Source organism: Pseudorhodobacter sp. MZDSW-24AT (assembly GCF_002794355.1).
In the GTDB taxonomy this organism is placed as follows: domain Bacteria; phylum Pseudomonadota; class Alphaproteobacteria; order Rhodobacterales; family Rhodobacteraceae; genus Pseudotabrizicola.
The window spans coordinates 222,115-335,646 of the sequence record NZ_PGOI01000001.1; the positions used below are offsets into that span (position 1 = coordinate 222,115).

Here is a 113,532-nt window from a genome sequence, read left to right on the forward strand (position 1 = left end):
AGGCACATCGTCCCCAACCAAACGTCGAGATGCCTGCCCGGGCCCCGGCGCCTTTGGCGCGCCCGACTCCCACGCTCGCGCAACGCGAGGCCGAGGATGGGCCGGAAGGCGGTGCCGAGACGGTGGCAGAAAAGCTCTCGCGCCTGCGCAAAGCCAATGCGGGCCCGCAAAACCCTGTGGCGATCGCGGCCCCGGTCATGGCGCAAGACGCGAGCGCCGCAGAGGAAGACGCGCAACCCCTTGCCTCCGCAGCGTCTGCCCCGATTGCCGTGCAGGATGCGGTCACGCCCGGTGACGCCCACGAGCCGGAGACTGAAGCCGCGCTTTCGACGCCGCTGGATATCGCGGATTTGCCGTCTGATGACCTCTGGGCCGCAGAGGTTCTGACGGATGGTCTGCAAGCCGAGACGTTGATCCCACAGACAATCGCTGTGGAAGACCTGCATTTTGAGCAGAGCCTCGGGTCGAATGAGGATTCGGAGCTTGCCGATTTGTTGGCATTGGACGCCGCGACAGAGGCAGACCTATCGGTTGCCGATCCGGCACCCGCTGATCAGGCCGAGGATCAGGCCGCAGAGAGCGGCGACACTGACTTGGGCACGGATGCTGATCGGGCGGAAGACCCAACGGTGCGGGCACCCGAACCAGAGGCGGTTCTGGCCGAGGAAATCGCAACAGAGCCCGCGCACGAAGATGTCTGGCTGGCCGACAGCGCCGAGGACAGCATTGAGAGCAGCGTGGAAGACAGCGCAAGCCCTGCCCCTGAGGACGAGGCGCAGGTCAAGGCGGATGACGCCTTGCTGGCGTCATTGGGCGCTTTGATTGAACCGGAAGACGACGCGGCCGAAGAAACCGCACCAGCCGCCGAAACGCCGGCTCTGCCGTCTGCCCAAAAGGCAGCCGCTCTGCCCGCAGATCTTGCGGAAGAAGAGATCGAAGCCATTCTGGCGCGTCACACGACCGCAGCCGCCCCAATCGAAGAAGCGCTGCCCGAAACGACTCAACCGGTCGCCGACGCTGCGGACCCGACACCTGCCAAAGCAGCGTCGGCCATGATGCAGGCCGATCTGGAAGATCAAAGCGCAAGCGAACCGGTCGCTCCTGTGCGCCCGGTGCGGCCCGTCCGCCCGTCCCGTCCTTCGGCTGTCGACCGGCCCGCCGTGCCCGCCGATCCGGACGCCGACATGGCGGCAGACCCGCTTGCCCCAAGCGGATCGCGCGCCCCCATCACGGTCGAAAAGCTGCAGCGTGCGCGCGCGCGCGTCATCAAGATCCGCCGCAATGAGCCGGTGTCCGTGGCAACGCGTGCCGCCTCTCCGGTGTCCGCCTCCTTGTCGGAAGAGGCAGAGGCGGCGCTTGCCGCAGAACTCGCGGCTGTCGCGCGGGACAACCAAGCGGCGGAGGACGCCGCCAAAGCAGCCTCTGAACGTCGGCTGGCGCGTCCTGACGAAGATCTTGCGGTCAACCGACTGATGGCGGAAGCGCGCAGCCAGATGGAAGTTCCAGACACCAAGCGGCGGCAATCGGCCATCGCCCATCTGAAAGCGGCGGTCGCGGCCACCATCGCGGAACGTCGCGCGACGGGCAGCACCTTGGCGGGCAACGGGAGCGAAAAGCTTGGCGCCTATCGCAACGATCTGGCGCAGGTCGTCCGCCCGACGTCCGAGGCAGCGCCCGCCTCCGCCCCCCGCCCTTCCCCCTTGGTTCTGGTGTCCGAACAGCGCATTGACCGCCCTTCCGAGCGGGTCATGACGCCCGCGCCGACCGCCAGCACACAGCCCGTGATGCCAACCCGTCCGCTGCCTGCGGCGCCCGCCGTCTCGCAGTCAATCGTGTCGGGTCTGGACGAAAGCTTTGAGGTCGAGGACGAGACACGCAATATTTTTGAAGCCGAAAGCAGCTTCCCAGAGTTCGCCGAGCGCCTTGGTGCGGCGGATCTGCCGTCACTGCTTGAGGCTGCCGCCGCCTATATCGCCTGTGTGGAAGGGCGCGACAGTTTTACGCGCCCTCAGTTGATGCGGCACATCAGCGCCGTTTCCGAAGGCCTCACGCGCGAAGATGGTCTGCGCAGCTTCGGCACGCTCTTGCGGGACGGCGTGATCGAACGCAGCCGCCGCGGTCAGTTTGCGATCAACGAAGCCTCACCGATCTTGGCCGAAGCCCGCAAGCTCGCCGGTTGATCGAAGCGCCCGTCGCTGCCACCTGCGCCAAACGGGTAAAAAGCTCACAGGCGGGATGCATCATGCACCCCGCCTGTTTTCATTTCGAACGATCAGCACCTGTGTCGGCCGTGTCGGGGTCTGGCTGTCCGACCCCCATGAAAATCGGGCGGAGCGGAAGGATCCACAGCACCCCAAGACCGACATAAACGGCAAGCTCGACCAAGATCGAAGGACGGTCGATCCAGCTGACAAGATTGACCGCCACCACAACGTAGAGCGGCAGGCCGATCAACAGCACCACGAGCGACAACCGCCGCCGCGCCTTGTAGCTTAACGCCATCTCATCCTCCTGCATGCGCAGAGGCGGGTCATCCGCACTGCTTGCCTCAATCCGCGAAGGGGTCGGTCACCAGAATGGTGTCATCCCGCTCGGGCGAGGTAGACAGTAGGGCGACCGGGCATTGGATCAATTCCTCAATGCGCCGCACGTATTTGATCGCAGCGCCCGGCAGTTCCGCCCAAGACCGTGCCCCGGCGGTCGACTCGGACCAGCCTTCCATCTCTTCATAGATCGGCGTGCAGCGCGCCTGTTGGTCCGCAGCGGTGGGAAGGTAATCCAGCCGGGTCCCGTCCAATTCATAGCCAACACAGATCTTGAGTGTCTTGAACCCGTCCAGCACGTCCAGCTTGGTCAAGGCGATGCCCGACACACCACTGGTGGCGCAGGTCTGGCGCACCAGAACCGCATCAAACCAGCCACACCGCCGTTTGCGCCCGGTCACGGTGCCGAATTCATGCCCACGCTCGCCCAGACGCTCGCCATCGGCATCGAACAATTCCGCCGGGAACGGACCTTCCCCCACGCGGGTCGTGTAGGCCTTCACAATCCCCAACACGAAATCAATCGCCGTCGGCCCAAGGCCCACACCCGTTGCCGCCTGCCCCGCAATCACATTGGACGAGGTGACAAAAGGATAGGTGCCAAAATCGATGTCGAGCAAGGCGCCTTGCGCCCCTTCAAAGAGAATGCGCTTTCCCGCACGGCGCGACTCGTTCATCACCTTCCACACTGGCGCGGCATAAGGCAGCACCTGCGGCGCAATCTCGTGCAGAAGCGCCAGCAGGGCCGCCCGGTCCACCGGCTCCATGCCAAGACCGCGGCGCAGCGCATCGTGATGCGCCAGCAAGCGGTCCACCCGCAGTTCCAGCGTGGCCGCATCCGCCAGATCCGCCACACGGATGGCCCGACGTCCCACCTTATCCTCATAGGCCGGGCCGATGCCGCGCCCGGTGGTGCCGATCTTGGCCACCGACAGGCTGCCCTCACGCGCGCGATCCAGTTCGCCATGTAGCGGCAGGATCAGCGGCGCATTTTCCGCCACCAGAAGATTTTCGGGCGTGATGTCGACGCCTTGGTCGCGCAGCTTGGCGATCTCGGTCACCAGATGCCACGGGTCCAGCACAACACCGTTGCCGATCACGCTCAGCTTGCCGCCGCGCACAATGCCCGAAGGCAGCAGCGACAGCTTGTAGACCTTGCCATCAATGACCAGCGTATGGCCCGCATTGTGCCCGCCCTGAAAGCGCGCGACGATGTCGGCGCGTTCGGACAGCCAGTCCACAATCTTGCCTTTGCCCTCGTCGCCCCATTGGGCGCCCACGACAACCACGTTGGCCATGCTGTTCTCCTTGGCTCTGAAACCGCCTGTGCTATAGACGCAAGGCCCGCTCAGGGAAACAAGGAAATCGCCCCCGTGCGCCATCTGCGCTCTTTCGGGCGCCAAAGACGCTCCGTTCCGCGCCCATCCTTTGTTGCCTTGCAGCTTTTCCAAATACTCCCGCCGGAGGCTCCCACGGCCAGAGACCCGCTCTGGCCGTGCAAGGGGTTGCGCGCGGCCCCCCATCAGCCTAGATAGGCGCGTCAGCTTCGGGAACGCCCATGGAAAACGTCATCCTTGCCATCCACCTTATCCTCGCCCTTCTTCTGGTCGGGGTGGTCCTGCTTCAAAGGTCCGAAGGCGGTGGCCTTGGCATGGGCGGCGGTGGCGGCGGTGCCATGTCAGGCCGGGCTGCGGCAACGGCCTTGGGCAAAGTGACGTGGATCTTGGCGATCCTCTTCATCTGCACCTCGATCACGCTGACCATTCTCGCAGCCCAGCAGGCAGGGTCCAGCTCGGTGATCGATCAGATCGGCGCGCCGACGCCTGCGCCCGACGCGCCTGTAGCGCCTCTGGGCAGCGATCTGCTGCCGCCGGCGCCGACAAATGCGCCTTTGGCCCCTCCGCGCGCTGACAACTAAGCCCGGAAAACGACACCATCTGTTGTCGCGGCCCCACCTGAAAAAACAGCATGTAGCGGTGCTGTTGCAAAGGATTGTTGCCTAGGGTAAGGCGTTGGTCCCGTGGTGCTGCGATTCCCACCCATCGAATCGCGACGAAAACACGGGGGCCGCACATGGCACGCTATATTTTCATCACCGGCGGCGTTGTCTCCTCCCTCGGCAAGGGGCTGGCATCCGCGGCACTGGGCGCACTGTTGCAAGCGCGTGGTTACACGGTGCGCCTGCGCAAGCTCGACCCCTATCTGAACGTCGATCCCGGCACGATGTCGCCCTTTGAGCATGGCGAAGTCTTCGTGACCGATGACGGGGCGGAAACTGACCTTGATCTGGGCCATTATGAGCGCTTCACCGGCGTGCATGCCCGGATGACCGATTCCATCTCTTCGGGGCGCATCTATTCCAACGTGCTCGAGAAAGAGCGGCGCGGGGATTACTTGGGCAAGACCATTCAGGTCATCCCGCACGTCACCAATGAGATCAAAGATTTCCTGCGCATCGGCGCGGATGAGGTCGACTTCATGCTGTGCGAGATCGGCGGCACCGTGGGCGACATCGAAGGCCTGCCCTTCTTTGAAGCGATCCGCCAGTTCATCCACGAACGCCCCAGCGGCCAGTCGATCCTGATGCACCTGACGCTGCTGCCCTATCTGGCGGCCAGCGGCGAGTTGAAGACCAAACCCACGCAGCATTCGGTGAAAGAGTTGCAGAGCATCGGTCTGGCGCCGGACGTTCTGGTGTGCCGGTCGGAACACCCGATCCCGGAGAAAGAGCGCGAGAAGATCGCGCTGTTCTGCAACGTACGCAAGGAACACGTGATTCCGGCCTATGATCTCAAAACGATCTATGAGGCGCCACTGGCCTATCATCAGGCCGGGTTGGATCAGGCGGTGCTGGATGCCTTTGGCATCGCGCCGGCCCCGAAGCCGAACCTGACCCGCTGGGAAGACGTGATGGACCGTCTGACCGGGGCCGAGGGCATGGTGCGGGTGGCGATCGTGGGCAAGTATACGCAGCTGGAAGACGCCTACAAATCCATCGCCGAGGCGCTGACCCATGGTGGCATGGCGAACCGGACGCGGGTGAAAGCGGAGTGGATCGACGCCGAGATCTTCGAGAACGAGGACCCGACGCCCTACCTTCAGGACTACCACGCCATTCTGGTGCCCGGCGGCTTTGGGGAGCGCGGGACGGAAGGCAAGATCAAGGCGGCGCAGTTCGCGCGGGAAAAGAAGATCCCCTATCTGGGCATCTGTCTGGGGATGCAGATGGCGGTCATTGAATCGGCGCGCAATCTGGCGGGGCTGCCCAATGCGGGGTCGGAGGAGTTTGACCATGAGGCGGGCAAGAAGCGCTTTACCCCGGTGGTCTACCATCTGAAGGAATGGGTGCAGGGCAATCACACGGTCCGGCGCAAGGCGGATGATGCCAAGGGTGGCACCATGCGGTTGGGGGCCTATACGGCCAATCTGAAGACGGGGTCGCGGGTTTCGGAGGTGTATGGCTGCTCGGTCATCGAAGAGCGGCACCGGCACCGGTATGAGGTGGACATCCAGTATCGGGAGCAGCTCGAGGCGTGCGGGCTGGTGTTCTCGGGGATGTCGCCGGACGGGAAGCTGCCGGAGATCGTTGAGGTGAAGGACCACCCCTGGTTCATCGGGGTTCAGTTCCACCCGGAATTGAAATCGAAGCCTTTCGCCCCCCACCCGCTCTTTGCGGATTTCGTGCGGGCCGCGAAAGAGGTGGAGCGGTTGGTGTGACGCGGCAGGGGGCCTTTGGCCCCCTGTGTTACATCTGGGGGGGGCCAATTGGCCCCCTGTGTTACATCTGGGAGTGGCCTTTGGAATCAAAGGCTTGACCCACCGGGATTCAGGAAATCTTAACCTTTGGACGCGGCCAGCGCGGGGTCGGTCCGGGGCACCAGAAGGTCGAACACCCAAGTAAAGACGAAGGTGTAGACGAGGAAGAACACCAAAAGCGCGGCCTCCATCGCCAGCGCTGTCATCACGCCAACTGCATACCACCACATGAAGAGCGGGATCAGCAGCAGCACCAGACCGCCTTCGAAGCCGAGCGTGTGCAGCACCCGCACTCCGATGCTGCGCGCAGGCAGGCCGCCCTCGCCCAAGGCCAGCGCGCGCCGACGCTCCCACGCTTCAAACCCGGTGTTATAGACAAAATTCCACGCCACCGCGACGGTGGAGGCGGCAATCGCCACCGGCAGATTGCCCGCCGGATTGCCACCGCTGAGCAAGGCCAGCAAAAGCGTGGCCAGCACGATGGCAAGGCCTTCGAAAAGGGTCACATAAAGAATGCGGCGGGGCAGCGGGTTCAGCACAAGCATCGGTCGGGTCCAGTTGCAAAAAGGGGCCAAGGGGGAATCGGTCTTGCCTTGGCGCTTCAGTTTAGATACGCTCGTATTTAAATAGGGCAAGAGGTGACACTTGGCAAGACCGCGCACCATTGATCGGGACCATTTGCTGACCGCCGCCGAGGCGGTGGTCACGGGACAAGGGGCGGCGGCGCTGTCCTTTGCCAGCGTGGCGGCCGAGGCGGGCCTGAGCAAGGCCAGCGTGCAATCGGCCTTTGGCAGCCGCGCGGCGCTGATCGACGCGCTGATCGGGCGCTGGATGCAGCATGAGGCCGACCGCTTTGAAGCCGCGCTGGAAGGGGCCGAATCACCTGAGGCCCGCCTGAGCGCGCATCTGCGCTGCACCTATGATGAGTTGCACAACGGGCGCGGGCAGCGGGTGGCGACGCTGCTTGCGATCTTGGCCAGCGAAGGGCAAAGCAGCGCCAGCGTGCGGCGCTGGTATCAAGAGCGCATGGGCGATCTGAGCGCGCAAAGCCCCGAGGAGAAACGCCGCCGCACCGCCTTTCTTGCGGCGGAAGGCGCGTATTTTCTGCGCTGTATCGTGGGGTTAGAGGCTGACCCCGCGATCTGGGCCGAAATCTTTGCCGCGCTGGACAGGCCCTAAAAAGACACCGAATAAGACGGAGCCCCCCTGCCCCAATTGCCCGCAGCTTGCCGCGCGGCGCGCGCGACGCTGCGTCAAAAACTTTGCGTTTCACGTTGCGCAAACGTTTGCGCAATCGAAAAAGCGGTGCTAGCCTTTGAGTCGAGGGCAACTGGGAGGCTGCTTCATCATGGCCACGATCAAGGATCTTGCGCGCGCGCTGGGGCTTTCAGCCTCGACCGTGTCGCGTGCCCTTGCCGGGCATGAGCGCATCCCGCAAGTCACCCGCGACCGGGTGCAGGCGCTGGCGCAGGATCTGGGCTATGCGCCCAACCGGGCGGCGCAAAACCTTGTCGGCGGGCGCAGTTCCGGTTTTGCCGGGCTGGTGCTGACCGATCCGGGCTATGGCCGCGAAGACAGCTACTTGGGCGAATATATCTCGGGCCTTGGGGCTGGTCTGGCGGAAACCGGAATCGATCTGTTCCTGACGGCAGTGCCGGCGGGGCAATCGGAATTGACGGTGATCCGCAACATCGTGACCGCGCGCCGGGCCGATGGGCTGATTCTGGGCCGGACCTCGGAAGCTGACCCAAGGGTGGATTACCTGCTGTCGCTGGGGTTTCCTTTTGTGACGCACGGGCGGGTGCTGGGCGAAGACCTGCCGTTTTCATGGGTGGACACCGACGGCACCACCGCCTTTGCCGAGGCCTTTGATCTGCTTTACGGGCTGGGGCATCGTCGCTTTGCGCTGTTGACGATCGAAGAGCCGATGACCTTTCGCCACCACCGCACCGAAGGCCTGCGACAAGCGATCGAGCGCCGGGGCGACCCGGACGTAAGCCTGACCGTTGCCACCACCTCGCGCTATGACCGCGCGCGGCGGCAAGAGGTGGTGCATGCGCTTTTGACCGCCGATCCCCGCCCCACCGCGATTCTGACGCTGTTCGACAGCCTTGCGCTGAATGTGTTGCAGGTGGCGGAAAGCCTGTCGCTTTCGGTGCCGGGTGACGTGAGCGTGATCGGTTTTGACAACATTGCTTCGGCGGCCATGGCGCGGCCGGGGCTGACCACCTTTGACAGCGATACGTTTTCATCGGCGCGGGAAACCGCGCGCATGCTGGTGGAGCGTATCCAGTCGCCTGAGGCCGGGCAGCAAAGCCTGCTGATCCGGCCAAAGCTGGTGCTGCGCGCCAGCCATGGGCCAGCGCCATCCTGACGCTGGCTTGATTAGACCGCGCGCTGGACGCGCCATGAAAAATGGGAGGACGACATGAAATCGCTGACAAAATGGCGGATGACGGCGGCTGCCGTGACGGTATCGATGATGGCGGGTCCGGCGCTGGCCGAGCAGCTGTTCTGGTCGACGCAGGCCAAGCCGATCGAGGAAAGCCAGAAGATGCGCGATGAGGTGCTGGCGGGCTTCCCCGGCGGCGTGGATTATCAGCCTTCGGATGAAGGCCCGTGGCTGACGCGGATGCAGGCGGAATTGCAGGCGGGATCGGGGCGGATTGCCGTGCTGGGCGGCCTGCATGGCGATCTGTCGTCGCTGGGTGGCGATCTGGTCGATCTGTCGGGGATCGATGCGGCGGCGGTGGGCCCGGCGATGATGGAGCTGGGGTCTTTGGGCACGGGCGAGCAGAAGTATATTCCGTGGATGCAGGCGACCTATCTGATGGTGGCCAATCGCAAGGCGCTGGAGTTCCTGCCCGAAGGCGCGGATATCAACGCGCTGACCTATGACCAGCTGATCGACTGGGCGCGGGCGACCGCCGAGGCCACGGGCGGGCCGAAGTTTGGCTTTCCGGCGGGGCCGCAAGGGTTGAAGCACCGCTTCTTCCAAGGGTTCCTGCTGCCCGCCTATACCAAATCGACGGTGACCGAGTTCCGGTCGGATGCGGCGGTGGTGGCCTGGGAGAAGTTCCGCGAGCTGTGGCAATATACCAACCCGGCGGCGACGAATTATTCCTTCATGCAGGAACAGCTGGTGACCGAAGAGGTCTGGATCGCCTTTGACCATGTGGCGCGGGTTGCCGATGCCTTCAACCAGCGGCCCGAGGATTTCGTGGCCTTCCCGGCGCCAGCGGGCCCCGAGGGGCGGGCCTTCATGCCGGTGGTGGCAGGCATCGCGGTGCCGCGCACGACGCCGGATATGGAGCAGTCGATGGCCTTGGTGCAGTATATGCTGCAACCGGAAACCCAGATCGCCACGCTGCGGGCGACCAACTTCTTCCCGGTGATCGCAACGGAGTTGCCCGCCGACATGCCGGCTTCGGTGCAGGCGGCGGGTCCGGCGATTGCGGCGATGACGGGGGCGCCCGATGCGCTGCCCGCGCTGTTGCCGATGGGCTTGGGGGACAAGGGCGGCCAGTTCAATCAGGTCTACACCGACACCTTCGAGCGGATCGTGCTGGCGGGTCAGGACATCCGCGAGGTGCTGGACTCTCAGGCCGAGGTGCTGCGCGCGCTGATGGTGGAGGCGAATGCGCCTTGCTGGGCGCCGGATGCGGCGTCCGAAGGGCCTTGCCCGGTGAACTGAGGCCGTGCGGGGGGCGCGGCAGAGGCGGTGCCCCCCGGTTTTCTTCTGTCTGACCAAAAGGGGCACGGCCATGCCGCGACTGCTTCCCTATCTGCTGTTGCTGCCCGCGACAGCCTTTCTGTGCCTGTTCTTCCTCTATCCCTTTGTGCAGGTCGCGCATGATTCCGTGATGCGCAACGGGGTGTATACGCTGGAGAATTTCAGCCGCATGGCGGGGCACTGGAAATTCTCGACCGCGTTCTGGAACACCATGCTTCTGGCGGCGGTGGTGGTGCCGATCCAGCTGGCGATGGCGCTGACGATGGCGAGCATCGTGACCAAGTTGCAGCGGGGGCGGTCGAGCATTTTGTATATCTTCGCGATCCCCTTGGGGATTTCGGATCTGGCGGCGGGGTTGATCTGGCTGTCGGTGTTTGAACAGTCCGGGTTCCTGAACAGCTGGCTGGTGGGGCTGGGGATCGTGGATCAGCCGATCCTGCTGTTGGGCTATCAGAATACGTGGGTCATCTTCATCGCCATCGTGCTGGCCGAGGTGTGGCGGGCAACCGCGATCATGATGGTCATTCTGGTGGCCGGGATGGGGTTGATCCCCAAGGAATATGGCGAGGCGGCGGATGTGTTTGGGGCAACCCGCTGGCAGAAGTTCCGGCGCGTCACGCTGCCGATGCTGAAGCCGAGCCTTCAGACCGCGCTGATCCTGCGGGTGATCCTGGCCTTTGAAGTGTTTGCGGTGGTGGTCGCCTTGGGCGGGACGCAACTCCCGGTGCTGATGAGTGAGACCTATCACTGGCAGTTTGCCATGCAGGAGCGTGGGGTCGCAGCGGCCTTTGCCATGGTCATTCTGGGCGTCTCGGTGGCCTTTACCATCCTGATCCTGCGTCTGCTGCATGTGCCGAAGGGGGCGAGAGTATGAGCGAGACATCCGTGCGCCGGGCGGGGAACCGCGTCTTTATCGCGGGCGTCGCCCTGTTGATCCTGTGGGTTCTGCTGCCGATCTGGCTTTTGTTCGTGAACGCCCTCTCGGCCCCGGCGGAAGTGACGGGCTTTCCCAAGCGGTTCATCCCGTCTTTCGATCTGGCGTCACTGTCGTTCTTTTTCGGCTTTTCCGGCGTGATCGATGCGCTGTGGAATTCCGTGAAAGTGGCGGCGCTGACCATGATCCTGTCCATCGGGGTGGGCGCGCCTGCGGGCTATGCGCTGTCGCGCTTTGACTTTCCCGGCAAGGAGACCTTCCGCTTTCTGGTGGTGATGACGCGGGCCTTTCCGCTGCCGCTGCTGGCGCTGCCGCTTGCGGTGATGTTCATTCGCACGGGGCTGGATGACACCATCCTTGGCCTTGCGCTGGTGCATACCACGCTGGCCCTGCCCTTTGCGGTGCTGATCACCTTTTCACTCTTTTCCGGCATTCCGCTGGAGCTGGAAGAGGCGGCGTGGACGCTGGGCTGTAACCGGGTGCAGGCCTTTACCAAGGTGATCCTGCCGCTGGCGGCCCCGGGCATTGCGGCATCGGCGGTCTTTGCCTTTGTCATCAGCTGGAACGAGGTGTTCGCCGCCGCCGTGCTGACGGTGGAGAACCGCACGCTGACGGCGTTTTTGCTGCAATCCTTGGATGTCTCGCCGCTGCCGTTGAAATTCGCCGGAGGGGCGGCCTTGGTGCTGCCCGCCCTGTTCTTCATCTTTGCTGTTCGCAAATACCTGTTTGCGATGTGGGGCATCGCAAACCGTTAAGGGGGGTCGATCATGGCCGTTATTGAAATCAAACAGGTCGCCAAGAGCTTTGGCAGTTTCACCGCCCTGCATTCGGTGGATCTGACGATTGCCGATCAGGAGTTCATGGTGCTTTTGGGCGCGTCGGGCTGTGGCAAGACCACGCTGTTGCGCATCATCGCAGGGCTGGAGACGCCGACGATCGGAGAGGTCTGGATCGGCGGTCGGCGGGTGGATCACCTGCCCCCGCGCGAGCGTGGCATTGCGATGGTGTTTCAGAATTATGCGGTGTTTCCGCATCTGACGGTGTTTGAAAACATCGCCTTTGGCCTGCGCATGAAGAAGATGGATCAGGCCGAGGTGACGCGGCGGGTGAACCGCACCGCCGAATTGATGCATATCGAGCAGTTGCTGAAGCGCTATTCCGGCGAATTGTCGGGCGGCCAGCGGCAGCGGGTCGCGGTGGCGCGCGCGCTGGCGATGGAGCCGGATGTGATCCTGATGGATGAGCCACTGTCGAACCTTGATGCGCTGTTGCGGTTGGAAATGCGGGCCGAGTTGAAGGGTGTTCTGGCGGAATCGAACACCACGACGATTTACGTGACGCATGACCAAGTGGAGGCGATGAGCCTTGCCGACCGGATTTCGGTGATGAATGGCGGGCGCATCGTGCAGGCCGCCAATCCGGTGGAAGTCTATCGCAACCCTGCGGCGCGGTTTGTGGGCAGTTTCATCGGCAACCCGCCGATGAACTTCCTCAAGGCCGAGCCTGCGGGTGCGGGCAAATGGCAGGTGGCGGGTCAGGTCTTTGACGGGCCTGCGAGTGCCGCCGCCGAATTCGCCATCCGCCCCGAGGATCTGCACCCTGCCGAGGCTGGCCTTCCCGCCGAGGTGCGGGTGGTGGAACCGCTTGGCCCCCATACGCTGGTGACGGCCTCCGTGGCGGGCCAGCCTTTCCGCGCCGTGCTGGAAAGCAATCTGCTGCCCGCGCCCGGTGACGTGCTTCACCTTGCCCCGGTGCCGGACCGCATCCGCTGGTTCGACCCTGCCACCCAATCTGCCCTGCGCTGAAAGAGCTTTGCCATGACCACGCTGACCGAAAACGCCATTGAAATCCTGCGCGAGAACGATCGCGGCACCTATACCGTGCCGACCAAGGGGCTTTATCCCTTTCAGTGGAACTGGGATTCCTGCCTGACGGCCCTTGGCCAGCGGCATTTCGACGAGGCCCGCGCTTGGACCGAGATTGACACGCTGTTTGCCAATCAATGGCCTTGCGGGATGGTGCCGCATATCGTGTTTCACAAGCATGATGATGGCTATTTCCCGGGGCCGGATGTCTGGGCCACGGGGCGGCCGGTGCCGACATCCGGCATCACGCAACCGGCGGTGGCGGGCTTTGCGCTCCGCCGCTTGTATGACCGGGCGAGCGACAAGGCGGCGGCCGAAGCACGGGTGCGGGCGCTGATCCCCAAGGTGGCGGCGTGGCATCGGTGGTTTTACGCGACGCGCGACCCCAAGGGCGAAGGCTTGGTCGCCATCATCCATCCGTGGGAATCGGGGCGCGACAATTCGATTGATTGGGACGGCCCGTTCGAGCGCGTGCCGACCGAAGGCATCACGCCCTATACGCGGCGCGACACCCAGCACGCCAACCCCGAGCATCGCCCGACCAAGGCGCAATACGACCGCTATCTGTGGCTGGTGGAGCATTTCCGGGGCTTGGGCTGGGATACGGCCAAGCTGCATGACGCGTCACCGTTTCAGGTGGTGGACCCCGGCTTCAACGCGATTCTGATCCGGGCCTCTGCCGATCTGGCGGATCTGGCCGAAGGCTTGGGGATGGCGGATGTGGCGGCGGAAAACCGGGGCTTTGCCGCGCGTGGGCTGGCGGCGATGGAGGGGCTGTGGTCGGATCTGCACGGGCAATATCTGTGCCGGGATCGGGTGCGGGGGGAGTTGATCGACTCGGCCTCGGTCGGCGGGTTGCTGGCCGCGTTTTGCGCGGTGCCGCCCGCGCGGGCGGCGGCGATTGCGGCGACGATCGAGGCGCATGGCACGCGGTTCCGGGTGGCGAGCCATCCGCCGTCGGACGCACGGTTTGATTCCAAGCGCTATTGGCGCGGGCCGGTGTGGTTGGTGGTCAATTACATGATCGCCGATGGGCTGGCGCGCGCAGGCGAGGAGGATGCGGCGGCGCGGATCACGGCCTCGAGCCTTGATCTGATCCGGGAAAGCGGCTTTGCCGAATATTATGATCCGCTGTCGGGCGAACCTTTGGGCGGCGGGCGGTTTACTTGGACGGCGGCGATGGTGCTGGAATTTCTGGCGATGGAGGGGTGAGCGTGAAGATACTGGCGATCGGCGCGCATCCCGACGATCTGGAGATCTTTGCCTTTGGCAGTCTGAGCGCTTGGCGCGCGATGGGGGCCGAGCTGGTGCTGGCGATCGCCACCGATGGGGCCAAGGGCGGCACCTTGCCCGCCGCCGATCTGCGGGCGCTGCGCGCCGCCGAGACGGTGACGGCGCTGGCGCCCTTGGGGGTGCCGCGGTTTCTGGGCTTTCCCGATGGCGGCTTGCGGGCGGATGCGGCGCTGGAGACCGCGCTGCACGATCTGCTGGCCGAGGTGCAGCCCGATCTGGTGGTGAGCCATGCGCCCAATGATTACCACGCCGATCACCGCGCGCTGTCGGCGGGGCTGTCGCAGGCGGCGGGGTTCGCGGTGCCGGTGCTGTGGATGGACACGATGAACGGCACCGGATTCACGCCCACGCATTGGGTGGAGGTGAGCGCGCACTGGGCCGCGAAAGAGGCGGCGATCCGCGCGCATGGGAGCCAGGACCCGGAGCGGTTTGTGCGGATGGCGAAGCGGCAGGCGGCGTTTCGCGCGGGGGAATGCAACGGTTTGCCCGAAGCGCGGGCCGAGGCGTTCCGCTTTGAGCCGCGCTTTCCCTTTGCCGATATCCGGGCCTTGATGCCCCCTGCCCCGGCGCTGCGGCCCGTGGGGCGCCGGGATCTGCCGCGCTAGCGCCCCGGGCCAGCGGCGGACGGGGGGCCAGCCCCCCGACCCCCGGGATATTTGGGAACAGATGAACGCGGCGAGCGACGGGGGGTCAGCCGTGATCGGGGGCCTTGCCAGAGGGCGCGATGTAGGGGCGGGTCACGTCATCGAGGCGGAGGGAGACGGTTTCCACCTCGATCTGCACCGCGCCATCACCAGCCAGTGTGAGGGTAAGAATGCCGGTGCCATCCGGGCCGGGGGCGAAGGTCAGCGTCAGGAGCGAGAGGATGGTCTCGCTCTGGCTGCGGTCGATGCCGGTGCTGCGCAGGCGCAGGATGTCTTCGATCACCAGCAGGCTGCGCACGCGCTCATAGGGGCGTTTGGCGGCCTCGGCGGCGGCGCGGTCTTCCCAGCGGAACCGGTTGAGCAGCAAGGCGAAGCGGCGGGCCTTTGGGTCGAAGCGCATTTCGGTGATGGGAAAGACCGCGTCTTGCAGCAAGGAGGCCAGAACCGGCACATCCTCGGCATCTTGGGCGATGAGCCGCAGCGGGGCCTCGGCCCCATCTTCGAAACGCGCGTCTGTCATGCTTTGTCCTTGATGCGTTCGATCTTGGCCCCGCAGGCGGAGAGCTTTTCTTCCACCCGTTCATAGCCGCGATCCAGATGGTAGACACGGCTGACCACGGTTTCGCCTTCGGCGGCGAGGCCCGCGAGGATGAGACTGACCGAGGCGCGCAGGTCGGTGGCCATCACCGGCGCGCCTTTGAGTTTGCTGACCCCTGTCACCGTGGCGGTGCCGCCGTGCACATCAATGCGCGCGCCCATGCGGATGAGTTCGGGCGCATGCATGAAGCGGTTTTCAAAGATCTTTTCTTCCAGCACCGAGGTGCCTTCGGCGGTGCACAAAAGCGCCATCATCTGGGCCTGAAGGTCGGTGGGGAAGCCCGGGAAGGGTTCGGTGGTGACATTCACCGCCTTGACCCGCCCATTCTTGCGGCTGACCTTGAGCCCGCGCGGGGTTTCGGTGACGGACACCCCTGCCTGATCCAGCTTTTCGGCAAAAGCGCCGACCAGTTCCAGCGTGCCGCCCAGACATTCCACCTCGCCGCCGCAGATGGCGGGGACGAGCATATAGGTGCCAAGCTCGATCCGGTCGGTCACCACCGGATGGGTCGCCCCGCCGAGACGGTCGACCCCTTGGATGGTGAGCGTGCTGGTGCCTTCGCCCTCGATCTGGGCGCCCATCTTGCGCAGGCAGCGCGCGAGATCGACGATTTCCGGCTCGCGCGCGGCATTTTTCAGCACGGTGGTGCCTTTGGCCAGCGTGGCGGCCATCAGCGCGTTTTCGGTGGCCCCCACCGAGACGAAGGGAAATTCGAACGTCGCGCCGCGCAGACGCCCGCCGGGCGCCTTGGCATGGACATAGCCCTCACGCAGATCAAGCTCTGCCCCCATCGCCTCGAGCGCCTTGAGGTGGAGATCGACGGGCCGCGCGCCGATGGCGCAGCCGCCGGGCAAGGAGACGATGGCATGACCATCGCGCGCCAGCATCGGCCCCAGCACAAGGATCGAGGCCCGCATCTTGCGCACGATATCATAATCGGCGGTGTGATTGTCGATCTTGTGGCTGGACAGGGCCAGCACAAGACCATCTTGCAGGCTGGCCACCTCGGCCCCCAGCGACTCCAGCAGCTGGGTCATGGTGCGGATATCCGACAGGCGCGGCGCATTGGTGAGCGTCAGCGGTTCTTCGCTGAGCAAGGTGGCGGGCATCAGCGTGAGGCAGGCGTTCTTGGCCCCTGCGATCGGAATCACGCCGTTGAGCGCGCCATTTCCCTTGACCAGAATCGAATCCATGCCTGCCTGCTTTCTTTATGTGTCGGAACCGGGGGCGGACCCGGTGCCGGAATCGGTTTGTGCAGAAAATTTTTCGGCCCCGCGCTGCTTTGCCTGTGCCTTGCGCCGGGCCATATTGGCCTTGAGCGCGGCTTTCAGACGCGCCTCACGCAGGTCAGCGGCACTGGGATGCGCCTTGCTGCCTTGGGTTTTGCCGGTTTTCTCCATCATGAGCGCCGCTATAACGCAGCGGGCAGAATTGGTCCAGAGAGCCCCGGAAAAGGGGCTTGCACCCCGCTGCGTTTGCGTCTAATCAGCCGCCACGCACCGACGAAACGACGCCGGATCGCGCAGATGCTGTGGTAGCTCAGTGGTAGAGCACTCCCTTGGTAAGGGAGAGGTCGAGAGTTCAATCCTCTCTCACAGCACCATCTTTCTCCTCTTCCAAATGACAAGATCCCCTTGGTTTTCCAAAGGGTTGCTGTCTTGTCCGTTTTCCCTGACCGCTTGGGCATGCTGCGGTCTGGGGCGTGGGTTTAGGGCTGGTGTTTCGCACAATTTGTAATAGTATAACATTACAAAGATGAGGAATTGCGATGGGGGCGGGGCGAGGTCTTGGTCAGAGCGGGCGCTTCGTGGCTTGACCGGGGGCGCGCATTCTTGCAGGTTGACCGCGATGGTTCCCGGCCAAGCCACGCGCGGCCGGGTGAAAAGGGAACACGGGTCGGGTGTAGGCATCAGCCACCCAAGCCGTGACTGCCCCCGCAACTGTAGGCGGCGAGCGACCCCCCGTGCCACTGGTCCGCAAGGACCGGGAAGGTGGGGCGAGCCACGACCCGCGAGTCAGGAGACCTGCCATCGCAAGCGAAGACCGACCCGGGCGGGGTGTCCCGGAAGGAGCATGCGATGAGAGTTTTTGCGCGGCCGTCGGCCGCCCCCCGACCCGTGACCACGCCCGCCTATGCGGTGGCGCAATCTGCGGCGCATCAGATTCTGGTCTGCAAGGCCTGCAAGCAAGGGCCTGATCCGCGCGCGCGAGGGGGTGCCCTGATCACACGTCTGCGCGCCGCGCTTGCCGAGGCGGGGCTGGACGCGGCCTATGAGGTGGCGGGCACCGCCTGTCTGGCGGGATGCGTGCCCGATCAGGGCGGGGCCTGTGTGCTGGGCTGGCGGGCGCCGGGCAAGGCGACATGGCTTTTCGGCAAGATCGATCCGGCGGGGCCGGTGGATGATCTGGTCGCGTTTTCACGGCTTTATGCTGCGGTTGCGGATGGCTGGCTGGCCGGGCGGGATTGTCCGCCGCGCCTGTGTGACACCACGCTGGCGCGGATTCCGGCGGCGGTCATGCGGGCCGAGACGGGGCGCGCGCGATGACGGTTTTGGCGCTGGACGGGGTCAGCTGGGGCCCGCGCGGGCAGCCGGACATTCTGTCGGACATCAGCTTTCGCGTGCCACAGGGGCAGATCATGGCGATTTGCGGGGCGAATGGCGCGGGGAAATCGTCGCTGTTGCGGCTGATCTACCGCCATCAGGCGCCGCGCCGGGGCACGGTGCAGTTGATGGGCCGTGACCTTTGGCGGATGGGCGCGCAGGAGGCGGCCCAGCATCTGGCCGCCGTCTTGCAGGAACAGCCGACGGATTTCGCGCTGACCGCGCGGCAGATCGTGGCGCTGGGGCGGCTGCCGCACCGCAAGGGATGGGGCGCGGGCCTGTCTGGCCCCGGCGATGCGGATGCGGCGATCATTGCCGCCGCGCTGCGCCGGATGGATCTGGGCGGGATGGCGGACCGGGCGTTTGGCACGCTGTCCGGCGGAGAGCGGCAGCGGGTGATGGTGGCACGCGCCTTGGCGCAAGAGCCGCAGGTCATCGTGCTGGACGAGCCGACCAACCATCTGGACATCCGCCATCAGCTGGAGCTGCTTGCGCTGCTCAAGGGTCTTGGCCTGACGGTGATCGCCACGCTGCACGATCTGACGCTGGCGGCGGAGTTTGCAAGCCGGGTGCTGATCCTGCGCGCGGGGCGGATTCTGGCCGACGGGCCGCCTGCGGCGGTGCTGACGGAAGCCCATCTTGCGCAGGCCTTTGATGTGCGCGCGCGGATTGACCGCAGCGGCGATGCCCCACGTTTTTCCTTTCATCTTTAACCTTCTGAAGGACCTGTGATGATCCGTCTGTCTTTGGCTGCCCTGATGCTGTCTGCCACCGCGGCGCTTGCCTATCCTGTTACGGTGCAAAGCTGTGGCCGGGCCGTGACGTTTGAAGCAGCGCCCACGCGCGCGGTTTCCAATGATGTGAACCTGACCGAGATGATGCTGGTTCTGGGCCTGCGCGACCGGATGGTGGGCTATACCGGCATCTCCGGCTGGAAAACGCTGGACGCTGAGATGCGCGCGGGCGTGGCCGAACTGCCGGAGCTTTCGGCGAAATATCCGACCAAGGAGGTGCTGGCGGGGGCGGAGGCGGATTTCTTTTTCGCGGGCTGGAATTACGGCATGAAGGTGGGGGGCGAGGTCACGCCCGACACCTTGGCCGCTTTTGACATCGCGGTTTATGAGCTGACCGAAAGCTGCATCCATATCGGGCCCAAGGCCCGGTCCAGCATGCAGGACATGTATGCCGACATTCTGAACCTTGGCACGATCTTTGGCGTCGAGGCGCGGGCGGAGGAACTGGTGGCGGGCTGGACGGCGCGTCTGTCAGAGGTGACGGCCGGAGTGGACCGGACAGAGCCGCTGCGGGTGTTCGTTTATGACAGTGGCGAGGAAGCGCCCTTCACCGCCGGGGCCTATGCCATGCCCACCGCCTTGATCGAAGCGGCGGGCGGGGTGAATATCATGGACGATCTTGAGAAAAGCTGGACCGAGATCGCGTGGGAGCCGGTGGTGGAACGCAACCCTGAGGTGGTGGTCATCGTGAATTATGGCGATGTGACGGCCGAGCAGAAGATCGCCTTCCTGAAGGAAAGCCCTGCCTTTGCCGGGATCGATGCCGTGCGCAACGACCGGTTTGTGGTGCTGGATTATGTCGAGGCGACCCCCGGGCCGCGCAACATCAAGGCGGTGGAGAAGCTGGTGACCGGCTTTTGGGGGAACTGAGCCATGACCGACGCCGCCGCCCCTTCGATGGCCCGCCGCATCCGGACGGGATCGGGCCTTGCGCTGATGGCGGCGGCCCTTCTGGGGCTGTCGATCGTGCTGGCGGTGTCGGTGGGGGCGGTGGCGATTCCGCCCGGCACGGTCTGGGGGATCGCGCTGGACCGGATCTTGCCGGGGGTGGTGACGCCCGACTGGAGCGCGGGGCGCGCCAACATCGTGTGGGAGATCCGCTTTCCGCGCGTGATTCTGGCGGGGCTGGTGGGCGCGGGGCTTGGTCTGGTGGGGGCGGCGCTGCAATCGGTGACGCGCAACCCCTTGGCCGACCCGCATCTGCTGGGGATCTCGTCCGGCGGGGCCTTTGGCGCGATTGCGGCGCTGCTGCACACCGGGATGTTCCTTGGCCTGCTGACGGTGCCGCTGATGGCCTTTGGCGGGGCCTTGCTGGCCACGGTGCTGGTGCTGGCGGTCGCGCATCTGGCGGGGGCGAGCAGCGCCGACCGGCTGGTGCTGGCGGGGGTGGCGGTGAGCTTTGTGATCATGGCCTGCGCCAATATCCTGATCTTTCTGGGCGATCCGCGCGCCACGCATACAGTGGTGTTCTGGATGCTGGGCGGGTTGGGGCTGGCGCAATGGAGCAATCTGATCTGGCCCATGGCGGTGCTGCTGCCCTGCGGTCTGTGGCTGTGGGCGCAGGCGGGGCGGCTGAATGCCATGAGCCTTGGCGATGAGACCGCGGCGAGCCTTGGCATCGAGGTGAGCCGGTTCCGGCTGACGGTTTTCGTGGTGGCCGCACTGATCACCGGGGTGATGGTCGCCTTTTCCGGGCTGATCGGCTTTGTCGGGCTGATGATGCCGCATCTGGTGCGGCTGGTGGTGGGCGGGGACACGCGGCATGTGCTGCCGGCCTCGGCGCTGGCGGGGGCGGTGTTCCTGATCTGGGCGGATGCCTTGGCGCGCGTGGTGATGGCGCCCGAGGATGTGCCGATCGGCGTGGTGACCGGGCTGATCGGCGGGGTGTTCTTCATCTGGATGATGGCGCGGCGGCGCTAGGCCTTGCGGATCAGGTAGATGTCCATGATCCAGCCATGCGCGGCGCGGGCGGCGGCGCGGGTGGCAAGGATGCTGTCCTGCACCTCTGCCAGCGGGCCGCTGTGCAGGATCTGTTCGGCCATGCCGACATAGGCCCCCCACCAGATCGTAAGCCCGGTGGGATCGAGCGCCTGAAACGCGCCGCCCGCATCCAGCATGACGACAATCGTGGTGGCGCCGTGCGGCCAGCCATGATCGCGCAGCGCGCGCCCCGTGGTGATGGTGACCGGGGCGGCCAGATCGTTGAGCGGGATGGCATGCGCCGCGCAAAGCATCTGGATGGCGGTAATGCCGGGGATGACCTCAAGCGCAAGCGGAAGGCGCTGGCCCACCCGCGCCGCGATGCGCAAGGTGCTGTCATAAAGCGACGGGTCCCCCCAGACCAGAAGCGCCACGCGCGGCCCGCCGCCTTGGTCCAGATGCGCTTGAATGGCGGTTTCCCAGCAGGTGGCGATGGCATCGTGCCAATCGTTCACCCGGCCCAGATAATCGGGCGTGGCGGGATCGCGGACGGGAAGATCGAATGTTTCGATCCGCGTGGCCGGATTGGTGACGAAGGCGCGGCAGATCTGAAGCCGCAGCCCCGCCAGATCGGCCTTGTTCTCGCCCTTGAGCGGCACAAGGATCAGATCGGCGGCGTTCATCGCCTTTTGCGCCTGAAGGGTCACATGGTCGGGGTTGCCAGTGCCGATGCCGATAAGCGAAAGCTGGATCATGCGCGCCCGTCCCCCCGTGACAAAGGCGCGGGCCTTGCGACCCGCGCCTTGCCACGCTGTAAAACAGGTTCAGGCTGCGGCGTAAAGCCGACGGCTCACCAGACTTGCAGGCAGGGTGCCGCGCAGGTGCTTGGCCGTGGCCAGAACCGCAAGGTCGACAAGGGGTTCAAGCAGGATCACCGTCATATAGGCAAGGCCAAAGGTGGCGATGCCCGCAGTGGCGCCAAAGCCTTGGCCGTAGATCGCCCAGAAGGCGACCCAAGCGACAACACCGCCCTGATAGGCCAGCGAGAGTTTCAGAACCTGCGCATAGGTCAGATCCACATAGGCGGTGCCGGGAGAGATGACGCGCTTGGCCAGTTCCATCATCGCAAACAGCGGCACCAGAAGGGTGGTGACGTTCATGGCGAATTGCGGCAGATCATCGGGGGCAAAGAACAGCCCTTGGATCAACAGGCCCAGCGCCAGCCCGATCGCCGAAGGCCCTGCCCCCAAGATAAGGAAGAGGGTGGAGCCAAGAATGAAATGCACCTCGGACACGCCGACCGCAAAGGTGGGCAGCACTTCGAAAAAGACGAATGTCAGGACGGTTGCCACGGCGCTGCGCAGGATCAGCGACGGCAGGCCTTGGGTTTTCAAGGCCTGAGCGGCGAGATAAAGGCCGGTGGCACCCGCCCCTGCGGCGGTGGCGTAGCTGAGGGTGATCTTGCTGGCATCCACAAGACCCGGTTCGATATGCATGATGTTCTCCTTGCCGTCACACCCGACGGCGATTGGGTTATCGTCGTGCAAGGCCGGTCTCCTGGCTCGCGGGTCGATGCGGTCTTTCGCCTTCCCGGCCCGACAGGGGGCCAGTGGCATCTGAAAGACCGCTCACCGCTGACAGTCGCGGGGGCGGCTGGGGTGGGGGCACCGCAATTTGGTCTGCCCTTCCCCATTCCCGTTTGAGCCCTTGGGCATGTTCAGCCTTTGGGCACCTTACCGCTTCACTGATCTGCCCATCCGCGAGGTCTGGCAAGCGAAATTCTGCGGATCGGACCGGGATTTCAGAGCACGCCGGGTGCCAAAGGCCCGATCAGGATCAGCGCGGGGTTCTTGCCGGTGGTGTCCGCCAGCGTGGCGGCCAGATCGGCCAGCGTGCTGCGGTGCAGGCGCTGTTCGGGGTGGCCCACCGACTCGGCCAGCAGCACCGGCATGTCGGCGGGCAGGCCGTGTTGCATCAGCCCCGCCGCCAGCCGCGCAAAGGTGCGCTTGCCCATGAAAACCACCGTGGTGGCCAGCGGGTCGGCGAGTGCCGCCCAGTTCAGATCGGCAGGCAGGTCACCGGTGATATCGGCCCCGGTGATGAACTGCACCCGCCGCGCGGTCAGGCGCCGGGTCAGCGGGATGCCCGCCGCCGCCGCCGCCGCGCAGGCCGAAGAGACGCCGGGGATGATCTCAAAGCCGATGCCTGCCTCTTGCACGGCAAGGATCTCTTCTTCCAGCCGCCCGAAAATGCCGGCATCGCCGGATTTCAGCCGCACCACCCGCAGGCCGGTCTGGGCGTGATCCACCACGAGTCGGCTGACATGGTCTTGCTTGGGCGACGGGCGCCCTGCCCGCTTGCCCACCGCGATGAGATCGGCGCCGGGTTTGCACTGGCCAAGGATCGGGCCTGCCGACAGATCGTCGAACAGCACCACATCCGCCTCGGCCAGCCGCCGGGCGGCCTTGAGCGTGAGCAGGTCGGGGTCGCCCGGGCCAGAGGAGACGAAAGAGACAAAGCCGGTCATGCGCTGACCCTTTGGGTTGCGGGGGCGATCAGGTGAAAGAAGGTGCCGCTGACGCGCGCGCCTTCGGTGGCGCGGCAAGACCCGGTCTCTGCAACCTCGGCCCCGGTGGCGTCCTCCACCCGGGCCAGCGCCGGGTCGGGCTGTGACAGGATGGTGGCATAGTGAAACTCATGCCCGCGCAAGGCGGTGCCCAAGGGCAGACCGGGCAGTGGTAGATATGGCCGCGCGAGGCGATAGCCCAGATGCATGCGGCGCTTGGCAAAGCTGGTTTCCAGCCCCAGCAGGCCCGCCATCTGATGCCGGGTGCCATCCGCCGCCACCAACCCTGCCCCCAGCGCCATGTAGCCACCGCATTCGCCATGCACGGGGCGGCTGCGGGCGAAAGTGGCAAGGCCCGCGCGGAAGCTTTGGGCGGCGGCAAGCGCGCCTGCGTGCAGTTCGGGGTAGCCGCCGGGCAGCCAGCAGACATCGGCGGTCGGGTCCGGGGCTTCGTCCTGCAAGGGCGAGAAGGGCAGGATGGTGGCCCCTGCCGCGCGCCAATCGGCAAGGAGATGCGGGTAGATGAAGGAAAACGCGGCATCCCGCGCCAGCGCGATCCGCGCGCCGGGCGGCGGGACGCGGGTGCGGCTCGCGGCGGGCAGGCCGCCGCTTGCCAAGGCGCGGATCGCGGCGAGGTCGCAATGCGCGGCGACAAAGCGGGCCAACTCGCCCAGCATCTCGGTCAGGCGCGGCAGTTCTTCGGCCTGCACCAAGCCCAGATGCCGTTCGGGCAAGGAAATGCTGCTCTGGCGCGGCAAGGCCCCCAGCACCGGGATGCCCGCATTGGCAAAGCCCGCGCGCACCAGCGCCTCGTGCCGGGGAGAGGCGATCTTGTTCAGGATCACCCCGGCCAGCGTGACATCGGCGCGGTAGCGCGCAAGGCCCAAGGCCACCGCCGCCGCCGTTTGGGCCTGCCCGCTGCAATCGATCACCGCGACCACCGGCCAGCCTGTCAGCGCCGCGATGTCGGCACTGGCGCCGGTGCCGGTTTCCCCGGGCCGTGCCACTCCATCGAACAGACCCATGGCGCCTTCGCCGATCACCAGATCGGCCCCTTGCGCGCCTTGCGCCAGCGCCGCGATCTGGTCGGCCCCCATTGCCCAGCTGTCAAGGTTGAACGACGCCCGCCCGGCGGCGGCCCCGTGAAAGGCGGGGTCGATGTAATCGGGGCCGCATTTGAACGGCTGGACCACCACGCCTTGCGCCCGGAAGGCGGCGATCAGGCCCAGCGTCAGCGTCGTCTTGCCACTGCCCGAGGCGGCGGCCGAAATCAGAAGGCCCGGGGGCATCATTCGGGAAACCTCGGGTCGGTGCCGACGGGGCGATAGCGGCGGTCGTAATCCCCGGCGTAAAGGCGGCTTTCGTCGAACGCGGTCGCGCCAAGGGCTTGGCCGACAAGGATCAGCGCCGTGCGCTCGCCGACACCGATGGCGGGGTCGAGGGTGGAAAGCGTGGCGCGCACCACCTGTTGATCGGGCCAGCTTGCCCGGAACACCACGGCGACCGGGCAATCGGCGCCGTAGAACGGCAACAGCCGCGCCACCACATCGGCCAGCACATGCACCGAGAGGTGGATGGCCAGCGTGGCCCCGGTGCGGGCAAAGTTTTCCAGCGTCTCGCCTTCGGGCATGGCCGAGGCGCGGCCCGAGGTGCGGGTGAGCACGACCGATTGCGCCAGCCCCGGCAGGGTGAGTTCCGATTGCAGCACCGCCGCCGCCGCCGCAAAGGAGGGCACGCCGGGCGTTACGTCAAAGGGGATGTTCAGCGCCCGCAGACGCCGCAACTGCTCGCCCATCGCGGACCAGACCGACAGATCGCCCGAATGCAGCCGCGCCACATCCTGGCCCATCGCATGGGCGGCGCTGATCTCGGCCATGATCTCGTCCAGCGAAAGCGGCGCGGTGTTCACGATGCGCGCGCCGAGCGGGCAATGCGCGAGCAAGGCGGCGGGCACAAGGCTGCCCGCATAAAGGCAGACCGGGCAGGCGGCGATCAGATCGCGGCCACGCAAGGTGATCAGATCGGGTGCGCCCGGCCCTGCGCCGATGAAGTGAACCGTCATGCGTCTTGTCCTTTGCTTTCGGCGATGGCGCAGGTCGCCATGCCGTCCGGCGCGGTGATCCGCGCCACTGTGATCCTTGCGCCCGGCCCTGCCGCCGCCAGCGCCGCCGCCTCGGCCACCGATCCGGTGCCGTGCAGCGCCTGAATGCGCGGCGATTGGGTGGGTGTGGGCACGCCCGCCACCGCGACGCCCAGCACCGGCACCCCGTGCGCGCGGCCCAGCGCCTGCAACCCCGCCACCTTTTCCGGCAGGGTGGCCAAGGCCTGCACCGGGCCGCCCATCGCCTCGGCTGTGGCCAGAAGCGCGCGGAGGGAAGAGAGCGCCGCGCCGCTGCGGTATCCCAGACCCGCCACCCTCATCTTTGCCCCCGCCATTGCACCACGGGCCGCGCGGCCTGCCAGTCGCGGAAACGGCCAAGGGTTCCGGCCTCGGCCAGATCAAGGCGCAAGAGCGTGCCGCCATGGCTGGCGTGCAGCTGGGCAAGCTGGCTTTCGGCTTCCAGCGTGACGCCATTGGCGACGATGCGGGTGCCGGGGGGCAAAAGCGCCCAAAGGGCCGCGTAAAGTGCGCCATCCCCGCCCCCGCCGACAAAGACCGCATCGGGCAAAGGCAGTTCGCCAAGGCAGGCGGGGGCGCGGCCTTCGCGCACCTCGATCCGATGCGCGAGGCCAAAGCTGGAGGCATTGGCCCGGATATTGGCGGCACGGTCGCCGCGCGCCTCGATACACAGCGCGCGCCCCCCGGCAAGCGCCCATTCCACCGACACCGAGCCCGAGCCTGCGCCGATGTCCCACAGAAGTTCGCCGGGGCGCGGGGCAAGGCCGGACAGGGTGATGGCGCGGATCGCGGCTTTGGTGATCTGGCCGTCATGCTGAAACAGCGCATCCGGCAGGCCATTGGCGCGCGGCAGGCCAGCGGTTGCGGGAAGCGCCGCGCCGTCGATCGCCACCGCCACCGGGGCCGTGATATCGGGCCAGTCAGCCCCTTGTCGCAGCCGCTCTCGCGGGCCGCCCAGCGCCTCGGCCACCGTCACCTGTGCGGCGGCAAAGCCGTTTGCGGCAAGCCAGAGGGAGAGCTCGGCCACCGCCTGCGCATCGCGCAGTGTGCAGATCACCCGCACCCCGCGCGCCAGCACCGGGCGCAGACGCGCGAAGGGGGCCGCGTGCAGGCCAAGGCAGAGCACCTCTTCCAGCCGCCAGCCCATGCGGGCGGCGAGCAGGGAGAACACCCCCGCCACCGGATGCGCCACCCATTCGTCGGGGCGCAGATGCGCGGCGACAGAGCCGCCCGCGCCAAACCAGAACGGATCGCCCGAGACAAGCATGGCAACCCGCCGCCCCCGCAAGGCAAGCAAAGGGGCAAGGTCAAACGGCACCGGCCACGCTTGGCCGCGCGCGCCCAGCGCCATCAGCGCCAGATGCCGGGGCGCGCCGAACACCACCTCGGCCTTGGCGACCGCGGCGCGGCTTGCATCCGACAGGCCCGCCGGTCCATCTTCGCCCAGACCGATGATCGAGAGCCAAGGTTCAGACATGACACGCATCCTGCTTTTGGGCGGCACGACAGAAGCCAGCCTGATGGCGCGGGAACTGGCCCAAGCGGGGGTGACGGCGGTGTTTTCCTATGCCGGGCGCACCGAGCACCCGGTGGCGCAGCCCTTGCCCATGCGGGTGGGGGGCTTTGGCGGGGTGGCAGGGCTGGTGGCCTATCTGAAGGCCGAAGGCATCAGCCATGTGATTGATGCCACTCACCCGTTTGCCGCTCAGATGAGCCGCAACGCGATTGCCGCCTGCGCGCAGACGGGTACCCCGCTGATCGGGCTGGAGCGCGCGCCGTGGCAGGCGCAGGCGGGCGACCGCTGGCAGACGGTGGCGGGGAACGCGGGCGCCCTGCGCGCCCTGCCCCAAGCCCCGGCGCGGGTGTTTCTGGCCATCGGCAAGCAAGGCCTTGCCGCCTTCGCCGCCGCCCCGCAGCACCATTACCTGCTGCGGCTGGTCGATCCGCCCGCCGCGCCGCTGCCCTTGGCGCAGGCCACGGTGGTGATCGCGCGCGGGCCCTTTGATGTGGCGGGCGACAGCGCGCTTTTGCGCGACCACGCCATCACCCATATCATCGCCAAGAACGCAGGCGGCAGCGGGGCCGAGGCCAAGCTTCTGGCCGCGCGCGCGCTGGGGCTTCCGGTCATCCTGATCGATCGGCCCGAGCTGCCGCCGCGCCATGTGGTGGCGTCGGTCGGCGCGGTGATGGCGTGGCTGGGTCATGGTGCCACCGCGCGCGGCGTGTAGATCCAGCGCCCCACCCGGCGGGTCGCCTCGTTCCCCACGATCACCACCGTGCGCATGTCGGCCATGCTGTCTTGCGCTTCGGACAATGGCACACAGGTCAGCCGTTCTTCGGGCGTGCTGACGGCGCGGGCAAACAGGATCAGCCGCGCGGGTTCACATTCCTGCCGCAGGATCTCCAGCACTTGGCCGAACTGATGCGGGCGGGACTTGGACCTTGGGTTGTAGAAGGCCATCGCAAAGCCACCGCGCGCGGCGTGGCGCAGGCGACGCTCGACCTCGGCAAAGGGTTTGAGATTGTCGCTCAGGTTGATGGCGCAGAAATCATGGCCCAAGGGCGCCCCCGCCCGCGCCGCCGCCGCCAGCATCGCGGTGATGCCGGGCAGGATGCGGATCTCGGTGTCATGGCGGTCGGGCCGCGCCTCAAGCGCCTCGAACAGGGCCGAGGCCATGGCGAAAACCCCCGGATCGCCCGAAGACACGATCACCACCCGCGCGCCCGTGGCGGCAAGGTCGAGCGCGTGCTGGGCGCGGTCAAGCTCCACCCGGTTGTCGGTGGGGTGCAGCGTCAGCCCGGGGCGCGGGGCGACGCGGGCGACATAAGGGATATAGCCGATCACATCGGTGGCCTGCGCCAGCGCCGCTGTCACCTCGGGCGTGACCAGCGCGTCGTCCCCCGGGCCAAGCCCTGCCACCACCACCCAACCTTGCGTCATTCCTCGCCCCCCGCGACGGGGCGGCGGCCGTGGCCATGCACCAGCACGATCGCGAAATAGGGGCAATCGGCGGCGTCCACATCCGCCAGCCGCGCCATGCGCTGCGTGGGCATGGTGCCGCGCTCGATTAGCCAAGCGTCCTGCAAGCGCCCCGCCGCCGCGAGCGCGCGGCGCACGCGCGGCAGATTGCGCCCGGTCTTCATGATCGCCAGCGCATCTGACGCCTGCATGTGGCGGATCAGATCCTCTTCGGGCAGCGTGCCCATCAGCACGGTCAGCACGTCATCGCCCCAGGTGATCGGCTCGGCCGTGGCGTTCCAGCAGCCCACCATGCCGGGGATGCCGGGGATCACCTCGACCGGCACCAGATCGCGCAGGCGGACGTAAAGATGCATGAACGATCCGTAGAAGAACGGGTCACCTTCACAAAGCACCACCACCTCATGGCCTTGCGCCACCAAGGCGTGCAGGCGCGCGGTCCAGTCGTCGTAAAAGGCGGAAAGCACCGCGTTATAGTCGGGGCTGTCAAAGGGCATCTCGGTGGTGACAGGATATTCCATCGCATATTCGATGGCACCGGGGGCCAGCATCCCTTCGACGATGCGGCGCGCCTGACCTTGGCGGCCAGCCTTGCGGAAATAGGCGATGTGGCGCGCGCCGCGCACCACCCTATCGGACCGGACCGAGATCAGGTCGGGGTCACCGGGGCCTAGCCCGGCGCAGATGATACGGCCATGGGACATGGGGGGCTTCATTCCTTGCGGCTGGCAAGCGCGTTGACCGCCGCCACCGTGATGGCCGAGCCGCCCAGACGGCCCTCGACCACCACTGCGGGCACCGGGGCGGCCGCCATCAGCGCGGCCTTGGATTCGGCGGCCCCGATAAAGCCCACCGGGCAGCCGATGATGGCGGCAGGGCGCGGGCAATCGGGATCTTCCAGCATGTTGAGCAGGTGAAACAGCGCCGTCGGCGCATTGCCGATGGCCACCACCGCGCCCGCCAGATGCGGCCGCCACAGCTCCACCGCCGCCGCCGAGCGGGTGTTGCCGATGCGGGCGGCAAGGGCGGGCACCGATGGGTCGTGCAGGGTGCAGATCACCTCGTTGTTCGCGGGCAGGCGCGGGCGGGTGATGCCTTCGCTGACCATGCGCGCGTCGCACAGGATGGGGGCTCCCGCTTCGAGTGCGGCGCGCGCCGCAAGCGCCATGCCGGGGGTGAACCGGACATGACGCTCCAGCCCCACCATCCCGGCGGCATGGATCATGCGCACCACCACCACCTCTTCCTCGGGGGTAAAGGCGGCCAGATCCGCCTCGGCCCGGATGGTGGCAAAGGACTGAAGATAGATCGTCGCCCCGTCCTTTTCGTAGTGATGTGGCATCAGAAAAGCCCCTTCAGATCAATCGCAGCGGCGGACAGGCCGCGCAGTTCGGGTTGGGTGGCGGCGGCGGTGCCGTCGCGGATCAGGTCAAAGCCCGCATCGGTGGCCACCAAGGTGATGGCGGCCCGCCCCGGATGCGCGCAGCCCTTGGCGCAGCCCGAGACATGCAGCCGCTTGCCCGGCGGCACCTGCGGCGCGAGCCTGCGGGCCAGATCGCGCACCGGGGCCAGCCCTTGCAGGCAGGCGGGCGCGCCGGAACAGGCCTCGACCCGGCGGATGGGATCATCGGGCGCGCGGATCACATCAGGCAGGTCCGGCAACTGGCGCAAGCCCTGCACCAGCAGCATCCGCCAAGGCGTGACGCGCAAGGGGCCAAGCGTGGCAAGGGTGGCCAGCGTTTCGGCCTGCATCCGGCCAAAGGCAAAGCCCAGAAGCGCGCCTTCGGCGCGCAGACCGGGGCCGGGCGGCGCGGCGGCGGGGGCCGGGGCAAGCCGGCCCGCCAGCGCGCCGGAGGGCACGGCGCCGCGCGCGATCAGTGCGGCCATGCGCCCCCGTCCGTCGCTTACCCCGCCTGCGGCGACGAACCATTGGGCCAGCGCCACCGCCCCCGCCGCCAGATCGGTCACCGGCGCGCCAAGCGGGGCGCCTTCGCAGCGCAGGATCAGCTGACCATCCGCCGCGCGCTCGGCCCGGATATCGGCGGTGATGCCAGACAGAACGGGCGCGGGGCCAGTGTCGACGGCAAAGCCGAACTTGCCCGGAAGCGCGGGCATCTGCGCCAGCGCGCCCTGCACCTGCGCGGCAAGGGCAAGCGTCTGGGCGTCAGCAAAAGGCGTGACAAGGAGATTGCGCCGCTGTTCCGCCTCGGCATCGGCGTCGATCAGGCCAAGGGCGGCGAGTGCGTCGATCAGCGCCGGGTGGGTCGCGTCCGAGACGCCGCGCAGCTGCACATTGCCGCGCGCCGAAAGATCGATCTGCCCGTTGCCAAAGGCCCGCGCCGCCTTGGCGATGCCCAGCGCCTGCGCGGGCGTCAGGCGGCCCAGATCGGGCCGGATGCGCACCACCAGCCCATCGCCTGACAGCATCGGGCGCAAGGCACCGGGGCACCAGCCTTGCACCTGAAAGCGGCTCATCCCGACACCTGAAGGCTGGCGGCGATGGAATTGCGGCGCGTGACCCACAATCCGGCTTCGGCCAGACGGCGGAACAGATCGCGCAGCGCCGCAAGGGCCGCCGGGTTTTCGCGCGCCATGAAGGCCACCAGATCATCACGGCCAAGGGTGGCGTCGTGATACAGGTCAAACAGATGCGGCGGCACCACCCCCGCCAGATGCGCAAAGGCGGCCATGTGATCGGCGGTGGCGGCGATTTCGGCGGCCCCGCGAAAGCCATGGCGCATCATGCCATCGGCCCATGCCGGATCGCTGGCACGGGCGCGCACCACGCGGGCGATTTCCTCGGTCAGGCTGCGGGCGCGGGGACGGTCGGGCTGGGTCGCGTCCAGATGATAAAGCGCCGGGGCGGCTGCGCCCAGCCGCGCTAGGGCTGCGGCAAAGCCCGCCTCATGCGCGGCGTAATCGGCGGCGAGCAGAACATCGCTTTCGGGCAGATCCTGCGCGTGAACAAAGCTGTCGGCCCCGCGCAGGCGGGCTTCCAGCCCCGCGCGGTCATCGCGCGACTGGCCATCCACCCCGATGGCCCAGCTCGACGCCGCGATCCAAGCCTCGCCTGCGGCGGCGCGGGCCTGGTCGGTGAAGTCATCCATCGCCACCCCCATGCCAAGGCCGTAAAGCCCCGGCTTCGGCCCATAGACCCGGGCGGCGGCGGCGCGGTAGGGGTTGTCCTCGGCGGATTCATCCCGCGCGGCCAGCATCTGCGCCCCGGTTTCAAACAGCGTGGCCAGACCCGGGAACACATCGCGGAACAGGCCCGAGACCCGCAGCGTGACATCAATGCGCGGGCGGCCCAGAAGGGCGAGCGGCAAGACCTCGACCCCGGACACGCGGGCCGATTTCGCGTCCCAGACCGGGGCAAGGCCCGCCAGATGCAGCGCCATGGCGAATTCCTCGCCAGCGGTGCGCATGGTGGCGCTGCCCCACAGATCCACCACCAACCCGCGCGGCCAATCGCCGTGATCCTGCAAATGGCGGCGCAAGAGTTCTTCGGCCAGCTTCACGCCCTGCGCCTGAGCCGCGCGGCTTGGCACCGCGCGCGGATCGACCGCGAACAGGTTGCGCCCGGTGGGCAGCACGTCCGAGCGCCCCCGCGCGGGCGAGCCCGAAGGCCCCGCCGCCACCCGCCGCCCCGCAAGCGCACGGCGCAGGCCCGCGCGCTCTTCCGTGCCACAGGCCCCCTGCCCCAGCACATGCAAGCCGTCGCCGTATTGGCTTTCCTTGATGTCGCAGACAAAGCGGTCAATCCGGGTGATCGCCTCGGCGGCACTGGCGCCGGCGGGGATGCCCAGATCGGCCTCGACCCCCGAGGCCTGCGCCTCGGCCCGCACTTGCGCGATCAGCCGGTCGCGGCGGGCCGGGTCCAGCCCGTCGGCGGTGGAATATTCGTCCAGCAGCCGCTCCAAACGGTGCATGTTTTCCGGCACGCTGGCCGCGCGCAAGGGGGGCGGCAGATGGCCCAGCGTCACCGCGCCGATGCGCCGCTTGGCCTGCGCGGCCTCGCCCGGATCGTTCACGATGAACGGGTAGATCACCGGCAGCGCGCCCACCAGCGCCTCGGGCCAGCAGGCATCGGACAGTGCCACCGATTTGCCGGGCAGCCATTCCAGCGTGCCATGCGCGCCCATGTGCAGCAGCGCGTGCAGGCCTTGCGCGCGCAGCCACAGGTAAAAGGCGACATAGCCATGACGCGGCACCCGCGCCAGATCGTGATAGTCGTCGTCGCGCGCGGCGACCTCCCCCCGTTCGGGTTGCAGCGCGATCAGCGCGGCACCGCGGCGGGTGGCGGCGAAATGAAAGGCCCCGTCACGAAAGGCCGGGTCCGCCTCGGGCGCGCCCCATGCGGCGTGAAGGGCGGTGCGCAAGGGTTCGGGCAATGTGCCCAGCGCGGCGCGGTAGTCTGCCAGTGGCCAGCTTTGGGTGTCCGCTTGCAGCGCGGCCGCAAGCGGCGCGGTGGTGACGTCATAGCCTTCGGCGGCCAGATCGGCCAGCAGCGCCTCGGTCGAGGCGAGCGCGTCGAGCCCGACGGCATGGGCCATCTGATAGGCGCGGCCCGGATAGGTGGAGAGCACCACGGCAAGCTGCCGCGCGGGCGCCGGGGCCTCGGCCAGACGCCGCCAGCCTTGCACCCGCGCCACCACCGCCGCCACCCGGGCGGCATCGGCGCGATGGGCAAAGCGCGAGAATTGCAGATCGGGGTCGCGTTTTCCGGCTGTCTTGAAAGAGACCAGCCCCGCAAACAGCCGCCCGTCCACCTCCGGCAGAACCACATGCATCGCGAGATCGGCGGGCGACAGGCCACGGTCGGACCCGGCCCAGTCGCGGCGGCGCGCGGTGGAAAGCGCCACCTGAAACACCGGGCACTCGGCGGCATCAAAGGGGGTGCTGCCATCCTCGGCGCGGGCCGAAAAGGCGGTGGCATTGAGGATCGCGGGCGGATCGGCCTGCGCCAGCACCGGGCGCAGCCACTCGGCAAAGCCCGGGGCCTTGAGCGAGGGCGCAAAGACACCGATCGCCGCAAGGCCCTCTGCGCGCAAGGCGCGGATCAGCGCATCCACCGGGGCGGTGTCAGCCGCGGTCAGATAGCTGCGGTAAAAGCTGACCAGCACCACCCGGCCCGGTGGCAGCGTGTCCACCACACCCTGATCGGGGTCATAAAGCCCCATATCGGGCACCCGCTTGTCCCCCGGCACCGGCCCGGCATAAAGCCCCGCCGCCAAGGCCAGCTGCGCCAGCGCCGCCTGCGCCGCCACCGCGCCCCCTGCATCGCATAGATCGGCCAGCCGCCGCAGGGTGGAGACCGGCAGGGTCGAGGCCGCATCCAGCGCCGGATCGGGCCGCCCGTCGGCGGGCAGCACCGCCAGCGCAATGCCCCGCCGCCGCGCCAGATCCTGAATCGAGGCGATGCCATAGGGCCAATAGGCCTCCCCGCCGATCAGACGAATCAGGATGGCGCGCGCCCCCGAAAGCGTGCGTTCCACATAGGTGTCGACCGAAACCGGGTGCTTGAGCGCCACGATGTTTTGCAACCGCACCGAAGGCAGCTTGCCCCCGGCCCGCGCCCAGCCTGCCGCGAAAGCGCCAAGGTCGCTGTCGGAAAACGACAGCACCACCAGATCCGCCGGGTCCTGACCCGGATCGAACGGCGCCTCTGCCGCATCAAGCCCCTGACTGTCGCGGAAGACGACGTGCATCGGCTGCCTTACGCCTCCAGAACCGCGCGGATGGCAGCCGGGTCGATGTGGTGATGTTCAGCGATCACCACCAGCCGGGACTGGCGCGGCGCATCGGCCCAAGGGCGGTCATATTGCTGGCGCACCCGCTCGCCCACCGCCTGCACCAGAAGGCGCATCGGCTTGCCCACCACCGCGACATGGCCCTTGACGCGCAGGATGTGCTGCTCGCGCGCCAGACGCTGAATGCGGGCGGTCAGATCGGCAGGATCGGCGATTTCCGGCAGGTCGATCACCACGCTGTCGAAATCTTCATGCTCGTGATCGTCATGGCCATCATGATGGCTGGGACGGGCGGCAAGATCATCTTCGGCGGCGGCGTTCAGGCCCAGCAGAACACGCGGGTCCACCACCCCATCGGTGACCGCGATCACCGGCAGGCGGCGCGGGGTTTCGGCATCGATCACGGCGCGGGCGGCGGCAAGCCCTGCCTCTCCGGCCAGATCGGCCTTGGTCAGCAGGATCAGGTCGGCACAGGCGATCTGATCCTCGAACACCTCGGACAGCGGGGTTTCATGGTCAAGACTGTCATCCGCCGCGCGCTGTGCATCCACCGCCGCCACATCAGGGGCAAAGCGCCCGGCCGCCACCGCCTCGGCATCGGCCAGCGCGATCACGCCATCCACGGTGATCTTGCTGCGGATGGCAGGCCAGTCAAAGGCCTTGAGCAAGGGCTTGGGCAGCGCAAGGCCCGAGGTTTCGATCAGGATGTGATCGGGGCGCTGGGGCATGGCCATCAGTGCCTCGATGGTGGGAATGAAATCATCGGCCACGGTGCAGCAGATGCAGCCATTCGCCAGTTCGACGATGTTTTCGACGGGGCAGTTTTCATCGGCACAGGATTTCAGGATATCGCCATCCACGCCGACGGTGCCGAATTCATTGACCAGAATGGCCAAACGCTTGCCTTGCGGGTTCTGCATCAGATGGCGGATCAGCGTGGTCTTGCCCGCCCCCAGAAAGCCGGTGATCACGGTCACGGGGATTTTTGTCAGATCGGTCATGGCTCAGGCCTCCATCGGGGGAATACGGGCAAGGCTTTGCTTGCGAAAGATCACCGGGCGGTCCCGCCACGGCACAATACCATCGGACGTGGCGGCATAAAGCCCCGCCCCGCGCAGAATTTCGGGCGCGTCCTCGGCAGACATCCGGCCATAGACATAAGACCAGGCGCCGGGCTTGCTGAGCGCGACCGCGCAGCCATGATCGCAGGCCGAAAGGCATTCCACCGCGCGCAGGCGCACGCCTTCGGGCATGGCTTCCTGTGCCAGAAGATCGTGCAGCGCCTTGCCCGGACAGGCCGTACCCTCGGCCACGGGTTGTCCGGCGCGACAGGTGGTGCAGATGTGCAGAACGGCTGTCATGGCCTCTCCCGGATCAGCGTCGGGGACAGCCTGCGGCATGGGCCCCGCGCGGGCCCAAACTCCGAAGGTCACGGCACACCCCGTCCGCGCGTTTCAGTTCGGGCTCTGGCAGGTCTCCCGGCTTGCGGATATCGGGTCAGGCGCGGGCCTGCCCCGGCGGCCTGCCCGTCTTCCCGAACCTTGCGGCCAGTGACATGCGGCAGACCTTTCCGGTCACGGTCGCGGGGGCGGCTGCGCTTGGGCTTGCGACGTGGCGCGCCGCAAATCCTGTCGCATTCCCTTTTCACCTGCCCTAAGACAGGCACCAGCGCCTTCGCTCCCTAGTCTGCCACAAGGGTCGCACTGTCAAGAACAAGGATACGCCGCGATGACCGACGCAAACGACATGACCGCCCCGGACGACAGCGCCGATCTTGCCCGCCATGCCAGCAAGATGGCCAAGAAAAAGGCCGCGCGTGACAAGATCATGGCGGGAAAGGCGGGGGAAAAGGGTCTGGTGATCGTGCACACCGGGGCGGGCAAGGGCAAATCCTCCTCCGGCTTTGGCATGATCCTGCGCTGCATCGCGCATGGAATGCCCTGTGCGGTGGTCCAGTTCATCAAGGGCGCCTGGGACACCGGCGAGCGGCGGCTGATCGAAGGGCATTTCAGCGCGCTGTGCCAGTTCCATGCGATGGGCGAAGGTTTTACCTGGGAAACGCAGGACAAGGCCCGCGACATTGCCGCCGCCCAAGCCGGCTGGGAAAAGGCCAAGGCGCTGATCCGCGACCCGGAGATCCGCTTTGTGCTGCTGGATGAAATCAACATCGCCTTGCGCTACGACTATCTCGATCTGGAGGAGGTGCTGACCTTCCTGCGGGACGAAAAGCCCCCCCTCACCCATGTTTGCCTGACGGGGCGCAACGCCAAGGAGGCGCTGATCGAGGCCGCCGATCTGGTGACCGAGATGACGCTGGTCAAGCATCCCTTCCGCGCGGGGATCAAGGGCCAACCCGGGGTCGAGTTCTGATGGGCCTGCCCCCGTTGCCGGCCCCCGGGGTTCCACCCCGGACCCCGGGATATTTGAGCCAAGATAAAGGCAACGAAGTTTTAACCTCTCCCTGCGAAGGTGACATCACGGTACAGGGGGGGACCCCGATGACCGTCCAAGGTAAAGGCGCCGCGCCTCCCCCGTGCAAACGGCCCGAGGCGCGGCTGCTGACCTTTTCCCGGCCCTTTGCCTTTATCTTGGCGGCAAATATCCCCGCCGGAGGCTCCTGCCCTCTCCGCTTGCGGCGAGGGGTCAGATGAAGGCGCTGATGATTCAAGGCTGCGGGTCGAATGTCGGCAAGTCGATGCTGGTGGCGGGCCTGTGCCGCGCGGCGCTGCGGCGCGGGCTGCGGGTGGCGCCGTTCAAGCCGCAGAACATGTCGAACAATGCCGCCGTGACCGTCGATGGCGGCGAGATCGGGCGCGCGCAGGCGCTGCAGGCGATGGCCTGCGGGCGGGAGCCGGTGACCGACATGAACCCGGTGCTGCTCAAGCCCGAATCCGAAGTGGGCTCGCAGGTGATCGTGCAAGGCAAGCGGCTGACCACGGTGCGCGCGCGCGATTATGCCAAGCTCAAGCCGCAGTTGATGGGCGCGGTGCTGGAGAGTTTTCACCGGCTGCGCGCCCAGAATGATCTGGTGATCGTCGAGGGCGCGGGCAGCCCGGCCGAGGTGAACCTGCGGGCGGGGGATATTGCCAATATGGGGTTTGCCCGCGCGGCGGATGTGCCGGTGGTGCTGGTGGGCGATATTGACCGCGGCGGGGTGATCGCACAGATCGTGGGCACGCAGGCGGTGATCGACCCCGATGATGCCGCCATGGTCGCCGGGTTCCTGATCAACAAGTTCCGCGGCGATCCCCGGCTTTTCGACGACGGCTATGCCTTTGTCGCCCAGCGCACCGGCTGGCGCGGCTTTGGGGTTCTGCCATGGTTTCCAAAGGCACATCTGCTTCCGGCCGAAGACGCGCAGGACCTTGCGGGGGCCGCGCGCCAAGGCGGGGTGACGATTGCGGTGCTGTGCTTTTCGCGCATTGCCAATTTCGACGATCTTGATCCGCTCAAGGCGGAACCCGGTGTCAATCTGGTGATGGTGCAGGCCGGGCAGGCGATCCCGGGCGATGCGCGGCTGGTGATCCTGCCGGGCTCGAAATCGACGCGCGGCGATCTGGCCTTTTTGCGGGCGCAAGGCTGGGATGTCGATCTGGCGGCGCATCTGCGGCGGGGGGGGCAGGTGCTGGGCATTTGCGGCGGCTATCAGATGTTGGGTCAGAGCATCGCCGACCCCGAAGGCATCGAAGGCCCCGCAGGCGACATGGCAGGGCTGGGGCTGCTGGAGGTGGACACACGGATGACGCCCGACAAGCGGCTGTCACGCGTGGCGGGGGCGCATCTGGAGAGCGGATTGCCGATTGCCGGCTATGAGATCCACATCGGGCGCAGCACGGGCACCGATTGCGCCCGCCCTTTTGCCACCATCGAAGGCCGCCCCGAGGGCGCGCAAAGCGCCGATGGCCGGGTCATCGGGACCTATCTGCACGGCATGTTCCTGTCAGATGCCTTTCGGGCGGCCTTTCTGGCGCGGCTGGGGGTGGCGGCAGCGCCGCGCCGTCATGGCGCCGAGGTCGAGGCGGCGCTGGAGGCGCTGGCCGACCATCTGGAAGCGCATCTGGACGTGCCCGGACTGCTGGCCCTTTCGCGCTAGCGGGCCAGAGCCGCGGCGAGCCTGTCCCATTCCGGCTCGGGGCCGGGAAGGCCAAGGCGCAACAGCGTGTCGGACCATGGGAAGATCCGGCTCCAGATCTTGTGGCGCGCAAGGTGCTCTTGCGCGCTGCGCGCATCGGGCGTCGTGTAAAGGCGGAACAGCGCGGTTCCCCCGGCAAGGGGCCAGCCCGCCGCCTGCGCCAAGGCATCGGCGCGGGCGGCATCGGCGGTGAGCTGCGCGCGCATGGCGGCGGCCCAAGCGTCATCTGCCAAGGCCTGACGGCCGATCTCGATGGCCGGGCCAGAGACAGGCCATGGCCCTGCATGCTGCGCAAGGCTGGCAATCGTGGCGCGCGCGCCGAAGGCAAAGCCCAAGCGCAGCCCGGCGAGACCGTAGAACTTGCCAAAGGAGCGCAGGATCAAGAGGTTGTCCGGGCCAGCCTGCGGCAAGAGCGACAGCTCGGGCGTGATGTCGCCAAAGCTTTCGTCCACCACCAGAAGCCCGACCTGCTGGCGCAGCGCCAGCAGATCCCGAGGCGCGTGGCAGCGGCCGTCGGGGTTGTTGGGGTTCACCACCACGGCCAGATCGGCGCCCTGCGCCTCGGCCAGCGTGGCCACCGTGTCCACCGCCCAGCCGGATTGCTTCAGGCAGGCGGCGTGTTCGTTATAGGTGGGGCCCAGCACCACCGCCCGCCCTGCCGGGCGCAGCATCGGCACCATCTGAATCGCCGCTTGCGCGCCCGCCAGTGCGACGCCTTCGGCCCCCTCGGATAGCCGCCAAGCCTGTGCGGCTTGTGCCACGAGCGCGGCTTGGGCGGCGCGGGTGGGAAGGTGGCGCCAGAGCGCGGCCCCCAGTTCGGGGATCGGCCACGGGCGGCGGTTGATGCCGGTGGACAGATCGATCCAATCGCCATCACCGTGGCGCGCCATCGCCGCATCCAGATTGCCGCCGTGATCGCGCATGACGCCCCCCTTTGCTATGGCCTTGGCGTAGCCAGAACATGCACGCCCCGCAAGCCTGCCTCGCGCAGGCGCTCGGCCCCGTGGCGCGGCAGCTCTCCCGGCGCAAAGATCAGCGCGCGGGCCGCGCCGCTGTGCGACATGGCCCAGCCCAGCGCGCCCAGATCGCGCGCCAGCGCGTCGGTCGGGTCATCGGGCGGGCCGCGCCGGGCAAGACAGCGGCGGGCGCTTTCACTTGCAAGTGCGGCGCAGGCGGCAAGGCCTTTGTCCTGTTGCCACAGCGCGACCAGATCGGACACGTCGTCATAGGCCTGATCGTGGCCTCGTGTGGGCCGTGAGGGGCCAAAAAAGCCCGCCAGCAGATCGGCACGGGGCTGCGGTGGCAGCTTGGCCATCACCCTGCCCTGACGCGAGGCCCACAACAGACGGGACGCCTCTGGCAGCATCAGCGGATCGCTGGCGCCTTCGGCGGCCACGCAAGCACGGGCCAGCGCCCAAGGTGGGATCGCCCGCCCGGCAAAGGCCGCCAAGGCCATCAACCCGGCGGTGGACATGCCGGTGCCAAGGCCCGGCGGATAAGGCAGGCGCAGCGCCACGCGGCCTTGCGGCAGGCCGCCCAGCGCGCGGGCAAAGCGCGCGATCCGTGCCCGATCAAGGTCGCCATGCCCGATGGCATGGCAGCGCACCCCCTGCCCCGGCTGCCAGCGCGCGTGCACATGGACGCGGGACGGCAGCAAAGAGACCAGCGCCACCGGCCCGTCGGCCCCCAGCCGCCCTTGAATCCATTCGCCGAAATGGCACGGCAAAAGCGCCCGTTCAATCGGCACGCTGCCCCCAGTGATCGGCAAAGATCAGATCGGCCAAAGGCAGGCGTTCGGCCCAGCCTTTGGCTTGCAGCTCTGGCTGGTCATACAGCGCGTCGACATAGCCAAGGCAGAGCCAAGCCACCACGCTGACATGCGCGGGCAGGCCCAGCAGGGTCTGGACATCGGCCGGGTGAAAGATGCTGACCCAGCCGGTGCCGATCCCTTCGGCGCGTGCCGCCAGCATGAGGTTCTGCACGGCGCACACGGTGGAGTATTCATCCATCTGCGGCTGATGGGTGCGCCCCAGCACCACCGGCCCGCCGCGGCTGTGGTCGCAGGTGATGCACAGGCTGACCGGCGCGGTCAGAAGGCCTTCGAGCTTGAGCGCAGAGTAAAGCGCGCGCCGTTCGGCGGGAAACATCGCGCGGGCTTCGTCATTGGCGCGCGAGAAGGCGGCATGGGCGGCCTGTTTGACGGCATCCGAGCGGATGACGATGAAGTTCCACGGCTGCGAGAGGCCAACAGAAGGCGCATGATGCGCGGCCGAGAGCAGACGCAGCAAGGTGGCGTCGTCAATGGGGCGCGCGGTGAACTGGCCCCGCACATCCCGCCGAGATTCGATGGCACGGTAGACGGCCGCGCGCTCGGCACTTGAAAAGGGCGCGGCGGCGGTGAGCAGTGGTTCGGCGGTCATGGACTCCCCCTTGATGGAAAACAGGGCAAGCGCCGGCCTTCGCCTGCCCCGGTTTCGTCTGGCCGGTCTTCTGACTTGGCTTCACCCGGACCCACGCCTTCCCGAGCCTTGCGGCCAGTGGCCTCTGTGGGCCCGTCCACCTTACAGCGTTGGGCACGTCGCGGCCTTGCACCGCGTTCCCGATTATCCCCGCGCCAAGACGCGGGGCACCAGACAGATCATGCCTAACGAAGCGCGGGCGCGCCTGCAACTGTGCTGCATCCGATGCCTTGCGCGCAGCGGTGCCGTGAAACGCAAAGAGGGGCCCCGAAGGGCCCCTCTGCCGGGTCTGGCCGCTGTCAGGCGGCGGCCTGCGGGGTGCCGCGTCCGGCGAGCCATTGGCGCAGCACCACGGCGCCAAAGAGGGCGGCACCGATGGAGGAAGACACCAGTTCGGGCGCGATCAACAGCAAGGCCGCGATCGGCAGCACGATCCGCTCGATCAGCAAGAGCGGGCGCAAGAGCCAGTTGGTGATGGCAGCCGACAGCGCCACGATGCCCAGAATCGCGCCGGTGAAGGAGAGTGCAAAGGCCCCCCAAGTGAAATCGGCGGTCACCAGCAAGAGCGAGGGGGAGAAGACGAACATGAACGGCACCAGCGCCTTGCCCATCGACAGACGGAAGGCGGTGTTGCCGGCCTTGAAGGCATTCGCCCCCGCGATGCCCGAGGCGGCATAGGCCGCCATCGCCACCGGCGGGGTCACATCGGCCAGCACCCCGTAATAGAACACGAAGAAATGGGCGACGATGGGTTCGACATTCATCATGGCCAGCACCGGGGCGGCGACGGCCACCATGATGATGTAATTGGCCGTGGTGGGAATGCCGCAGCCCATCAGGATGCAGACCACCGCCGTCATCATCAGGGTGAACAAGAGCGCCAGCGACGGCATGGTGATCAGTTCGAACGGCAGGAAAGACAGCGAGGCATGCAGGCTTTCTGCCCAGCCTTGGGCAAGGCTGGTGAGCATGAAGGCGATCTTGAAGCCGATCCCCGTGAGCGTCACCACCCCGATCACCACACCGACCAGAGCGGCGGCGGCGGTGACGGCAAGCGAGCTTTTCGCGCCCGAGATGAAGCCTTCGGTGATGCCCACCACAAATTCCCGCGCGCCTTGCGAAACGCCCGAGGCCATGATGCGCTGCACGGCATAGACGGCGATGCAGGCGGTGATGGCCCAGAAGGCGGCGAGGAAGGGCGTGCGGCCCGACATCAGCATATAGACCAAAAGCAGAAGCGGCAGCACCGACAGCCAGCCTTCGCGCAGCACCTTGACCGCATTGGGCAGTTCTTCCTTGGTCAGGCCGCGGATGCCAAGGCGCTTGGCCTCAAGGTGCACCTGAACCAGCACGCCAAAGAAGTGCATGAAGGCCGGCACGATGGCGGCGATCAGGATGGTGCGCAGCGGGATGCCCAGATATTCCACCATCAGGAAGGCCACGGCCCCCATCACCGGCGGGGTGATCTGACCACCGGTCGAAGAGGCCGCCTCGACCGCCGCCGCGAAATGGCGCTGGAAGCCGATCTTGATCATGGTGGGAATCGTCAGCGCGCCGGTGGTGACGGTGTTGGCGATGGACGAGCCCGAGATCGAGCCCAGAAGCGCCGAAGACACCACCGAAACCTTGGCCGGGCCGCCGGAATAGCGCCCAGTCAGCGCGGTGGCGAGGTCGATGAAGAGTTGCCCCAGCCCGATGCGCTGCGCCATCACCCCGAAAAGGACGAAGTGAAACACATAGGTGGCGATCACGCCCAAGGCGGTGCCGTAAACGCCTTGCGACGACAGGTAAAGGTGGTTGACGATCCCCGACCAGTCGGCCCCCGGATGCACGAAGATGCCCGGCATGGACTGGCCGAAATAGGCGTAGCCGATGAACAGCAGCGCAATCACCGGCAGCGGCCAGCCCATCGAGCGCCGCACCGCTTCCAGCAGCGTGACCAGCAGAATGGTGCCCATGGCCACGTCGAGCGGCAGCGGATTGCCGATGCGGAAGGCCAGTTGGTCATAGATCCACGGCACATAAAGCGCGCTGACCAAGGCAGCGATGGCCAGCAGCCAATCCAGCACCGGCAGGCCAAGGATGACAAAGCCCGTCGTCTTGTGCCGGGCCGAACTCACGACCGCGAAGCTGAGGAAAATCAGGAACAGCGACACGCCCATATGCACCCCGCGATGGGTGGTGGCGCGCGGAAGGCCGAAACCGGCGGTGTAATAATGATAAATGGCGAGGGCGAACAGGATGACCCCGGCCAGAATGGCGACCGGACGGGTAACAGTTCTGAAGCGCGCCTCGGGATCGAACTCTTCCTCGATCGCGGCCAGTTCAGCTTGGGAAAGCGTGCGGTTGCCGTCGGTCATCTTGGCGTCCTTGAAGCAGTGGATGAAGAAGGGGATGCGAACCGTCTGACGGCCGCATCCCCCGGGATCAGATCAGCAAAGCGGGATCACTCGATCGCGCCGACTTCCTTGTAAAAGCGCTCGGCGCCGGGGTGGAACGGGATGCCCGCGCCCTGCACAGCGTTTTCAAGGGTGATGAACTTGCCCTTGACGTGGCCGTTGCCGAACAGCTTTTGCGTGGTTTCGTTGAACATCGCCTTGGTGATGCCATAGACCAGCTCTTCCGACAGGTCAGCCGAGGTCACCATCTGCGCACCCACCGAAAGGGTGTTCACTTCGGCATCCTGACCGCGATAGGTGCCTGCGGGCACGGTGTCGGCGGCAAAGAAGCTGTATTCTTCGCGCAGCGCATCGACCTCGGGGCCGGTGATCGGAACGATGACCACATCATGCTGGCTGGAGAGTTCGGCGATGGCACCGGCCGGGTAGCCGCCCACGAAGAAGAAGGCATCCATCGCGCCATCGCGCATCCGGTCCGATGCCTGATCGGGCTTGAGGTATTCCGGGGTGATGTCGGCTTCGGTCAGGCCGAAGGCTTCGAGGATGATCTTTGCGTCCACCAGCGTGCCCGAACCGGGTTCATCGAGCGACACGCGCTTGCCGCGCAGATCGGCGACCGAGGTGATGCCCGAGGCCGCGCTGGCCACGAGGTGGATGGATTCCGGGTAAAGGTTGGCGATCAGGCGCAGCTTTTCCACGGCAGGCTGGCCTTCCCAGATGCCGGTGCCGGTTTGCGCCCAATAGGCCACGTCCGACTGGCTGAAGCCCGCTTCCAGCGTGCCGCCGTTGATCGAGTTCACGTTGCCGACCGAGCCGTTCGAGGCGACGGCGGTGGCGATCAGGCCGGGAACGCCGCAAGAGCCGCCTTCTTCACAGGCGCGCGAGCCGGGTGGGTTCGAGATCGCGTTGGCGATGAGTCCGCCGATCGGGTAATAGGTGCCCGCGGTGCCGCCGGTGCCGATCCGGAAGAACTGCATATCCTGCGCCACGGCCCCCTGTGCCATCACGCCGACGGCAAGAACGGCCCCCGCAAGGGACCGGAAGGAAAAGAGTTTCATGGGTAGCACCTCCAGAATTTCGGTTGGACAGATCGCGCCACTTGCAGGCGGACATCCTAGCCATAAGTTATGATTTGGGAGAGGTCCACCTTTGAAAGCTGCGGTTCGGGCGGTCCTGCGGCCCTGATGCGCGTGAAACCTGCCCCCGGATGCCCGCGACCTGCGCAGACAGCACGGCGCTGGCCTTTCCCCCTGCCCTGCCAGAACGATCTTTGCCCCGCTGGGCGCGCGCCGCTTGACGCAGGGGAAAAGAAAAAGGCGCGCGCTGTGAAACTTGGGCCAAACCCTGTTCGTAGGCCAAGGGCACCGATGGGAAACAGGGAGAGTGTGACGTGACAAGACGTATGGTTGCTGCAATGGCCGGGGCTGTGCTGATGCTGGGCGGGTCGGCTTCGGGCCTGTGGGCCCAGTCATGGGAAGGCGCCTATGGCGGCGTGCAATTCGGTCGGGCGAATTCTGGCGACGCCGGGGTGTTCGGCCTGTCGCCGCTGCCGCCGGGCGGGGCCTTGGAAACCGCTTTCAGCCCCAATGAAGCCGTGCCGGACGCGGGCTTTTTCGGCGAAAAGGCCAAGGGCAATGTTGGCGGGGTGCAGTTCGGCTATGACTGGCAGAGCGGCATGATGGTCTATGGCGCGGTGGGCGCCTTGCAGTTTGGCGATGTGACCGACCGCCAGCAGGGCAAATCGCGCACGCCTGCCGTGTATACGATCGAGCGCAAGATGGACAATTACGCGACCCTTGCCGGGCGTGTGGGCTATCTCGCCCAGCCCAATACGCTGGTTTATGGTCTGGCGGGTGTCGCCATGGGCAAGGTCGATTTTGCCTATAGCCAGCCCGGTTCGGCCGCCACCACGGTAACCAGCGGCGGCCAAAAGAACCGCTTCGGTTATGTGATCGGCTTTGGTGTCGAGAACAAGGTGACCGAGCAGGTCAGCATCGGTCTGGAATACACCTATGTGAACATGGGCAGCAATGATTTTCAGGCCACTCTGACGGGCGGGCCGTTCAGTGCCGCAGCCCCGAGCACCACGGCACGCGGCACCGACCGCGACTTCGACTTCGGTCAGGTGCAGCTCAAGATGAACTACCGCTTCTGATACGACCCTCTTTCGGGGCGCGACGATCCTCAGAAGGCTGGCCTTTGCGGGCCAGCCTTTTTACGTTGTGCGGCGGTTCATCCTTGCTCGGCGGGCAAGAGAGCGCCAAGGTTTTTGCCAAACATCTCCATCAGGATGCCGAGACGGGTTTGCAGGCACTCCGGCTCGGGCCATGTGCGCGCGGCGAAATCGGCGATCAGACTGGCATAGACAGCGCGCCGGTCAGGCGGGATGAAGGCGCCGGCAAGCGCACCGGCGCTGCGGGCGGCATACCAATCGGTCAGCAGATCCAGCAAGGAAAAGCCCGGCGCGCCAAGCGGCAGATCCGGGTCGGTCGCAAAGGCGGGCTTGTCACGCAAGGCGAGCGCCTGAAGATCGCCGGTGCTGCGCCCTTGGACGAAGCTGCGCAGGTCTTGCGGCCAGTCGCGCGGGAGGAAGCGGTGCTGCACCAGCTCGCGGATGTGGAAATAGAGGAATTCCGGATAGCTCCGGGCGGCCAGCCAGTCCGGCCCCTCCGTGGCCGCAAGGCCGTAGAGCGGAAAGACGGCATCAAAGCCCGAAAAGTCGATCATCTGCGGGGTGATCTGAAGACCCGAGGCATCGGCAACCACGTGCAGAGACGCGGGCGGGAAGGCGACAGGCGACGGCACCGCGATATTGGTGAGCGCGGGGCCATCGGCCGGGCCTTGCGCTTGGCCCGAAAAGTGCAGGTGGCCCGAGAAATGCGTGCCGATGCCCGTGGCGGCGATGCGCGCGGTGGTGGCGGGCGTGGGGTTGCGCTGTGCCGAAGCGGTGGCGCCGAACAGCGCCCGCTCGCCCGCCAGCGTGCCTTGCAGCACATCGGCCACCGGATAATGCGAAAAGCAGATCAGGGTCTTGCCCGCAGCCTTGGCGCGCCGCGCCACATCGGCCATCCAGTCGAGCAGAAAGGGTTTGTGCTGGATCAGCGCGTTCCACCCGGCATTGGTGCTGTCTTCAAAGGCCTGCGGATCGGTGTTGTCAGGCCTGCCGCTGCGCGGCGCGAACACATTGGCATCGATAGAGAGCAGCCAGAGGCCGGGTTCAGGCTCGACCAGATAGGAGGTGTCGATCTGGCGATGGGTGGTCAGGCCATCGGGCGCGGTCATGGTGAAGACGCGGGTTTCGGCAGCATCCTCGGGGCCGAAGGGGCTTTCCCAATGCAGATCACGCGGATCGCGCATCAGCCCGTGATCGCCCCACAAAGGGATAAGGCCTTGATAGCCTTGGCAGCCCATGCGCGGATCATAGACGGTGGACGCGTCGGCGCTGGCTTGCGCCTCGGGATGGCTGCTGACGGTGACACGCCCCCCGGTTGCGGTAAGAAAGGCCTTGGCATGGGGCCGCCCGCTCATCCCGTAGACATCGTGATTGCCGGGGGTAAGGAAGAACCGCATCCCATGGCGAACCCGGTAGTCTTGCAGCACGGCAAGCGCGGCCTGCATGCTGGGGGCTTGCCCGTCATCGGTGAGATCGCCGGGGATCAGCACAGTGCGAATGCCGGCAGCCGCGCAGGCATCAAGCGCCACCGGCAGGGCAAGCGCGCTTTCGTTGAAGATGCGGGTGGATTCGGCGCTGTCCTGCCGTGGCCGCAGGCAGGCGCCCGCGCGCCCTTGAAACGGCACGCCCGCCACCGGGTAGCCGGGAAACAGGGCATGGTAATGCGGATCGGCCAGAACGGCGAAACGGTGCATGGATCAGGATTTCTTCTGTTCGGGCTGCAACCGGGTGTCGCCCAGCGCGCCGATGCCATCCAGGATGGGATAGGCGACTGAAATCAGATGCGCGTTCACCCGTTTCAGATCGCGCAGGATATCAAGGTGCAGGCTGGAGGTTTCCACCGTTTCCAGCCGCCGTTCGCGCAGGCGTTCCATATGGCGTTCGGCCGAGAGGGTTTCCATGCGGCGCACCTCGACCTTGCATTTGACAAGTTCGCGGGCAAGGTTTTCATCACGCGACAGAAACACGCTTTGCGCCACCGCAAGGATCTCGATGGTGCGCTGGTAGAACTCCGAGATCTCGGTCAGCCCTTCGGGCGAGAAGGACAGGCGGCGGCGGTCTTTCTTGACCGCGAGTTCCGAAAGGCCGGAATCGATCAGGTCGCCGATGTGCTCCAGATTGACGGCATAGGACAGGATTTCCGACATCCGCCGGATGTCATCGGCATCAAGATCTTCGCGCGACAGACGGGCCAGATAGATCTTGATGGCATTGTGCAGGCGGTCGACCTGATCTTCGGTGGCGGACAGCCGGTCATGCGCCAGATCGTCATGGCCCTGCACGGTGGCAAGGCTGAGCCGCAGCATGTCGCCCACCAGATCGCCCAGCCGCAGCGTTTCGCGCGCGGCGGCGGCCAGCGCGATGGTGGGCGAAGACATCGCACTTTCATCAAGGTATTTCGGCGCAAAATCCACGGTGGGTTGCTTGGGCATCCAGCGTTCGACAAGCGCCGAGAGCGGGCCCAGCACGGGCAGGAACACCAGCGCAAGCACAATGGAAAAGCCGACATGCGCGCCCAAGGTCAGGGCAGCGGTGTCCGCGAAATAGGGCTGCACCAGCGGCGCAAGCAAGGGCGCGGTGAGGGTAAGGACAGCCGCTCCGGCGGCGCGCACGCCAAGGTTCGTCACCACCAGACGACGGGCCTGCACGCCTTCGGACATGACCGCAAGCCAAGGCGGGATGGCACCGCCCAGATTGGCCCCTGCCACCAACACCAGTGCAAGTTCGGCCGACACCACCCCGGCCTGCGCCAGCAGCATGACGAACAGCACGGTGGCGAGGCTGGACGAGGCAAGGGCCGCCAGCCCGGTGGCAAAGATCAGCGCGAACAGCGGCGCATCGCCCAAGCCCACCAGCACCTGCCGCACCAGAACCGAGTCGCGCATCGGCCCGGTGGCCTGCCCCATCAGCTCCAGCGCCAGCAGCATCAGGCCAAGGCCAAGGATGGCGCGGCCGATGCCTTTGCCCCCTGCCCGGCCGCTGCGGGAAAACACCACCACGCCGATCAAGATCAGCAAGGGCGAAAGCCAGTGCAGGTCGAGCGACAGAACCGCCGCCGCAATGCTGGTGCCGACATTGGCCCCCAGCATCACCGCCTGCCCCATCGCGCCCGACAACAGATCCCGCGCGGCGAAAGAGGCGGTGATGACCGCCGTTGCCGTGCTGGACTGCACGGCCAGTGTCGCCACAAGCCCCGCGATCAGCGCCTTGACCCGGTTGGACGCGCCGCGCCCGATCCACACCCGCAGCGCACTGCCAAAGGCGCGCAGCATCCCGGTCTTGATCAGGCGCAACCCCCAGAGCAGCAGCGCCCCGGCCCCGAGAATATCGATCAGAACAAGCGTGGAGTCGATTTCAGCAGTCCTCCAGATGGTCAATCGCGGCGGCGGCCTGACGGGCGGCTTCGATCAACATGGGTTTGGGTGTTTCGTACCACTCATCCGGCGGCAGAGCCCGCATCTTGCGCACATGCGCGATGGCATCGTCAAGGGTCGGGAACCCGTCCGGTTGCGTCTTGTGCAGGTAAAGCGCCGTGAGCGCAACCGACCGGCTGCGCCCGCCCCGGCAATGCACAAGGACATGGCCGCGCGCCCGGTTGGGATAGCTGCTGCGCTCGGGCATCACCTGTTTCAGCGCGCCGTCAAGGATGTAATAGCCCGCCAGCATCATGCGCCCCGGATTGCCGTTGCCGTCGATCAGGCCGATCTTGTAGCTGCGGATCGGCGCATGACCGACCGCGCATTTGCCAGGGGCTGCGGGATCAACCGGGTCGGCGACATAGTTGATGTCAAGGTTCACCGCGCAGTTGATGACGGTGGTGATCCCAAGGTCCGCCAGCCGCGCCACATCGCGCGCGCCATCGGAATTGCCGATATAAAGCGAAACGCCGTCCGCGCCCACGCCGGTGGCGATCAGACTTAGCGGCGTCAGCGTGGCCGCCTGTTTCTTGGGCTTGGGGTCTGAATGAAAAAGGGCGTCGGTCATGCGGGACGGTTCCGATCAGGCTGAAGGACAGGGGGGCCAGCTCAGGCGGCTGGCGAAAGAGATCTGACGCCGGGGCGTCAGCATGCGCGGGCGTAGCGGGAAACTTGCACAGCTGTGCAAACCTGTCAACATCCCGAGCAGATTTGTTGAATCCCGCAGCGGCCTTGCTGTATAGACGAAGGAAATGCCGTTCTTGCGTGCCGTGTTCCGCGACATGCGAGGGCAGCAAGATGCCTGACGACCGAAAGGTGAGCCTGTGACCCATCAGAGCATGACCCCATGACCGACGTGGCCACGGGCAAGCAAAGGCAGCGGTCCTTTGTCAGCGCGCAGCAGGTGGCCGCCTTGGCGGGTGTGTCGCGTTCGGCGGTCTCGCGCACCTTCACCGATGGGGCCAGCGTGTCGGAAAGCACGCGGGCGCGGGTGATGGAAGCCGCCGAGGCCTTGGGCTATCACGTCAATCATCTGGCGCGCGGGCTGATCCATGACCAGTCCAACATCGTGTCGCTGGTGGTGACCGACATCAACACACCCTATCAGGCCCGGATGATCGATGCGCTGACCAGCCGTCTGCAACGGGCCGAGAAAGTGGCCATGGTCATCAACACCTCGGGTCAGGCGGAAAGCGTGGAAAAGGCACTGCGGCAGACGCTGCAATACCGGGCGGATGCCACCATCGTGCTTTCGGGCCAGCCCGCAGGATCGCTGATCCAGACCTGCCTGAACAATGGCCAGCATGTCATCATGGTCAACCGCGATGACCCGGTGCCGGGGCCTGATACCATCATCGTCACCAACCGCACCGCCGCGCGCGAGGCTTTTGCGCAGTTGCAGGCGGCAGGCTGCCGCAAGATCGCGGTGGTGGCCTCCGAAGTGGGCACCGCCAGCGTGGTGACGCGCGAACAGGCCTTTGTCGCCGCCGCGACCGAAGCCGGGGTCGCGGTGCAGGTGATGCGCTATGGCCCGACCGCCTATGCCTCGGGCGCCGAGATCGCGCGGCGCTTGCTGGCCGGCGCGGACCGTCCTGATGGTGCCTTCTGCGTGACCGATCTTTTGGCCTGTGGTTTCATGGACACCGCGCGCAACAGCTTTGGCCTCTCGATCCCCGAGGATCTGTGCGTGATCGGCTTTGACGATATCGAGCAGGCCGGGTGGTCTTCGTTCAACCTGACAACCTTTCGTCAGCCGATCGAACAGATCGCCGAGCGGATCGTCGGCCTGTTGCAAGGACCGCCGCCCCCCAGCACCCGGCGCGAGCCGATCCGGTTTCAGGCCGAACTGGTCTGGCGCAATTCCGTGCGCGGCAAACCTGTCTGAGCGGGGGCCGCGCGCAAGGGCACCTTGGTGGCGCGGCTCATCAGATCGGCCAGACCGGGGGCGGCGGCCAGAACCGCGCCGCCCCGGTTCAGGCCATCGGCTTCCAGATAGGCGCAGACGCGCCCCCCTGCCTCTTCCACCAGCAAAAGGCCCGCAAGACAATCCCACGGGTGCATATGAAGCTCGGCATAGCCGTCCGAGCGGCCGTCGGCGACATAGGCCAGCCCCAGCGCGCCGGTGGCCGCGCGGCGCACATTGGCCCCGGCGTTGAGCATGGCGGTCAGCGCCTCAAGATAGGCGGCATTGGGCAGGCGGTTCGACCAGCCCAATTCCAGACAGGCGGCATCGGCGCGCGCGGTTTGCGCGACGCTGAGCGGCACGCCGTTGCGGGTGGCGCCCCTGCCCTGCCGGGCGGCGTAAAGCTCGTCATGGCTGGGGTCATAGATCGCGCCCAGCCGGATTTCGCCCCCCGCCACATAGGCGATGGAAATGCAGTAATGCGGGATGCGGCGGGCGAAATTGGCGGTGCCGTCGATGGGATCGACCACCCAGCAAGGATCGGCCACGCTGCCCCCGGTTTCCTCGCCCAGAAAGCTGTCGTCGGGGAAGCTGGCCTGAATGCGGCTGCGCACCAGATGCTCGACGGCCGCATCGGTTTCGGTGAGAAAATCCTGCGGGCCTTTCATGCCAACCTGCGGGGCAGAGGCCTCGGCAAAGGCGCGCCGCGCGACGGCACCAGCCTCGCGGATCAGATCGGCCAGAAACACCTCGCGCGCGGTGAGCGCCGCCGGGTCCAAGGTGGCGGGGCGCTGGGCGGCGGTGCGGGGCAAGGCGGAGGAGGTGAGGGTCATGCGAATCTCGGCTTCTTGTGGTGTGTGGGGGGGCATGCGGCGGGTCAGGCCCGCGCCCGGGCGGCATCGCGGCGGTCGGAAATGCCTTGCGCGATGCGGGTGAGGGTGGGGTAATTGGCGCCCTGCCCCGTGGCGATATAGCCGGGGCACAGGAAATCCGCCGCGTCAGGCGCGACCTTGCCAAGCGGCAGCGGATGATAGCTGCCGCCAGCCTGTTTCAGGATCAGGATGGCGGCGGTCACATCCCAAGGATTGACGCCAAAGCCTGCGGCGGCATCGGCCCACCCCGCCGCGACATGCGCGATCGACAGGGCCGCACTGCCGGGGCGCCGCAAGGTTGCAAAGCTTTCCGCCAGTTGCGCAAAATTCTCAAGCGCTTCGGCGCGCCCGTCGGCCCGCAGGTCGCGGGCGACGGGGTAGCCGGTGATGAGCACGGCCTCGCGCTCTTGCGCCGCCGCGCGGGCGCGCAAGGGCACCTCTCCCGCCCAAGCCCCGGTCAGATCGGCGCTGAACATCGTGCCCGAGATCGGGTCGAGAATGGCCCCCGCAAGGATCTGCCCGTCGACGACCGCGCCGATGGAAATGCACCAGAAGGCCAGCCCGCGCGCAAAATTGGCGGTGCCGTCAATCGGATCGACATACCATTGCACGCGGCCCGACCCGGTGGCCCCGCCCTCTTCGCCCAAAATGGCGGAATCGGGCATCTCGCGCAGGATAAAGGCGATCAGGCGCTCTTCGGTGGCCTTGTCATGGATGGTGACGATGTCGTGGAAATCCACCTTGGTGTCGATGTCCATGCGCGAGCGGAAGGCCTCGATCAGCGGGCCTTGCACGGCGCGGGCCGCAGCCATGGCCACCGCGCGGCAGCGCTGCGAAAGGGCAAGAAGGGAAGGCGCCGGATCCGACGCGGCCTGTGGCCCGGGACTTTCAAGAAGCGTCATGCAAACTCCGTTCGGTTAAAAAGGGAGGGCAGACAGCGCCTGCCCCCCGCGTGGCGGACTCACCGGGAGTAATTGAGCCGCCAGTGATCCTGCCAATCCTGCCGGCGGTCGAAATCATCGGCCGCGCTGGCCATGTCGAAGCGCATCATCTTGTCCAGATGCGCGGCCACACCCGAGGCTTCGTCCGCATGGACGGGGACCTGCGGGTTGCTCGAGATCTTGCCGTCGACGGTCTGATTGGCGATGCCCTCTTCGCGGAGCAGGAAGTGGATGAAAAGACGCGCGGCATTCGGGCTGTCGGTGCCTGCGGCGATCATGCCCGGTCCGGGATACAGCCAGCCGCCAAAGGGCTGCATGTCGGCGCAAAGACCCAGCTTATAGCCTTCGCTGGCATTGGCGCGGAATTTGGCGGTGGAGGTGATGCCGAAAAAGGGCTCGGCCTGCCCCGGCGCGCCGATGGCGGAAGACACAGTATCAGAGTCGCCCAAAAGCGGCTGGTTCTTGGCAAAGGCCGCCACCCAAGCTGCCGTGGCGGTGCCCGACGCCGCATCGAAAGGCTTGCCGAAATGCGATTCATAGGCGGCGGCCATGGCCGCATCATGGTGCATTTCCATCTGGTTGAACCAGTCGGCGTAATTGGGCTTCACCAGCGGATCAAGCATGGCCACCTTGCGCGCGTGCTGCGGCTCGGTCAGTTCCCAGATGTTCTTGACCGGGCATTCGCCGTGGACTTCGGTGTTATAGGCCCAGACATGCGGATCGCTGACCACCACCAGCGGGTCGCGCAGCGCCGGGTCGATGCTGTCGGCCAGATCGCCGGGCACCCAGCTTTCCACGATGCCCGCCGAAAGAAGCTGCGCCGAAATCGCGGCAACATCGGCGGCAAGCGAGACATCGCCTTGCACATTGCCAGCCTGATGTTCGCGGATCAGAAGTTCCACCTGATCGGCCTCGTTCACCTTGCGGCCTTCGGCCTGCACGCCATAGGCGGCGCTGAAGGCGGCGGCGGTGTCGACGATCTTGCCGGTGACGGCATAGACAGTGATCGGCGGTTCGGTCTTGGCGGCGGCGATCAAGGCGTCAAGATCAACGGCATCTTGCGCCCAAAGGCTGCCGGGGGCAGCGCCTGCAAGGCCAAGAGCCAAGGCGACGGCGGTTTTGGTCTGGTGTCTGAACATGGGGTTACCTTTGGTGTCCTAAGGCCTGTCGGCCAGTCTGTGAGGGCAGGCGCGGCGGTGGCCCGCGCCCGATGGATCAGCGGGTGTAATGAATGCGCCAGAAATCCTGCCAGTCCTGACGGGCTTCCCAATCGTCAAGCGCGGTGGCCGCGTTGTAGATGAAGATGCGATCCGCCACCGCCATCAGGCCCGAAGGTTCATCGGCGGGCATGGAAATGGTGCGGTTGGTGGGGATCTTGCCATCGACCATCTGGGGCATGATGCCCTCTTCGGTCAGGGTGTAATGCACGAAAAGCCGCGCCAGATTGGGGCTTTTCGTGCCCGAGGCAATCAGCGCCAGCTTGGTGTAATTCCAGCCCACCCAAGGGGTCAGCGTGTCGCACAGGCCCAGTTTATAGCCCTGATCGCTGTTGTCGCGGAACTTGGCCGAACTGAGCAGGCCAAAGAACGGCGCGGCCTGACCGGGCGCGCCAATGGCGGCCGAGGCGGCATCGTCGCCATCGGTGAGCAAGGGCGCATTGGCGGCCAGCGCCTTGACCCAAGCCGCGGTGGCGCTGGCTTCCTCGGTTTCCAGCGGCTTGCCGTAATGGGCCTCATAGGCTGCGGCAACCTGCGCGTCGGCATGAGATTGCATCTGGTTGAACCAGTCGGGATAGGTGCCCTTGGTCAGCGGGTCGACAAAGGTGACCTTGCGGTGCCACTCCGGGTCGGTGAGTTGCCAGATGTTGGTGACGGGGCAGCTGTCATACACTTCGGTGTTATAGGCAAAGACATTGGCATTGGTGGTGATGGCCAGCGGGTTGTGAAATTGCGCGGGCACCACATCCACCATGTCTGGCGGAATCCAGCTTTCCACGAAACCTTCGGGCAGCAATTGCGCCACCCCGGCGGGGGTATCGGTGATCAGCGCCACATCGCCTTGCACATTGCCCGATTGCGCTTCACGCACGATCATTTCCAGCTGGGCATTGGCCGAAACCTTGATGCCCGTGACCTGCATGCCGTATTTGGCGGAGAACGCCTCGGCCATGTCGACGATCTTGCCGGTGCTGTCATAAACGTTGATGGGCGCTTCACTGCGGGCGGCGGTGACAAGGGCCTCAAGATCAAAGGGCGGCGCTGTCTGGGCCTGCGCGGCGGCGGCTTGCACGACAAGCGCAAGCGCGGAGGCAAGAGCAAGCGACGGCCTTGGCGTTTTGGGGGATGTCATGGGATCTACCTCTGTTGGGGCGCGGCGGCCCCGATGCAACAGGGGGTGGCCGGGGCTTGCGCGCTCCGGCCACCGGGGCCAAGCTCAGCGGGTGTAATGCGTCCGCCAGAAGTCCTGCCAATCCTGCCGCAGGTCATAGTCGGACAGCGCCGAGGCCGAGGTGTAGGGCATCATCTGATCAAGGATCTCACCCACGCCCGAAGGCTCTTCGGCATGCAGCGGCACCTCGGTGTTGGACGAGATCTTGCCGTCCAGCGTTTGCGGATGAATGCCTTCCTCGGTCATCAGAAAGCGCAGGAACAAGCGCGCGGCATTGGGGCTTTTCGACTTGGTGGAGACCACGCCAAAGCCCGGATACATCCAGCCCGAAAAGGGCGCCATCCCGGCGCACAGGCCCAGTTGCAGCCCATCAGGCGCATTGTCGCGGAACTTTGCGGTGGAGACGAGGCCAAGGAAAGGCTCGGCCTGTCCCTTGGCCCCCACGGCCTCACCGGCAGCCGAATCCGAGTCCGTCAGCAAAGGCGCGTTCTGGGCCAAGGCCCGAAGCCAAGCCTTGGTCGCGGTCGGCGCATCGGTTTCCAAGGGCTTGCCATAATGCGCCTCATAGGCGGCGGCGACTTCGGCATCGAAATGGGTTTCCAGCTGGTTGAACCAATCGGTGTAGGACGGTTTGCCCAGCGGATCTTGGAAGGCGACGCGGCGGTTCCACTCGGGGTCGGTCAGCGCCCAGATGTTGCTGACGGGGCAAGTGTCATAGACCTCGGTGTTATAGGCCCAGACGTTGGGGGCCGAGACAACCACCAGCGGGTCCTGCTGTGCCTCGGGGATCGTGGCGGCCAGATCCGGGGGCAGCCAGCTTTCCACCAGCCCCATGGGGAAAAGCTGCGCCACGGCAGGCGGGACATCATGCACCACCGCGACATCGCCGATGATATTGCCCGACTGGCCTTCGCGGGTCAGCAATTCGATCTGCTGCCCGCTCGACACTTTGGACCCATTGGCGGGGATGCCGTATTTTTCGGTGAACGCGGCGGCGATCTCGACGATCTTGCCGGTGGAGTCATAGGCGGTGATGGGCGGCTCGGCCTTGGCGGCGGCGATGAGCGCTTCAAGGTCGAAGCCTTCGGCATCCCATGCGTTTTGCGCCAGCGCCGCTTGCGCCAGCATCAGCGTGGCAAGGCCGGTGCCGAGCAGTGTGGCCCGGTTCCTGACGGTCCGGCGGGTCTTCAAGTGGGTCATGGTCCAGTCTCCTCCCTGGGGTGTGGTGTGCCTGTTGGTCAGGCGATCTTTTTTGTGGTGTGAGGTTGGGCGCGCGCGACAGCGGCCAGCATGTCATCGGCTTGGGTCAGGCGGGTGCCGTCGGCGGCAAAGACATGCAGCGCGTCGGGCGCCACCCAGAAGCGGGCGCGGCTGCCGTCCTTGAGGCGCGGCGCGATATGGGTGGTGGCGAACAGCGTGGTTTCCGCCGTGCGCAGTTCCAAGATCCAGCTGCCGCCGGTGGGCAGAACACCCGTCACCGTGGCATCCACGCCAAAGGCGCCGCGCGGCATGTCTTCGGCGCGTTCCGAAACGCTGATCGCCTCGGGACGCAGGCCAACCGAGCCTGCATGACCAAGCGCCGGAACATGATCGCTGAAGTATCGCCGCGCCGCCATCGCCAGATCAGACCCCGCGCCCAGTTCAATGATGTTGATGGGCGGGCTGCCGACAAACTCGGCGACAAAGCGGTTGGCGGGTCGGTCGTAGATGTCATTCGGGCTGCCCACTTGTTGCAGGCGCCCTTCGCTCATCACGGCGATCGAGGTGGCGAGCGTCATTGCCTCCCATTGGTCATGGGTGACAAAAACGATGGTGGTCTTGAATTCCGCGTGCAGGCGCTTGAGTTCCGCCCGCATTTCCAGTCGCAGACGCGCATCAAGGTTTGACAGCGGCTCGTCGAGCAAAAGCACATTGGGGTTGACCGCAAGCATCCGGGCCAAGGCCACACGCTGCTGCTGACCGCCCGAAAGCTGGGTGGGGTAACGGTCGCGGTATTTCTCGATGCCCAGCGTTTTCATCACCGCATTCACACGGGCTTCGCGCTCGGCCTTGGGCACGTTGCGCAGGCGCAGGCCGAAATCGGTGTTGCGTTCGATGGTCAGATGCGGCCAAAGCGCATAGCTTTGGAAGACCAGCCCCATGTCGCGCCGTTCCGGCGGCACGAATGTGGCGGTGGCCACGTTGTCCACCACGCGCTCGCCCACCTTGATCTCGCCCGAGGTCAGGTTTTCCAGCCCGGCGATCATGCGCAAGGTGGTGGTCTTGCCACAGCCCGACGGCCCCAGCAGGCACATGAAGGCGCCATCTTCGATGTCGAGGTTCAGGTCCGACACCGCGTTGATGATGCCGTTTCCATAGCTTTTGTCTGCGTCGCGCAGGGTAATCTTGGGCATTGGTCTTAGCTCCCCAATCCGTCGGCCAGATTGGTCTTGGTGACCTTCTGCGCCAGAACTGTTCCGAAATAGGCGACCCCGGCGATGATGAGCACCACCGCATTGGCGGCCTGGGTGTAGTTGTAATCAATGAGCCGCAGCGAATAGGTCGTCAGCACATCGGTGGCGGGCACGGCGAGGATGACAAAGAGGCTGAGCCCCTTGATCCCCGAAATGAAGGGCAGCAGCACGCCGGTCACCAAGGCCCCTTTCTGGATCGGAATGATGATGGCGGTCATGCGGCGGAACCACCCTGCCCCTGCGATCTGCGCGGCCTCTTCGGGGTCGCGGCCCAGCTGCATCATGGCCGAGATCCCGGCGCGCGAGGCATAGGGCATCTGATCGGCGATCAGCGCCAGCATCAGGATGGCGGCGGTGCCGTAAAGCGCCGGAACCGGGCCCCGCTGCACGGCAAAAAGCGACAGGTAGGCGGCAGCGAAGGCGATCCCCGGCACCAGATAGGGCAAGAAGGTGACCTGACGCAGGAAGACCGACAGCGGTTTGACAGGGGTGCGCACCACGACATAGCCCACCAGCAGGCCCAGAAGGCCGGAACAGGCCGAAGCGATGCCGACGATCCACAGCGTGTTCCATGCCGCGCGCCACAGATCGGGTGTCAGCAGCACCCCGCTGCGCATGGCGACGGTTTCAAGATTGGTGCCGATCCAGTAATCCAGCGTGAAGTTGGACCATGCAAAATTCGCAGGCACCCGCATCACGGTGGACAGCACCAGCGTCAGCAGCGGCAGGCCGACCGAGATCAGGAACACCGTGGCGGCAAAGCCGGTGGCCGGCAGGCGCCATTTGCCAAGGCTTTTGCGGCGCGCCATCGCGCCCTTGCTGCCCACGGTGACAAAGCGGCGCGCCTCGCGCACCAGACGGGCATCGATCATCAGCGAGATCACCCCGATCAGCATGATCGCCCCGGCCAGCACCGCCGCCACGCCAGTCTGGCGCGAGCCGATGCTGCGATACAGCGAGGTGGCCAGCACATCGTATTTCACCGGCAGGCCAAGCACATAGGCCACGCCAAATTCCCCAAGGCACTTGGCGAAGATCAGGATCACCGCGCTCATCAGCGACGGCAGCATCAAGGGCAGGATGATCTGCCACGCCACCACGCGCGGCCCGGCCCCAAGGATGCGGGCGGAATCTTCCAGCTGCGAGTCAAAGCGGCGCAAGGCATTGCCGACCAGCAGGATGACGAAAGGCGTGTAATGCAGCGCCAGAATAAGCGTGATCGGCACTTGCCCATAGGCAAGCCAATCGGGCGGCGAGAAGCCAAGGTTCTCCATCCAGCCTTGCTGGCCACCGACAGAGCGGTTCTTGAACAAGGTGGTCCACGCCAGCGCAAAGGTCCAAGCGGGCAGCATGTAAGGCACGATCAGCGCGGTGGCAAACCAGCGGCGCGCGAACATATCGGTGCGGCTCAAAAGCCAGGCAAGGATGCAGCCGATCACCAGCGAAATGCCGATCACACTGAACGAGATGGTGAAGGTGTTGACCAGCGGTTTCCAGAACAGGTCGCTGGCCACCGGCGAGGTCAGGGTGCGCAGCACATAGTAAAAGGTGAAGCTGCCCGCAGGCTCGCCGATGCGGCGTTCATCGCCGAATTGCACGCGGCCTGCATCCAGCAGAAGCGAGAGGATCGGCACCACGATCAGATAGGCAAAAAGCAGCGCCACCAGCACGCCGATCAGCGTGGTCGGCTCGCGCAGGGCGATCTTGGCACGATAGCGCAGCACGGCGCTGCGCGAGGGCTTGGCGGCCCGTCCGGCGGGCGCGACGGTCGAAACTCCCACACCGCTCATGACGGGGCGCCCCCGCGCAAGCCTCGGGCGCGGTTGCACCAGGGTGCAAGATTGGGAGCGCCCAAGGGCACTGATTGTAGCGGCATGACGTTCCTCCCGTGACGGGCCCTGCCCTCCCCGGCAGGTGACCCGACGTGTTCCCTCTGGCCCGTGCCAAGGCGCGTCCGTGACTCGCCCCGCAAACCAGAAACTTTCTGTGCAAGCTCAGCATCGGCAGGGATTGCCCTCAAGTCAAGGAGTTTTTGCACAGCTGTGCAAGATGCCCGGCGTCGCTGTTTTCAAGGGTTTTGCGACGGTGCGGGCGCCGGTGTGGGCAAGACAAAAGGGCTCTGCCTTTTGCTGGCAGAGCCCCGTTTTGCAAGATGCGCGAAGACGGCGGCGGCCAGGGTCCGCAGCCTAAGGCGCAAGATCGCCGCGCGGCGGCAGACTGACCTGTCGGGGATGCACGCCAAAACTGCCATCGGCACGCCGATGGTGCAGCCAATAGGCATAGGGCCCGTCGCTCAGCGGCGGCTCTTCGGTGCCGTCAAAGCCAAAGCCATATTGAAACGCCGGACTGCCGCCCACGGCGGCATAATGCCCTGCCCACTGGCTGTGAAAAGCCTGATGCACATGGCCGCACAGCAAGCGCAACGGCGTTCGATGCGCCTCTAGGAGTGCCGCCAGCCGCGCCCCGCCTTGTCGCAGGGCGCTGGCATCCCAATGCGCGTTGCCGGTGGGAAACGGCGGATGGTGCAGCAGCAGGAACACCGGGCCTTGCACCACGGCAAGACGCGCCTCCAGCCAGTCCAGCTGGGCCGTGTCCAGCGCGCCCTCGACCCGTCCGGGGATCAGACTGTCAAGCCCCAGAAGATGCGCGCCCGCGACCTCGGCTTCAAAGTGCAAGGTGTCGGGCGCGGCATAGGGGATGGTGCTGTCAAACGCCGCCCGCATCGGACCGCGCTTGTCGTGGTTGCCGGGCACCACGAACACGGGCATCGGCAGCGGCGCAAGAATGTCGCGCACCAGCGCATAATCGGCGTCCGATCCGCCATCCGCCACATCGCCGGTAATCAGCACCGCATCGGGCGCCTGCGGCAGGGCCAGCAGATCCGCCACCACGCGGGCGGCCATCTGCGGTGCATCGAGGCGCACGGGCGCGGTTTCCGGCGCGCCCGCGCTGATGTGCAGATCCGAGAGATGGGCAATCAGCATGGGGCTTACCTTCCGATCCGCGACAGCACATCGGCCTTCAGGAACCGCTCGATCACCAGCATGAACCCGATGGACGGGATCAAAAGGATCAGCGCGGTGATGGCGGCGATCTGGTAATTCCCGCCCATCGAGGCGTTGAACATCAGGATCGGCAACGTGGTGATGTCGGGGGTGCCGACAAAGAAGGTGCCGGTGAATTCGTCGATGCTGTCAAGGAACACAAAGATCGACGCCGCGACAAGGCCGGGGAACGCCTGAGGCAAGGTGATGTCCCAGAAGGTGCGCAAGAGCGCAGCGCCAAGGTTGCGGGCGGCCTCTTCCATCGTGCGGTCGACGGCGGAAAAGGCGGCGGTGGCGATCCAGACGGCATAGACAAGCCCGGGCAGCGAATGCACCAGCACCACGCCGGTATAGGTGCCGTTCAGCCCAAGGCCATAGAACATCTGCGCGATGTTCACAAAGATCGGCAGGCTGGGAAAGGCCTGTGGCAAAAGGAAGATCAGCATGATCAGCGCGCGCGCGGGCAGGCGCAGCCGCGCCAGCGCATAGCCCGCAGGCACCGCAAGCGCCATCGACAGCGCCACCGTCGCCAGCGCGATCCAGACCGAGTTGAAGAGCGAGGTCCACGCCCCTGCGCGCGGGCGGAACACCCGCGCCCAGAAGTCAAAGCCGAATTCGGTGGGGTAACGCGCCGGAAAGAACCACTTTTCAGCAAAAGCCCAAAGAAACAGGTTCGTCAGCGGCCCGAACACCACAAAGGCGCAAAAGCCGATCATCACGGCGGGCATCAGATGGGAAGCCCCGCGCCGGGCAAGCTGTGCAATCGCCATCTTAACGCACCCCTTCCTTGTGCTGGCTCAGCGTCATCCGCAAGTAAACGTAAGCGGCCACGGCTGTGATCAGGTAGGAGAACAGGCCCAGCGCATTGGCGACCGCGTAATCGCCGTAATAGGTCACCCGATGCGCCATCATCGCCGTCATCATGGTGGGATTGCCCGCAATCACCATCAAGGGCACCGACAGCACCGAAAGGATGGTGACCAGCGACAGGATCAGCCCGACCAACAGCGTGCCACGCACTTGCGGCAGCACGATCTGCAACAGGCAGCGCAGGCGCCCTGCCCCCATGTTGCGCGCGGCCTCGATGGTCGAGCGGTCGACCGAAGCCATCGCCCCCGCCAGCAGCAGCGTCACGAAAGGCACCTGCTTCCATGCGAATGTCAGCACCAACCCGCGCCAGTCCAGCAGGCTTTGCGCCAGCGCAGGGTCCATCAGGCCGGAATCGATCAGCAGGCCGTTCATCAGCCCATTGCGCGCCAGAAAGCTGCGCGCGGTTTGCCCCGCCACGATGAACGGGATGAACAAGGGCCAACGATAAAGCCAGCGCAACGCCGTCACCGCCCAAGGCGTGGCCCCCAGCGTGAGATACCCCGCAATCGCAATCGAGATGACCGAGATCAGCGCCAGCGAGCCCAGCGTCACCAGCACGGTAAAGATCAGGTCACGGCCATAAAGCTCGATGGCGGTGCGCAGATGCGCGGTGGTCAGCCCGCCTTCGGCATCGACAAAGGCAAAGATCACCGACCGCGCCAGCGGCACCACATACAAAAGCGCAATCGCCAAAAGCGCGGGCGCAATCAGCAAAAGGCCGGGCAACATCCCGCGCAAGGGCGACGGAGGGGCGTGGACGGTGGACATCGGGCGCAGACCTTCGGGAAACGGATGGAAAACGCCGGGGCGACGGCAGCGCCGCGCCCCGGCCAAGGGTCAGTTGGCAACCTGCCGTTCGTAGGCTTCCAGAATGGTGCGAAAGTAATCCGCCTGCGGCATCGCCAGCCCGCGCTCGGCCAGCACTTCGGGCGAAACATCCGTGAACAGGGCGCTCCATTCCTCGGCCGTCAGGTTTTCCTTGACCGCATTGGCATCGATGCCCGGCAGCCAGTTGAAGCGGCGCACGATGCCTTCGGCCTGCACCTCGGGCGAGGTGGCCAGCTCGATGAACTTGACCGCCAGATCGGCCTCAGCCGCCTTTTCCGGCACCACATAATACATCGGCTGTCCGGGCATCCCCGGCGCGGGGATCAGAAGCTTGAGGTCCGGGTTCAGGCGGCCATCGGCAACCCAGGTGTAGAACATGTCCATCCAGACCGGACCCATGGCGATTTCACCACGGTTCATCGCATCCAGCGTGCCCGCATTGCCGGGGGTGATGGTGGCGACGCTGTTGAACTCTTTCAGGCTGGCCAAAGCCGGGCCCCAAGACTCGGCGGCGGCGGCATCGAACGGCCCGCTGCGCAGCGCATCGGCCATGTCGGAAAAGGCATACATCCAGCCAAAGACAAAGCCCACGCCCGCCATGCCGCCGGTGATGCCGTTATAGCCGAACTGACCGGGGTTGGCCTTGGCCCAGTCCACCAGCTCGGCATAGCTTTGCGGCGGGTTGGGCACCAGCGCGGGGTTATAGGCAATGGCGATTTGGCTTTGGAACATCGGCATCACATAGCCGCCCACATCCACGCCCAGCGCGTTCTCGGCGCTGCCCGTGGTGACCAGATCGCCGGTCGCGGCGCGGTCACGGTAGGATTGCAGCAGACCTTCGGTCACCATCTGCCCGGCCATGCGCTGATGCACCACGCCGACATCGACATCCCAGACGTCATTGTCCTTTTGCGCGGCCAGCTTTTCATACAGCGCCTGGCTGCCGCCATCGCCGGGGCCGGTGCCCAGCGCGCGCACGGTGACGCCGGGGTTCTGTTCCTCGAACAAGGGCCCGAGGTAATCGTTGATGTAATCCACCATATTGGTGTCGCCCGCTGTGACCACATTCAAGGTCTGGGCGGCGGCAGGAAGGCTGAGGACGGCACTGAAGGCCGCGCCGAGAAAGACAGAACGTTTCATTGGCTAGTCTCCGCTGTGGATGGGATCAGTTCGGCAGCAACTTCTGGTCGGCGCCAAACGCCATGAGCGATGCGGTCGGCACGGCGACACACACCTGCGACCCCGGCGTGACAGGCACGTCGGACATCGCCGAAATCACCTCGGCTCCGCTTGCAAGCTGAAGGTGATAGCCCCCGCCCGTATAGGCACAGTCCTGAACCGTGCCATGGCGGATGAGGGAATTCTGCGGGGGCTGCGCATGGATGCGGGCATCGCTGCTGCGAAAGCCCAAGGTCTCGCCCGCCACCGGATCATCGGGGCGCGCGACCACCACATTGTCGACGCCCAGAAAGCGACCCGCGTCCAGATCGGCGGGGCGGGTGTACAGGTCTTGCGGGGCGGCGACCTGCACCACCTCGCCGGCGCGCATCAGGACGATGGTATCGGCCATCGCCAGCGCCTCTTCCTGATCATGAGTGACCATGATGGTGGTGATGCCCAGCCGCTGTTGCAGGCGGCGCAGTTCCCCGCGCAGATTGCGGCGGATGGCGGCATCAAGGTTCGACAGCGGCTCATCCAGCAGCAGGATCGGCGGGTCGATGATCAGGGCCCGGCCCAAGGCCACGCGCTGGCGCTGCCCGCCCGACAGATTGGCCACCTTCCGCGCGCCATAGCCGGACAGCCCCAGCATCTCCAGCATCGCCTCGGCCCGCGCCTCGCGTTCCGCCCGGGGCACGCCGCGCAGTTTGAGCGGATAGGTCAGATTGCCCGCCACCGTCATATGCGGCCACAGCGCATAGGATTGGAACACCATCGCGGTGCCGCGCTTTTCCGGCGGCAGAGCGGCGATGGAGCGCGCGCCAAGCCGGATATCGCCCGACGCAGGCGGCGCAAATCCCGCGATTGAACGCAACAGCGTGGTCTTGCCACAGCCCGAAGGGCCCAGCAGGCAGGTGAAGCTGCCCGCAGGCACATTCAACGTCACATCATGCAGGATCTGGGTGCCTCCCAAACGAATGGAAAGCCCCTGCAGCTCCAGCGCCTCGACTCCCATTTCGTCCTCCCTCGACGCGGTTTTGAAAGCGTGTGCATTCATCGTTTGCGATTCTTTCCCTTTGTGTCAAGGCTGATTAATCTTGAAATGTAACAGCCCTGTGTCTATCGTGAAATCGCGTTCACTTTCTCGAACCAGTTGGGGGCAGCATGCGGGTGACGGCGGATGATGTGGCGGCGCGGGCCGGGGTGTCGCGTTCGGCGGTGTCGCGGGCCTTTACCGAAGGGGCCAGCATCCAGCCCGACAAGCGGGCCCATATCCTGCAAGTGGCGGAAGATTTGGGCTATCGCCCCAATCTGATGGCGCGCAGCCTCACCGGCGGCGCCACCGGGCTGATCGCGGTGGTGGTGGGGGCGCTCTCCAGCCCTTATGAAAGCTGGTTTCTGGACATCCTGTCGCAACGCATCCGCAGCCGGGGTCTGTGGCCGCTCTTGGTGCCGGTCTCGCCGGGACAGGAAATCGAACCCGCGCTCGACCATGCGCTGGCCTATCAGGTCGATGGCGCGGTGATCGCGGCGGGATCGGTGAACCAGAAGCTGGCCGAACGCTGCACGGCCAATGGCGCGCCCATCGTGGTGGTGGGCCGCGTGCTGGACGGCGGCGGCGCCGATTCGGTGTGTTGCGACAACCGCGCCGGGATGGCGATGATCGCCGAGCGGCTGGTGGCCACAGGCCGCCGCCGCATCGCCTGGATCGGCGGGCGCGCCGACACCTTTTCCAATGTGGAACGCTTCGAGGGGTTGACGGCAGCGCTGGCGGCGCAGGGCCTTGCGCTGACCGACACCCGGCGCGGCGATTACACCACCGACAGCGGGATGGTGCAGGCGCTCGCACTGCTGACCGCGCCCAGTCGGCCCGATGCGATTGTCTGCGGCAATGATGCCATGGCCATCGGCGCCATCGCGGCCGCCCGCCGTCTTGGCCTGCGCGTGCCCGAGGATGTGGGGATCTGCGGTTTTGACGATATTCCCGCCGCCGCATGGGAGCCGTTCAGCCTGACCACCGTGGCCAACCCAGTGGCCGATACGGTGGATGCGGCGCTCACTCTGCTCACCCGCCGCATCGCGGGCGAAAAAGGAGCGGTGTCCACCATCCGCCTGCCCCCTGCCCTGCGCTTGCGCCAAAGCCTCTAGCCGCGCCGATCCTGCCCTCCGGTCAGGAAAACCCCTGTCCCGTCGGGCCGGGGGCCGCGGGCACAGGCGCTGCCAAGGCCGGGGTGATCCGCAGCGCCCGCAGCGCGTTCAGGATCACCGCCACGTCAATCGCCTCTTGCAGCAAAGCGCCCTGCACGGGGGTCAGATGGCCCAACGCGGCCGCGATCATGCCCAGCACCGACAGCCCAAGGCCTGCGCCGACACTTTGCAGCGCGATCCGCCGCGCGCCTTGGGCGATGGACAGCCCCGCCAGCAGCCCGTCAAGGCGGTCGACTAGCAGCACCACATCCGCCGCTTCGGCCGAGGCCGCCGCCCCGCGCGCGCCCATGGCGATGCCCACATCGGCGGCAGCCAGCGCCGGGGCATCATTCACGCCATCACCCACCATCATGACGCCACCGCCGCCGCGCGCATGCTCGGCCCGCACCAAAGCCACCTTCTGCTCCGGGGTCAGCTCGGCGTGAAGCGCATCCAGACCCAGACCCGCCGTCACCGCCTCGGCCACCGCGCGCCGATCTCCGGTCGCCAGCAGGATTCGCCCCACGCCAAGGCGGCGCAGACCCGCCAGCAGCGCGGCGGTGCCGGGTCGCAGTCCGTCGGCCAAGACGACCCGCCCCGCCAGCCGCTGCCCAATGGCCACCGCCACCTGCACAGACCCGGCCTGCGCGGCCGGACCGGACGGCAGGTCTCCCCCCAACTGCACGGCCACAAAGCCAAGGCCGCCGACCGCGACCCACTGCCCCTCCACCCGGCCGGTGACGCCTTCGCCGGGGGTTTCCATGGTTTCCTGAGGGATCGGCAGCATCGGCCCGCGCGCCAGCGCCGCCGCAACCACCGCCTGCGCGATCGGGTGATGTGACGCCTGATCCAGCGCGGCGGCCGCGCGCAGCACCTCCTCCGCGCTGAAACCGGCTTCCGTGTGGATCGCCACGATCTGCGGCCGCCCGTCGGTCAGGGTGCCGGTCTTGTCCAGGATCAGCGTGCCGATCCGTGCCAGAGCTTCCAGCGGACGCGCGCCCTTGATCAGCACGCCATGGCGCGCGGCGCGCGACAGCCCTGCCACCAGCGCCACCGGCACCGCCAGAATCAGCGGGCAGGGCGTGGCCACCACCAGCACCGCCACCGCCCGGATCGGGTCGCCACTGGCCCACCACGCCGCCGCCGCCAAACCCAGCGTCAGCGCCAGAAACACCAGCGACCAGCGGTCGGCCAGCCGCGCCATCGGCGCTTTCGAGGCCTGCGCCGCCTCGACCAGCCGGATGATCCCCGCATAGGTGCTGTCGGCGGCGCGGCGCGCGGCGGTCAGTTCAAAAGCCTCGCCCACATTGGTGGCGCCGCTCATCACCTCTTGCCCTTGCGACTGCCGCAGGGGAAGCGATTCACCCGTCAAGGCTGAAAGATCCACCAGCGCGCTTGCGCTGTGCAGCGTCCCATCCACCGGCACCACATCGCCCCGGCGGATCAAGACAAGATCGCCCGGGCCCAGCGCCTCCAGCGGCACCTCCTGCAACGCTCCGCCCACCAGACGGGTGGCGCGCCGGGGCACCCGCGACAAAAGGGCCGTCATGTCGCGGCGGGCGCGCGTTTCGGCATAGCTTTCCAGAAAGGTGCCGCCAGAATACATCAGCGCGACCACGGCGGCGGCCAAGGCCTCCCCCAGCAGCAAAGCCGCCGACATCGACACCGCCGCCACGATGTCAAGCCCCACCTCGCCGCGGCGCAGGCTGCGCAGGATCTCGACCAAAAGCCCCAGCAAGACCGGGATCACCCCCGCCGACCAGAGCTGCGCGGCAAGGCGCGCATCCCCCGCAAACCAAAGCGCCGCGCCGCCGGTCAGACCGGCAAGGGCGCAGCCCAACAGGGCAAAGCTCAGGCGCGACGGCATGGCACAATCCTTTCGCGCCAAGGGCGCCCGGTAAAGGACAGCGCGCGTTGCGCTCCCTGCCCCTTCAGGCTCTTGGGATGGCAGGTCTTGCGCGGCGGGGACATGATCTCGATCAAGTCGCCGCCATGCCAAGGCGGCTCAGTCCTGTTCCCCCCGGTCCGGCGCCGGGGGAATGTCGGGCTGGCCTTCGGCACGGTCACGGTGCAACGCCGCCCGCCCCAGCAACATCAGCGTGACCGGGGTGGTCACCATGACGCAAAGCCCGATCACCAGCTCATGCACGAACACCCGGTCCTGCACCCAAGACCAGCACAGCATCGACGCAAGCAGGATCGCCGCCGTGCCCCAGCTGGTGCCAAGGGTGGGCGCGTGCAGGCGGTCGTAAAAACTTTTCAGATGCAGCAGGCCAAAGGCGCCCAGCAGTGTCAGCGTGCTGCCCAACACCAAAAGCGCCGCCACCAGCAGCATCAGCCAAGGCGGAAGCGTGGCCAGCGCGGTCATTCGATCACCTCGCCGCGCAACAGGAACTTGGCCAGTGTCACCGTGGCGACAAAGCCGCCGACCGAAATCACCAGCGCCGCCTCGAACAAGAAAGGCGTGCCCAAGCGCAGCCCGGTGACAAGAAACAAAAGCATGATGGCGATGTAAAGCGCGTCCAGCGCCAGCACCCGGTCTTGCGCGCGCGGCCCTCTCACCATGCGCAGCGTGGCCAGACAGGCGGCCAGCGCCAGCGCGATCTGGGCATAGGTCAGGGCAAGCCAAAGCAGGGTGTCGGGGGTCATGCGAAAGCCTCCAGCAGCAGGGCTTCGTAGCGGTCACGGATCAAGGCGTGCCATTCGGCCTCGTCGATCATGTCAAAGACATGCAAAAGCAAGGTGCCCGCTTCGGGATCATATTCCAGCCAAGCGGTGCCCGGCGTGGCCGTCAGCACCACCGCCAGCACGGCCAGCGCCACCGGATCGCGCAGGCGCAAGGGGATGCGCACAAAGCCCGACTTGCGCGCGCCATGCCGCCCGTTGGTCAGCATCAGCCGTGCCACCGCCCAGTTCGACCGCACAATATCGACCGAGACAATGCCCACCAGCCGCAACAGCGGCGTCCACGCCCGGATGCGCGGGGCCTGTGGCTCGATCCGGGCGAAGGCCAGCCCCGCAAACAGCGCAATGGCACTGCCCAAGACCAGATGGCCCAGCGAAAACCGCGTGAGCAGCAGCCACATCAGCGTCAGCGCGCAAGACAGCAAAGGGTGCGGCAGAAAGCGGCTCATGGGCTGGCATCCTCGGCCCGGGGCGCGCCCAAGACACCTTGCGCATAGATCGAGGGGCGCAGCAGCGCATCAGCGGTGTCGTTCATATAACCCAGCGTGACATCGGCCTTGATCGTCAGGAAGACAAGCAGCCCGATCAGCCCCACCACCGGCGCGAGTTCCAGCGCCAGCACGCGCGGCGGCGCGCCATCGCTTGCCCAGAAGGTCTGGATACCCACCCGCACCAGCCCTGTCAGCGTGGCAAAACCGGACAGGATCAGAATCGCCACAAAGATCCAGGCCATCGGCCCGGTTGCACTGCCGCTGGCGACCAGCGCCTGCAACAGCCCAAGCTTGCCGATAAAGCCCGAAAGCGGCGGCAGCCCTGCCAGCACGATCAGACAGGCCGCAAAGCAGATGCCCAGCACCGTCAGCGATCCGGGAATGGCCAGCCCCACCTCGGGCTGGCGGTTCTCCTCGCGTTCGTCCAAGCCATAGGCATCGGCGGTCAGCGCCAGCAGGGCGGCTATGCCCCCTTCTTCGCGGCCCATCGGCTCGATCAGCAGGAAAAGTGCGCTGGTGGCCAGCGTCGAGCTCAGCAGATAGAACAGCGCCGCCGCCAAGATCTGCACCGGCCCCCCGGCCAGCACGAACCCCGTCGCCGCCAGCACCGTGCCCGAAGACACCAGCACCAGATGCGCGGCCATGCGCCCCAAGCCTTGCGAGGCCAAGACCCCCAGAAAGCCAAAGACCACCGTGGCCATGCCGCCCGCGATCAGCACCTCGGCCCCGAACCCGGCCGAGGCCCCTGCCCCGGCGCCAAAGATCAACAGCGCCAGCCGCAACAGCACATAGACGCCGACCTTGGTCATGATGGCGAACATCGCGGCCACCGGGGCCGCACCCGCCATATAGGCCGTCGGCAACCAGAATGACAAAGGCCAGATCCCCGCCTTGATCAGGAAGGCCAGCCCCATGATCGCCGCCCCCGCATGCAGCATCACCCGCTGCGGCTCGGGCAGCATCGGCACCATCAGCGACAGATGCGCCATGTTCAGGGTGCCGCTGGCCGCATAAACCATGCTGACGCCCACCAGAAACAGCAGCGACCCGGTCAGGTTGATGGCGATGTAATGCAAGCCCCCGCGCACCCGCAACTGCCCGCCGCCATGCAAAAGCAACCCATAGGACGCCGCCAGCAGCACCTCGAAGAACACGAACAGGTTGAACAGATCACCGGTCAGGAAAGCCCCGTTCAACCCCATCAGCAGAAACTGGAACAAACTGTGGAAATGCTGGCCCTGCCGGTGCCACCCCGCCGCCGCATAGATCAGCGCGGGCAGCGCCAGCAGCGCGGTCAGCACCAGCATCATCGCCGACAGCCGGTCGATCACAAGAACAATCCCAAAGGGCGCGCCCCTGTCACCCAGCAGGTAAAAGCCGATGTCATTGAAACCGGTCAGCGCGCTGCCCTTGGAGCGCATCAAAAGCTCGACGCCCACCAGCAGCATGGCCATCACCGCGCCAAGGCTGATCGCCAGCTTGGCGCTGCGCTGACGCTCGTCATAGATCAGCATCAAGGCACCCGCGAAGAACGGGATCAGGATCGGCGCAATGATCAGATGCTCGGGCCCGGGGGTCATGGCTCACGCTCCTGCGCATCGACATGGTCGGTGCCCGTCAACCCGCGTGAGGCGATCAGCACCACCAGAAACAGCGCCGTGGTGGCAAAGCTGATGACAATGGCGGTCAGAACCAGCGCCTGCGGCAACGGGTCGGCATAGGCGGTGGGGTCGATGAACCCTCCGCGCGGCATGATCGGCGGCGCGCCCAGCACCAGCCGCCCGGTCGCAAAGATGAACAGGTTGACAGCATAAGACAGCAGGCACAGCCCGACGATCACCTGAAAGGTGCGCGGCCGCAGCACCAGCCAGATGCCAGAGGCGGCCAGCACACCGATGGCACCAGAAAGAACCCCTTCCATCAGGCGCCCTCCGTCTCGGCTTGGCCGCCGCTGTCACGGTCGCGCAGACGCGCGACCCGCAAGGACTGGTGCGCAATGGCGATCAGCATGAGCACCGTGGCCCCGACGACCAGCGCAAAGACCCCGGCATCAAACAGCAGCGCGGTGGCCGCCGGGACCTTCCCGATCAGCGGCAGGGTGATGTATTGCGCATGGGCCGTCAGGAAGGGATAGCCAAAGACAAAGGCGCCCATCCCGGTCAGGCCCGCGATGACCAGGCCAATCCCCATCCAGCGGATCGGCAGGATCGTCAGCCGGTCCTCGATCCAGCGCACATCATGCGCAAGGTATTGCAGCAGAAACGCAATCGACATGGTCACCCCGGCCGAGAATCCGCCGCCCGGCAGATCATGGCCACGGAAGAACAGATAGGCCGCCAGCACCATCATCACCGGGAACATCCAGCGCATGATGACCGCAGGCACCCGCAGCGCATGGGCAAGGCTGGTGTCCTCCAGCCGCGCGGCCGCTTCTGCAAGCGCCACGCTCTCTGCCGAAGGCCGGAAGCGGCGCAGCAGCGCAAAGACGGTGACGCCCACGATGGCCAGCACCGTGATCTCGCCAAAGGTGTCAAAGGCGCGGAAGTCCACAAGGATGACGTTCACCACATTGGTGCCGCCGCCTTCGGCATAGGCATTGCGCAAGAACCAGTCCCCCACGTTCGGGATCAGCGGCGAGGTCATCACCACATAGGAAATCGCCGCAAGCCCCGCCCCCGCCACCACGGCGATGATGAAATCGCGCAGGCGGCGGATGCGGGCCGGGCGCAGCTTGTCTTCGGCAATCTCTTCGCGCCGCTTTGGCATCCAGCGCAGCCCCAAAAGCAACAGCACCGTCGTCACGATCTCGACCAGCAGTTGCGTCACCGCCAGATCGGGGGCCGAAAGCCAGGCAAAGGTCAGGCAGGTCACCGCCCCGGCCCCGCCCAGCAGCACGACCGACGCAAAGCGGTGATACTTCGCCAGCGTGGCCGCGCCGATGGCGCAGACCGCGCCCACCAGCCACATGGCCGCAAAGGCGGGGTTGAGCGGGGTTTCCAGCGGCGAAGGCGAAACGCGCAAGCCCCCCCACAGCGTCGCCAGCCCGGCGGCCAAGGCCAGCAGCAGGATCAGGCGCAATTGCGGTTGCAGCCGCTCGGTGCCGATGAAGCGGTGCAACTGGCGCGGCAGTTTCCATGTGAACAGCAGCAAGAGCCGCTCGAACACCCGCTGCGCGCGCAGGCGGTGCAGCAAGGGCGGGCCTTCCGGGCCTTGTGAAACGCGCCCCCCCGCCAGCGCGTAAAGCGCCACCCCCGCGCCAAGCGCGATCAGGCTCATGCCCAAGGGCAGGTTGAAGCCATGCCAGACGTGAATGGCCTTGTAAGGCAGATCAGGCCCCAGAACCGCCTGCGCGGCAAGGTTCAGCACCGGCCCCAGCGTCAGCCCCGGCGCGATGCCCACCAAAAGACAGACCAGCACCAGCAATTCGACCGGGCGGCGCATCCACGCGGGCGGTTCATGCGGCGACTTGGGCAGATCGGTGGCGGGCGGGCCGAAAAACACGGTGGCAATGAAGCGCAGCGAATAGGCCACGGCGAAAACCCCGGCCAGCGTGGCCAGATACGGCAGCGCATTGTCCAGCCATGTGCCATTGTGCCAATCGGCGGCCTCGGCAAAGAACATTTCTTTCGAAATGAACCCGTTCAGCAACGGCACGCCCGCCATCGCCGCCGAGGCCACGATGGCCAGACTGCCCGTCACCGGCATGAAGCGGATCAGACCGCTCAGCCGGCGCATGTCGCGGGTGCCGGTCTCATGGTCGAGGATTCCCGCCGCCATGAAAAGCGAGGCTTTGAACACGGCATGGTTCACGATGTGAAAGATCGCCGCCAGAATGGCCCCGTTGCTGCCGATCCCGGCCAGCGCGGTGATCAGGCCCAGATGGCTGATGGTGGAATAGGCCAGCAAGCCTTTCAGATCGTGCCGGAACAGCGCGATCACCGATCCCAGCACCAGCGTAAGCATGCCGGTGCCGGTGACGGCGAAAAACCAAAGCTCGGTCTGGCCCAGCACGGGCGAAAAGCGCACCAGCAGGAACACCCCCGCCTTCACCATCGTGGCCGAATGAAGAAAGGCCGACACGGGCGTGGGCGCGGCCATGGCCCCCGGCAACCAGAAGTGAAACGGCATCTGCGCCGATTTGGTGAAACAGCCCAGCAAAAACAGGGCCAGCACCAGCGGATACAGCGGATGCGCGCGCACCACATCGCCCGAGGCCAGAACCCGGTCCAGATCATAGCTGCCCACGATCTGCCCCAGAAGCACCATCCCCAGCAACAGCCCCAGACCGCCCAGCCCCGTCACGATAAGCGCCATGCGCGCGCCATCCCGCGCCGCCTGTCCCTGATGCCAATAGCCGATCAGCAAGAAAGACAGGATCGAGGTCAGTTCCCAGAACACCACCAGCATCAGGATATTGCCCGACAGCAACACCCCCAGCATCGCGCCGGTAAAGGCCATCAGAAAGGCGTAGAACCGCGGCACCGGATCGGATTTCGACAGGTAATAGCGCGCATAGATCAGCACCAGAATCCCGATGCCGAAAACAAGGCTGGCGAAAAGCCAGACAAAGCCATCCATGCGGAAGGTCAGGGTCAGACCCAAGGATGGCACCCAAGCCAAGGTGCTGCGCAGAACCTCGCCCTCGGCGATGGGGGCATGCAGCACCGCCAAGATCGCCAGCCCCATCGCCAGAAGCCCGCCCGAAACCCACGCCGCCGCGCTATGCGCTGTCGTCGGAACCGTGCTCGCAGCCAGTGCTGCGGCAAAAGGCAGTCCGACAAGAATGAGCAGCAGGTTTTCTTCGATCATGCCCCGAGCGGTTTCCTTTTGGGTCTAGAGTTTGCACATCACAACGCGCCCTCCTTGCGGTGGCGCGCGGGTCTGCCAGAATGACATGCTGAACTGTATCCCCTCCGCTTACGGGCACCGCCCCACTGATTCAAGGGCGAAGATCGTCCGAAACGGAAAAAGCGGTTGCAGGCGCGCGCGGGAACGGCGCTCAGGGCCGGTCCGGGTGCGGGATTTCAAGGCGCAGGCCAAATCCCGGCGGCGCGCCCTGCAAAATCTGACCCTGCCACTTCTGCTCGACCAGCGCGCGCACCAGCTTGGCGCCAAACCCCGCGGGTCCGTCGCCTGCCGCGTCGCCCGCGGCATCGCGCCAGTCCAGACAAAAGACACGCGGCCCGCTGGGATCGGCCCGAAAGGTCCAGTGCAGCGACACGCTGCCGTCCACCTTGGCCAATCCGCCGTGCTGGCGCGCGTGGCTGGCCAGTTCATGCAAGACAAGCCCCATGTCAAAGCACAGGTCCGGGTGCAGCAGGATATCCCGGCCCGAGGTGGTGATGCGCGTGCCATAAGGCTGCAAGACCTCGGCCACCAGCTCGGCAAAGCGCGTCGGCGCCCATCCCCCGCGCGACACGATGTAATTGGATCGCGCAAGCGCCCCCAGCCTTTCGCTAAAGCTGTGCCGCGCCGCCCTCGGGTCCGCACTGGCGTTGAAGGTCTGGCCCGCGATGCTGTTGATCAGCTGCAACATATTGCCAGCCCGATGCGCCATTTCGCGCATCAGCACAGCCTGATGCCGTGCAGCCTCCACCTGACGCGCGGCCCCCGCCACGATATTGGCCAAGGACAGCAGAAACTCGGCATCGGCGGCTTCAAACCGGCGCACCTCGCGCGCATGGATTCCAAAGACCCCAAAGGGACGCAGCCCGCTGCCGGGGATCGTCACCGACACGCCGCTGCGCACCCCGTGATCGTGCAGAATCTGCGGCCCGTCAAAGCGTGTCTCGTGCTGCAAATCCTCGACCAGAACCGACTCGGACGACAAAAGGGTGAACCCCGCCTGCGACTCCCGCTCGATCCCCACCTTCCCCGTGCCGACCAGACCGTCTTTCCAGCCAAGGCCTGCCACCAACACCAGATGATCGGCGGTATCCGCGAATTGCAGGATCTTGGTCAGCGGCACCGCCAGAACATCGGCGGCGATCTCCACCGCGCGGTCAAGCACCTTCTGGAAGTCAGGCTCCGCCAAGGCGTAAGAGCCAAAGCGCGCCACCGCATGATGCTGGGCCAAGCGACGGGCAAGCTGCTGTTCCCCCCGCACCCGGGCACTGACCTCGGTGCAGATCCCCGTCAGATAGCGGGTGCCATCCGGCGCATGGCTGATCCCGCCCGACGCCTCGATCCACAGATCCGGCTGCCCCGCCCGCGGCGCGGTGCGATAAAGGCAGCGATACGGCGCGCCGGTATCCAGCGTGGCAAGGATCTGCTGCCAGACAGCCGCGGAATCCTCGGGGTGCAGATCGTTCTGGAAGCTGGCAAGGGTGCCGTCAAAGGCCTCGGGCGGCAGCGCATGCACTTCGGCAAGGTGGGCCGTCCACTCCAGCTCATTGCTGTCGATCTTCCAGCGCCACACCCCCGCACGGCCAAGCCGCAGGCCTTCGGCCAGCGCGGGGCCATCCGTCAGGAACACGCCAGAGCGGGCCGGCGCCGATGGTCTTGCCGTCATGTCGCCCGTCACCGTGACCCTTTCCGTTCCGAACCCAATGCCGCATCTCCCCGACCCGATCCGCCGCTGCGGCGCAGCGGGCCGGATCAGCGCTGCGCGGCCCCCGTCTGACGGCCCGGCAGCGCCAGCGCCCTGACACAGATCACTCCGCAGATCCCAACGCGGGCAGATCCTTCACAAAGGCCGCACGGGATTGCGCCAGAACCGCAGACACCTGCGCAAGCGGCAGATCGGTTTCGCCCTGCTCGGCCCGGGTTTCCAAAGTCTGGCACAGTTGCGCGATCTCCGTGAATCCCAAATTCAACCCGATGCCCTTCAGCGTATGCAGCGTGTGCCGCAATTCAGGGGCGGTCGTCGCCGCCTGCAACTGCGCCTCTGTCTCATCCAGTTCGGCAAGGAACAGCACGATCACCTGATCGAAGGCCTCGGCCCCGATCTCGTGTCGCAGTTCCTTTACCCTTTGCCACTCTATCATCTCCGTCCTGCCTTTTGTGTCCCGTGACACATTTAAAGTGCGCTTATCACTCGCAAAACCAAGAGACCAGATACGCAGGTTGACGTTCAGCCCTGCCTTGGCAAAACCAGCCACTGACCCAGTCTTCGCATGCCTCATCCCGTGCAGCAATCCTGTGCAAACGCAGCGGGGCCTCTTTTTACTGCGGCTTTCCGTGATCGGCGGCTGCCCAAGCGCAAACAGGGCAAAGCGGTCACAGAACAGCGCCTTTGCACGAAAGGCCCCGCAAAGACGCTTGATTGCGGCTATTTTTCAGGCAAGAGTCTGCCCGCAAGCAGTGTGTCATGGAATGCGTCCCAAGAAACGCAAGGCACATGCGGCACAACAGGGGGCGCGCAGATGTCATATGTCTCTGTCCTTTCATGCCAGCGTCTTGCCCCCGCGCCAGACCGGGCCACAGGCAAAGATGCGGCGCCGCGCCGAGGCACCTGCCCAAGCCAAGTCCGCAGCGCCTATGGAAAGGACTGCGGGTGATCACCTCCGTCGATATCAGAGTTGTGGTGATGATCGCCGCGATCATGCTGATCGTGGCCATCGTGCTGTGCCTGCTGGAGCGCCGCACCCGGGTGTCGGATACGAACCTGCGGCACGCGAATGACTGGCTCTGTGTCGCCAACGGGGCACTGCTGCTGTCCTGCGTCACGCTGTTGCTGCATTATTCGCTGCCGTTCTGGCTCAGCGCGAGCATAATCATCCTTGGCGCGCATGCGGGGATTTTATGCGCCTTCTTTGCGATCCAATGGGGTTTGAACACGCGCCCGCGCTATGGGCTCTTTGCCACGATCAGCGCCAGCATCCTGCTGCTGCAAATGTCGCTGACCACCTCTGGCGCGGGCGCGGCGCTCTTGTTCGTCAGCACCGGCATCGCCAACGGCCTGCTGACACTGACGATGGGGCTTATCATCCTGCGCCTGTCGCGCCCGCATGAAATCGAATTGCGGGTGCTGGTCAGCTTTCCGTTTTTCGCGCTGGCCTTCGGCTATGTGATGCGGCTGATCTTGCTGGCGATGGAGGCGACAACCGCAGTGGTGCTCACAACCACCGCGCTGATCGCCTTTTCCCTCGCCTTTGCCGCGCTTCAATGGTGCTTTGGCCTGATTGCCCTGCGCGCGGCATGGCTGAACCAGTCCCTCACGGTGGAACGCCAGCGCGCACAGGATCTGGCCGAGGCGCGGGCGCGCTTTCTGGCGCATATGAGCCACGAAATCCGCACCCCGCTGAATTCCGTGCTGGGCTTGGCCGATGTGCTGCACGGCACCGTCAAGCAGCCCGAAGCGCGCGAGCTTGTCGGGCATATCCAGAATTCCGGCGATCTGCTCATGCACATCGTGAACGATATCCTCGACGTCTCGAAATTGCAGGCCAATGCGGTGACGCTTGAACAGCGCCCCTTCGACCTTGATGCCCTCCTGCGCCAGATTGCCGCCAGCCACGCCCTGACCTGCCGCGAAAAGCGCCTGTTGCTGGATGTCGAAATCCAGCCGGGGGCTTCGGGCTTCTGGATGGGCGACCCGCATCGGGTGAACCAGATCCTGCAAAACGTGATCGGCAATGCCGTGAAGTTCACCGAAACCGGCAGCGTGCGGGTGGTGGCGCGCGGCTCGGATCATCTGACACTGGTCGTGGAAGACACCGGCATCGGGATGAGCGAGGCACAGGTCGGCTCGATGTTCGATGAATTCACGCAGGCCGACGAAGGCATCACCCGGCGCTTTGGCGGCACCGGTCTGGGCATGTCGATCGTGCACAAGCTGACAAAGGTGATGGGCGGCCAGATCGAGGTGCAAAGCGCGCCCGGCCAAGGCACGCGCTTTACCATCACCCTGCCGCTGCGGCGCGCAGAAACCGTCGAGATCCTCCCGATCCCCGCCGCTCCGGCGGCGCAGATGGATTTCTCCACGCTCAACGTGCTCTGCGCCGATGACAGCAAGAGCAACCTTCTGATGCTTTGCGCCATGCTGCGCCAGATGGGGATCGAACCGCAGACGGCCGAAGACGGCCACGCCGCGATTGCCATGACAGAACGGCAAAGCTTTGATCTTTACCTGCTCGACATTTCGATGCCCGGCCTGTCGGGGATCGAAACGCTGCACCGCCTGCGGCAAGTGGAAAAAGACGGTCTGCGCCCGCCCGCCTATGGTGTGGCCGCCACCGCCAATGCGCTGGCCCCGGATCTGGATCTCTACATGGCCTCGGGCTTTGATTCCCATCTGTCCAAGCCCATCCGGCTGGAAGCCTTGCGCGCCATCCTTCTGGCCTGTCAGCAAAGCCGGCTGGCGCACCCCCTTCACGCGCCGGGCGTGGGTCACAGGGTCTGGGGCTGACCCAAGCGCCAAGGGCAAGCGCAGCAACCCCGCAACAGCGCCACGGGTTCCCGCACCCCGGTGGACCCCGCGCCACAGCGGGGCGATCGGCGGAAGCTTGCTCACAGCTTTGCGAGACGTCACGAAACTTCGCTTAGCGCGATCAAAGCCGATGGCAACCGCGCGCGTCCCTTCCTATATGGGCGCCACCGGCACAGGGCCGCGGGCGCTGCACAGCAGCATTGCAGGGAATGCATGCCTGCAATGCCTAAGGTGCAATGCAAGCGTTCTGGTGCCGTCACGGATAACCTGCCATTGATGCTTAGTTTTTCTCGAATCGAAGACTGGGATACACCATGCCGTCTCACCCGCGGTCCACAACAGACATGCCACGTCGCACCTTCCTTTCGGTGCTGGGCGCAGCCGCCGTTCTGCAGTGCAGCACCAGCCTGACGGGAATGGCGCGCGCGCAAACGGCGCCCGCCCCGGCTGCGGAAGCCTCGGGCCTGCCGTTCACTTTTGACAGCCTGACCGAAGACATGCGCCTTCTGGCGCAGGCCCCGCATGCCCCGGCTCCGGTGGCGCAGGGATTCTTCTCGGACTTCAGCTATGACGACTATCAGGCGGTGCAGTTCAATCCGGAACAGGCCCGCTGGCGCGGCCCCGACTCCGGGTTCCAGCTGCACACCTTCCATCTGGGCTGGCTCTTCGCCGAACCGGTGACCCTGTTCGAGGTCGAGGATGGCACCGCCCGTCCGATGACCTTCACCACCGACGATTTCCGCTATTTCGACCGCGTCAAGGATCGCGTGCCCGAGCATGACCCCTTGCCGGGCGTGGCCGGCTTCCGGCTGAACGCGCCGCTGAACCAGCTGAACCGTTTTGACGAAGTGATCGCCTTCTTGGGCGCCAGCTATTTCCGGGCCGTGGGCCGCGACAACGGCTATGGCCTCTCGGCACGCGGGCTGGCCATCAACACCGGTCTGGGCAAGCCCGAGGAATTCCCCCGCTTTTCCCGCTTCTGGATCGAAAAGCCGGTGCCCTTCGCGCGCGAGATCACGGTGTATGCCGCGCTGGAAAGCCAAAGCTGCACCGGCGCCTATCGGCTGGTGATCCGTCCGGGCCGCGACACCGTGGTCGACGTGACCGCACGGCTGTTCTTCCGCACCGAGGTGGATCAGATCGGCATCGCGCCGCTCACCTCCATGTTCCTGTTCTCGGAAAAGAACCGCGCCGAGTTCGACGATTTCCGTCCCAATGTGCATGACAGCGACGGCTTGGCCATCCACCGCCGCGACGGGGATCACATCTGGCGCCCGCTGAACAATCCGGTGCGGCTGACCGAGTCGTGGTTTGTCGAGGAAAGCCCCGCCGCCTTTGGCCTGATGCAGCGCGACCGCGACTTTGAAAACTATCAGGACGCGGTGTCGCATTACGAACGCCGCCCGTCCTTGCTGATCGAGCCTTTGGGCGATTGGGGCCGGGGCGCGGTGCGTCTGGTCGAGATCCCCACCCCGCTCGAGGTGAATGACAACATCGTCGCCTTCTGGGTGCCCGAGGCCAAGCCGGTGCCGGGCGTGATGATGGAATTCGCCTATCGTCAGCATTGGGGCGCGCTCCCCGTCGATCCGCTGGCCGACATCGCCTATGTCAAGGAAACCCGCGCCGGAGAAGGCGGGGTTTCGGGTGTGGCCAACACCGAAGGCACCCGCAAATTCGTGGTGGATTTCGCAGGCGGCACCATCGCCAACCTCCCGGGCGATGCCAAGATCGAACCGGTCGTTTCGCTGACCGGTGGAAAAATAAGCGTTCAGACCCTGTCAAAGATCGACAGCGAGCAAATCTGGCGTCTTGTCGTCGATGTGCTGCCCGAAGCGGGAAAAACCGTGGAACTCAACGCCCACATTGCAGGTTTCGGTCGCAAGCTTACCGAAAACTGGCTCTATCAATGGGTGACCGCATGACCTTCCAATCCCGCATCCCGTCGGCGCAACCGATGACCGGTGAGGATGGTCTGGTGGCAGCGCCACCGCATGCGCCGCTTCAGATGCCACGGCAGACGCTGCAACGCAGCCCCGGCAGCTTCGGACTTTGGGCAGGTTCCTTGCTCGCACGGCTCGGCGCGCTCTTGCGCGTCAACCAGCGGCGCGCAGGCTAAAGATGACGGCGCGTCCGGGCTCGGCTCCGGTGGCCGAACAGCGCCCCGCCGCCGCGCGGGCGGTGGCGCTCGTGGCCAGCCTGACAGCGGCCATCGCGGCGGGCATGGTGTTCCTGACCTATGGCGCCGCCGATGGCGTCTCGTCGCTCGATATCCTGCGCAGCGCGCTGATCATCCTGTCCACTTGGTGGCTGGCTTGGGGCGCGGCCACGGCCTTGCTCGGTCTGGCCACGCGGCGCGCCCCCGCCATGCCCCGCCACAGCGGCCCGATCCGCGGCAAGACCGTGGTGATCGTGCCCGTCTACAACGAAGATCCGGTCGCCACCTTCACCCGCATCGCCGCGATGGACGATTCCTTGCGCGCGGCGGGCGATCCGGCGCAGGTCGATTTTGCCATCCTCTCCGACACCCGCGATCCGGGGGTGGCTGAGGCTGAAACCCGCTGCTTTGCCCGTCTCGTCGCGCAGCAACACGGCGAAGGGCGCATGTTCTATCGCCGCCGCAGCGCCAATACCGGGCGCAAGGCGGGCAATATCGAAGAGTTCATCACCACCTCGGGCGCGGCATGGGATTACGCGATCATCCTGGATGCCGACAGCCTGATGGAAGGCGCGACGATGATCGAAATGATCCGCCGCATCGAAGCCGACCCGTCTCTGGGCCTTTTGCAAACCCTCCCGCGCGTGATCCGCGCCCGCTCGATCTTCGGGCGCGCCATGCAATTCGCAGCCGCCTTCCACTCGCCTGCCTTTGCGCGCGGGCTGGCCGCCATGCAAGGCCGCTCTGGCCCTTTCTGGGGCCACAATGCCATCGTGCGGGTGCGGGCTTGGGCGCAAAGCTGCGGCCTGCCCGAGCTGTCGGGACCGCCTCCCTTTGGCGGCCATATCCTCAGCCATGACTCGGTCGAGGCCGTGTTGCTGGCACGGGCCGGATGGACGGTGCGGCTGGATGACGACCTGACCGGAAGCTATGAAGAAGGCCCCGAGAATATCCTTGACCACGCCAAGCGCGACCGCCGCTGGTGTCAGGGCAACTTGCAACACGCCAAGATTCTCGCCGCCCCCGGCCTGCTGGGATGGAGCCGCTTTGCCCTGTTTCAGGGCATTTTCGCCTATCTGGCCCCGGTGATCTGGCTGGTCTTCATCGCGGCTTCGATCGCCGCGATCCCCGCCACCGGACAACCCGATTACTTCCCGCTGGAACATTGGCGCTTCCCCGTCTTCCCCAATGATGAAACGCCCAAGGCCATCGGGCTTGCGGTCGGGATTTTCGGGCTTCTGGTGATGCCCAAACTGCTGGTGGTGCTGGACGCCATCTTCACCGGGCGCGCGCGACAGTTCGGCGGCGCGGGCCAAAGCCTGCGGGCGGTGCTGTCGGAACTGGCGCTTTCCTCGCTCTTTGCGCCCGTGCTGCTGGCCTTCACCACCCGCTCTGTGCTGCAAGTCGTCTCGGGCCGCGACGGCGGCTGGCCCAGCAACAACCGCGATGCCAGCGGCCTGACATGGGCCGAAAGCTGGCGCGCCGGGCGCTGGATCACCCTGTGCGGGGCCTTGGGGCTCGCCTTGACCCATACCGTGGCCCCCAACCTCACGCTGTGGCTGCTGCCTGTCACCGGCCCCATGCTGCTGGCCCCGCTGCTGATCTGCTGGACCTCGCGCCCGGCCAAACCCGGCCAATTCCCGGTGCCCGCCGATCGCCACCGCCCCGAGATCGTGGCGCGCCACGATGCGATCCTCGACCACTGGACCCGCACCACAAGGGAGCGGCAGGTTGCCTGATCTTCCCCACCAGCGCGATCAGCGGATAGACCTGTTTCGGGGCATCGCGCTGGTGATGATCTTCATCAACCACATTCCCGGCACCCTCTGGGAAAACTTCACCTCGCGCAACTTCGGCTTTTCCGACGCGGCCGAGGGTTTTGTGCTGATGTCGGGGATCGCCGCCGGGCTCGCCTATGGCCCGGCCTTTCTGAAACGCCAACCGCTGTGGCCTGCCACGCTGCGGCCTTGGCGCCGCGCGCTGACGATCTGGGCGGTGCATGTGCTGGTGGTGGCGCTGGTGCTGGCGCTGTTCTTGGCACTGGCCGAGCATCCGGCCATCGCCGAGATGGCCAAACGCCGCAACATCCTGCCAGCGATCCAAGATCCGGCCAGCTATCTCTTGCCGCTCACCCTGTTGTCCCATCAGTTCGCCTATGCCGACATCCTGCCGATGTATGTGGTGCTGATGGTCGTCGCCCCCGGCATCCTGTGGTGCGCCGTGCGCGCGCCGGGGTGGACGATGGCGGCCTCGCTCGCGCTGTGGTTCCTGATCGGGCTGCTCCGCATCCGGGTGCCGACCTGGCCGCTCGACAATGGCTGGTTCTTCAATCCGCTGGCATGGCAAGTGCTGTTCGTCGCCGGCATCCTGACCGGGCTCGCCCTGCGCCAGCGCCGCCGTCTGCTCCCCGTGCGGCCTTGGGCCGTCTGGCTTTCGGCGGCGGTGGTGATCGCAGCCGCCTTCTGGGTGCAGGTCCCGGTGATCGCGGCTTGGGGCGGACACGGGTTCTGGTTGCTGCACGAATACGCCGGCTTGCCGCCGGTGCTGACCGCCTTTGACAAAAGCTTCGTCTTTTTCCCGCGCCTGCTGCACATCCTTGCGCTGGCCTATCTCATCAGCGCCTTGCCTTGGCTGCGCACAGCGGCGGCACATCCGCGCCTCGCCCCGCTCACGCTGCTGGGCCGCCATTCGCTGCCGGTCTTTGCCTCCAGCACCGTGCTGGCCTATGGCGCGCAGGTCATCAAAGCGATGTCCCCGCCGTCACTGCTCTTGGACAGCGCGCTGATCGCCGCCGGACTGGCCATCCTTTTCGCCATCGCCGTGGTCCGCGACCGGCAGAAACCCCCAAAGGCCCCGGCCCCGGCCCCAGCACCCTAAATCGCCCCCTGCCCTGCCAAGCAAAACGGGCGCGGCCTCATGGCGCGCGCCCGTCTGTGATCAGCTGTCCATCTTCAAGGCCGAGATGAAGGCTTCCTGCGGAATCTCCACCTTGCCGAACTGGCGCATCTTCTTCTTACCCGCCTTCTGCTTGTCCAGCAGCTTGCGCTTGCGCGTCGCGTCGCCGCCATAGCACTTGGCCGTCACGTCCTTGCGCATCGCGCTCAGCGTTTCACGCGCGATCACCCGCGCGCCGATGGCGGCCTGAATCGGGATCTTGAACATATGGCGCGGGATCAGCTCTTTCAGCTTTTCCACCATCGCCCGCCCCCGCGATTCCGCCCGGTCCCGGTGCACCATCATCGACAGCGCGTCGACGGGTTCCTCGTTCACCAGAATCGACATCTTGACCAGATGATCCTCACGATACTCACTGATCACATAGTCAAAGCTGGCATAGCCCTTGGTCACCGACTTCAACCGGTCGTAGAAATCGAACACCACCTCCGCCAGCGGCAGGTCATAGACCACCATCGCGCGGCTGCCGGCATAGGACAGATCCAGCTGAATGCCGCGCCGGTCCTGACAGAGCTTCAGAATATCGCCAAGGTAATCATCGGGCACCATGATGGTGGCCTTGATGCGCGGCTCTTCGATATGATCCACATAGGTCAGATCGGGCATGTCGGCGGGGTTGTGCAGATCGCGCACCTCGCCATCCTTCATATGCAGCTTGAACACCACGCTTGGCGCGGTGGTGATCAGGTCAAGATCATATTCCCGCTCCAGCCGGTCCCGGATCACCTCAAGGTGCAACAGGCCCAGAAAACCGCAGCGGAAGCCAAAGCCAAGCGCCGCCGAGGTTTCCATCTCGGAACTAAAGGACGCGTCGTTCAGTTGCAGCTTTTCAATCGCGTCGCGCAGATCCTCGAAATCATTGGCATCCACCGGGAACAGACCGCAGAACACCACCGGCTGTGCAGGTTTGAACCCCGGCAGCGGCGTTTCGCAGCCCTTCTTCTCAGAGGTGATGGTGTCGCCCACGCGGGTGTCACGCACCTGCTTGATCGACCCGGTCCAGATGCCAATCTCGCCCGGCCCCAGCTCTTCGATATCCACCATCTGCGGCTTCAGCACCGCCAGCTTGTCCACGCCATAGACCGCATTGGTCTGCATCATGCGGATGCGGTCACCCTTGCGGATCACACCGTCGATCACCCGGATCATCACGACCACGCCCAGATAGCTGTCATACCAGCTGTCCACCAGCATCGCCTTCAACGGCGCGTTGCGGTCCCCTTTCGGCGCGGGCAGGCGCGTCACGATCGCTTCCAGCACGTCCGGAATCCCCAAGCCCGACTTGGCCGAGATGTTGATCGCATCCGAAGCATCCAGCCCGATCACATCCTCGATTTGCGCCTTCACCCGCTCGGGCTCGGCCGCCGGCAGGTCGATCTTGTTCAGCACCGGCACGATCTCATGGCCCGCGTCCAAGGCCTGATAGACATTGGCCAGCGTCTGCGCTTCGACCCCTTGGCTGGCATCCACCACCAAGAGACTGCCTTCCACCGCCTTCATCGACCGGCTGACCTCATAGGCAAAGTCGACGTGGCCGGGGGTGTCGATCAGGTTCAGGATATAGGTCCGCCCATCCTTGGCCGGATATTCGATCCGCACCGTGTTGGCCTTGATCGTGATCCCGCGTTCCCGCTCGATCTCCATACTGTCCAGCATCTGCGCCTTCATGTCGCGCGCAGCCACCGTCCCGGTCAATTGAATGAGCCGGTCGGCAAGGGTGGATTTTCCGTGGTCGATATGGGCCACGATCGAGAAATTGCGGATGAGATCAAGCTGGGTCATGCGCGGCATATAGCCTGTAAATATGGGGGCGGGAAGAGGGTTGCCGCGTTTGCCGCAGGCAAGGATCACACGCGTCGAAATGCCCTGCCTCAGCCCGCTGATTCTCTGCCTTTCGCTGGGGTGCAGCCCCCGCGCGCGGGCCTTGTGCGGCCGTCTGGGCCGCCTCTCGCGGGGCAGCCGCCCCCTGATCTGGTGGCAGGGTGGCCGCTGACCGCAACCCCTGCCCCGGCCTTGGGCAATCCCCCGCTCAGCGCTGCCCCGGCATTGAAAAACGCGCCACGAATCGTCATGATCGTGCCACAAAAGCGACCAGAGGCGAGGGTGAACCCTCCCCACGGCAAAGAGGCAGATTACCGATGATGAAACCTGTTGTTCTGGCAGCTTGCGCCGCCATGCTGATGTCCCTGTCCACCGGCGCCGCCCTCGCCGGCCCGATTGAGCGCGCCTGTCTCAACTCCGACCGCAAGGCCGCCACCCGCCCTGTCTGCGCCTGTGTGCAGCAGGTGGCCGACATGACCCTGCGCGGCGGCGACCAGCGCAAGGCCGCCTCCTTCTTCAAGGATCCCGACCGCGCGCAAAAGGTGCGCATGTCCAAATCCGACAACGACAATGATTTCTGGCGCCGTTACAAGGCCTTCGGCGATCAGGCCGCCGCCTTCTGCGCCAGCTGAAGCCGCAAGGCCGGGCGCGCACGCCGCTGCGCCCGGCCCGGTCCGCCCCGCAAGGGCGCGCCGAACATGAAAAAACCCGCCACGCAGTTCTGCGGGCGGGTTTTCAAATGTCTGTCGAAAGCGATCAGGCCGCGGCCTGTGCCTTTGCGATCTCTTTCTTGATCTTCAGCGCGGTGCCCGACAGCTCTTCATCCTTGGCCTTGGCAAGGAAAGCGTCCAGCCCCCCACGATGGTCCACGGTGCGCAGGGCAGCCGCCGAAATACGCAGCTTGAACGACTGGCCCAGAATATCCGAGATCAGGGTCACTTCGTTCAGGTTCGGCAAGAAACGGCGACGCGACTTGTTGTTCGCGTGGCTGATGGTGTTACCGGTCATCGGGCCCTTGCCCGAGAGTTCGCAGACACGCGACATCGTCGTAATCCTTCAAGTCAACGCCGACACGGCGTAAGGTGCAAAAACAACAAGGCCCGCGCAGACGCGACCTCGAATTCGATGGCTGCGTTTACGCGCGATTGCCGCCCTCGTCAAGCGATTCACCCGTCCCCCGCCAAGAATTGGGCCGCTTCGGGCGCGCCCGGGCCTGACACGTCCCCCCCGCCCCATCCGTGGCAAGATGAGTATTTGGAAAAGGTGCAAGCCAAAGCGAGGCTCTTGTGCTTTTGCACCTTTCTTAAATACTCCCCGCGGAGCGGACGTCCGCAGGCGGTTGGCCGCAGGCCAGAGCCAAGACAAAAACAACGCGCGCGCCAGCGCGCACATTTGCCTTCACGTCCCCCGCGGCTTGGCGCGCAACGTGGGGGCGGCTTGGGTCGGGTCTTCCGGCCAAGGGTGGCGCGGGTATTGGCCGCGCATGTCCTTGCGCACCTCCGTATAGCTGTTCGCCCAGAAGCCCGGCAGGTCCAGCGTCACCTGCACCGGGCGGTGCCCGGGCGACAACAGCGTCACGCGCAGCGGCAGGCGCGCGGCCCCCACCGTGGGGTGGCGGGTCAGTCCGAACATCTCTTGCAGGCGTACCTCGATCGAGGGGTGGTCACCATCATAGTCAATCGGCACCCGACGCCCCAGCGGGGTTTCGAAATGGGCGGGCACCTGCGCATCGGTCTGCGCCATCCGCTCCCAGCCGATCAGGGCGCGCAACGGCTCGGTCAGGTCCAGTGCGCGCAAATCAGCGGCGCTGCGCTTGCCCGCCAGATGCGGCAGCAGCCAGTCTGCGGCGCTTGCCAGCAGGCTTTCATCATCCAGTTCGGGCCAATCGGCCCCCCGCGCCAGCGCCAGCCGCGCCCGCAGCCGCCGGGCCGACGCGCTCCAAGGCAGACCGATCTGGCGCAGCCCCTCCAGCGCCGCGCACGCCAACGCTTCGGGCGGGGCCTCGGGCCAGTGCCGCTCGGCCAGCACCAGCGCGCCAAAGCGTTCCTGTCGCCGCGCCAGCACCTTCCCTTCGCGCCGCGACCATCGGCAGACCTCTTCCCACGCGATCTGATCGGCGGAAAGCGCGCGCAGCTCGGCCTCCGTGAGGGCAAGCGCCTGCCGCACCTGCGCCTCGCGCGGGTCACCGTCCAGATCGGTGGCCACGATCAGCCGCGCGCCCGACAGCGAAAGCCCCGCCGCCATCGCCGCCCCCTTGCCGCCCGAGAGCACCCAGCGCGGCGCGTCACCGGCCCGGCGCAGCCCGATGCGGTCAGGATAGGCCAGCGCCGCGCGTTGCGCCGCCGAAAGATCCGCCCGCTGCGCCTGTGGCACCAGCCGCGCCAGCCGCCGTGCTTCGGAACGGATGCGGTCCAGCGTCGGGCGATGCGCCTCGGGCGGCGGGCGGTCGAGGGCGTTCAGCCGCGCCAGCAGATCAGGCCCCGCCCCCCGCAGCGGGTCGCGCTCGGCCAGCAGCGCCGCCAGCGGCGCGGCCTCGGGTCCCGCGATCACCAGCATATGCGCGAGCCGCGGATGCAGCGGCAGCGCCGCCAGCGCGCGGCCATGCGCGGTGATCGCCCCGCGCGCATCCAGCGCCCCCAGCCCGCGCAACAGCCCCTGCGCCTCGGCCAGCACGCCCGGATGCGGCGGTGTCAGGAACGGCAGGTCCACCGCCCCCCACAGCGCCAGCTCCAGCGCCAGCGGCGCCAGATCCGCCGCCTCGATCTCGGCGGGCGGAAAGGCCGCCATGCCCCCCTCTTCGCCGCGCGTCCACAGCCGATAGCAGACCCCCGGCGCCACCCGGCCCGCGCGGCCCCGGCGTTGCTCTGCCTCGGCCCGCGTCACCCGTTCCGTCACCAACCGCGACATGCCGGAGCCCGCATCAAAACGCGCCCGCCGCGCGCGGCCGCCATCCACCACCACCCGCACGCCCGGAATGGTCAGCGAGGTTTCGGCGATCGCGGTCGCCAGCACCAGCTTGCGCCCCGGCGCAGGGGCCAGCGCCGCCTGCTGGGCGGCAAAGTCCATTGCGCCAAACAGCGGGCGCAGGGTCATGCCCGGCATGCCCTGCACCTGCGCTTCCACCCGGCGGATTTCGCCTTCGCCGGGCAGAAACACCAGAATATCGCCTTCGGGCACCTCCTCCGCCGCCTGCCGGATCAGACCCGCCACCGCCGCCTCATAGCGCAGCGAGGCATCGGGCGGGCGCGGCAACCAGCGCGTCTCCACCGGAAAGGCGCGCCCTTCCGAGGTGATCAGCGGCGCATCCCCCATCAGCGCCGCCACCGGGGCCGCGTCCAGCGTGGCCGACATCACCAGAAGCTGCAAATCGGGCCGCAGCGCGCCGCGGATTTCAAGGCACAGCGCCAGCCCCAGATCGGCCTGCAAGGAGCGCTCGTGAAACTCGTCAAAGATCACCAGCCCCACGCCGGGCAGTTCGGCATCGGACTGGATCATCCGGGTCAGGATGCCTTCGGTCACCACCTCGATCCGGGTGGCGGCACTGGTGCGGGACTCGCCCCGGATGCGGTAGCCCACGGTCTGGCCCAGATCCTCACCCAGCGTTTCGGCCATGCGGGCGGCGGCGGCGCGGGCGGCAAGCCGCCGTGGCTCCAGCATCAGGATGCGGCCCGCGACCTGCTCCAAAAGCGCCAGCGGCACCCGCGTGGTCTTGCCTGCCCCCGGCGGCGCTTGCAGCACCGCCAGCCCCCCTGCCGCCATCGCGGCTTGCAGGGCGGGGATCACCTCATCAATCGGCAGTGCATCGGCGGTTGGCAGGGTGCGGGACATGATGCCGGGGTTAGGCCCAGAACCGGCGCAGATCAAGGCCCCGGCGCGACAGCGGCCCTGAAACGACACGGCGCCCTCAGCATCTCCGGCGCCTTTCGAACCCACACAGACATGCTCTGGCCTCGCCCCCCACGATAGGGCATGAAGGGCAGCAGACAGAACCCGATCTGCCCCCGGGGGCGGGACACCCCCGCAGACCGTGCCAGATCAACCAGATGTGACAGGTGGGCGCTGCGATGGACATGACCGAACTGGCCAAGGCCGTCATTGCGGGCGACCGCCGGGCCTTGGCGCGGGCGATCACCCGGGTCGAAAGCACGCGCGCCGATCACCGGGCAGAGGCGGTGGCGCTGGTGGCGCACGCCCGCGCCGCCGGACGGCAAGCGCTGCGCATCGGCCTGTCGGGCACGCCGGGCGTCGGCAAGTCCACCTTCATCGAAGCCTTCGGCATGATGCTGGTGGCCAGCGGCCTGCGGGTGGCGGTGCTGGCGGTGGACCCAAGCTCCGCCCGCTCGGGCGGGTCGATCCTGGGCGACAAAACCCGGATGGACCAGCTCAGCCGCGCACCGGCCGCCTTCATCCGCCCCTCGCCCAGTCAGGCACAGATGGGCGGCGTGGCACGCCGCTCGCGAGAGGCGGTGGCGCTGTGCGAGGCCGCAGGCTTTGACGTGGTGCTGATCGAAACCGTCGGCGTGGGCCAGTCGGAAACCGTGGTGGCCGAGATCTGCGATCTGTTCATCCTGCTGCTCGCCCCGGCGGGGGGGGATGAGTTGCAAGGTGTCAAGCGCGGCATCATGGAAATGGCCGATATGATTCTGGTCAACAAGGCCGATGGCGATCTCAAAGCGGCGGCAATGCGCACCCGCGCCGATTACGCTGGTGCCCTGCACCTCTTGCGCCGCCGCCCGCATGATCCCGAAGGCTTCCCCAAGGCGGTCTGCGTCTCGGCGGTGGAAACCACCGGACTGGCCGAGGCTTGGGCCGACATGCAGGCCCTTGCCGACTGGCGCAAGCAGAACGGCCATTGGACGACGCGCCGCGCTCAACAGGCCCGCCACTGGTTCGGGGAAGAGGTGCGCCAAGGGCTGCTCGCGGTGCTCGACCGGGAACCGGCCAAGGGCGCGATGGCCGCTTTGGGGGCAAAGGTCGCGGCGGGGGATCTGTCGCCCGAGGCCGCCGCGCTGCACATGCTGGCCGCTTTGGGCCGGCAGTGACGTCATGACGTAAGCCATACGCAGGCCAGACGCGGGCCAGACACCAACCATACCGCAGCCGCAGCGCCGCGACCCCGTAAAGCCATGCACCCGGCGCATAGCGGCTTTGGCCAATCGCTGGATTGTGCAGGTGCAGCAAAAGCCCCATGTTAGCGTCAACGGAAAAGGCGGATGGGCCGCCTTGACCGATCCGAAGATGAGAAAGAGGATATGAAAATGGCTTACACGAACACGCAAACGGTTGCTGGCATTCAGGTCGGCGGATGGATCGGCGATGTTCTGGCCAAGTGGACTGTGGCCCGCGAACGTCGCGCGGTCTATCTGCAAACCCTGAACGAATTGTCGGCGATGTCCGACCGCGATCTGGCCGACATCAATGTCGCCCGCGTGTCGATCCAAGACATCGCGCACGAAGCCGCTTACGGCAAATAATCCACTGCCGAAAGGCAGTTCCGGCCTCCTGAAGGCGCTCTCCTCCTCCCTGCGCCAACAGGCATTGCGGCGAACCGGTCCTCCCCCGGTTCGCCGTTTTCATTTTCTGCGTCGCGCACACAGCTGTTAGCGCTGACATAATCTGTGAAGCGGCGGGGGCTTCCCGTGCGCGGCGCTGCGGTTTACCCAAGCGCACAGCAAGGGAGACCAGATCCATGACGATGACCGAAGCGCGGCGCGCCCGCTGGGCAGTGGCCATGATGTTCGCCGCGGCAGGATTCGTGATGGGGGCTTGGGCACCGCAGATCCCGCTCTTGCTGCCGCGCCACCAGATCACCGAATTCACCCTTGGCCTGTTGATCCTTGTGCTGGGCGTGGGCGCGGTGGGCGCCATGCTGTTCACCGGTCGTCTGATCGGACGGCACGGCTCGGTTGCGGTGCTGCGCGTCTTTGCGCTGTCTTCCGCCGCCGCGCTGCCAATCGTGGTCTTCTCCCCCTCGCTTGTGGTGCTGACGCCTGCCATGGCGCTTCTGGGCGCGCTGATCGGCTGCATGGATGTGGCGATGAACGCCAATGCGGTCGAGGTCGAGCGCCGCCTTGGCCGCGCCATCATGTCCTCCAGCCACGGCTTCTGGAGCCTTGGCGGATTTGTCGGCGGCTCTGCAGGGGCTTGGGTGATCTCGCTTTGGGGGGCCGAGGTGCAGGCGGTTCTGGTGGGCGTGGCCACGGCGGTGGCCGTTCTGGCCACCTTGCCTTTCCTGCGCGGAGAGGCCCCTGCCCCGGCAAGTGCCGCTCTGCCCGGTGAAAAGACCGTGCTCCTGCCCCGCGCCGCAGGCCTGTGGCTTCTGGGGGCGCTGGCGCTGTTCTCCATGGTGCCCGAAGGCGCGGTGCTGGATTGGGCCGCGCTCTATCTGCAAAAGGATATGGGCTCGGATGTCTTCCGCTCGGGCCTTGGCTTTGCCTTCTTTGCGGGGGCAATGGCCCTGATGCGCTTCGCGGGGGATTCGGTCCGCAACCGCTTTGGCGCGGTGCTGACGCTGCGGGTGTCGGGCCTGCTGGCGGCGGCAGGGATGATGCTGGCCGCTCTGGCGCCCAACGATACGCTGGCGATCGCCGCGTTTTTCGTCACCGGGCTCGGCGTGGCAAACATGGTGCCCATCCTGTTCTCGGCCGCCGGGAATTACCCCGGCGTCGCGTCCGGCACCGCGATTTCCGCCGTCACCATGGTGGGCTACGCGGGCATTCTGGTGGCCCCGGCCAGCATCGGCTTCGTGGCCGAGGCCATCGGCTTTCGCGTGACCTATGCAGTGCTGTCGCTGCTGCTGATCATCGTGGCCCTCTTTGCCGGCCGAACCGCGGGCGCCGACGAAGTGCAAGCCGTGCCCGCCCCCGCCCCCCGCACCACCTGATCCGGCCAGTCAAAGCCTGCCTCTCTGCCTGCTCTGGCCGCCTGTGCTGTACGCAAGGCACCTTGATGACCGCCCTGAATGCGATATGTGACGCGCATGTCCCATGATCTCGACCAGCGCGACCGCCTGCCGCCCGACCTTGTCACCCTGCTGGCCGACTGGCCGCGGGATCGCTGGTCGGACGTGCCGGAATTCGAAGGGCTGGCGGCCTTCTGGCTGGACCGGCACTTGGGCTTTCGGGACCTGATGTCCGGCCTGCGGCTGGATGCGCAGCATGTGGCCGATGGCCTCATGGACCCACAGCGCTGGCAAGGTCGGCTGCTCCGGGGCGGCGAGCAGCTGGTGCAAGGGCTGATCGGGCATCACCAGATCGAGGATGCCAGCTATTTCCCCGCCATGCTGCAGCTTGAACCCCGGCTCGCGCGCGGCTTTGATCTGCTGGACGCCGATCACCATGCGCTGGACGGGTTGCTGGACGGCTTTGTGACCAGCGCCAATGCCGCCCTGCAGGCCCCTGATGCGCGCGCGGCGGCCCTTGCGTTCCACGCATGCCTCACCCCGTTTGAGCGCCAGCTGACCCGGCATCTGGAAGACGAAGAAGACTTGATCATCCCCGTCATCCTGAAACACCAGATGCGCTAGCCCGCGCCCCTCGGCCGCGGTTACCCGGTCCGGCCACCGGCAGGCGCGGGGGACCTATTTTCCCAGACACCAGCGCATGATGGCCTTTTGCGCATGCAGGCGGTTCTCTGCCTCGTCGAAGATCACCGAATGCGGTCCGTCCATCACGGCGCTGGTTGCCTCGTCATTGCGATGCGCGGGCAGGCAATGCATGAACAGACTGTCGGGCTTGGCCTTTGCCATCAAGGCTTCGTTCACCTGATAGCCGCGCAGCTGATTGTGCCGCCGCTCCTTGGCGGATTCGGGATCATGCATGCTGACCCAAGTGTCGGTGACCACCAGATCCGCCCCGATCACCGCCGTGTGCGGATCACGCTCGATCTGCACATCCGACCCCTTGGCGCGGGCGAATTGCACGAACTTTTCTTCCGGGTCGAGTGTTTCCGGCCCGGTGAAGGTGAAGTCGAACCCGAACTGCCCCGCCGCATGCAGGAAAGAGCCGCAGACATTGTTGCCATCCCCTGCCCAGACCACCTTTTTCCCGGCGATCGGGCCGCGATGCTCTTCATAGGTCATCACATCGGCCATGATCTGGCACGGATGCGTGCGGTTCGTCAGACCATTGATCACCGGCACGGTGGCGTGCTCGGCCATCTCCAGCAAGGTGGCCTCTTCAAAGGTGCGGATCATGATGAGATCGACATAGCGCGACAGCACGCGGGCGGTATCGGCGATGGTTTCGCCATGGCCCAGCTGCATTTCCTTGCCCGAAAGCACCATGGTCTGCCCCCCCATCTGGCGCACGCCCACATCAAAAGAGACGCGGGTGCGGGTCGAGGGTTTTTCAAAGATCAGCGCCACCATGTGACCGGCCAAAGGCTGGTCATCATCGGGCGCCCCGCGTGGACGCCCCCCGCGCGCGGATTTCATCGCATGGGCCGAGTCGATCATGGTTCTGAGTTCGGCGGCGTCGGTTTTGTGGATATCGAGAAAGTGATTCATATCATTTCGTTTCTTTGGCGGAACGCGCCGGGGGCTGTCTGCCCCCGGACCCCCGAGAGTATTTGTCAAAGGTGCAAGCGGATCAGAGAGCCGCTTCCAGATCGGTGGCGGTGGCGTCGAGGCGGGCGAGCGCCTCGGTGATGTCAGCCTCGGGGATGTTGAGCGCGGGCAGAAGGCGCAGGACATTGTCAGCAGCGGCGACGGTGAGGATGTGGCGACCGTAGCCTGCTTTCACCACATCGCCATTGGGCACCACGCATTTCAGGCCAAGGATCAGGCCTTGGCCCCGCACCGCCTCGAACACCTTGGGGTGACTGGCCACGATCCCTTCCAGCCCTTGCCGGAACTGAGCGGATTTCTGGCTGACCGCGTCGAGGAATGCCGGGTCCGAGACGATTTCGGTGACCGCGGCCCCGATGGCGCAGCCCAAGGGGTTGCCGCCATAGGTGGAGCCATGGCTTCCCGCTGTCATCCCCGAGGCCGCGGCTTCGGTGGCCAGCACCGCCCCCAAAGGAAACCCGCCGCCGATGCCCTTGGCCACCATCATGATATCGGGGGTGATCCCCGCCCATTCATGCGCGAAAAGCTTGCCGCTGCGCCCCATCCCGCATTGCACCTCATCGAAGATGAGCAAGGTGCCGGTCGAGTCGCACAGATCGCGCAGGCCTTTCAGGCATTGGTCCGGAACCACCCGGATGCCGCCTTCGCCTTGGATCGGCTCGATGATCACCGCGCAGGTCTGATCGGTGATGGCAGCACGGATCGCCGCATGATCGGCCCATTTCACTTGCGTGAAGCCCGGCATCAGCGGTCCGTAACCCTTGACCATCTTCTCGGACCCGGCGGCGGCAATCGCCCCGGTGGAGCGGCCGTGGAAGGCGCCTTCCACGGCCACGATCTGCGTCCGCTCGGGATGACCGGCCTCGTAATGGTGCTTGCGTGCCATCTTGATCGCCAGTTCCGCCGCTTCGGTGCCGGAATTGGTGAAAAAGACCGTGTCGGCGAAGGTGCGCGCCACCAGCATCTCGGCCAGCCGCTCTTGTTCGGGGATGGTGTAGATGTTGGACACATGCCACAGCTTTTGCGCCTGCGCGGTCAGCGCCTCGACCAAGGCCGGATGCGCATGCCCCAGCGCGTTCACCGCGATGCCCGCGCCCAGATCCAGATATCGGCTGCCATCCTCGGCCGTCAGCCAGCTGCCCTCCCCCGAGACAAAGGCGAGCGGCGCGCGGTTATAGGTGGGCAGAACGGCGGAAATCATGGCACATGCCTTTCGAGATCTGGCGGACCGGGGGCGCAAGGACGTCCCGGCTTGAAAGCGGGAGACCAAGGCGTAACGGGTGGCCGTGGGGGGTGTCAATCTGGGGATGGCCCAAAGGGGATAACCCTTGCGCGCCGGGCCAAGCGCGATCAGCCGCTCAGAAGCGTCGGGGACGTCGGATCAAGGCGTGCCGCTGGGTCATGCTGCGCTGTTAGGCGAAGTTTTCGGGCCTGTAAACGGAAAACTGAAGCCGCCGCCCGCTGGCCAGCGCTTGATCTTCCCCCTGTCTGCTTGTATCCCGTGCCGTCGCGGTTACAATGCGCGACAGCACCTTTCGGCAGCCCCAAAGCGGAGATCACCATGTCCTGGACGGATGAGCGGGTTGAAACGCTCAAGAAGATGTGGGCCGAAGGCCAGTCGGCCAGCCAGATCGCCAAGGAACTGGGCGGCGTCACCCGCAATGCGGTGATCGGCAAGGTCCATCGTCTAGGCCTGTCAAACCGGGTGGGCGGCGGCAAGGACGAGGCCGAGGATGAAGCGCCGGTCGTGGCGGCCAAGCCGGAACCGGCGGCGCGCCCTGCACCAGAGCCCCGCCCGGAACCGGCAACCACCGCCGCACGCCCCGCGGCAGAGCGGCCTGCCACGGCGAGCCCCGCCGCGCCGTCGAATGTGATGCCGCTGCCGATCCGCAAGGCGATCATTCCGGCAGGTCAGCCGCTGCCGCCGCAGCCCTCCGCCAATGAAATCAGCCCCGAGGCGCTGGCGTCGGTGCGCGAGGTGGAAAAGCACGCCAAACGCCTGACGCTGATGGAGCTGACAGAACGCACCTGCAAATGGCCGATCGGCGACCCGGCTACCGATGATTTCTGGTTCTGCGGCCTGCCGAGCCTGCCCGGCAAGCCCTATTGCGAAGCCCATGTCGGGGTTGCCTTCCAACCGATGAGCGCGCGGCGCGACCGTCGCCGCTAAGTCTTGCGCAGGGCGGGTTCACGCACCCGCTCTGCCGCCGCTTAAGACCGGGCCGAGCGCCCTCTTCCCTCCGCTTCTTCCAATCCCGAAGCCTCGGCGCCCCAGAGGCGAGGTGGTCAGTTGCCGCTGCCCAGCAACCGCTCCAGCAAGCGGCCGGTTTCGGCGCCTAGCGCCTCTTGGGCGCGGCGGCGGGCCGCGTCTTCCAGACTTTCGCCCTCTTGCGCCACGATCCCCAGCTCTTCCTCGGCCCGGCGCGCAAGCTCTGCCCGCGCCCGGGCCTCGGCCTCCGCCGCCTCGAGCTTGGCGCGTTCCTCCAGCGCGCGGGCCTGTTCTTCAAAGCGCTCACGCGCCAAGGCCTCCAGATCCAGCCGGAACCGCGGGCTGGCCCATGGCCCGGTGATCAACAAGGGCACCATCACGCCGCCGCTGCCATCCACCGCCGCCAGCGCCACCGGGCGCAGCCGGTAATCAAGCAGGCGCGCGCCCAGATCCACGGTGCCATCACCCGTCGCGGTGACATAAGGCGCGCGCAAGGACAGATCATCGTTCAAGAGAACTCCGTTCTCCATCGTGAAACTGCCGCTCACGCCGTCAAAGATCGTCCGCTGCCCTTCGCCCACATAGCCCAAATCCAGCGTGCGCAGCATCCCCGCCACATCCAGCCCACGCAGCTCGCCCTTGCCGAGGCTGAGCCGACCGGAACCTGACAGGCTGCGCATGATGGCATCCACCGAGTTGCCGACGCCCAGAAATTTCAAGGACAGATCCCCACTGCCGATCAGCCTGTCATAGCCACCCAGATCCATCAGCAAAGGCTGCATCGCCAGCCCCGCCAGCGTCAGATCGCCCCCGACCGACAGGCCAGAGCGACCGTTCACCACGAATTGGCCGCTGATGGTGCCCTGATAGGCCGCGATCTGGCGCAGATCAAACACCGCCCGGCCGCGGTCAATCGTGGTGGCAATGCGGGTGGCGCCGAACCTGACCACGCCCAGATCGACACTTTCGGCGCTCAGCGCGACCGAGGCATCCATTGCCCCCAGACCCGAAACATCAAGGGGCGCCACCGGCCAGCCCTCGGCCTGCGTGCCACCACGCGCGCCGCCCCCGATTTCGCCGCCCGTCCCGCCCATCGCCGCCGCAAGCCGCAGCGGTCCTGCCGTTAGCTGCGCGGTGAGCTTGGGCCGTTCGCCCGCTGTGGTCAGATCCGCCTCCACCGTCAGCCGGTTGTCGTCCAGCACCACTGTGCCACCGCGCAGATGCAGCGACTGCGCCTCGGTCACGGTCAGCCGCCCCGACGCCTCCACCCGGCCCGCCCCCAGACCTTGCGGCCGCGCGCCCGGCGTGGCCCCGATCAGACGCAGCGTCTCGGACAGATCGCCCAAGCGCGCCTCCAGCGCTCCCTCGACCGCCATCGGCGCCCAGCCAGCCCGGCCTGCAAAGCGCAGATCCGCCGCGCCCGCCTGCACTGTCAGCGCAACATCGCCCAGCTTGCCCTCAAGAAAAGGCGCGAAGTCGGCCAGCGCGAGCTGCGCCGCAAAAGGCTGCCCGTTCGTCACCGCTTTGAAATCGAACGCGGCCTCTCCCCGAAAGGCCGGAATGCGCGCCGTGCCCTCAAGGCCGCTCAATTCCACCCGCCGCCCTGTCGCATGATCGACATAGGTGAAACGCCCGCCCGTCACTTCGGCCAGATCCAGCGTAAAGGGGGTGCCCTCCCCGGCCATGCCGGGCGTGGCACTGCCACCGGCGCTGCCGCCAAACTCCCAATTCGCCTGCCCTTCTGCGTTGCGTTCCAGCACCACCTGCGGCGCATCCGCCTCGATCGCGGTGATGCGCACCTCGCCGCGCATCAGCGCCGTCAGATCCAGCGCGATTCTCAGCCCTTCGGCGCGCAGCATCTCGCCTTCCCGGCTCCACGTGGCGTTCGACACCGAAACCGGCCCGGTCTGCACGCCCAAAGTGGGGAAAAAGCTGGGCCGCACCGCGCCTTCCATCACCAGCTGCCGCCCGGTGATCTCTTCAAAGCGGTCTGCCGCCAGCCGGGCAATCTGTTCGGTGGGCATCAGCACCAGCGCGACCACCGCAAGAAAAACCAACAGCGCCAAAGCCAGAACCGAACGAAGCACCCAACGCATGACACAGCCTTCCTGCCGAACCTTGCCCCGAATCTACGCCGCAACCCGCGCCCGCCGCAACGCCCGCGCAAAGCGCCGCACAAGCCCCACCCCCCATCGGCGGCACATCGCCGAACCGCCCCCCCCCGTCAGGGTCATCGCCTCCAATGGCTTGCACCTTTTCCAAATACTCCCGCGCGGAGCGCATCTTGGCCAAAAGCGCCAACAACGACAGGCGCAAACCCCTCTATCGGGCCACCCGAAACACGGGTATAGAGCGGCGCATGTCGCAAAATCCGCCCAACCTCCGCCCCGATCTGGCCCCCAAACCCACCTTCACCGAGGCGCCCCGCCCCGGCCAGCCCACCATTGGCATGGTCTCGCTGGGCTGCCCCAAGGCGCTGGTCGATTCCGAACGCATCCTCACCCGGCTGCGCGCCGAAGGCTATGCGATCAGCCCCGATTACAAAGGCGCGGATGCGGTCATCGTCAACACCTGCGGCTTTCTCGACAGTGCCAAGGCCGAAAGTCTGGAGGCCATCGGCGAAGCCTTGCAGGAAAACGGCCGCGTGATCGTCACCGGCTGCCTTGGCGCCGAACCCGAATACATCACCGGCGCGCATCCGCGCGTGCTGGCCGTCACCGGCCCGCATCAATATGAAGCGGTGCTGGATGCCGTGCATGGCGCGGTGCCGCCTGCCCCCGATCCTTTCATTGATCTGCTGCCCGCCAGCGGCGTCAGCCTGACGCCCCGGCATTACAGCTATCTGAAGATTTCCGAAGGCTGCAACCACAAGTGCAAGTTCTGCATCATCCCCGACATGCGCGGCCGTCTGGTCAGCCGCCCGGCCCATGCCATCCTGCGCGAGGCGGAAAAGCTGGTCGAGGCGGGGGTGCGTGAGCTTTTGGTCATCAGTCAGGACACCTCGGCCTATGGGGTGGACCGCAAGCATGACCTGTCGCCTTGGAAAGGCGGCGAGGTGCGGGCCCACATCACCGATCTCGCCCGCGAGATGGGCAAGCTGGGGGCATGGGTGCGGCTGCATTACGTCTATCCCTACCCGCATGTGCGCGATTTGATCCCGCTGATGGCCGAAGGGCTGATCTTGCCCTATCTCGACATCCCGTTCCAACACGCGCATCCTGAAACGCTGCGGCGCATGGCGCGGCCTGCCGCTGCTGCCCGCACGCTGGACGAAATCGCCGCATGGCGCAGCCAATGCCCCGACATCACCCTGCGCTCGACCTTTATCGTTGGCTACCCCGGCGAGACCGAGGCCGAATTCCAAACCCTGCTCGACTGGCTGGACGAAGCGCAACTCGACCGTGTGGGCTGCTTCCAATATGAAAACGTCGCCGGTGCCCGCAGCAATGACCTGCCCGACCATGTGCCCGCCGAGGTCAAGCAAGACCGCTGGGACCGCTTCATGGAGAAGGCGCAAGCGATCTCGGAAGCCAAGCTCGCTGCCAAGGTGGGCCGCACCCTTCAGGTGATCGTGGATGAGGTGGATGCCGAAGGCGCCACCTGCCGCACCATGGCCGATGCGCCGGAAATCGACGGCAACCTCTTCATCGACGAAGGCTTCGAGTCGCTCGCGCCCGGCGATCTGGTGACGGTTCAGGTGGACGAGGCAGGCGAATACGACCTTTGGGGCCATCTGGGCCGCTGATCTGCGCGCGCCGGGCGGCGGATGCGTCTTGCGCCTTCGCCATTTTTCCGCAATGTCAGTGCCATGCAAGCCGCCCTTGCCAGCGGACCTTGCAAGGATGGCGCAGCACAGGAAGCGGAACCCGGAATGCTTGACGTAAAGACAACTTCCCTGCCCGGCGTGCTCTTGCTGGTGCCGCGTCGCTTTGGCGATGCGCGGGGCTGGTTCTCGGAAACCTGGAACGCGCAGCGCATGGCCGAGGCCGGGCTGGACCTTGCCTTCGTGCAGGACAACCATTCCTTTTCCGCCGAGGCCGGCACCTTGCGCGGGCTGCATTTCCAAAAGCCCCCCCGCGCGCAAGACAAACTGGTGCGCTGCACGCGCGGCGCGATCTTTGATGTGGCGGTCGACGTGCGGCAGGGCTCTGCCACCTATGGCCAATGGACCGGGGCCGAACTGACAGCCGACAATGGCCATCAGCTTCTGGTGCCCAAAGGCTTCCTGCACGGCTTCGTCACCTTGGTGGCCGACACCGAAGTGCAATACAAATGCACCGATGTCTATGCCCCCGACTGCGATGGCGCGGTGTTGTGGAGCAGTTGCGGCATCGACTGGCCGCTGCCCGTCGCCGCCCCCATCCTGTCCGACAAGGACCGCGTGGCCCCATCCTTTGCCGATTTTGACACTCCTTTTAAGGCGGACGCATCATGAAGATCCTCATCACCGGTGGCGCGGGTTTCATCGGCTCCGCCGTGGTGCGCCTTGCGGTGGCGCGCGGGCATCATGTCATCAATCTCGACGCGCTCACCTATGCCGCCAATCTGGCCAATGTCGCCTCGGTCGGGAATTCGCCTCTCTACCATTTCGAACAGGCCGACATCCGCGACCGCGCTGCACTGGCCCGCATCTTCACTGCGCATGCCCCCGATGCGGTGATGCATCTGGCCGCCGAAAGCCATGTCGACCGGTCGATCGACGGGCCGGGCGATTTCATCGAAACCAACATCACCGGCACTTTCAACCTGCTCGAAGCCGCCCGCGCCCATTGGCAAGCGCAGGGCCGCCCCGATGGGTTCCGCTTCCACCACATCTCCACCGATGAGGTCTTCGGCTCCCTCGGCCCAACCGGCCAATTCACCGAAACCACGCCCTACGATCCGCGCAGCCCCTATTCCGCCTCCAAGGCCGCCAGCGACCATCTGGTGCGCGCATGGCACGAAACCTATGGCCTGCCGGTGGTGCTGACCAATTGCTCCAACAATTACGGCCCCTTCCACTTCCCCGAAAAGCTGATCCCGGTGGTCATCCTGAACGCACTGCACGGCCGCCCGATCCCGGTCTATGGCCAAGGCGAAAACGTGCGCGACTGGCTTTACGTCGAAGACCACGCCGCGGCCCTGCTTTTGGCGCTGGAAAAAGGCGTGCCGGGGCGCAGCTATGCCATCGGCGGCGAGAATGAACGCCGCAACATCGACCTTGTGCGCACGATCTGCACCCTGCTCGACGAAATGCGCCCCAGTGGCGCGCCGCATGACCGGCTGATCACCTTCGTGACCGACCGTCCCGGCCATGACGCGCGCTATGCCATCGATCCCAGCCGCATCCGCGACGAACTGGGCTGGTCGCCGTCCGTCACGGTCGAGGAAGGCTTGCGCCGCACTGTGCGCTGGTATCTCGACAACGAAGACTGGTGGCGCCCCCTGCTCGACCGTCAGGGTGTGGGCGAACGTCTGGGGACCAAGGCATGAGCCTTCTGGTCTTTGGCCAGACCGGGCAGGTGGCGCGTGCGCTGGCACGGCTGGCCCCCGAGGCCACCTATCTTGGCCGCGACCGCGCCGATCTGACAGACCCCGCCGCCTGCGCGCAGGCCATATTGCAAGCGCGGCCCACCGCCGTGATCAACGCCGCCGCCTATACGGCGGTGGACAAGGCGGAAAGTGACGAGGCCACGGCGCATCTCGTCAACGCCCTCGCCCCCGAAGCCATGGCGCAGGCCTGCGCCACGCTGGGCGTGCCTCTCGTGCATATCTCCACCGATTACGTCTTTGACGGCGCGGGCGACGCGGCCTTCCTGCCAACCGCGCCCGTCGCGCCCTTGGGCGCCTATGGCCGCACCAAGGCCGAAGGCGAAGCGCGGCTGCGGGCCACCGGGGCGGTGCATGCCATCCTGCGCACGTCGTGGGTCTTTTCGGCCGATGGCGCCAATTTCGTCAAGACGATGCTGCGGCTGTCGGAAACCCGCGACCGGCTGACGGTGGTGGGCGATCAGACCGGCGGCCCCACCCCCGCCGCCGCCATCGCCCAAGCCTGCCTCACCATCGCGGCCCGCCTGCGCGAAGATCCCGCCCTCTCGGGCAGCTACCATTTCTCTGGCGCGCCTGCGACCACATGGGCCGCTTTCTCCCGCGCCATCTTTGCCCTCTCGGGCCGCAAGGTCGAGGTGGTGGACATCCCCACCGCCGATTACCCCACCCCCGCCCGCCGCCCGCTGAATTCGCGGCTCGACGGCACTTCCACCCTTGCCGCCTTTGGTCTGGCCCCGCCAGACTGGCAGGCAGGGCTGCGCGACACTCTGATCCAGCTGGAGGCTTTGGCATGACGACACGCAAGGGCATCATTCTGGCCGGCGGCTCCGGCACAAGGCTCTGGCCCATCACCATGGGCGTGTCGAAACAGCTTTTGCCGATCTATGACAAGCCGATGATCTATTATCCGCTGTCCGCGCTGATGCTTTCTGGCATCCGCGAGATCGCCATCGTCACCACCCCCGAAGACCAGCCGCAGTTTCAGCGGCTGATGGGCGATGGCACACAATGGGGCCTGCGCTTTGAATGGATCGTGCAACCCTCACCCGACGGGCTCGCACAAGCCTATCTGCTGGCCGAGGATTTCCTGAACGGCGCGCCGTCTGCCATGGTGCTGGGCGACAACATCTTTTTCGGCCACGGCCTGCCTGAATTGCTCAAAGCCGCCGACAGCCGCGCCACCGGCGGCACCGTCTTTGGCTACCGGGTGACCGACCCCGAGCGTTATGGCGTGGTGGATTTCGACCGCAACGGCACCGTGCGCGAGATCGTGGAAAAACCCTCCGTCGCCCCGTCGAACTACGCGGTGACGGGCCTTTACTTCCTCGACGGGCGCGCGCCCGAACTGGCCCGCCAGATCAAACCCTCCCCGCGTGGCGAGCTTGAAATCGTCGATCTGCTTCAGATCTATCTGGCCGAAGGCACCCTGCAAGTGGAACAGATGGGGCGCGGCTATGCGTGGCTCGACACCGGCACCCATGAAAGCCTGCTCGACGCGGGCAATTTCGTGCGCACCCTGACCGGACGCCAAGGCCTGCAAGTCGGCTGCCCGGACGAGATCGCCTTCCACCTCGGCTGGATCACCAAGGACGATCTTCTCCGCCGTGCCGAGGTGTTCCGCAAGAACGACTACGGCAAGTATCTTCTCAACATTGCGCAACAGGCCTGACGCCCCCCCCCGCTTGGCCGCCAAGGCCAAGTCGGGGAATCTCGGCCCCTGTCAGCGCCTTGGCGCCCGACCCTCACCCTCAGCCCCGATCCGCGCACAAGACCTTTGCGCGCATGTAAGCTTTTGTAGACAACCTCAGGCGGATGCTGTTCAGTCTGCGGCGACGGGGTGAAAACACCGGACAGAATCGGTGCAGTGTAGGTGACGCAGGACGATGGCGGGACTGTCTCCCAAGATGGTGTTGGTGTGTGTCGGCATGTCTGCGCTTGCCGCCTGTTCCATCCCTCGCGGCGCCGCCCTCCAGTCCGAGGTTCTGCGCGGCCAGACCGATGACACTGCCGATTTTCAGGTCGTCCATGTCACCCGCACCACGGCGGCTCAGGTCGCACATTGGCCCCCGACCGGCTGGCCCGGCGCCTATCGCTGGTTGCCCAACAGCTCTGGCGCCAACAGCCCGCTGATCGCCTCGGGCGACAAGATCTCGCTGGTGATCTGGGACCCTCAGTCCAATTCGCTGATCGCCGCCGAAGGGCAGCGCTCTGTCACCTTGCCCAATCTCACCGTCTCGCCCGAAGGCACGCTTTTCGTGCCCTATGTCGGCGATGTGTCGGTGCGCGGCAAAACCCCGTCGCAGGTCAGAACCGAAATCGAAACCGCGCTTGCCCCCACCGTGCCCTCAGCGCAGGTGCAGCTCACGGTCGAAGTGGGGCGGCTGAACTCGGTCGATATCGTCACCGGGGTGGGGCGCGCCGGGACCTATCCGCTGATGGACCGCAACACCACCATCCTGTCGCTGATCGCGCAGGCCGGTGGCGTGGAAACCACCCTGCGCAACCCGCTGGTGCGGCTGATCCGAGATGGCCATACCTATGAAATCCGCTCGGAAAGCCTGTTTTCCGAAGCCTCGAAAAACGTCCTGATGAAAGGCGGCGACAAGATCTTTGTCGAGGAAGACCGCCGCTTCTTCACCGCTCTGGGCGCCAGCGGACGCGAAGATCTGATCTATTTCGACCGCGATGAAGTCACCGCGATGGAGGCTCTGTCACGCGCGGGCGGGCTGGTCGACGCCCGCGCCGACCCGAAAGGCATCCTCGTGCTGCGCAACTATGACGCGAAGGCGCTGCGGCGCGACGGCAGCGGCCCCAAGAAATCACAAGTGGTCTTTGCCATCGACCTGACAAGCGCGGCGGGGCTGTTTGCCGCCAGATCCTTCAAGATCAACCCGCATGACACGGTTCTGGTCACGGAATCGCCCATGATTGTCACCTCATCGGTCATCGGACTGATCGGCAGCGCCTTCGGATTGCGCAACCAGGCCGTGTCTGACTGATGAAGCGCAGTTTGCCGCGCGCGGCATTTGACGCAAAGGGGCGGCGGCTTTAGGAACGCAGGAACAGGGCGCGGCATCAGGCCGCGCGCCCCGCCCCTGACCGGAACAGCTGTGACGACCATGAGACGCGCGACAACACCGATGTGCCCGGATGCGCCCTGACCCCCTCGCCTTTCGTGGCCTTGCGGGCGCAGGCCCGCGCACGCCGCATGGGGGCACGGCGCAAAAGGAACGTGACCGATGAAGATCTATCTCGCAGGGCATCGCGGAATGGTCGGCAGCGCGATCTTGCGCAGGCTTCAGGCGCGTAAAGCCGCCGGAGAGGATCTGCATCTGCTGACCCGCACCCGTGCCGAGCTTGATCTGACCGATCAGCAGGCGGTGCGCGATTTCCTGCAGGCCGAACGCCCCGATCTGGTGATCCTCGCGGCGGCCAAGGTGGGGGGCATTCACGCCAACAACACCTATCCTGCCGATTTCATTTATGAAAACCTGATGATCGAATGCAATGTGATCCATCAGGCCTTTGCCGCCGGGGTGAGGCGGCTCTTGCAGCTTGGTTCGTCCTGCATCTACCCCAAGGCGGTGCCGCAGCCGATGCGCGAAGAGGCGCTGCTCACCGGCACGCTGGAACCGACCAACGAACCCTATGCCATCGCCAAGATCGCAGGCATCAAGCTGTGCGAAAGCTACAACCGTCAGCACGGGGTGGATTACCGCTCGGTCATGCCGACCAATCTTTACGGCCCGGGCGACAATTTCCACCCCGAGAACGCGCATGTCTTGCCCGCCTTGATCCGCCGCTTTCACGAAGCCGCTCAAAGCGGCGCGGCCGAGGTCATCATCTGGGGCACCGGCACGCCGATGCGCGAATTCCTGCATGTCGATGACATGGCCGAAGCCGCGCTCTTCGTGCTCGACCTGCCCAAGGCGACCTATGAGGCGAACACCCAAGCGATGCTCAGCCATATCAACGTGGGCTCGGGCAGCGATGTCTCGATCCTTGATCTGGCGCGGATGATCGCACGGATCACCGGCTTTCAGGGCCGCATCACCCCCGACCCGACCAAGCCCGACGGCACCCTGCGCAAGCTGATGGATGTCAGCCGCCTCGCGCGGATGGGCTGGCAGGCGAAGATCCCGCTCGAAACCGGCGTCGCGGAAACCTATCAATGGTTTCTGGCCCACCCGACAACCTTTCGCAACTGACAGGCCTATTTCATGACAGATTTCATCCATCCCGTTCTTCTGTGCGGCGGCTCGGGCACCCGGCTTTGGCCCTTGTCCCGCAAATCCTTTCCCAAGCAATTCTCCCGCCTGACCGGGGTGGAAAGCCTGTTCCAAGGCGCCGCGCGGCGTCTGATGGGGCCGGGCTTTGCCGCGCCCGTCGTCATCACCGGCAATGATTTCCGCTTCATCGTGGTCGAACAGCTGGCCGCCATCGAAACCAGCCCGCAGGCCATCCTGATCGAGCCCGAAGGCCGCAACACCGCCCCGGCGGTGTTGGCCGCGGCGCTGCACCTGCGCGCCACGAACCCCGACGCCCTGCTGCTGGTGGCCCCTTCTGACCATGTGGTCCCCGATGCCGATGCGTTCCGTGCCGCCGTGCAGGCGGCGGCCCCGCGCGCGCGCGCGGGCGACATCGTCACCTTCGGCATCACGCCGACCCGGCCCGAAACCGGGTACGGCTATCTCGAACTTGCCCCCGGCGCCGATCCGCGCGCCCAAGAGCCGCAGCCCCTCGCGCGCTTTGTCGAAAAGCCGAAAGCCGCGCAAGCCGAAGCCATGATCGCCGCCGGCAATTTCCTGTGGAACGCCGGGATCTTCCTCTTTACCGCCGAAACGCTGGTGCAGGCCTTCCGCACCCACGCGCCCGTGGTGCTGGACCCGGTCAGCACCGCCGTGGCCGAGGCCCGGCCCGACCTTGGCTTCAGCCGCCTTGATGCCACCGCTTGGGCGCAAGTGCCCGATATTTCGGTGGATTACGCCATCATGGAAAAGGCCTCGAACCTTGCGGTGATGCCCTTCTCGGCGGGATGGTCCGATCTGGGCGGCTGGGACGCGGTCTGGCAGGAGGCAGGCCCCGATGCCGCGGGAAATGTCGCCTCGGACAATGCCACCGCCATCGGCTGCGAAGACACCCTCTTGCGCTCGGAATCGCCCCGGGTGGAACTCGTGGGCATCGGGCTGAAAGACATCATCGCGGTGGCCACCACCGATGCCGTGCTGGTCGCGCATAAATCGCAAAGCCAGCGCGTGAAAGAGGCGGTCGCCGCCTTGCAGGCCAAGGGCCGCGCGCAGGCCACCACCTTCCCCACCGACCACCGCCCTTGGGGCATGTTCGAAAGCCTCGTGATCGGCGCACGCTTTCAGGTCAAGCGCATCGTGGTGAACCCCGGCGCGGCGCTCAGCCTGCAATCGCACCACCACCGCTCGGAACACTGGATCGTTGTCGAAGGCACCGCGCGGGTGACGGTGGATGATCAGGTGAGGCTGGTGACAGAGAACCAGTCCGTCTACATCCCCTTGGGGGCCGTGCACCGCATGGAAAACCCCGGCAAGGTGCCGATGGTGCTGATCGAGGTGCAGACGGGCAGCTATCTGGGTGAGGATGACATCATCCGCTACGAAGATGTCTATTCCCGTGGCCAAGGCGCCAAGGGCTAAGGTCCGGCATCCACCCCCATGACACATCCGGTGATCGCCGAAACCACCGCCACCCTCGCCCGACTGCGCAAGGCCCGCTTGCGTGGCCGGGCCGAGGAAAGCCAGCACCTGTCGCCCAATGTCTATTTCTGCTGGGACAAGGCGCAAGGCGCGGCGGACATCACGCTCACCCCCGCCCCCGGGGCGCTCCTCACCGCCGAAATCGCCGTGAGCGGCGCCCCCGGCTGGTTCACCCTGAACATCGGTCTGGGGGCCGGGGCCTTTGCCCCCGGCGGCGCCTTCGGGCTGGCCCTTGCCGCCAGCAGCAGCCAGCCGATCACCCTGCACCCGTTCCTGCGCTCTGCCTTTGGCGAGACGCGCCACGACACCCACCTGACCGAATCCCTCCGCCTCGGCCCCGATCTTGCGCCGCGCCTCGCGCTGCACCGCATCCGCCCGCAAGATGCCATGGCGCAGAGCAACGGTTTCCACACGCTCATCCTGCCGCTGCCTTGCGCGCGCTTCCGGCTCCACCTGCAAGACATGCGCGCCTTTCATGTTCCGCCGCAGCCCGGGGCGCCCTTGCCGCCGTCCACGCTTTCGGCCCTCGCGCGCTGACCTGCCCGGCCTCAGAAATCGATGCCGCTTTTCTCCACCGGTCGGAATTGCCGCGCCAACCGCTGCGCCATGTCGGAAAACGAGCTCCAGTGGCTGGCCAACAGTCGCGGCGCCGCGGTCAGCAGCATCAAATCGGCCAGCGCATATTGCAACTGCCGCGCCGAGCGATCAAAGCGGTCGCGCGGCAGAAAGCGGATGCGCGCGCCAAAACGCTCTTGCAAGGCAGCATAGGTCGCCGCCAGATCCGCCGCCACAAAGGCGCTTTGCGCGCCTTGGTCGAACAGGGTCTCCAGCCGCGCGGCAAAGCGGCCCACATCACTTTTCTGCCGCCACATCACCAACTCGGCATGGCGCTCGGGCGGCCAGTTCTCCGGGGCTTCATAGGGCAGATGGTCAAACGCCGGTCCGGTTCCCATCCGGATATGCACCGCCACATCCGATGGATGCGGCACCTCGGCCACCAAGTCCAGCACTTCTGCCGCAGGGGTCAGGCTGTGCAGAAACGCCTGCTCGCGGGCCAGTGATGCAAATGGCCCCGTCAGCGCATAGGCGGATCGGATGAACACATCCCCGCCCTTGTCTCCCGCTGCCAGAATCGGCGCGCCATGGCGCGACCCGGGCTCGATCTCCATATCATTGTGCACATAGGCGGCGCGCTCGCGGAACAGATCGGCCGCCGCATCCTCCAGCACCGGGCCGGGATAGCGCAGCACATCGGACAACCGCGCCGCGCAATGCGCATCGGGCCGCCAGACCACCACCAGCTGGCGGTCGGTCGCCTCGGCAATCGCCGCGGCCGAGGCCATGGCCCGCAGCCGGTTGCACAGCCCATGCTGCACATCGATGAACAGATGCGCGCGTGAACGCAGCCGCGCCGGGGCTGCCAAGCCCGGATCATGCGGCGCGCTCATCGACGCGCCCGCGTCATGACCGGCGCAGCGCCCGGAACATCCGCGTGAACCGCCACGAACGTGACTGATACACCTGCGCCAGTTCCCGCTCCACCGCCACCAGCCTGTCTGCCTGCGCCGCCTGCTCGGTCTGGGCTGCCAGCAAGGCCGCCGCCAGTGCCGCATCACGCGCCGTGCGTTCGGCCTCTGCCGCCTCCATCTGCCGCTCCAGCGCCTCGGCCTTGGCCGCGTCCAAGGTCAATTCGGCCACCCGCTCGCGCAAAGCCTCCACAACACCGTTCAAGGCCGCAAAATGGCCCAGAGCCGCCTCGCATTGGTCCAGATCATGCACCTCGTCGCCGCCGCCGCGCCGCAGGTCGGCCACATCCGCCGCCATCCGGCCCGTCTCGGCATCCTGTGCCACCAGAACCCCGGCCAGCACCATATACATCGCATCAGGCTGCGGCGGCAGCGTCACCGCCTGCGCGGCCTCGCCCGCCGCCCCGAACAGCGCCAGCGCCTCGGGATCGCCGGCAGCCACCGCGCGCGCATCCAGCACCCACAACCGCTGCCAATGCCGCTGCACCTCATCCAGCAAAGGCGCCATCACCGCCTTCCAGCCCGTGAGCGCGGCTTCGCAAGACCCCGTGTTTTGCAGGATGCGGGCCAGCGCCTCGGTCGGATCGGGCAGAATCAGCACCAGTTGCGCCTCGGCATGCTCCACCGCCGCCGTTTCCAGACTGTCATGCACCGTAAGCGTCGCGCCCTCGCAGGCCGCCGTCACCTGCGCGATCACTAGATCGGCCATCGGATCTTCCGGCGGCAGGATCAGCGCAAATGCCGCGCCCGCCTCTGCTGTCTCCTGCATCGACATCCGTCACCCTTGAAAAAGCAAGCTCCGGTTATGAAAGCAAACGACCGCAAGTTCCACCCCTTTTCAGCGCTCCGGCAGCCATGTCAGGGCGACACGCGCCATCCTGCCTAGAACCAGCGGCCAACCGCCGTCAGATCCACCATCCCGGTCGCGGTGGCCAGCGCGGCCGTCCGCATCACCCGCACCGATGTCGCGGCCTCCGACGTCGCCGTTGGCCCCGACGCAAGCCAAGCCATCGGAAGGTCGATGCTCGGCAGTCCTGACACAGCCGGGGGCGCCACGAACAGCGCCGGAAAGGTCCAGACATAGCTTTCCGACATGAACAGCGCGCCCGTCGCGGTCGCCACGCCCGAAGGCACGGCCAGCCGCTGCGTGCAGATCTGGGTGCCATCGGCAAAGCGCATATAGGCGCCTTGCGCGGTGCTGCCCCGCTCCACCAAGGCCCCGGTGGGCACCCCGGCGCTCTGGCTCACACTGCCCAGCACATTGCCCTGCCGAAAGGCCTGCGCAGGCCCCGCTTCGGTGCGCAAAAGCCGCCCCGCAGTGACATCGCTGGCCGATTGCGTCACCGCCCATCCAGTGATCGGCACATCAATCTGGCAGGCGCTCTCTGTCAGCAGCCAACGCCGGACGCCACCCGTCGCCGCGCCAATCTGATCCGCCGCCGGACGGTGAAATCCCGTGTCCGCGTCCCCAGCAAAGCCCAGCGCCGGGGTGGCGGCACTTCCCGACGGCAGCAGGGCCCCTGCGGGCAAGCTCACCTGCCCGCTCGCCGGGGCCACAATCAGCGCCTCCGACCACTGCGCTCCATCGGCGCTCACCTTGATCGCAAAGCCATCCGTCCCCGCCAGCCCCATCTCGGCACGGCCCGACCAATCGGTCTGAAACAGCAGCGAGCCCGTCTCTTCCGCGGCCGCCTTGTTGATCTTCAGCTGATGCCCCGCGCCTGCATGCGACAACAGCGTGGCCGCCGCCGCCACCGCCAGCCGGTTGGTGGCGTCATAGCTGGCGCCGATCCCCAGCCCTTCCACCCCCTGCAAGGGCAAGCCCACCCAAGCGCCGCCCTGAAACACGCGCAGGCTGCCGCTGGACCGGTCCCAGCCCCGCCAGCCTTCCCGCGGGGCCAGATGCAACCACCCGGCCCCCACCCGCATCGCAAGGGACCCCGCCTGCCCTGCCCATATCCCCGTCGGGGCCGGGCCCAGCGCCCAGATCTGCCCCTCTGCCACCGTCTCGGGCGGCGCCTCCTGCCCCACCGCCTCCAGACACAGCTGCACCGCCCCATCCAGCACCAAGAGGGCTTCGTTATGGGTCACATGCTTTTGCGCCTGCGCGGGCTGGATGATCGGCATGACAAGGTTTTGCGTGGTGTCCGACATCGCGGCAGGCTCCTGAATGCACAGATTGCGGTGAACCGAACCCTAAGCGCGACAGAGCTAACAAGGCCCCAGCGCAGCGCATGCCGCCTTCACCCGGCCTTAACGCTGGCCCCCCTCCGCCAGCCGCAGCACCTCGGCATGCGGCAGCGACAGGTCGCGCCGCAACGCATCACGCACCGCCCGCCGCAGCACGCGCCGAAAGGCCACGCGCTCCTCCGCCGCATAATGCCGCGCCTGACGGGGCCACTGGATCAGCCACAAGGGCAACATCAGCCAGAACGCCGCCCCCGCCGCCAGCCGGTACAACAGCAACCGGTTGCGGTGATAATAATACACCTTCCACAAGGGCCGCACCACGCCCCCCGCCCCCAGCGAATCGCTGTCATGCACAAAGCGGATCTGCGGCGCAAAGCCCATCCGCCCCCCCCGCCGCGTCAGCGTCATCGTGTAAATCGCATCATCGGCGTAAAGAAACAGCGCGGGGTCCGGCAGCCCCGCAAGACTCAGCGCCCGCCGCGACAGGAAAAGCCCCACGAAAGACGCGCCATCCACCGGGCGCAGCCCCCCCTCTGCATAGGCCGCATCCGCCAGATGAAAGGCCGCGCGCCCTCCGCCCAACAGCGTGCGCAAGAACACTCCCCCATGCCAGAACGGGTTCACCGTAGGCCGGTTCATCCGGCAGATCCGGCCATCCGGATGCCGCACCGCCGCCGCCACCGCGTCCAGCCCCTGCAAGGCGCCCTGCCGCAACAGCGCGTGAAACTGCGCCAAGGCCCCGGGCGCGGGGCGCGCATCATCATCCATCACCACGATCCAATCCGGGTCATAGACCGCCTGCGCCCGCGCCAGCCCATGCGCGAAGCCGCCCGCCCCGCCCACATTCCGGGCCAGCCGCTCCACCCGCAACCGCGCATCGAGGCAAGAGCCAAGCCAATCTGCCGATCCATCGGTGCTCGCATTGTCCACCACCATCACCGCGCCCAACACCTCGGGCGGATGGGCCAGCAGCGCGGCAAGGGTCTGCCGCAACTGGGGCAACCGGTTGAAGGTCACGACGACCGCCACAAGGGGTGTTGACCCGCGCATCCTTGCCTGTGGAAACCCCTGATTGCCGCAGAATTGTGATACCTGCCATATGCGACAGCACAGGCAACGACTCAACTGAAATTCCTGTCCCCCCCTGTGCCACAAGGCATTTCTGCGGTTGCTGCATGGCCCCGGCGCATGGCACCACTCCCGCAGCGATTTAAAGGAGAACACATTTGGATCACGTATTGGTCACCGGCGGCGCAGGCTATGTCGGCTCGCATGCCTGCAAGGCGCTGCGCAAAGCGGGGTTCCTCCCGGTCACCTTCGACAACCTCTCCACCGGTTGGGAACAGGCGGTCAAATACGGCCCCCTCGTCAAGGGCGATCTGATGGACCGCGCCGCAGTCGATGCCGCCTTCGCGCAGTACCGCCCCGTCGCCGTGTTGCATTTTGCGGCCCTCTCTCTGGTGGGCGACAGCATGAAAGACCCCGCGCATTACTGGCGGGTCAACATCGGCGGCGCGCTCAATCTGGCCGAGGCGGCGGTGGCCCATGGCTGCCTCAATTTCATCTTCTCCTCCACCTGTGCCACCTATGGCGATCAGGATGGCGTGCTGCTGACCGAAGACACCGCCCAGCGTCCGATCAATGCCTATGGCGCCTCCAAACGCGCGATCGAAGATGTGCTGGCGAATTTCGAAGCCGCTTTCGGCCTCAAACATGTGATCTTCCGCTATTTCAACGTGGCGGGCGCCGACCCGGAAGGCGAGCTGGGGGAACAGCACCGCCCGGAAACCCATCTCATCCCCCTGATGATCGAGGCCATTGCAGGCCGCCGCGACGCACTCACCCTGCACGGCACCGATTATCCCACCGCCGATGGCACCTGCATCCGCGACTACATCCACGTGACCGATCTGGTGCAGGCGCATGTGCTGGGCTTGCGCTGGCTTCTGGATGGCAAGGGCACTGCCGCGTTCAACCTTGGCACCGGGGTGGGGTTTTCCGTGCGCGATGTGATCCGTCACGCCGGACAGGTCACCAACCGCCCTGTCCCCATCACCGAAGGCCCGCGCCGCGCGGGCGATGCCGCCGTGCTCGTCTCGGGCAGCCAGCGTGCCGAGGCGGAACTGGGCTGGGTCCGCAGCCATTCCACGCTGGATCAGATGATCCGCGACGCTTGGGCTTGGGACCAGACCCCCGGCTACCAGTCCTGATCCCGGCCAACCGGGTCTGCCTCAGACCCGGTTCAGCAGGTCCTTATGATAACGCCGCAGCAACAGCAGCCCAAAGACCAGCGGCACCAAGGACCAGATCAGCACCAGCGTCACCGAAACATAATCGGGCCGGTAGGTGGCATAAAACCCTTCGCGCATCAGCCCGGCAATATGCATCCAAGGCAGGTAATACAGCACATCCTGCGCCGCCTTCGGCACGCCTTCATAGATGAAAAACACGCCCGAGACGATGAACAGCGGCCGACTGGCGATCGACCACGCGATGTCCCACACCTCGATCCGGCTGCTCAAATAGCAATTCATCGTGCCGATCCCCAAACCCAGCAGCGCCGACAGGCCCATTGCCAGTGCAATCTTGGGCAGGTCCAGCAGCGCGGTGGTCGGTGATACCACCAGCACGCCCCACAACACGATCAGCGTCACCAGAAAGCCCGTCAGGGTGTTCAGCAGGAAGCGCGCCAACAGCGCATCCATCCAGGTGACCGCCGGATACATCAGCAGCGGTCGGGAAAAGCCGATGGCCCGCGCCGTCACGTTGGAAATCGACTGATACATCGCGAAAGGCATATACCCCGTGGCATAGAACAACAGGAAATCCGATCCCAAAGCCGGGGCATGAAACATCAGGCCAAAGCCCACCGCCATCACGATGATCGCGCCCACCGGCTCCAGCAAGGCCCAAAGATAGCCCCCCGGCGACCGACCATAGCGCGTCGACATTTCGCGCAACACCAGCGCAGCCACGGTGCGCAAGCTC

General features: G+C 66.2%; 102 protein-coding genes, 1 tRNA gene and 4 riboswitches (2 of these 107 cut by a window edge). Of the genes, 43 read left to right on the forward strand and 60 right to left on the reverse strand.

Going from position 1 to position 113,532, the window contains the following annotated elements:
• Positions 1-2,180, forward strand: the 3' portion of a protein-coding gene (locus CUR21_RS01110; protein ID WP_100195163.1) for a hypothetical protein. It extends 277 nt beyond the left edge of the window; 2,180 of the gene's 2,457 nt are visible here — the last part of the coding sequence; its start codon lies off the left edge, out of view; its stop codon occupies positions 2,178-2,180.
• A 79-nt stretch (positions 2,181-2,259) separates the two neighbouring features.
• On the opposite strand, the gene CUR21_RS01115 is transcribed toward CUR21_RS01110, so the two are convergent.
• Positions 2,260-2,502: a DUF2842 domain-containing protein gene (locus CUR21_RS01115; protein WP_100195271.1), complete on the reverse strand. Its 243-nt coding sequence runs from the start codon at positions 2,500-2,502 to the stop codon at positions 2,260-2,262.
• A gap of 46 nt (positions 2,503-2,548) precedes the next feature.
• Positions 2,549-3,841 carry an adenylosuccinate synthase gene (locus CUR21_RS01120; protein WP_100195272.1) on the reverse strand — a complete coding sequence of 431 codons (1,293 nt, stop codon included), beginning with the start codon at positions 3,839-3,841 and terminating at the stop codon, positions 2,549-2,551.
• 260 nt (positions 3,842-4,101) lie between these two features.
• On the opposite strand from CUR21_RS01120, the gene secG reads away from it, so the two are divergent.
• Both secG and CUR21_RS01130 read left to right on the forward strand, forming a co-directional pair.
• A complete protein-coding gene (gene secG, locus CUR21_RS01125) occupies positions 4,102-4,461 on the forward strand; it encodes a preprotein translocase subunit SecG (RefSeq protein ID WP_100195164.1) in 360 nt (119 codons plus the stop codon).
• Between the two features lie 155 nt (positions 4,462-4,616).
• Positions 4,617-6,260, forward strand: a complete 1,644-nt coding sequence (locus CUR21_RS01130; RefSeq protein ID WP_100195165.1) for a CTP synthase — start codon at positions 4,617-4,619, stop codon at positions 6,258-6,260.
• 119 nt (positions 6,261-6,379) lie between these two features.
• Here CUR21_RS01130 and CUR21_RS01135 read toward each other — a convergent pair whose 3' ends face one another.
• A complete protein-coding gene (locus CUR21_RS01135; RefSeq protein ID WP_100195273.1) occupies positions 6,380-6,844 on the reverse strand; it encodes a PACE efflux transporter in 465 nt (154 codons plus the stop codon).
• Between the two features lie 100 nt (positions 6,845-6,944).
• On the opposite strand from CUR21_RS01135, the gene CUR21_RS01140 reads away from it, so the two are divergent.
• The 8 genes from CUR21_RS01140 (at position 6,945) to CUR21_RS01175 (ending at position 14,729) form a co-directional block, all read left to right on the forward strand.
• Positions 6,945-7,478, forward strand: a complete 534-nt coding sequence (locus CUR21_RS01140; RefSeq protein ID WP_100195166.1) for a TetR/AcrR family transcriptional regulator — start codon at positions 6,945-6,947, stop codon at positions 7,476-7,478.
• A 169-nt stretch (positions 7,479-7,647) separates the two neighbouring features.
• A complete protein-coding gene (locus tag CUR21_RS01145) occupies positions 7,648-8,673 on the forward strand; it encodes a LacI family DNA-binding transcriptional regulator (protein WP_100195167.1) in 1,026 nt (341 codons plus the stop codon).
• 54 nt (positions 8,674-8,727) lie between these two features.
• Positions 8,728-9,993 carry an ABC transporter substrate-binding protein gene (locus CUR21_RS01150; protein WP_100195168.1) on the forward strand — a complete coding sequence of 422 codons (1,266 nt, stop codon included), beginning with the start codon at positions 8,728-8,730 and terminating at the stop codon, positions 9,991-9,993.
• Positions 9,994-10,063: 70 nt separating this feature from the next.
• Entirely contained in the window at positions 10,064-10,906 is an 843-nt protein-coding gene (locus tag CUR21_RS01155; protein ID WP_100195169.1) for a carbohydrate ABC transporter permease, read from the forward strand.
• Complete coding sequence (locus CUR21_RS01160) at positions 10,903-11,721, forward strand: carbohydrate ABC transporter permease (protein ID WP_100195170.1); 819 nt, start codon at positions 10,903-10,905, stop codon at positions 11,719-11,721. Before CUR21_RS01155 ends, CUR21_RS01160 begins: the two co-directional genes overlap by 4 nt.
• A 12-nt stretch (positions 11,722-11,733) precedes the next feature.
• Positions 11,734-12,771 (forward strand): ABC transporter ATP-binding protein, encoded by a 1,038-nt coding sequence (locus tag CUR21_RS01165; RefSeq protein WP_100195171.1) that lies wholly within the window; start codon positions 11,734-11,736, stop codon positions 12,769-12,771.
• A 12-nt stretch (positions 12,772-12,783) separates the two neighbouring features.
• Positions 12,784-14,043, forward strand: coding sequence for a hypothetical protein (locus CUR21_RS01170; protein ID WP_100195172.1), 1,260 nt, complete (start codon positions 12,784-12,786; stop codon positions 14,041-14,043).
• Between the two features lie 2 nt (positions 14,044-14,045).
• Positions 14,046-14,729, forward strand: coding sequence for a PIG-L deacetylase family protein (locus tag CUR21_RS01175; RefSeq protein ID WP_100195173.1), 684 nt, complete (start codon positions 14,046-14,048; stop codon positions 14,727-14,729).
• 85 nt (positions 14,730-14,814) lie between these two features.
• On the opposite strand, the gene CUR21_RS01180 is transcribed toward CUR21_RS01175, so the two are convergent.
• The 3 genes from CUR21_RS01180 to CUR21_RS01190 are packed head-to-tail and all read right to left on the reverse strand — an operon-like array spanning position 14,815 to position 16,766.
• Positions 14,815-15,288: a DUF2948 family protein gene (locus CUR21_RS01180; RefSeq protein WP_100195174.1), complete on the reverse strand. Its 474-nt coding sequence runs from the start codon at positions 15,286-15,288 to the stop codon at positions 14,815-14,817.
• A complete protein-coding gene (gene murA, locus CUR21_RS01185) occupies positions 15,285-16,559 on the reverse strand; it encodes a UDP-N-acetylglucosamine 1-carboxyvinyltransferase (protein WP_100195175.1) in 1,275 nt (424 codons plus the stop codon). Before murA ends, CUR21_RS01180 begins: the two co-directional genes overlap by 4 nt.
• Before the next feature lie 15 nt (positions 16,560-16,574).
• The gene (locus CUR21_RS01190) at positions 16,575-16,766 is read right to left on the reverse strand and encodes a hypothetical protein (protein ID WP_100195274.1); all 192 of its coding nucleotides are present in this window, start codon (positions 16,764-16,766) and stop codon (positions 16,575-16,577) included.
• Positions 16,767-16,894: 128 nt separating this feature from the next.
• Here CUR21_RS01190 and CUR21_RS01195 point away from each other — a divergent pair.
• The 5 genes from CUR21_RS01195 (at position 16,895) to CUR21_RS01215 (ending at position 20,683) form a co-directional block, all read left to right on the forward strand.
• A tRNA-Thr gene (locus CUR21_RS01195) sits at positions 16,895-16,969 on the forward strand.
• 229 nt (positions 16,970-17,198) lie between these two features.
• A riboswitch (cobalamin riboswitch) is annotated at positions 17,199-17,413 on the forward strand.
• 31 nt (positions 17,414-17,444) lie between these two features.
• Positions 17,445-17,912 carry a DUF1636 domain-containing protein gene (locus tag CUR21_RS01200; protein WP_100195176.1) on the forward strand — a complete coding sequence of 156 codons (468 nt, stop codon included), beginning with the start codon at positions 17,445-17,447 and terminating at the stop codon, positions 17,910-17,912.
• Positions 17,909-18,682: an ABC transporter ATP-binding protein gene (locus tag CUR21_RS01205; protein WP_100195177.1), complete on the forward strand. Its 774-nt coding sequence runs from the start codon at positions 17,909-17,911 to the stop codon at positions 18,680-18,682. The genes CUR21_RS01200 and CUR21_RS01205 overlap by 4 nt, the downstream gene beginning before the upstream one ends.
• Before the next feature lie 18 nt (positions 18,683-18,700).
• On the forward strand, positions 18,701-19,633 hold the full coding sequence (locus CUR21_RS01210) for an ABC transporter substrate-binding protein (RefSeq protein ID WP_100195178.1): 933 nt from the start codon (positions 18,701-18,703) through the stop codon (positions 19,631-19,633).
• Positions 19,634-19,699: 66 nt separating this feature from the next.
• The gene (locus CUR21_RS01215) at positions 19,700-20,683 is read left to right on the forward strand and encodes a FecCD family ABC transporter permease (RefSeq protein WP_369802491.1); all 984 of its coding nucleotides are present in this window, start codon (positions 19,700-19,702) and stop codon (positions 20,681-20,683) included.
• On the opposite strand, the gene cobF is transcribed toward CUR21_RS01215, so the two are convergent.
• The 7 genes from cobF to cbiE all read right to left on the reverse strand — a co-directional run bounded on the left by cobF (position 20,680) and on the right by cbiE (position 26,845).
• Complete coding sequence (gene cobF / locus CUR21_RS01220; protein ID WP_100195180.1) at positions 20,680-21,438, reverse strand: precorrin-6A synthase (deacetylating); 759 nt, start codon at positions 21,436-21,438, stop codon at positions 20,680-20,682. The genes CUR21_RS01215 and cobF overlap by 4 nt on opposite strands.
• A gap of 69 nt (positions 21,439-21,507) precedes the next feature.
• The gene (locus CUR21_RS01225) at positions 21,508-22,179 is read right to left on the reverse strand and encodes an energy-coupling factor ABC transporter permease (RefSeq protein ID WP_100195181.1); all 672 of its coding nucleotides are present in this window, start codon (positions 22,177-22,179) and stop codon (positions 21,508-21,510) included.
• A 33-nt stretch (positions 22,180-22,212) separates the two neighbouring features.
• Positions 22,213-22,434, reverse strand: a riboswitch (cobalamin riboswitch).
• Between the two features lie 50 nt (positions 22,435-22,484).
• Entirely contained in the window at positions 22,485-23,210 is a 726-nt protein-coding gene (gene cobA, locus CUR21_RS01230) for a uroporphyrinogen-III C-methyltransferase (RefSeq protein ID WP_100195182.1), read from the reverse strand.
• Positions 23,207-24,541: a cobyrinate a,c-diamide synthase gene (locus tag CUR21_RS01235; RefSeq protein WP_100195183.1), complete on the reverse strand. Its 1,335-nt coding sequence runs from the start codon at positions 24,539-24,541 to the stop codon at positions 23,207-23,209. The genes cobA and CUR21_RS01235 overlap by 4 nt, the downstream gene beginning before the upstream one ends.
• Complete coding sequence (gene cobM / locus CUR21_RS01240; protein ID WP_100195184.1) at positions 24,538-25,311, reverse strand: precorrin-4 C(11)-methyltransferase; 774 nt, start codon at positions 25,309-25,311, stop codon at positions 24,538-24,540. Before cobM ends, CUR21_RS01235 begins: the two co-directional genes overlap by 4 nt.
• The gene (locus CUR21_RS01245; RefSeq protein ID WP_100195185.1) at positions 25,308-25,670 is read right to left on the reverse strand and encodes a cobalamin biosynthesis protein; all 363 of its coding nucleotides are present in this window, start codon (positions 25,668-25,670) and stop codon (positions 25,308-25,310) included. The genes cobM and CUR21_RS01245 overlap by 4 nt, the downstream gene beginning before the upstream one ends.
• Entirely contained in the window at positions 25,667-26,845 is a 1,179-nt protein-coding gene (gene cbiE, locus CUR21_RS01250) for a precorrin-6y C5,15-methyltransferase (decarboxylating) subunit CbiE (protein ID WP_100195186.1), read from the reverse strand. Before cbiE ends, CUR21_RS01245 begins: the two co-directional genes overlap by 4 nt.
• Here cbiE and CUR21_RS01255 point away from each other — a divergent pair.
• The gene (locus tag CUR21_RS01255) at positions 26,844-27,596 is read left to right on the forward strand and encodes a cobalt-precorrin-6A reductase (protein ID WP_100195187.1); all 753 of its coding nucleotides are present in this window, start codon (positions 26,844-26,846) and stop codon (positions 27,594-27,596) included. The two genes, cbiE and CUR21_RS01255, sit on opposite strands and share 2 nt — an antisense overlap.
• Here CUR21_RS01255 and cobJ read toward each other — a convergent pair.
• The 7 genes from cobJ to CUR21_RS01290 are packed head-to-tail and all read right to left on the reverse strand — an operon-like array spanning position 27,569 to position 35,459.
• The gene (cobJ, locus tag CUR21_RS01260; protein ID WP_100195188.1) at positions 27,569-28,309 is read right to left on the reverse strand and encodes a precorrin-3B C(17)-methyltransferase; all 741 of its coding nucleotides are present in this window, start codon (positions 28,307-28,309) and stop codon (positions 27,569-27,571) included. The genes CUR21_RS01255 and cobJ overlap by 28 nt on opposite strands.
• Positions 28,306-29,052, reverse strand: coding sequence for a precorrin-2 C(20)-methyltransferase (locus tag CUR21_RS01265; RefSeq protein WP_100195189.1), 747 nt, complete (start codon positions 29,050-29,052; stop codon positions 28,306-28,308). The genes cobJ and CUR21_RS01265 overlap by 4 nt, the downstream gene beginning before the upstream one ends.
• 8 nt (positions 29,053-29,060) lie before the next feature.
• The gene (locus CUR21_RS01270; RefSeq protein ID WP_100195190.1) at positions 29,061-29,690 is read right to left on the reverse strand and encodes a precorrin-8X methylmutase; all 630 of its coding nucleotides are present in this window, start codon (positions 29,688-29,690) and stop codon (positions 29,061-29,063) included.
• Positions 29,690-30,823, reverse strand: coding sequence for a precorrin-3B synthase (locus tag CUR21_RS01275; protein WP_100195191.1), 1,134 nt, complete (start codon positions 30,821-30,823; stop codon positions 29,690-29,692). Before CUR21_RS01275 ends, CUR21_RS01270 begins: the two co-directional genes overlap by 1 nt.
• Positions 30,820-34,056: a cobaltochelatase subunit CobN gene (cobN, locus tag CUR21_RS01280; RefSeq protein WP_100195192.1), complete on the reverse strand. Its 3,237-nt coding sequence runs from the start codon at positions 34,054-34,056 to the stop codon at positions 30,820-30,822. Before cobN ends, CUR21_RS01275 begins: the two co-directional genes overlap by 4 nt.
• 8 nt (positions 34,057-34,064) lie before the next feature.
• Positions 34,065-35,099: a cobalamin biosynthesis protein CobW gene (gene cobW, locus CUR21_RS01285; RefSeq protein WP_100195193.1), complete on the reverse strand. Its 1,035-nt coding sequence runs from the start codon at positions 35,097-35,099 to the stop codon at positions 34,065-34,067.
• A gap of 3 nt (positions 35,100-35,102) precedes the next feature.
• The gene (locus CUR21_RS01290) at positions 35,103-35,459 is read right to left on the reverse strand and encodes a DUF1636 domain-containing protein (protein ID WP_100195194.1); all 357 of its coding nucleotides are present in this window, start codon (positions 35,457-35,459) and stop codon (positions 35,103-35,105) included.
• An 89-nt stretch (positions 35,460-35,548) separates the two neighbouring features.
• Positions 35,549-35,783, reverse strand: a riboswitch (cobalamin riboswitch).
• Positions 35,784-35,826: 43 nt separating this feature from the next.
• Here CUR21_RS01290 and cobO point away from each other — a divergent pair.
• Both cobO and CUR21_RS01300 read left to right on the forward strand, forming a co-directional pair.
• Positions 35,827-36,468: a cob(I)yrinic acid a,c-diamide adenosyltransferase gene (cobO, locus tag CUR21_RS01295; protein WP_198431578.1), complete on the forward strand. Its 642-nt coding sequence runs from the start codon at positions 35,827-35,829 to the stop codon at positions 36,466-36,468.
• A 277-nt stretch (positions 36,469-36,745) separates the two neighbouring features.
• Positions 36,746-38,191, forward strand: a complete 1,446-nt coding sequence (locus CUR21_RS01300; protein WP_100195195.1) for a cobyric acid synthase — start codon at positions 36,746-36,748, stop codon at positions 38,189-38,191.
• Here CUR21_RS01300 and cobD read toward each other — a convergent pair.
• The 5 genes from cobD to CUR21_RS01325 all read right to left on the reverse strand — a co-directional run bounded on the left by cobD (position 38,188) and on the right by CUR21_RS01325 (position 44,146).
• Positions 38,188-39,153 (reverse strand): threonine-phosphate decarboxylase CobD, encoded by a 966-nt coding sequence (gene cobD, locus CUR21_RS01305; protein WP_100195196.1) that lies wholly within the window; start codon positions 39,151-39,153, stop codon positions 38,188-38,190. The genes CUR21_RS01300 and cobD overlap by 4 nt on opposite strands.
• Positions 39,154-39,167: 14 nt before the next feature.
• The gene (locus tag CUR21_RS01310) at positions 39,168-39,977 is read right to left on the reverse strand and encodes a propanediol utilization protein (RefSeq protein ID WP_198431579.1); all 810 of its coding nucleotides are present in this window, start codon (positions 39,975-39,977) and stop codon (positions 39,168-39,170) included.
• Positions 39,967-40,650, reverse strand: coding sequence for a 5,6-dimethylbenzimidazole synthase (gene bluB / locus CUR21_RS01315; RefSeq protein WP_100195198.1), 684 nt, complete (start codon positions 40,648-40,650; stop codon positions 39,967-39,969). Before bluB ends, CUR21_RS01310 begins: the two co-directional genes overlap by 11 nt.
• A gap of 42 nt (positions 40,651-40,692) precedes the next feature.
• A riboswitch (cobalamin riboswitch) is annotated at positions 40,693-40,879 on the reverse strand.
• Positions 40,880-40,988: 109 nt separating this feature from the next.
• Positions 40,989-43,049: a TRAP transporter permease gene (locus CUR21_RS01320; RefSeq protein ID WP_100195199.1), complete on the reverse strand. Its 2,061-nt coding sequence runs from the start codon at positions 43,047-43,049 to the stop codon at positions 40,989-40,991.
• Positions 43,050-43,135: 86 nt separating this feature from the next.
• Complete coding sequence (locus CUR21_RS01325; protein WP_100195200.1) at positions 43,136-44,146, reverse strand: TAXI family TRAP transporter solute-binding subunit; 1,011 nt, start codon at positions 44,144-44,146, stop codon at positions 43,136-43,138.
• Positions 44,147-44,478: 332 nt separating this feature from the next.
• On the opposite strand from CUR21_RS01325, the gene CUR21_RS01330 reads away from it, so the two are divergent.
• Positions 44,479-45,243 (forward strand): outer membrane protein, encoded by a 765-nt coding sequence (locus CUR21_RS01330; protein WP_157791911.1) that lies wholly within the window; start codon positions 44,479-44,481, stop codon positions 45,241-45,243.
• A gap of 77 nt (positions 45,244-45,320) precedes the next feature.
• On the opposite strand, the gene CUR21_RS01335 is transcribed toward CUR21_RS01330, so the two are convergent.
• Genes CUR21_RS01335 through CUR21_RS01345 form a run of 3 tightly spaced genes read right to left on the reverse strand, consistent with a single transcriptional unit; the run spans position 45,321 to position 49,245 of the window.
• The gene (locus CUR21_RS01335) at positions 45,321-46,955 is read right to left on the reverse strand and encodes a metallophosphoesterase (RefSeq protein ID WP_100195202.1); all 1,635 of its coding nucleotides are present in this window, start codon (positions 46,953-46,955) and stop codon (positions 45,321-45,323) included.
• A 3-nt stretch (positions 46,956-46,958) separates the two neighbouring features.
• On the reverse strand, positions 46,959-48,638 hold the full coding sequence (locus tag CUR21_RS01340) for a Na/Pi cotransporter family protein (RefSeq protein WP_232622638.1): 1,680 nt from the start codon (positions 48,636-48,638) through the stop codon (positions 46,959-46,961).
• Positions 48,616-49,245, reverse strand: a complete 630-nt coding sequence (locus CUR21_RS01345; RefSeq protein ID WP_100195203.1) for a dual specificity protein phosphatase — start codon at positions 49,243-49,245, stop codon at positions 48,616-48,618. Before CUR21_RS01345 ends, CUR21_RS01340 begins: the two co-directional genes overlap by 23 nt.
• Positions 49,246-49,524: 279 nt before the next feature.
• On the opposite strand from CUR21_RS01345, the gene CUR21_RS01350 reads away from it, so the two are divergent.
• Entirely contained in the window at positions 49,525-50,562 is a 1,038-nt protein-coding gene (locus CUR21_RS01350) for a substrate-binding domain-containing protein (protein WP_100195204.1), read from the forward strand.
• Here the strand turns inward: CUR21_RS01350 and CUR21_RS01355 are convergent.
• The 12 genes from CUR21_RS01355 to CUR21_RS01410 all read right to left on the reverse strand — a co-directional run bounded on the left by CUR21_RS01355 (position 50,514) and on the right by CUR21_RS01410 (position 64,149).
• The gene (locus tag CUR21_RS01355; protein ID WP_100195205.1) at positions 50,514-51,413 is read right to left on the reverse strand and encodes an inositol monophosphatase family protein; all 900 of its coding nucleotides are present in this window, start codon (positions 51,411-51,413) and stop codon (positions 50,514-50,516) included. The genes CUR21_RS01350 and CUR21_RS01355 overlap by 49 nt on opposite strands.
• A 44-nt stretch (positions 51,414-51,457) precedes the next feature.
• The gene (locus CUR21_RS01360) at positions 51,458-52,354 is read right to left on the reverse strand and encodes an inositol monophosphatase family protein (protein ID WP_100195206.1); all 897 of its coding nucleotides are present in this window, start codon (positions 52,352-52,354) and stop codon (positions 51,458-51,460) included.
• 59 nt (positions 52,355-52,413) lie between these two features.
• A complete protein-coding gene (locus CUR21_RS01365; RefSeq protein WP_100195207.1) occupies positions 52,414-53,532 on the reverse strand; it encodes an ABC transporter substrate-binding protein in 1,119 nt (372 codons plus the stop codon).
• A 76-nt stretch (positions 53,533-53,608) separates the two neighbouring features.
• Entirely contained in the window at positions 53,609-54,742 is a 1,134-nt protein-coding gene (locus CUR21_RS01370) for an ABC transporter substrate-binding protein (RefSeq protein ID WP_100195208.1), read from the reverse strand.
• 84 nt (positions 54,743-54,826) lie between these two features.
• Positions 54,827-55,981: an ABC transporter substrate-binding protein gene (locus CUR21_RS01375; protein WP_232622639.1), complete on the reverse strand. Its 1,155-nt coding sequence runs from the start codon at positions 55,979-55,981 to the stop codon at positions 54,827-54,829.
• Positions 55,982-56,019: 38 nt separating this feature from the next.
• Positions 56,020-57,174, reverse strand: coding sequence for an ABC transporter ATP-binding protein (locus tag CUR21_RS01380; RefSeq protein WP_100195209.1), 1,155 nt, complete (start codon positions 57,172-57,174; stop codon positions 56,020-56,022).
• Positions 57,175-57,179: 5 nt separating this feature from the next.
• Positions 57,180-59,024, reverse strand: a complete 1,845-nt coding sequence (locus CUR21_RS01385) for an iron ABC transporter permease (RefSeq protein ID WP_100195210.1) — start codon at positions 59,022-59,024, stop codon at positions 57,180-57,182.
• Between the two features lie 396 nt (positions 59,025-59,420).
• Positions 59,421-60,218: a metallophosphoesterase gene (locus tag CUR21_RS01390; protein WP_100195211.1), complete on the reverse strand. Its 798-nt coding sequence runs from the start codon at positions 60,216-60,218 to the stop codon at positions 59,421-59,423.
• Positions 60,219-60,223: 5 nt separating this feature from the next.
• Entirely contained in the window at positions 60,224-61,048 is an 825-nt protein-coding gene (locus tag CUR21_RS01395; protein ID WP_198431580.1) for an ABC transporter permease, read from the reverse strand.
• Between the two features lies 1 nt (position 61,049).
• Entirely contained in the window at positions 61,050-61,916 is an 867-nt protein-coding gene (locus CUR21_RS01400; RefSeq protein WP_100195212.1) for an ABC transporter permease, read from the reverse strand.
• A gap of 69 nt (positions 61,917-61,985) precedes the next feature.
• Positions 61,986-63,116, reverse strand: coding sequence for an extracellular solute-binding protein (locus CUR21_RS01405; protein WP_100195213.1), 1,131 nt, complete (start codon positions 63,114-63,116; stop codon positions 61,986-61,988).
• 25 nt (positions 63,117-63,141) lie between these two features.
• Complete coding sequence (locus tag CUR21_RS01410; RefSeq protein WP_100195279.1) at positions 63,142-64,149, reverse strand: ABC transporter ATP-binding protein; 1,008 nt, start codon at positions 64,147-64,149, stop codon at positions 63,142-63,144.
• 149 nt (positions 64,150-64,298) lie between these two features.
• Here CUR21_RS01410 and CUR21_RS01415 point away from each other — a divergent pair, with 149 nt between their 5' ends.
• Positions 64,299-65,282 (forward strand): LacI family DNA-binding transcriptional regulator, encoded by a 984-nt coding sequence (locus tag CUR21_RS01415; RefSeq protein WP_100195214.1) that lies wholly within the window; start codon positions 64,299-64,301, stop codon positions 65,280-65,282.
• A gap of 22 nt (positions 65,283-65,304) precedes the next feature.
• Here the strand turns inward: CUR21_RS01415 and CUR21_RS01420 are convergent, their stop codons facing one another.
• The 9 genes from CUR21_RS01420 to CUR21_RS01460 form a co-directional block, all read right to left on the reverse strand.
• Entirely contained in the window at positions 65,305-67,188 is a 1,884-nt protein-coding gene (locus CUR21_RS01420; RefSeq protein WP_100195215.1) for a heavy metal translocating P-type ATPase, read from the reverse strand.
• Positions 67,189-67,326: 138 nt separating this feature from the next.
• A complete protein-coding gene (gene mnhG, locus CUR21_RS01425) occupies positions 67,327-67,689 on the reverse strand; it encodes a monovalent cation/H(+) antiporter subunit G (RefSeq protein WP_100195216.1) in 363 nt (120 codons plus the stop codon).
• Positions 67,686-67,970, reverse strand: coding sequence for a K+/H+ antiporter subunit F (locus CUR21_RS01430; RefSeq protein ID WP_100195217.1), 285 nt, complete (start codon positions 67,968-67,970; stop codon positions 67,686-67,688). The genes mnhG and CUR21_RS01430 overlap by 4 nt, the downstream gene beginning before the upstream one ends.
• Positions 67,967-68,455, reverse strand: a complete 489-nt coding sequence (locus CUR21_RS01435) for a Na+/H+ antiporter subunit E (protein ID WP_100195218.1) — start codon at positions 68,453-68,455, stop codon at positions 67,967-67,969. Before CUR21_RS01435 ends, CUR21_RS01430 begins: the two co-directional genes overlap by 4 nt.
• Positions 68,452-70,077, reverse strand: a complete 1,626-nt coding sequence (locus CUR21_RS01440; RefSeq protein ID WP_100195219.1) for a monovalent cation/H+ antiporter subunit D — start codon at positions 70,075-70,077, stop codon at positions 68,452-68,454. The genes CUR21_RS01435 and CUR21_RS01440 overlap by 4 nt, the downstream gene beginning before the upstream one ends.
• Positions 70,074-70,418, reverse strand: a complete 345-nt coding sequence (locus tag CUR21_RS01445) for a Na+/H+ antiporter subunit C (RefSeq protein WP_100195220.1) — start codon at positions 70,416-70,418, stop codon at positions 70,074-70,076. The genes CUR21_RS01440 and CUR21_RS01445 overlap by 4 nt, the downstream gene beginning before the upstream one ends.
• Entirely contained in the window at positions 70,418-73,306 is a 2,889-nt protein-coding gene (locus CUR21_RS01450; RefSeq protein WP_100195221.1) for a monovalent cation/H+ antiporter subunit A, read from the reverse strand. Before CUR21_RS01450 ends, CUR21_RS01445 begins: the two co-directional genes overlap by 1 nt.
• Before the next feature lie 190 nt (positions 73,307-73,496).
• A complete protein-coding gene (locus CUR21_RS01455) occupies positions 73,497-75,008 on the reverse strand; it encodes a sensor histidine kinase (RefSeq protein WP_100195222.1) in 1,512 nt (503 codons plus the stop codon).
• 142 nt (positions 75,009-75,150) lie between these two features.
• On the reverse strand, positions 75,151-75,483 hold the full coding sequence (locus tag CUR21_RS01460; RefSeq protein WP_100195223.1) for an Hpt domain-containing protein: 333 nt from the start codon (positions 75,481-75,483) through the stop codon (positions 75,151-75,153).
• A 509-nt stretch (positions 75,484-75,992) separates the two neighbouring features.
• On the opposite strand from CUR21_RS01460, the gene CUR21_RS01465 reads away from it, so the two are divergent.
• The 5 genes from CUR21_RS01465 to CUR21_RS01480 all read left to right on the forward strand — a co-directional run bounded on the left by CUR21_RS01465 (position 75,993) and on the right by CUR21_RS01480 (position 82,899).
• A complete protein-coding gene (locus tag CUR21_RS01465; protein ID WP_198431581.1) occupies positions 75,993-77,846 on the forward strand; it encodes an ATP-binding protein in 1,854 nt (617 codons plus the stop codon).
• A gap of 335 nt (positions 77,847-78,181) precedes the next feature.
• A complete protein-coding gene (locus CUR21_RS01470; RefSeq protein ID WP_198431582.1) occupies positions 78,182-79,789 on the forward strand; it encodes a glucan biosynthesis protein G in 1,608 nt (535 codons plus the stop codon).
• Positions 79,786-79,983: a hypothetical protein gene (locus CUR21_RS18515; RefSeq protein ID WP_157791912.1), complete on the forward strand. Its 198-nt coding sequence runs from the start codon at positions 79,786-79,788 to the stop codon at positions 79,981-79,983. The genes CUR21_RS01470 and CUR21_RS18515 overlap by 4 nt, the downstream gene beginning before the upstream one ends.
• Before the next feature lie 2 nt (positions 79,984-79,985).
• Positions 79,986-81,761, forward strand: a complete 1,776-nt coding sequence (gene mdoH, locus CUR21_RS01475; protein WP_232622640.1) for a glucans biosynthesis glucosyltransferase MdoH — start codon at positions 79,986-79,988, stop codon at positions 81,759-81,761.
• Positions 81,754-82,899 (forward strand): OpgC family protein, encoded by a 1,146-nt coding sequence (locus CUR21_RS01480; RefSeq protein ID WP_157791913.1) that lies wholly within the window; start codon positions 81,754-81,756, stop codon positions 82,897-82,899. Before mdoH ends, CUR21_RS01480 begins: the two co-directional genes overlap by 8 nt.
• Before the next feature lie 60 nt (positions 82,900-82,959).
• On the opposite strand, the gene lepA is transcribed toward CUR21_RS01480, so the two are convergent.
• The gene (lepA, locus tag CUR21_RS01485) at positions 82,960-84,759 is read right to left on the reverse strand and encodes a translation elongation factor 4 (protein ID WP_198431583.1); all 1,800 of its coding nucleotides are present in this window, start codon (positions 84,757-84,759) and stop codon (positions 82,960-82,962) included.
• Between the two features lie 359 nt (positions 84,760-85,118).
• Here lepA and CUR21_RS01490 point away from each other — a divergent pair, with 359 nt between their 5' ends.
• Positions 85,119-85,430, forward strand: coding sequence for a hypothetical protein (locus CUR21_RS01490; RefSeq protein WP_100195280.1), 312 nt, complete (start codon positions 85,119-85,121; stop codon positions 85,428-85,430).
• A 124-nt stretch (positions 85,431-85,554) separates the two neighbouring features.
• Here the strand turns inward: CUR21_RS01490 and rpmB are convergent, their stop codons facing one another.
• Together rpmB and hrpB are read right to left on the reverse strand one after the other, a co-directional pair.
• A complete protein-coding gene (gene rpmB, locus CUR21_RS01495; protein WP_100195229.1) occupies positions 85,555-85,842 on the reverse strand; it encodes a 50S ribosomal protein L28 in 288 nt (95 codons plus the stop codon).
• Positions 85,843-86,196: 354 nt separating this feature from the next.
• Positions 86,197-88,626, reverse strand: coding sequence for an ATP-dependent helicase HrpB (gene hrpB, locus CUR21_RS01500; RefSeq protein ID WP_100195281.1), 2,430 nt, complete (start codon positions 88,624-88,626; stop codon positions 86,197-86,199).
• A 236-nt stretch (positions 88,627-88,862) separates the two neighbouring features.
• Between hrpB and meaB the strand changes: the two genes are divergently transcribed.
• The 4 genes from meaB (at position 88,863) to CUR21_RS01520 (ending at position 92,323) form a co-directional block, all read left to right on the forward strand.
• Positions 88,863-89,840: a methylmalonyl Co-A mutase-associated GTPase MeaB gene (gene meaB / locus CUR21_RS01505; protein ID WP_100195230.1), complete on the forward strand. Its 978-nt coding sequence runs from the start codon at positions 88,863-88,865 to the stop codon at positions 89,838-89,840.
• 216 nt (positions 89,841-90,056) lie between these two features.
• Positions 90,057-90,272: a DUF1127 domain-containing protein gene (locus tag CUR21_RS01510; RefSeq protein ID WP_100195282.1), complete on the forward strand. Its 216-nt coding sequence runs from the start codon at positions 90,057-90,059 to the stop codon at positions 90,270-90,272.
• Between the two features lie 215 nt (positions 90,273-90,487).
• Positions 90,488-91,681, forward strand: coding sequence for an MFS transporter (locus CUR21_RS01515; RefSeq protein WP_198431584.1), 1,194 nt, complete (start codon positions 90,488-90,490; stop codon positions 91,679-91,681).
• A 96-nt stretch (positions 91,682-91,777) separates the two neighbouring features.
• Positions 91,778-92,323: a hemerythrin domain-containing protein gene (locus tag CUR21_RS01520; RefSeq protein ID WP_100195284.1), complete on the forward strand. Its 546-nt coding sequence runs from the start codon at positions 91,778-91,780 to the stop codon at positions 92,321-92,323.
• 54 nt (positions 92,324-92,377) lie between these two features.
• On the opposite strand, the gene argF is transcribed toward CUR21_RS01520, so the two are convergent.
• Entirely contained in the window at positions 92,378-93,304 is a 927-nt protein-coding gene (gene argF, locus CUR21_RS01525) for an ornithine carbamoyltransferase (RefSeq protein ID WP_100195231.1), read from the reverse strand.
• A gap of 82 nt (positions 93,305-93,386) precedes the next feature.
• Positions 93,387-94,565: an aspartate aminotransferase family protein gene (locus tag CUR21_RS01530; RefSeq protein WP_100195232.1), complete on the reverse strand. Its 1,179-nt coding sequence runs from the start codon at positions 94,563-94,565 to the stop codon at positions 93,387-93,389.
• A 360-nt stretch (positions 94,566-94,925) separates the two neighbouring features.
• On the opposite strand from CUR21_RS01530, the gene CUR21_RS01535 reads away from it, so the two are divergent.
• On the forward strand, positions 94,926-95,534 hold the full coding sequence (locus CUR21_RS01535) for a GcrA family cell cycle regulator (protein WP_100195233.1): 609 nt from the start codon (positions 94,926-94,928) through the stop codon (positions 95,532-95,534).
• 116 nt (positions 95,535-95,650) lie between these two features.
• Here the strand turns inward: CUR21_RS01535 and CUR21_RS01540 are convergent, their stop codons facing one another.
• Positions 95,651-97,669, reverse strand: a complete 2,019-nt coding sequence (locus CUR21_RS01540) for an AsmA family protein (RefSeq protein WP_100195234.1) — start codon at positions 97,667-97,669, stop codon at positions 95,651-95,653.
• Positions 97,670-97,932: 263 nt separating this feature from the next.
• Here CUR21_RS01540 and rimO point away from each other — a divergent pair, with 263 nt between their 5' ends.
• From rimO to CUR21_RS01585, 9 genes are all read left to right on the forward strand, one after another.
• A complete protein-coding gene (gene rimO / locus CUR21_RS01545) occupies positions 97,933-99,318 on the forward strand; it encodes a 30S ribosomal protein S12 methylthiotransferase RimO (protein WP_100195285.1) in 1,386 nt (461 codons plus the stop codon).
• A gap of 126 nt (positions 99,319-99,444) precedes the next feature.
• Positions 99,445-100,008 (forward strand): dTDP-4-dehydrorhamnose 3,5-epimerase, encoded by a 564-nt coding sequence (rfbC, locus tag CUR21_RS01550; RefSeq protein ID WP_100195286.1) that lies wholly within the window; start codon positions 99,445-99,447, stop codon positions 100,006-100,008.
• The gene (gene rfbB, locus CUR21_RS01555; protein WP_100195235.1) at positions 100,005-101,045 is read left to right on the forward strand and encodes a dTDP-glucose 4,6-dehydratase; all 1,041 of its coding nucleotides are present in this window, start codon (positions 100,005-100,007) and stop codon (positions 101,043-101,045) included. The genes rfbC and rfbB overlap by 4 nt, the downstream gene beginning before the upstream one ends.
• Positions 101,042-101,896 carry a dTDP-4-dehydrorhamnose reductase gene (gene rfbD, locus CUR21_RS01560; RefSeq protein WP_100195236.1) on the forward strand — a complete coding sequence of 285 codons (855 nt, stop codon included), beginning with the start codon at positions 101,042-101,044 and terminating at the stop codon, positions 101,894-101,896. The genes rfbB and rfbD overlap by 4 nt, the downstream gene beginning before the upstream one ends.
• Positions 101,893-102,771: a glucose-1-phosphate thymidylyltransferase RfbA gene (gene rfbA, locus CUR21_RS01565; RefSeq protein WP_100195237.1), complete on the forward strand. Its 879-nt coding sequence runs from the start codon at positions 101,893-101,895 to the stop codon at positions 102,769-102,771. The genes rfbD and rfbA overlap by 4 nt, the downstream gene beginning before the upstream one ends.
• Before the next feature lie 214 nt (positions 102,772-102,985).
• Positions 102,986-104,101 (forward strand): polysaccharide biosynthesis/export family protein, encoded by a 1,116-nt coding sequence (locus tag CUR21_RS01570; RefSeq protein ID WP_232622641.1) that lies wholly within the window; start codon positions 102,986-102,988, stop codon positions 104,099-104,101.
• Positions 104,102-104,341: 240 nt separating this feature from the next.
• Positions 104,342-105,310: a GDP-L-fucose synthase gene (locus tag CUR21_RS01575; RefSeq protein WP_100195238.1), complete on the forward strand. Its 969-nt coding sequence runs from the start codon at positions 104,342-104,344 to the stop codon at positions 105,308-105,310.
• A 12-nt stretch (positions 105,311-105,322) separates the two neighbouring features.
• Positions 105,323-106,768 carry a mannose-1-phosphate guanylyltransferase/mannose-6-phosphate isomerase gene (locus CUR21_RS01580; protein WP_100195239.1) on the forward strand — a complete coding sequence of 482 codons (1,446 nt, stop codon included), beginning with the start codon at positions 105,323-105,325 and terminating at the stop codon, positions 106,766-106,768.
• Positions 106,769-106,786: 18 nt separating this feature from the next.
• Positions 106,787-107,365, forward strand: coding sequence for a hypothetical protein (locus CUR21_RS01585; protein ID WP_100195240.1), 579 nt, complete (start codon positions 106,787-106,789; stop codon positions 107,363-107,365).
• Between the two features lie 11 nt (positions 107,366-107,376).
• Here the strand turns inward: CUR21_RS01585 and CUR21_RS01590 are convergent, their stop codons facing one another.
• The 4 genes from CUR21_RS01590 to CUR21_RS01605 form a co-directional block, all read right to left on the reverse strand.
• On the reverse strand, positions 107,377-108,276 hold the full coding sequence (locus CUR21_RS01590; RefSeq protein WP_100195241.1) for a hypothetical protein: 900 nt from the start codon (positions 108,274-108,276) through the stop codon (positions 107,377-107,379).
• A gap of 13 nt (positions 108,277-108,289) precedes the next feature.
• Complete coding sequence (locus CUR21_RS01595; protein WP_198431585.1) at positions 108,290-109,123, reverse strand: hypothetical protein; 834 nt, start codon at positions 109,121-109,123, stop codon at positions 108,290-108,292.
• Positions 109,124-109,236: 113 nt separating this feature from the next.
• Positions 109,237-110,508: a DUF2793 domain-containing protein gene (locus CUR21_RS01600; RefSeq protein WP_100195243.1), complete on the reverse strand. Its 1,272-nt coding sequence runs from the start codon at positions 110,506-110,508 to the stop codon at positions 109,237-109,239.
• A gap of 99 nt (positions 110,509-110,607) precedes the next feature.
• Positions 110,608-111,594: a glycosyltransferase gene (locus CUR21_RS01605; protein WP_100195244.1), complete on the reverse strand. Its 987-nt coding sequence runs from the start codon at positions 111,592-111,594 to the stop codon at positions 110,608-110,610.
• Positions 111,595-111,770: 176 nt separating this feature from the next.
• Here CUR21_RS01605 and galE point away from each other — a divergent pair, with 176 nt between their 5' ends.
• Entirely contained in the window at positions 111,771-112,754 is a 984-nt protein-coding gene (galE, locus tag CUR21_RS01610; protein ID WP_100195245.1) for a UDP-glucose 4-epimerase GalE, read from the forward strand.
• Positions 112,755-112,775: 21 nt separating this feature from the next.
• On the opposite strand, the gene CUR21_RS01615 is transcribed toward galE, so the two are convergent.
• On the reverse strand, positions 112,776-113,532 hold the 3' portion of the coding sequence (locus tag CUR21_RS01615; protein ID WP_232622642.1) for an ABC transporter permease. 56 nt of this gene lie beyond the right edge of the window; the window shows 757 of its 813 coding nt (coding positions 57-813); its start codon lies off the right edge, out of view; it ends in the stop codon at positions 112,776-112,778.

Bases quoted from the DNA above. Each gene is read 5' to 3' on its own strand.
- CUR21_RS01115 (WP_100195271.1), bottom strand. From the start codon at position 2,502: ATGGCGTTAAGCTACAAGGCGCGGCGGCGGTTGTCGCTCGTGGTGCTG.
- CUR21_RS01120 (WP_100195272.1), bottom strand. From the start codon at position 3,841: ATGGCCAACGTGGTTGTCGTGGGCGCCCAATGGGGCGACGAGGGCAAA.
- secG (WP_100195164.1), top strand. From the start codon at position 4,102: ATGGAAAACGTCATCCTTGCCATCCACCTTATCCTCGCCCTTCTTCTG.
- CUR21_RS01130 (WP_100195165.1), top strand. From the start codon at position 4,617: ATGGCACGCTATATTTTCATCACCGGCGGCGTTGTCTCCTCCCTCGGC.
- CUR21_RS01135 (WP_100195273.1), bottom strand. From the start codon at position 6,844: ATGCTTGTGCTGAACCCGCTGCCCCGCCGCATTCTTTATGTGACCCTT.
- CUR21_RS01145 (WP_100195167.1), top strand. From the start codon at position 7,648: ATGGCCACGATCAAGGATCTTGCGCGCGCGCTGGGGCTTTCAGCCTCG.
- CUR21_RS01150 (WP_100195168.1), top strand. From the start codon at position 8,728: ATGAAATCGCTGACAAAATGGCGGATGACGGCGGCTGCCGTGACGGTA.
- CUR21_RS01155 (WP_100195169.1), top strand. From the start codon at position 10,064: ATGCCGCGACTGCTTCCCTATCTGCTGTTGCTGCCCGCGACAGCCTTT.
- CUR21_RS01160 (WP_100195170.1), top strand. From the start codon at position 10,903: ATGAGCGAGACATCCGTGCGCCGGGCGGGGAACCGCGTCTTTATCGCG.
- CUR21_RS01165 (WP_100195171.1), top strand. From the start codon at position 11,734: ATGGCCGTTATTGAAATCAAACAGGTCGCCAAGAGCTTTGGCAGTTTC.
- CUR21_RS01170 (WP_100195172.1), top strand. From the start codon at position 12,784: ATGACCACGCTGACCGAAAACGCCATTGAAATCCTGCGCGAGAACGAT.
- CUR21_RS01180 (WP_100195174.1), bottom strand. From the start codon at position 15,288: ATGACAGACGCGCGTTTCGAAGATGGGGCCGAGGCCCCGCTGCGGCTC.
- murA (WP_100195175.1), bottom strand. From the start codon at position 16,559: ATGGATTCGATTCTGGTCAAGGGAAATGGCGCGCTCAACGGCGTGATT.
- CUR21_RS01190 (WP_100195274.1), bottom strand. From the start codon at position 16,766: ATGGAGAAAACCGGCAAAACCCAAGGCAGCAAGGCGCATCCCAGTGCC.
- CUR21_RS01200 (WP_100195176.1), top strand. From the start codon at position 17,445: ATGAGAGTTTTTGCGCGGCCGTCGGCCGCCCCCCGACCCGTGACCACG.
- CUR21_RS01205 (WP_100195177.1), top strand. From the start codon at position 17,909: ATGACGGTTTTGGCGCTGGACGGGGTCAGCTGGGGCCCGCGCGGGCAG.
- CUR21_RS01210 (WP_100195178.1), top strand. From the start codon at position 18,701: ATGATCCGTCTGTCTTTGGCTGCCCTGATGCTGTCTGCCACCGCGGCG.
- CUR21_RS01215 (WP_369802491.1), top strand. From the start codon at position 19,700: ATGGCGGCGGCCCTTCTGGGGCTGTCGATCGTGCTGGCGGTGTCGGTG.
- cobF (WP_100195180.1), bottom strand. From the start codon at position 21,438: ATGATCCAGCTTTCGCTTATCGGCATCGGCACTGGCAACCCCGACCAT.
- CUR21_RS01225 (WP_100195181.1), bottom strand. From the start codon at position 22,179: ATGCATATCGAACCGGGTCTTGTGGATGCCAGCAAGATCACCCTCAGC.
- cobA (WP_100195182.1), bottom strand. From the start codon at position 23,210: ATGACCGGCTTTGTCTCTTTCGTCTCCTCTGGCCCGGGCGACCCCGAC.
- CUR21_RS01235 (WP_100195183.1), bottom strand. From the start codon at position 24,541: ATGATGCCCCCGGGCCTTCTGATTTCGGCCGCCGCCTCGGGCAGTGGC.
- cobM (WP_100195184.1), bottom strand. From the start codon at position 25,311: ATGACGGTTCACTTCATCGGCGCAGGGCCGGGCGCACCCGATCTGATC.
- CUR21_RS01245 (WP_100195185.1), bottom strand. From the start codon at position 25,670: ATGAGGGTGGCGGGTCTGGGATACCGCAGCGGCGCGGCGCTCTCTTCC.
- CUR21_RS01255 (WP_100195187.1), top strand. From the start codon at position 26,844: ATGACACGCATCCTGCTTTTGGGCGGCACGACAGAAGCCAGCCTGATG.
- cbiE (WP_100195186.1), bottom strand. From the start codon at position 26,845: ATGTCTGAACCTTGGCTCTCGATCATCGGTCTGGGCGAAGATGGACCG.
- cobJ (WP_100195188.1), bottom strand. From the start codon at position 28,309: ATGACGCAAGGTTGGGTGGTGGTGGCAGGGCTTGGCCCGGGGGACGAC.
- CUR21_RS01265 (WP_100195189.1), bottom strand. From the start codon at position 29,052: ATGTCCCATGGCCGTATCATCTGCGCCGGGCTAGGCCCCGGTGACCCC.
- CUR21_RS01270 (WP_100195190.1), bottom strand. From the start codon at position 29,690: ATGCCACATCACTACGAAAAGGACGGGGCGACGATCTATCTTCAGTCC.
- CUR21_RS01275 (WP_100195191.1), bottom strand. From the start codon at position 30,823: ATGAGCCGCTTTCAGGTGCAAGGCTGGTGCCCCGGTGCCTTGCGCCCG.
- cobN (WP_100195192.1), bottom strand. From the start codon at position 34,056: ATGCACGTCGTCTTCCGCGACAGTCAGGGGCTTGATGCGGCAGAGGCG.
- cobW (WP_100195193.1), bottom strand. From the start codon at position 35,099: ATGACCGATCTGACAAAAATCCCCGTGACCGTGATCACCGGCTTTCTG.
- CUR21_RS01290 (WP_100195194.1), bottom strand. From the start codon at position 35,459: ATGACAGCCGTTCTGCACATCTGCACCACCTGTCGCGCCGGACAACCC.
- cobO (WP_198431578.1), top strand. From the start codon at position 35,827: ATGACCGACGCAAACGACATGACCGCCCCGGACGACAGCGCCGATCTT.
- CUR21_RS01300 (WP_100195195.1), top strand. From the start codon at position 36,746: ATGAAGGCGCTGATGATTCAAGGCTGCGGGTCGAATGTCGGCAAGTCG.
- cobD (WP_100195196.1), bottom strand. From the start codon at position 39,153: ATGCGCGATCACGGCGGCAATCTGGATGCGGCGATGGCGCGCCACGGT.
- bluB (WP_100195198.1), bottom strand. From the start codon at position 40,650: ATGACCGCCGAACCACTGCTCACCGCCGCCGCGCCCTTTTCAAGTGCC.
- CUR21_RS01320 (WP_100195199.1), bottom strand. From the start codon at position 43,049: ATGACCGACGGCAACCGCACGCTTTCCCAAGCTGAACTGGCCGCGATC.
- CUR21_RS01325 (WP_100195200.1), bottom strand. From the start codon at position 44,146: ATGAAACTCTTTTCCTTCCGGTCCCTTGCGGGGGCCGTTCTTGCCGTC.
- CUR21_RS01335 (WP_100195202.1), bottom strand. From the start codon at position 46,955: ATGCACCGTTTCGCCGTTCTGGCCGATCCGCATTACCATGCCCTGTTT.
- CUR21_RS01345 (WP_100195203.1), bottom strand. From the start codon at position 49,245: ATGACCGACGCCCTTTTTCATTCAGACCCCAAGCCCAAGAAACAGGCG.
- CUR21_RS01350 (WP_100195204.1), top strand. From the start codon at position 49,525: ATGACCGACGTGGCCACGGGCAAGCAAAGGCAGCGGTCCTTTGTCAGC.
- CUR21_RS01355 (WP_100195205.1), bottom strand. From the start codon at position 51,413: ATGACCCTCACCTCCTCCGCCTTGCCCCGCACCGCCGCCCAGCGCCCC.
- CUR21_RS01360 (WP_100195206.1), bottom strand. From the start codon at position 52,354: ATGACGCTTCTTGAAAGTCCCGGGCCACAGGCCGCGTCGGATCCGGCG.
- CUR21_RS01365 (WP_100195207.1), bottom strand. From the start codon at position 53,532: ATGTTCAGACACCAGACCAAAACCGCCGTCGCCTTGGCTCTTGGCCTT.
- CUR21_RS01370 (WP_100195208.1), bottom strand. From the start codon at position 54,742: ATGACATCCCCCAAAACGCCAAGGCCGTCGCTTGCTCTTGCCTCCGCG.
- CUR21_RS01375 (WP_232622639.1), bottom strand. From the start codon at position 55,981: ATGACCCACTTGAAGACCCGCCGGACCGTCAGGAACCGGGCCACACTG.
- CUR21_RS01380 (WP_100195209.1), bottom strand. From the start codon at position 57,174: ATGCCCAAGATTACCCTGCGCGACGCAGACAAAAGCTATGGAAACGGC.
- CUR21_RS01385 (WP_100195210.1), bottom strand. From the start codon at position 59,024: ATGAGCGGTGTGGGAGTTTCGACCGTCGCGCCCGCCGGACGGGCCGCC.
- CUR21_RS01390 (WP_100195211.1), bottom strand. From the start codon at position 60,218: ATGCTGATTGCCCATCTCTCGGATCTGCACATCAGCGCGGGCGCGCCG.
- CUR21_RS01395 (WP_198431580.1), bottom strand. From the start codon at position 61,048: ATGGCGATTGCACAGCTTGCCCGGCGCGGGGCTTCCCATCTGATGCCC.
- CUR21_RS01400 (WP_100195212.1), bottom strand. From the start codon at position 61,916: ATGTCCACCGTCCACGCCCCTCCGTCGCCCTTGCGCGGGATGTTGCCC.
- CUR21_RS01405 (WP_100195213.1), bottom strand. From the start codon at position 63,116: ATGAAACGTTCTGTCTTTCTCGGCGCGGCCTTCAGTGCCGTCCTCAGC.
- CUR21_RS01410 (WP_100195279.1), bottom strand. From the start codon at position 64,149: ATGGGAGTCGAGGCGCTGGAGCTGCAGGGGCTTTCCATTCGTTTGGGA.
- CUR21_RS01415 (WP_100195214.1), top strand. From the start codon at position 64,299: ATGCGGGTGACGGCGGATGATGTGGCGGCGCGGGCCGGGGTGTCGCGT.
- CUR21_RS01420 (WP_100195215.1), bottom strand. From the start codon at position 67,188: ATGCCGTCGCGCCTGAGCTTTGCCCTGTTGGGCTGCGCCCTTGCCGGT.
- mnhG (WP_100195216.1), bottom strand. From the start codon at position 67,689: ATGACCGCGCTGGCCACGCTTCCGCCTTGGCTGATGCTGCTGGTGGCG.
- CUR21_RS01430 (WP_100195217.1), bottom strand. From the start codon at position 67,970: ATGACCCCCGACACCCTGCTTTGGCTTGCCCTGACCTATGCCCAGATC.
- CUR21_RS01435 (WP_100195218.1), bottom strand. From the start codon at position 68,455: ATGAGCCGCTTTCTGCCGCACCCTTTGCTGTCTTGCGCGCTGACGCTG.
- CUR21_RS01440 (WP_100195219.1), bottom strand. From the start codon at position 70,077: ATGACCCCCGGGCCCGAGCATCTGATCATTGCGCCGATCCTGATCCCG.
- CUR21_RS01445 (WP_100195220.1), bottom strand. From the start codon at position 70,418: ATGGAAGGGGTTCTTTCTGGTGCCATCGGTGTGCTGGCCGCCTCTGGC.
- CUR21_RS01450 (WP_100195221.1), bottom strand. From the start codon at position 73,306: ATGATCGAAGAAAACCTGCTGCTCATTCTTGTCGGACTGCCTTTTGCC.
- CUR21_RS01455 (WP_100195222.1), bottom strand. From the start codon at position 75,008: ATGACGGCAAGACCATCGGCGCCGGCCCGCTCTGGCGTGTTCCTGACG.
- CUR21_RS01460 (WP_100195223.1), bottom strand. From the start codon at position 75,483: ATGATAGAGTGGCAAAGGGTAAAGGAACTGCGACACGAGATCGGGGCC.
- CUR21_RS01470 (WP_198431582.1), top strand. From the start codon at position 78,182: ATGCCGTCTCACCCGCGGTCCACAACAGACATGCCACGTCGCACCTTC.
- CUR21_RS18515 (WP_157791912.1), top strand. From the start codon at position 79,786: ATGACCTTCCAATCCCGCATCCCGTCGGCGCAACCGATGACCGGTGAG.
- mdoH (WP_232622640.1), top strand. From the start codon at position 79,986: ATGACGGCGCGTCCGGGCTCGGCTCCGGTGGCCGAACAGCGCCCCGCC.
- lepA (WP_198431583.1), bottom strand. From the start codon at position 84,759: ATGACCCAGCTTGATCTCATCCGCAATTTCTCGATCGTGGCCCATATC.
- CUR21_RS01490 (WP_100195280.1), top strand. From the start codon at position 85,119: ATGAAACCTGTTGTTCTGGCAGCTTGCGCCGCCATGCTGATGTCCCTG.
- rpmB (WP_100195229.1), bottom strand. From the start codon at position 85,842: ATGTCGCGTGTCTGCGAACTCTCGGGCAAGGGCCCGATGACCGGTAAC.
- hrpB (WP_100195281.1), bottom strand. From the start codon at position 88,626: ATGTCCCGCACCCTGCCAACCGCCGATGCACTGCCGATTGATGAGGTG.
- meaB (WP_100195230.1), top strand. From the start codon at position 88,863: ATGGACATGACCGAACTGGCCAAGGCCGTCATTGCGGGCGACCGCCGG.
- CUR21_RS01510 (WP_100195282.1), top strand. From the start codon at position 90,057: ATGGCTTACACGAACACGCAAACGGTTGCTGGCATTCAGGTCGGCGGA.
- CUR21_RS01515 (WP_198431584.1), top strand. From the start codon at position 90,488: ATGACGATGACCGAAGCGCGGCGCGCCCGCTGGGCAGTGGCCATGATG.
- CUR21_RS01520 (WP_100195284.1), top strand. From the start codon at position 91,778: ATGTCCCATGATCTCGACCAGCGCGACCGCCTGCCGCCCGACCTTGTC.
- argF (WP_100195231.1), bottom strand. From the start codon at position 93,304: ATGAATCACTTTCTCGATATCCACAAAACCGACGCCGCCGAACTCAGA.
- CUR21_RS01530 (WP_100195232.1), bottom strand. From the start codon at position 94,565: ATGATTTCCGCCGTTCTGCCCACCTATAACCGCGCGCCGCTCGCCTTT.
- CUR21_RS01535 (WP_100195233.1), top strand. From the start codon at position 94,926: ATGTCCTGGACGGATGAGCGGGTTGAAACGCTCAAGAAGATGTGGGCC.
- CUR21_RS01540 (WP_100195234.1), bottom strand. From the start codon at position 97,669: ATGCGTTGGGTGCTTCGTTCGGTTCTGGCTTTGGCGCTGTTGGTTTTT.
- rimO (WP_100195285.1), top strand. From the start codon at position 97,933: ATGTCGCAAAATCCGCCCAACCTCCGCCCCGATCTGGCCCCCAAACCC.
- rfbC (WP_100195286.1), top strand. From the start codon at position 99,445: ATGCTTGACGTAAAGACAACTTCCCTGCCCGGCGTGCTCTTGCTGGTG.
- rfbB (WP_100195235.1), top strand. From the start codon at position 100,005: ATGAAGATCCTCATCACCGGTGGCGCGGGTTTCATCGGCTCCGCCGTG.
- rfbD (WP_100195236.1), top strand. From the start codon at position 101,042: ATGAGCCTTCTGGTCTTTGGCCAGACCGGGCAGGTGGCGCGTGCGCTG.
- rfbA (WP_100195237.1), top strand. From the start codon at position 101,893: ATGACGACACGCAAGGGCATCATTCTGGCCGGCGGCTCCGGCACAAGG.
- CUR21_RS01570 (WP_232622641.1), top strand. From the start codon at position 102,986: ATGGCGGGACTGTCTCCCAAGATGGTGTTGGTGTGTGTCGGCATGTCT.
- CUR21_RS01575 (WP_100195238.1), top strand. From the start codon at position 104,342: ATGAAGATCTATCTCGCAGGGCATCGCGGAATGGTCGGCAGCGCGATC.
- CUR21_RS01580 (WP_100195239.1), top strand. From the start codon at position 105,323: ATGACAGATTTCATCCATCCCGTTCTTCTGTGCGGCGGCTCGGGCACC.
- CUR21_RS01585 (WP_100195240.1), top strand. From the start codon at position 106,787: ATGACACATCCGGTGATCGCCGAAACCACCGCCACCCTCGCCCGACTG.
- CUR21_RS01590 (WP_100195241.1), bottom strand. From the start codon at position 108,276: ATGAGCGCGCCGCATGATCCGGGCTTGGCAGCCCCGGCGCGGCTGCGT.
- CUR21_RS01595 (WP_198431585.1), bottom strand. From the start codon at position 109,123: ATGCAGGAGACAGCAGAGGCGGGCGCGGCATTTGCGCTGATCCTGCCG.
- CUR21_RS01600 (WP_100195243.1), bottom strand. From the start codon at position 110,508: ATGTCGGACACCACGCAAAACCTTGTCATGCCGATCATCCAGCCCGCG.
- CUR21_RS01605 (WP_100195244.1), bottom strand. From the start codon at position 111,594: ATGCGCGGGTCAACACCCCTTGTGGCGGTCGTCGTGACCTTCAACCGG.